The 107503-nt window shown below is 62.6% G+C and carries 89 protein-coding genes, 1 tRNA gene and 1 riboswitch; of the genes, 39 read left to right on the top strand and 51 right to left on the bottom strand.

Annotation, left to right across the window (positions count from 1 at the left end; all coding sequences use genetic code 11):
* Positions 1 to 840: amidohydrolase (locus tag CHU95_RS03130; RefSeq protein WP_133065397.1), on the top strand; the 840-nt coding region annotated here is incomplete at its 5' end.
* A gap of 22 nt (positions 841 to 862) precedes the next feature.
* On the opposite strand, the gene CHU95_RS03125 is transcribed toward CHU95_RS03130, so the two are convergent.
* The 10 genes from CHU95_RS03125 to CHU95_RS03080 form a co-directional block, all read right to left on the bottom strand.
* Positions 863 to 1300 carry a hypothetical protein gene (locus CHU95_RS03125; RefSeq protein WP_094453648.1) on the bottom strand — a complete coding sequence of 146 codons (438 nt, stop codon included), beginning with the start codon at positions 1298 to 1300 and terminating at the stop codon, positions 863 to 865.
* Between the two features lie 25 nt (positions 1301 to 1325).
* Entirely contained in the window at positions 1326 to 2810 is a 1485-nt protein-coding gene (gene terL / locus CHU95_RS03120) for a phage terminase large subunit (protein ID WP_094453646.1), read from the bottom strand.
* A complete protein-coding gene (locus tag CHU95_RS03115; protein ID WP_094453644.1) occupies positions 2810 to 5176 on the bottom strand; it encodes a glycosyl hydrolase family 28-related protein in 2367 nt (788 codons plus the stop codon). Before CHU95_RS03115 ends, terL begins: the two co-directional genes overlap by 1 nt.
* 51 nt (positions 5177 to 5227) lie before the next feature.
* Positions 5228 to 5785, bottom strand: a complete 558-nt coding sequence (locus CHU95_RS03110; protein WP_094453642.1) for a hypothetical protein — start codon at positions 5783 to 5785, stop codon at positions 5228 to 5230.
* Positions 5785 to 7680, bottom strand: a complete 1896-nt coding sequence (locus CHU95_RS03105) for a phage tail protein (RefSeq protein ID WP_094453640.1) — start codon at positions 7678 to 7680, stop codon at positions 5785 to 5787. Before CHU95_RS03105 ends, CHU95_RS03110 begins: the two co-directional genes overlap by 1 nt.
* Positions 7677 to 8249: a phage connector family protein gene (locus CHU95_RS03100; RefSeq protein WP_094453638.1), complete on the bottom strand. Its 573-nt coding sequence runs from the start codon at positions 8247 to 8249 to the stop codon at positions 7677 to 7679. The genes CHU95_RS03105 and CHU95_RS03100 overlap by 4 nt, the downstream gene beginning before the upstream one ends.
* Positions 8250 to 8434: 185 nt before the next feature.
* Entirely contained in the window at positions 8435 to 8704 is a 270-nt protein-coding gene (locus CHU95_RS03095; RefSeq protein WP_094453636.1) for a hypothetical protein, read from the bottom strand.
* 5 nt (positions 8705 to 8709) lie between these two features.
* Entirely contained in the window at positions 8710 to 9528 is an 819-nt protein-coding gene (locus tag CHU95_RS03090) for a phage capsid protein (protein WP_094453634.1), read from the bottom strand.
* Positions 9529 to 9796: 268 nt separating this feature from the next.
* On the bottom strand, positions 9797 to 11191 hold the full coding sequence (locus CHU95_RS03085; protein WP_094453632.1) for a sensor histidine kinase: 1395 nt from the start codon (positions 11189 to 11191) through the stop codon (positions 9797 to 9799).
* On the bottom strand, positions 11169 to 11852 hold the full coding sequence (locus CHU95_RS03080) for a winged helix-turn-helix domain-containing protein (protein WP_094453630.1): 684 nt from the start codon (positions 11850 to 11852) through the stop codon (positions 11169 to 11171). Before CHU95_RS03080 ends, CHU95_RS03085 begins: the two co-directional genes overlap by 23 nt.
* A 547-nt stretch (positions 11853 to 12399) precedes the next feature.
* Here CHU95_RS03080 and CHU95_RS03075 point away from each other — a divergent pair.
* The gene (locus tag CHU95_RS03075) at positions 12400 to 13872 is read left to right on the top strand and encodes a DegQ family serine endoprotease (RefSeq protein ID WP_165771975.1); all 1473 of its coding nucleotides are present in this window, start codon (positions 12400 to 12402) and stop codon (positions 13870 to 13872) included.
* Between the two features lie 142 nt (positions 13873 to 14014).
* Here CHU95_RS03075 and CHU95_RS03070 read toward each other — a convergent pair.
* Positions 14015 to 14088: transfer RNA gene (locus CHU95_RS03070), tRNA-Gly, on the bottom strand.
* Positions 14089 to 14176: 88 nt separating this feature from the next.
* The gene (locus tag CHU95_RS03065) at positions 14177 to 14848 is read right to left on the bottom strand and encodes a GNAT family N-acetyltransferase (RefSeq protein ID WP_094453626.1); all 672 of its coding nucleotides are present in this window, start codon (positions 14846 to 14848) and stop codon (positions 14177 to 14179) included.
* A gap of 390 nt (positions 14849 to 15238) precedes the next feature.
* Between CHU95_RS03065 and apaG the strand changes: the two genes are divergently transcribed.
* Positions 15239 to 15631, top strand: coding sequence for a Co2+/Mg2+ efflux protein ApaG (gene apaG / locus CHU95_RS03060; RefSeq protein ID WP_094453624.1), 393 nt, complete (start codon positions 15239 to 15241; stop codon positions 15629 to 15631).
* A gap of 295 nt (positions 15632 to 15926) precedes the next feature.
* A complete protein-coding gene (folE, locus tag CHU95_RS03055) occupies positions 15927 to 16517 on the top strand; it encodes a GTP cyclohydrolase I FolE (RefSeq protein WP_245837836.1) in 591 nt (196 codons plus the stop codon).
* A 54-nt stretch (positions 16518 to 16571) separates the two neighbouring features.
* On the opposite strand, the gene CHU95_RS03050 is transcribed toward folE, so the two are convergent.
* The 5 genes from CHU95_RS03050 to CHU95_RS03030 form a co-directional block, all read right to left on the bottom strand.
* Positions 16572 to 16796 (bottom strand): helix-turn-helix transcriptional regulator, encoded by a 225-nt coding sequence (locus tag CHU95_RS03050; protein ID WP_094453620.1) that lies wholly within the window; start codon positions 16794 to 16796, stop codon positions 16572 to 16574.
* A 2-nt stretch (positions 16797 to 16798) separates the two neighbouring features.
* Positions 16799 to 17230, bottom strand: coding sequence for a hypothetical protein (locus CHU95_RS03045; RefSeq protein WP_094453618.1), 432 nt, complete (start codon positions 17228 to 17230; stop codon positions 16799 to 16801).
* A gap of 103 nt (positions 17231 to 17333) precedes the next feature.
* On the bottom strand, positions 17334 to 18926 hold the full coding sequence (locus CHU95_RS03040; RefSeq protein WP_094453616.1) for a peptide ABC transporter substrate-binding protein: 1593 nt from the start codon (positions 18924 to 18926) through the stop codon (positions 17334 to 17336).
* A 108-nt stretch (positions 18927 to 19034) separates the two neighbouring features.
* On the bottom strand, positions 19035 to 20648 hold the full coding sequence (locus CHU95_RS03035) for a peptide ABC transporter substrate-binding protein (RefSeq protein WP_094453614.1): 1614 nt from the start codon (positions 20646 to 20648) through the stop codon (positions 19035 to 19037).
* A 125-nt stretch (positions 20649 to 20773) separates the two neighbouring features.
* Positions 20774 to 22384: a peptide ABC transporter substrate-binding protein gene (locus CHU95_RS03030; protein ID WP_094453612.1), complete on the bottom strand. Its 1611-nt coding sequence runs from the start codon at positions 22382 to 22384 to the stop codon at positions 20774 to 20776.
* A 396-nt stretch (positions 22385 to 22780) separates the two neighbouring features.
* On the opposite strand from CHU95_RS03030, the gene CHU95_RS03025 reads away from it, so the two are divergent.
* Positions 22781 to 23281, top strand: coding sequence for a helix-turn-helix domain-containing protein (locus CHU95_RS03025; RefSeq protein WP_165771974.1), 501 nt, complete (start codon positions 22781 to 22783; stop codon positions 23279 to 23281).
* A gap of 10 nt (positions 23282 to 23291) precedes the next feature.
* On the opposite strand, the gene CHU95_RS03020 is transcribed toward CHU95_RS03025, so the two are convergent.
* Complete coding sequence (locus tag CHU95_RS03020; protein ID WP_094453608.1) at positions 23292 to 23660, bottom strand: VOC family protein; 369 nt, start codon at positions 23658 to 23660, stop codon at positions 23292 to 23294.
* Positions 23661 to 23890: 230 nt separating this feature from the next.
* Here CHU95_RS03020 and leuD point away from each other — a divergent pair, with 230 nt between their 5' ends.
* From leuD to sucD, 9 genes are all read left to right on the top strand, one after another.
* The gene (gene leuD / locus CHU95_RS03015) at positions 23891 to 24502 is read left to right on the top strand and encodes a 3-isopropylmalate dehydratase small subunit (protein ID WP_094453606.1); all 612 of its coding nucleotides are present in this window, start codon (positions 23891 to 23893) and stop codon (positions 24500 to 24502) included.
* Between the two features lie 68 nt (positions 24503 to 24570).
* Entirely contained in the window at positions 24571 to 25683 is a 1113-nt protein-coding gene (leuB, locus tag CHU95_RS03010; RefSeq protein ID WP_094453604.1) for a 3-isopropylmalate dehydrogenase, read from the top strand.
* 10 nt (positions 25684 to 25693) lie between these two features.
* Complete coding sequence (locus tag CHU95_RS03005; RefSeq protein ID WP_133065396.1) at positions 25694 to 26191, top strand: GNAT family N-acetyltransferase; 498 nt, start codon at positions 25694 to 25696, stop codon at positions 26189 to 26191.
* Positions 26192 to 26618: 427 nt separating this feature from the next.
* A complete protein-coding gene (locus CHU95_RS02995; protein WP_207762348.1) occupies positions 26619 to 27062 on the top strand; it encodes a nuclear transport factor 2 family protein in 444 nt (147 codons plus the stop codon).
* Positions 27063 to 27325: 263 nt separating this feature from the next.
* Positions 27326 to 28291: a malate dehydrogenase gene (mdh, locus tag CHU95_RS02990; RefSeq protein WP_094453598.1), complete on the top strand. Its 966-nt coding sequence runs from the start codon at positions 27326 to 27328 to the stop codon at positions 28289 to 28291.
* Between the two features lie 555 nt (positions 28292 to 28846).
* Entirely contained in the window at positions 28847 to 29161 is a 315-nt protein-coding gene (locus CHU95_RS02985) for a hypothetical protein (RefSeq protein ID WP_094453596.1), read from the top strand.
* A gap of 328 nt (positions 29162 to 29489) precedes the next feature.
* On the top strand, positions 29490 to 29801 hold the full coding sequence (locus CHU95_RS02980; RefSeq protein ID WP_094453594.1) for a hypothetical protein: 312 nt from the start codon (positions 29490 to 29492) through the stop codon (positions 29799 to 29801).
* 408 nt (positions 29802 to 30209) lie between these two features.
* Positions 30210 to 31406 (top strand): ADP-forming succinate--CoA ligase subunit beta, encoded by a 1197-nt coding sequence (gene sucC / locus CHU95_RS02975; RefSeq protein ID WP_094453592.1) that lies wholly within the window; start codon positions 30210 to 30212, stop codon positions 31404 to 31406.
* Position 31407: 1 nt separating this feature from the next.
* Positions 31408 to 32280 (top strand): succinate--CoA ligase subunit alpha, encoded by an 873-nt coding sequence (sucD, locus tag CHU95_RS02970; RefSeq protein WP_094453590.1) that lies wholly within the window; start codon positions 31408 to 31410, stop codon positions 32278 to 32280.
* A gap of 74 nt (positions 32281 to 32354) precedes the next feature.
* Here the strand turns inward: sucD and CHU95_RS02965 are convergent, their stop codons facing one another.
* The 6 genes from CHU95_RS02965 to CHU95_RS02940 form a co-directional block, all read right to left on the bottom strand.
* On the bottom strand, positions 32355 to 33974 hold the full coding sequence (locus CHU95_RS02965) for a PAS domain-containing sensor histidine kinase (protein ID WP_094453588.1): 1620 nt from the start codon (positions 33972 to 33974) through the stop codon (positions 32355 to 32357).
* Between the two features lie 199 nt (positions 33975 to 34173).
* A protein-coding gene (gene prfB / locus CHU95_RS02960) for a peptide chain release factor 2 (RefSeq protein WP_101749358.1) occupies positions 34174 to 35293 on the bottom strand; the annotation gives its coding sequence in 2 pieces (ribosomal slippage) (positions 34174 to 35223 and positions 35225 to 35293; 1119 coding nt in all).
* A gap of 159 nt (positions 35294 to 35452) precedes the next feature.
* Positions 35453 to 36109: an OmpW/AlkL family protein gene (locus tag CHU95_RS02955; protein WP_094453584.1), complete on the bottom strand. Its 657-nt coding sequence runs from the start codon at positions 36107 to 36109 to the stop codon at positions 35453 to 35455.
* Between the two features lie 272 nt (positions 36110 to 36381).
* A complete protein-coding gene (locus CHU95_RS02950; protein WP_094453582.1) occupies positions 36382 to 36705 on the bottom strand; it encodes a hypothetical protein in 324 nt (107 codons plus the stop codon).
* Between the two features lie 166 nt (positions 36706 to 36871).
* Positions 36872 to 37381, bottom strand: coding sequence for a nitrogen regulation protein NR(II) (locus CHU95_RS02945; protein WP_094453580.1), 510 nt, complete (start codon positions 37379 to 37381; stop codon positions 36872 to 36874).
* Positions 37371 to 37991 (bottom strand): response regulator, encoded by a 621-nt coding sequence (locus CHU95_RS02940; RefSeq protein WP_094453578.1) that lies wholly within the window; start codon positions 37989 to 37991, stop codon positions 37371 to 37373. The genes CHU95_RS02945 and CHU95_RS02940 overlap by 11 nt, the downstream gene beginning before the upstream one ends.
* 518 nt (positions 37992 to 38509) lie before the next feature.
* On the opposite strand from CHU95_RS02940, the gene rho reads away from it, so the two are divergent.
* The 3 genes from rho (at position 38510) to CHU95_RS02925 (ending at position 42336) form a co-directional block, all read left to right on the top strand.
* A complete protein-coding gene (gene rho, locus CHU95_RS02935; protein ID WP_094453654.1) occupies positions 38510 to 39778 on the top strand; it encodes a transcription termination factor Rho in 1269 nt (422 codons plus the stop codon).
* A gap of 452 nt (positions 39779 to 40230) precedes the next feature.
* The gene (locus CHU95_RS02930) at positions 40231 to 40434 is read left to right on the top strand and encodes a hypothetical protein (protein WP_094453576.1); all 204 of its coding nucleotides are present in this window, start codon (positions 40231 to 40233) and stop codon (positions 40432 to 40434) included.
* 102 nt (positions 40435 to 40536) lie between these two features.
* Positions 40537 to 42336 carry a M3 family oligoendopeptidase gene (locus tag CHU95_RS02925; RefSeq protein WP_094453574.1) on the top strand — a complete coding sequence of 600 codons (1800 nt, stop codon included), beginning with the start codon at positions 40537 to 40539 and terminating at the stop codon, positions 42334 to 42336.
* A 47-nt stretch (positions 42337 to 42383) separates the two neighbouring features.
* Here CHU95_RS02925 and CHU95_RS02920 read toward each other — a convergent pair whose 3' ends face one another.
* The 6 genes from CHU95_RS02920 to CHU95_RS02895 all read right to left on the bottom strand — a co-directional run bounded on the left by CHU95_RS02920 (position 42384) and on the right by CHU95_RS02895 (position 52533).
* On the bottom strand, positions 42384 to 44078 hold the full coding sequence (locus tag CHU95_RS02920; RefSeq protein WP_245837834.1) for a thiamine pyrophosphate-binding protein: 1695 nt from the start codon (positions 44076 to 44078) through the stop codon (positions 42384 to 42386).
* 126 nt (positions 44079 to 44204) lie between these two features.
* Positions 44205 to 45299 (bottom strand): potassium channel family protein, encoded by a 1095-nt coding sequence (locus CHU95_RS02915; protein WP_094453572.1) that lies wholly within the window; start codon positions 45297 to 45299, stop codon positions 44205 to 44207.
* Between the two features lie 91 nt (positions 45300 to 45390).
* On the bottom strand, positions 45391 to 47940 hold the full coding sequence (gene gyrB / locus CHU95_RS02910) for a DNA topoisomerase (ATP-hydrolyzing) subunit B (RefSeq protein ID WP_207762351.1): 2550 nt from the start codon (positions 47938 to 47940) through the stop codon (positions 45391 to 45393).
* 143 nt (positions 47941 to 48083) lie between these two features.
* Positions 48084 to 49253, bottom strand: coding sequence for a DNA replication/repair protein RecF (gene recF, locus CHU95_RS02905; protein WP_094453568.1), 1170 nt, complete (start codon positions 49251 to 49253; stop codon positions 48084 to 48086).
* 153 nt (positions 49254 to 49406) lie between these two features.
* Positions 49407 to 50525 (bottom strand): DNA polymerase III subunit beta, encoded by a 1119-nt coding sequence (gene dnaN, locus CHU95_RS02900; protein WP_094453566.1) that lies wholly within the window; start codon positions 50523 to 50525, stop codon positions 49407 to 49409.
* 187 nt (positions 50526 to 50712) lie between these two features.
* A complete protein-coding gene (locus CHU95_RS02895; protein ID WP_165771973.1) occupies positions 50713 to 52533 on the bottom strand; it encodes a DUF885 domain-containing protein in 1821 nt (606 codons plus the stop codon).
* Between the two features lie 233 nt (positions 52534 to 52766).
* Here CHU95_RS02895 and CHU95_RS02890 point away from each other — a divergent pair, with 233 nt between their 5' ends.
* The 6 genes from CHU95_RS02890 to CHU95_RS02865 all read left to right on the top strand — a co-directional run bounded on the left by CHU95_RS02890 (position 52767) and on the right by CHU95_RS02865 (position 59669).
* On the top strand, positions 52767 to 54848 hold the full coding sequence (locus CHU95_RS02890; RefSeq protein WP_165771972.1) for a winged helix-turn-helix domain-containing protein: 2082 nt from the start codon (positions 52767 to 52769) through the stop codon (positions 54846 to 54848).
* A 139-nt stretch (positions 54849 to 54987) separates the two neighbouring features.
* Positions 54988 to 55446: a (2Fe-2S)-binding protein gene (locus tag CHU95_RS02885; RefSeq protein ID WP_094453560.1), complete on the top strand. Its 459-nt coding sequence runs from the start codon at positions 54988 to 54990 to the stop codon at positions 55444 to 55446.
* Between the two features lie 11 nt (positions 55447 to 55457).
* Complete coding sequence (locus CHU95_RS02880) at positions 55458 to 57644, top strand: xanthine dehydrogenase family protein molybdopterin-binding subunit (RefSeq protein ID WP_094453558.1); 2187 nt, start codon at positions 55458 to 55460, stop codon at positions 57642 to 57644.
* 120 nt (positions 57645 to 57764) lie between these two features.
* Positions 57765 to 58079, top strand: a complete 315-nt coding sequence (locus CHU95_RS02875; protein WP_094453556.1) for a ferredoxin family 2Fe-2S iron-sulfur cluster binding protein — start codon at positions 57765 to 57767, stop codon at positions 58077 to 58079.
* A 10-nt stretch (positions 58080 to 58089) separates the two neighbouring features.
* Positions 58090 to 58797 carry a thiaminase II gene (gene tenA, locus CHU95_RS02870; RefSeq protein ID WP_094453554.1) on the top strand — a complete coding sequence of 236 codons (708 nt, stop codon included), beginning with the start codon at positions 58090 to 58092 and terminating at the stop codon, positions 58795 to 58797.
* The gene (locus CHU95_RS02865) at positions 58794 to 59669 is read left to right on the top strand and encodes an EamA family transporter (RefSeq protein ID WP_094453552.1); all 876 of its coding nucleotides are present in this window, start codon (positions 58794 to 58796) and stop codon (positions 59667 to 59669) included. The genes tenA and CHU95_RS02865 overlap by 4 nt, the downstream gene beginning before the upstream one ends.
* Here CHU95_RS02865 and CHU95_RS02860 read toward each other — a convergent pair.
* The 3 genes from CHU95_RS02860 to CHU95_RS02850 all read right to left on the bottom strand — a co-directional run bounded on the left by CHU95_RS02860 (position 59640) and on the right by CHU95_RS02850 (position 61936).
* Positions 59640 to 60542: a CPBP family intramembrane glutamic endopeptidase gene (locus CHU95_RS02860; RefSeq protein WP_094453550.1), complete on the bottom strand. Its 903-nt coding sequence runs from the start codon at positions 60540 to 60542 to the stop codon at positions 59640 to 59642. The two genes, CHU95_RS02865 and CHU95_RS02860, sit on opposite strands and share 30 nt — an antisense overlap.
* Positions 60539 to 61453 (bottom strand): CPBP family intramembrane glutamic endopeptidase, encoded by a 915-nt coding sequence (locus CHU95_RS02855; RefSeq protein WP_094453548.1) that lies wholly within the window; start codon positions 61451 to 61453, stop codon positions 60539 to 60541. The genes CHU95_RS02860 and CHU95_RS02855 overlap by 4 nt, the downstream gene beginning before the upstream one ends.
* Positions 61454 to 61549: 96 nt before the next feature.
* Complete coding sequence (locus CHU95_RS02850) at positions 61550 to 61936, bottom strand: winged helix-turn-helix domain-containing protein (protein WP_094453546.1); 387 nt, start codon at positions 61934 to 61936, stop codon at positions 61550 to 61552.
* Between the two features lie 258 nt (positions 61937 to 62194).
* Between CHU95_RS02850 and CHU95_RS02845 the strand changes: the two genes are divergently transcribed.
* Positions 62195 to 64489 carry a hybrid sensor histidine kinase/response regulator gene (locus CHU95_RS02845; RefSeq protein ID WP_133065393.1) on the top strand — a complete coding sequence of 765 codons (2295 nt, stop codon included), beginning with the start codon at positions 62195 to 62197 and terminating at the stop codon, positions 64487 to 64489.
* A gap of 5 nt (positions 64490 to 64494) precedes the next feature.
* On the opposite strand, the gene CHU95_RS02840 is transcribed toward CHU95_RS02845, so the two are convergent.
* The gene (locus CHU95_RS02840; protein WP_094453542.1) at positions 64495 to 65292 is read right to left on the bottom strand and encodes a polyphosphate kinase 2 family protein; all 798 of its coding nucleotides are present in this window, start codon (positions 65290 to 65292) and stop codon (positions 64495 to 64497) included.
* A 206-nt stretch (positions 65293 to 65498) separates the two neighbouring features.
* Here CHU95_RS02840 and CHU95_RS02835 point away from each other — a divergent pair, with 206 nt between their 5' ends.
* Entirely contained in the window at positions 65499 to 67685 is a 2187-nt protein-coding gene (locus tag CHU95_RS02835; RefSeq protein ID WP_245837832.1) for a M3 family metallopeptidase, read from the top strand.
* A gap of 65 nt (positions 67686 to 67750) precedes the next feature.
* Here CHU95_RS02835 and CHU95_RS02830 read toward each other — a convergent pair whose 3' ends face one another.
* The 4 genes from CHU95_RS02830 to def form a co-directional block, all read right to left on the bottom strand.
* The gene (locus CHU95_RS02830) at positions 67751 to 68782 is read right to left on the bottom strand and encodes a COX15/CtaA family protein (RefSeq protein WP_094453540.1); all 1032 of its coding nucleotides are present in this window, start codon (positions 68780 to 68782) and stop codon (positions 67751 to 67753) included.
* Between the two features lie 58 nt (positions 68783 to 68840).
* The gene (locus tag CHU95_RS02825) at positions 68841 to 69461 is read right to left on the bottom strand and encodes a thiamine phosphate synthase (protein WP_094453538.1); all 621 of its coding nucleotides are present in this window, start codon (positions 69459 to 69461) and stop codon (positions 68841 to 68843) included.
* Positions 69458 to 70384: a methionyl-tRNA formyltransferase gene (gene fmt / locus CHU95_RS02820; protein WP_094453536.1), complete on the bottom strand. Its 927-nt coding sequence runs from the start codon at positions 70382 to 70384 to the stop codon at positions 69458 to 69460. The genes CHU95_RS02825 and fmt overlap by 4 nt, the downstream gene beginning before the upstream one ends.
* A gap of 146 nt (positions 70385 to 70530) precedes the next feature.
* Positions 70531 to 71028: a peptide deformylase gene (def, locus tag CHU95_RS02815; RefSeq protein ID WP_094453534.1), complete on the bottom strand. Its 498-nt coding sequence runs from the start codon at positions 71026 to 71028 to the stop codon at positions 70531 to 70533.
* A gap of 153 nt (positions 71029 to 71181) precedes the next feature.
* A riboswitch (TPP riboswitch) is annotated at positions 71182 to 71287 on the top strand.
* Between def and thiO the strand changes: the two genes are divergently transcribed.
* The 3 genes from thiO to thiG all read left to right on the top strand — a co-directional run bounded on the left by thiO (position 71280) and on the right by thiG (position 73413).
* Entirely contained in the window at positions 71280 to 72428 is a 1149-nt protein-coding gene (thiO, locus tag CHU95_RS02810; RefSeq protein WP_094453532.1) for a glycine oxidase ThiO, read from the top strand. It overlaps the preceding riboswitch by 8 nt.
* Positions 72429 to 72440: 12 nt before the next feature.
* Positions 72441 to 72641: a sulfur carrier protein ThiS gene (thiS, locus tag CHU95_RS02805; RefSeq protein WP_094453530.1), complete on the top strand. Its 201-nt coding sequence runs from the start codon at positions 72441 to 72443 to the stop codon at positions 72639 to 72641.
* Between the two features lies 1 nt (position 72642).
* The gene (gene thiG, locus CHU95_RS02800; RefSeq protein WP_094453528.1) at positions 72643 to 73413 is read left to right on the top strand and encodes a thiazole synthase; all 771 of its coding nucleotides are present in this window, start codon (positions 72643 to 72645) and stop codon (positions 73411 to 73413) included.
* On the opposite strand, the gene CHU95_RS02795 is transcribed toward thiG, so the two are convergent.
* The gene (locus CHU95_RS02795) at positions 73410 to 74420 is read right to left on the bottom strand and encodes a 2-dehydropantoate 2-reductase (protein ID WP_165771971.1); all 1011 of its coding nucleotides are present in this window, start codon (positions 74418 to 74420) and stop codon (positions 73410 to 73412) included. The genes thiG and CHU95_RS02795 overlap by 4 nt on opposite strands.
* Positions 74421 to 74422: 2 nt before the next feature.
* Positions 74423 to 74980 carry an Mpo1 family 2-hydroxy fatty acid dioxygenase gene (locus tag CHU95_RS02790; protein ID WP_094453524.1) on the bottom strand — a complete coding sequence of 186 codons (558 nt, stop codon included), beginning with the start codon at positions 74978 to 74980 and terminating at the stop codon, positions 74423 to 74425.
* Positions 74981 to 75086: 106 nt separating this feature from the next.
* Between CHU95_RS02790 and CHU95_RS02785 the strand changes: the two genes are divergently transcribed.
* Positions 75087 to 75725 carry a TetR/AcrR family transcriptional regulator gene (locus CHU95_RS02785; protein WP_165771970.1) on the top strand — a complete coding sequence of 213 codons (639 nt, stop codon included), beginning with the start codon at positions 75087 to 75089 and terminating at the stop codon, positions 75723 to 75725.
* A 13-nt stretch (positions 75726 to 75738) separates the two neighbouring features.
* On the opposite strand, the gene trhO is transcribed toward CHU95_RS02785, so the two are convergent.
* From trhO to CHU95_RS02745, 8 genes are all read right to left on the bottom strand, one after another.
* Complete coding sequence (trhO, locus tag CHU95_RS02780; protein ID WP_094453520.1) at positions 75739 to 76488, bottom strand: oxygen-dependent tRNA uridine(34) hydroxylase TrhO; 750 nt, start codon at positions 76486 to 76488, stop codon at positions 75739 to 75741.
* Positions 76489 to 76551: 63 nt separating this feature from the next.
* On the bottom strand, positions 76552 to 78549 hold the full coding sequence (locus tag CHU95_RS02775) for a heavy metal translocating P-type ATPase (protein ID WP_207762347.1): 1998 nt from the start codon (positions 78547 to 78549) through the stop codon (positions 76552 to 76554).
* Between the two features lie 66 nt (positions 78550 to 78615).
* Positions 78616 to 79026 carry a hypothetical protein gene (locus tag CHU95_RS02770; RefSeq protein ID WP_094453516.1) on the bottom strand — a complete coding sequence of 137 codons (411 nt, stop codon included), beginning with the start codon at positions 79024 to 79026 and terminating at the stop codon, positions 78616 to 78618.
* A gap of 5 nt (positions 79027 to 79031) precedes the next feature.
* Positions 79032 to 82259, bottom strand: a complete 3228-nt coding sequence (locus tag CHU95_RS02765) for an efflux RND transporter permease subunit (protein WP_094453514.1) — start codon at positions 82257 to 82259, stop codon at positions 79032 to 79034.
* A 12-nt stretch (positions 82260 to 82271) separates the two neighbouring features.
* Positions 82272 to 83501, bottom strand: a complete 1230-nt coding sequence (locus CHU95_RS02760; RefSeq protein WP_094453512.1) for an efflux RND transporter periplasmic adaptor subunit — start codon at positions 83499 to 83501, stop codon at positions 82272 to 82274.
* Positions 83498 to 84766: a TolC family protein gene (locus CHU95_RS02755; RefSeq protein WP_094453510.1), complete on the bottom strand. Its 1269-nt coding sequence runs from the start codon at positions 84764 to 84766 to the stop codon at positions 83498 to 83500. Before CHU95_RS02755 ends, CHU95_RS02760 begins: the two co-directional genes overlap by 4 nt.
* Before the next feature lie 68 nt (positions 84767 to 84834).
* The gene (locus CHU95_RS02750) at positions 84835 to 85158 is read right to left on the bottom strand and encodes a hypothetical protein (protein WP_133065392.1); all 324 of its coding nucleotides are present in this window, start codon (positions 85156 to 85158) and stop codon (positions 84835 to 84837) included.
* A gap of 94 nt (positions 85159 to 85252) precedes the next feature.
* On the bottom strand, positions 85253 to 87088 hold the full coding sequence (locus tag CHU95_RS02745) for a DUF885 domain-containing protein (RefSeq protein ID WP_094453506.1): 1836 nt from the start codon (positions 87086 to 87088) through the stop codon (positions 85253 to 85255).
* A gap of 121 nt (positions 87089 to 87209) precedes the next feature.
* Between CHU95_RS02745 and CHU95_RS02740 the strand changes: the two genes are divergently transcribed.
* Together CHU95_RS02740 and CHU95_RS02735 are read left to right on the top strand one after the other, a co-directional pair.
* A complete protein-coding gene (locus CHU95_RS02740; protein WP_094453504.1) occupies positions 87210 to 88106 on the top strand; it encodes a LytTR family DNA-binding domain-containing protein in 897 nt (298 codons plus the stop codon).
* 9 nt (positions 88107 to 88115) lie between these two features.
* Positions 88116 to 88913, top strand: a complete 798-nt coding sequence (locus CHU95_RS02735) for an outer membrane beta-barrel protein (RefSeq protein ID WP_094453502.1) — start codon at positions 88116 to 88118, stop codon at positions 88911 to 88913.
* A 656-nt stretch (positions 88914 to 89569) separates the two neighbouring features.
* On the opposite strand, the gene CHU95_RS02730 is transcribed toward CHU95_RS02735, so the two are convergent.
* A complete protein-coding gene (locus tag CHU95_RS02730; RefSeq protein ID WP_094453500.1) occupies positions 89570 to 90082 on the bottom strand; it encodes a winged helix DNA-binding protein in 513 nt (170 codons plus the stop codon).
* An 80-nt stretch (positions 90083 to 90162) separates the two neighbouring features.
* Here CHU95_RS02730 and CHU95_RS02725 point away from each other — a divergent pair, with 80 nt between their 5' ends.
* The 5 genes from CHU95_RS02725 to CHU95_RS02705 all read left to right on the top strand — a co-directional run bounded on the left by CHU95_RS02725 (position 90163) and on the right by CHU95_RS02705 (position 98260).
* Positions 90163 to 90891 (top strand): DUF969 domain-containing protein, encoded by a 729-nt coding sequence (locus CHU95_RS02725; protein WP_094453498.1) that lies wholly within the window; start codon positions 90163 to 90165, stop codon positions 90889 to 90891.
* Positions 90888 to 91835, top strand: a complete 948-nt coding sequence (locus tag CHU95_RS02720; protein ID WP_094453496.1) for a 5-oxoproline transporter, DUF979 family subunit — start codon at positions 90888 to 90890, stop codon at positions 91833 to 91835. Before CHU95_RS02725 ends, CHU95_RS02720 begins: the two co-directional genes overlap by 4 nt.
* Before the next feature lie 8 nt (positions 91836 to 91843).
* Entirely contained in the window at positions 91844 to 92863 is a 1020-nt protein-coding gene (locus CHU95_RS02715; protein ID WP_094453495.1) for a DUF2891 domain-containing protein, read from the top strand.
* Positions 92863 to 96429, top strand: a complete 3567-nt coding sequence (locus tag CHU95_RS02710; protein WP_094453493.1) for a hydantoinase B/oxoprolinase family protein — start codon at positions 92863 to 92865, stop codon at positions 96427 to 96429. The genes CHU95_RS02715 and CHU95_RS02710 overlap by 1 nt, the downstream gene beginning before the upstream one ends.
* 484 nt (positions 96430 to 96913) lie before the next feature.
* The gene (locus CHU95_RS02705) at positions 96914 to 98260 is read left to right on the top strand and encodes an ABC transporter ATP-binding protein (protein ID WP_207762346.1); all 1347 of its coding nucleotides are present in this window, start codon (positions 96914 to 96916) and stop codon (positions 98258 to 98260) included.
* Here CHU95_RS02705 and CHU95_RS02700 read toward each other — a convergent pair.
* On the bottom strand, positions 98236 to 99024 hold the full coding sequence (locus CHU95_RS02700) for a TylF/MycF/NovP-related O-methyltransferase (protein WP_094453489.1): 789 nt from the start codon (positions 99022 to 99024) through the stop codon (positions 98236 to 98238). The two genes, CHU95_RS02705 and CHU95_RS02700, sit on opposite strands and share 25 nt — an antisense overlap.
* Before the next feature lie 226 nt (positions 99025 to 99250).
* On the opposite strand from CHU95_RS02700, the gene CHU95_RS02695 reads away from it, so the two are divergent.
* Genes CHU95_RS02695 through CHU95_RS02685 form a run of 3 tightly spaced genes read left to right on the top strand, consistent with a single transcriptional unit; the run spans position 99251 to position 106049 of the window.
* Positions 99251 to 103372: a glycosyltransferase gene (locus CHU95_RS02695; protein ID WP_094453487.1), complete on the top strand. Its 4122-nt coding sequence runs from the start codon at positions 99251 to 99253 to the stop codon at positions 103370 to 103372.
* Between the two features lie 5 nt (positions 103373 to 103377).
* Positions 103378 to 105213, top strand: coding sequence for an asparagine synthase (glutamine-hydrolyzing) (gene asnB / locus CHU95_RS02690; RefSeq protein WP_094453485.1), 1836 nt, complete (start codon positions 103378 to 103380; stop codon positions 105211 to 105213).
* A complete protein-coding gene (locus CHU95_RS02685) occupies positions 105213 to 106049 on the top strand; it encodes an ABC transporter permease (protein ID WP_094453483.1) in 837 nt (278 codons plus the stop codon). The genes asnB and CHU95_RS02685 overlap by 1 nt, the downstream gene beginning before the upstream one ends.
* A 47-nt stretch (positions 106050 to 106096) precedes the next feature.
* Here the strand turns inward: CHU95_RS02685 and CHU95_RS02680 are convergent, their stop codons facing one another.
* The gene (locus tag CHU95_RS02680; protein ID WP_094453481.1) at positions 106097 to 107188 is read right to left on the bottom strand and encodes an acyltransferase family protein; all 1092 of its coding nucleotides are present in this window, start codon (positions 107186 to 107188) and stop codon (positions 106097 to 106099) included.
* Between the last annotated feature and the right edge of the window lie 315 nt (positions 107189 to 107503).

Genomic DNA, 107503 nt, shown 5'->3' with positions numbered 1-107503 from the left:
GCCGACCTGCCGGGCACGGTCAAGTTCATCTTCCAGCCGGCAGAAGAAGGGCCGCCGGAGGGCGAGGAGGGCGGCGCCGAACTGATGGTGAAACAGGGTGTGCTGGACCAGGAACCGATACCGCAAGCGATCTTTGGCCTGCATCTGGTGTCAGCCTATCATGTCGGCACCATCGCCTATCGCCCTGGCCCAGCCATGGCGGCGGCCGATACGTTCAAGATCGTGGTGCAGGGCCGGCAGGCACATGGTGGCCGACCCTGGACGGGTGTGGACCCGCTGGTCACTTCAGCCCAGATCCTGGTCGGCCTGCAAACCATCGTCAGCCGCAATATGGAGGTGATCAAGGAACCGGCGGTGGTGACAGTGGGGGCGCTGAACGGCGGCGTGCGGTCCAACATCATCCCGGACAAGGCAGAAATGGTCGGTACCATCCGCACCTTTGATCAGGGCATGCGCCAGGAGGTGCATGAACGCATCCGGCGGGTTGCAGAAAACATTGCCGAAAGCGCCGGCGCGACGGCCAGTGTCACCATCGAAACCGGCTATCCCGTCACCGACAATGATCGCGACCTGACAAAATGGGCGGCCCCGGTCCTGGCGCAGGTTGCAGGGCCGGGCAAGCTGGTCGAAGGCAGCAAGACAACCGGGGCGGAGGATTTCAGCTTTTTCCAGCAGAAAATCCCCGGCTTTTTCTTCTGGGTCGGCGCCACCCCGACCAATGTGCCGATCGAGAAGGCCCCCAGCAACCATTCGCCCCTGTTCAAGGTCGACGAAAGCAGTCTGGCCATCGGCGCCGAAGCCATGGCCAGCCTCACGATGGCGTGGTTGCAAGCCCAATGAGAATTGGGCCGGCATTGCGCACTCACACCCGGTAAAAACTGAACCCCGCCAGAACGGCCACCGGGGTCAAGCCCACGGCCCAGGCGGGCACTGGGTCGGCATCATCCAGAAACCGGTTGGCCCCGGCGACGATCAGGTCCAGCCCGGCAATGGCGCGGCGGGCGATGCGGTGGGCGGCGGCAAAGGACAGGTCACCACCATCCACCGCCAGCATCGGGCCATGACGCGGGTCGTCCGGCCCCCAGGCCGCAAACAGCATCGGGTCACGCACCACCTGCACCAGTGATCGGCCTGGCTGTCCATGGCGCGCGTTCAGGGCCATCGCGGCCAGCGCTTCCATCGCGCGCACGCCACGGCCATGGCCATGGGCCCAGATGGCACGCGCCAATGTGTCCTGGCCGCTATCAGCAGGCAGGCTGGGCGCGCGGTGGGGTTCAGGGACCAGCAGAGGACGGGTCATCCGTGTTTCCTTTCGCAGAGAGGGATCAAAGGTCGAAATCGCTCTGGGCCAGGATCGGCCCGGTCTGGCGTGTATGGTCGGGGCGCGGTCGCGGACACATCGACATGGCGCCGGCAAGGGCATCCAAGCCATCATCATGGCCCCGCCCGCGTGGGCGCCATTCCCGCATCTCCCGACCCAACGGACCGGCAATGACACTGTCATGGGCATAAATCAGGCTGGCATGCAGCGGCCCGTCAATGGTTCCCAGAATCCGGTCGACCTTGGCCTGAACTGAGCGCTGTTCCAGCACACTGACCTTGGTCAATCCCCGTTCAAACAGGGTGCGACGCAGGGTTTCCGGCAGGAAGGCCCCCACCCCATTGACCTCCAGATGGATCAACCGCACGCCCGTATCGGCCACCATGGCGACCAGTTCGCGGCACTGGGCAGCACCCGCTGTTTCTTCCGATCCGGCAGGCACCGTCAGGTAGAGGGCGCGGTGAATGAAGAACCGACCTTCCCCATCCTCTCCCAGCAGGATCGCCACCGACCCGTCCCCGGCCCGGCGGCGTTTCTTGTCGCGCAGACCAACGGCCGGGTCCCACCAGACACGCAACGACCGCAACCGGTGTGGACCCAGGCGGAAATCAGGGGCGGCCAGTTTTGGTTCAATCAGGTCCCAATCATAAGCAACCAGCCTGTCCACATCCAGCCGCCCATCCTCCAGCGACACGGGCCGCAGCATCATCTGGCTGGCAAATTTGTTGGCACTGCTGCGCCGACGGATACGGTCGATGCTTTCCGGGGTGAAGCGTTCCGGCCAGGCACTGGCCCCGGTTTCGGTCAGGATAGGGCGTTCCAACCGCTCGAACCCATCCAGGAACGGCCCCTCCTCTCCCTCCTCCACACAAGCGCGCTGGCTATAGATCGACTGAAAGGAATGCGGGGTACCGATGTAAAGCTGCGTACCGCCGGGTGAGAGCACATAGGCGATTTCCCCCAAACGCTGACGGAGTTCCTGGCGCTTTTCGGCGGTGCCGCAGGTGTTTGGCACCTCCACATCATCACAGACCACGATGTCGGCATGGCTGCCGGTGACATTCGCGGTGATGCCCTTGGCCACCATGGATGGATCACGTCCCACCTTGTCGCGGGCAATGGCGAATTCCTCTGCCCCCCACAGATCGGGCTTGGGCGGCTTCATGCCCTGGCACAGGGGGTGACGCTCCACGATGCGTTTGACGGTGCGCACCATCTTCTTGGCCAGATGGGTGTCGGCAGCCAGCACCATCACGCGGCGGTTGGCATCCAGATACAGAAGCCAGGCACAGAACAGGCCGATCAGGGTGGATTTGCCGCTGTCACGGAACGCCAGCAGCAGCAACTCCTTCGACCCCGCCCGCCAGCGGCGTTCCAGCCAGCCGGCCATATCAGTATGCAGACCTGGCGTCTTCAGGCCCTGTTCGGCGTTCCAGCGGTCCAGAAAAGTGACGAAGCCTTCCTTTCCCCCAGGGTCGGCGGTCTCCATCACGTTCGCCCGATTATGTGCCACGCCGCCCCGTTGGACAGCAGGGTCATACTGTCAAACTGCACCGACAGGGGTTTGGGTCCGCCATCCGGTCCCCCCGTGCCATCGCCGGCGGTGACATTGACAAGGTTGGTGGACGGGTCGGTCTTCTTCACGGTCAGGCGGGTGCCGCTATTGGCAGCAGCCGGGGCCGGCAGCCGCACCTCCACCACCCCGGCAAAGGCGGAGACAAGGTAATGTTCAGCACCCAGGTCGGGCTGGAACAGGCCCGCCGCCTCATGGAAATGGATCGTCGACGGCATACGGCTGGCCGAGGTGACCCACCAGGCCGCCCCGTTGGAAAATACTGTCACCTGCTCATGGTGCTGCGCCAGGTTCCAGACGCGGCCATCCGGCCCCGTGCCCGTGGCGGCGGTGACGCTGATCCGGCCGGTGGAACTGTCAGATTTCTTGATCGTGACGCGCCGTCCGACGGCCTGGGTCGCCGACGGGCTGGGCAGGCGCACCTCCACATCGCCGTCGCCACCGCTGACAAGGTAGAGGTCCTTCATCAGGTCAGGCTCGAACAGACCGGCCTCGTCACGGAATTCAGCATTGCCCGGATGCCCGGTACGCGCCGTTACCCACCACCCCGCCCCGTTGGACACGACGCTGACATGATCATAGCGCGAGGACAGGATGACCGGCCGGCCGTCCGGTCCTGGCCCGCCCAGCTCGGTGACGGTAACAGGATTGGCGGAACTGTCGGTCTTCTTGATGGTCAAGATGCGGCCATTGGCCGTGTCCGCCTTGGGCAGGCGAAATTCCACCGCCCCGCCAAAGGCCGAAATCAGATGCGTGGTAGAGGTCAGGTCGGCATTGACCAGTCCGCCGCTGGCCGGCTCCACATAATTGGTATCAACGCTGAACCCTTCGACCCGCAGGTCGGTGATATGGGTTTCCTTCAACAGGTTGCGCAGCGGATAGCCGGCATTGATAGCCGTATAGGCGCGGGATGATGACGTATCCCAGATCGGCTGCCCGCCGGTGGCGCTGAACAGGTTGACGATGCTGGTATTCTGGCTGCCATTGTCAATGCGGATGCCGGGCAGGGCGCCCAGGCTTTCGGCGTAGAAATTGACAATCAGGTTCTGGTCGGTGGCCGCCCCCAGCCGCAGACAGGCCTGTCCGCTCGGATGCAGGTTGGCCTCGCAATCGGTGAAGCTGTTATTGAAGCGCCCGGCAGAGATAAAAAAGCCGCAGCCGCTGATGGGGGCCGCCAGGGAATAGACGCGTACATCCTGAAACTTGTTGGCATTGGGCGTGTCGCCATCACCTTCCACGGTGAACAGCACGCCATGCGCCTGGGGACGGGCCACCAGGACACGGGCGATATGGTTCCAGTAACAGGGCCGGTTGGTGTCGTGATGGCCGTCCAGAACAATGCCGTTGATGCTGTCCCAGATCGACAGATTCTCCACAACATTCTTGACGCACGGCCCATCACGCCCGAACAGCTTCACCCCCGTGGCCCCGCCGACAATGCGCAGGTCGCGCAAGCTGGCATAGCCATCCACCATCTCCACAGCATTGAACAAGCTGGGATAGGTGGGCAGGTTGACGGGATCAAAGGCGGCTGCACGGGCCTGGATCACACTGCCCTCCCCCTCGCCATAAAGGGTGCGGCCATAACCCAGCACAATGGGCGCGGTGGTCCGATAGGTGCCGGCCGGCAAGAAGACGGAGCGATGCGCCGCCAGAGCCGCAAGGATGGCGCCGGTATCGTCGGTGACCCCGTCACCGACAGCGCCGAAATCCTTGGCCGTCACCACATCGCGCAGCTTGTCGGTCACATCCCGGCTGACAGCCCCCGGCCCATGGGCGGAGACAATGCCCGCAGCAGGCAGCCTGTCCAGCGGCAGTGCAACGGGATTGCCGGACGCATCAAAGCCCAGTGCCGCCCCCGCCCGCACGGCGCGGTCGGGCAGCAAGGGCGACGCGGGCAGGTCAGTGGGGGCCGCGCGCAGCATGCGCGCCTGATCGGCGGCCAGTTGCTGCACCATGGATGTAAGGCGATTCAACTGTTCGTTCAGGCTTCTGGCAGCCAGCGGCCCGCTTTCCAGAAAATCCGCCTGCCGGTCCAATGCGACACGGCGTTCGATGGTGATAATGGTGCCAGCCGCCGGTGTTGTGTCCAACTGCACCGCCCCGCCGGCCGGATCACCCAGCCCTTCCAGCGTAAAGCCGCTGGTCCAGGGGGCTGCATCCAGATAGAGCGACAGGTCGGCGGCGGCGTAGATCGGGAAAGCAAAGGCAAAACGGCTGGCCACCCCGTCGGCGATATAGCGCGCGACAGGGCTGGCCGCCGGAATGGGGGCGGTGGGCATGGGAGCCTCATGGCTTGAAGGTCGACCGATTGGTCCGGGGCAAGGGGCAGATCACAGCCCCCGCGCTAAGCGCTCCAGGCGCTGGCGTTCCTGCTGGCGGGTCAGATCCAGCAGGTTGCGGCGTTTCAGCGCCTCTTCATCATCACTGAGAGCGGCCAGCTTCAACGCATCCAAGCGGATGGCATTTTCCTGCTCCTCGGCGGCAGCCCTTTCCCGACCCAGGATCACGGCCTCGCCGGACCCGTCCGCAGTGCTGATACCCTGCGCGCCCAAGGCTGCCCGCAGGCTGCCCGTTTCCTGGCGCAAAGCGCGGCGGCTACGGACTTGGACCCTTTCGCTTTCAGCCTGGATACGCGCAGCACTGCTGGCATTGCGGCGTTGCAGGTCATCCAGGTCTGCCGCCTGCCGGGCCGTCAGGTCGGCGCTGTCAGCGGCCTGTTCAGCTTCCAGCAGGCGGCGCTCCTGTTTCTTGCGCCGGGATTTGGTGATGCCCAGCAGGTCCTTGGCCTGCCGGGTGGTATTCACCAGTCCGGTCGCCGCCTTGATATAGGAACTGCCGGGTGCGGAATGGCTCAGCACCATCAGCGCCGGTGTCGTGATCCCGCCCATCAGTCATTCACCTTCATTTCGTGGGTTACGGACAGCAGCGTGAACGGCAGCGGCCTCTCCTCGGCGATGCGCCAGGGCGGGCCAGCACGGCTGGTCTGCCAACCGGTCGCCGTCAGTCGCCGGTCGCCGGTAAAGCCGGGGGCAGGCGCCATGGCCAGCGCCGGGCCGGTGGCGCGCCGCAGCGGCACTTCCACCGGCCCCCGCCCCAGGTCGGCGCGCAGCGCGGGCGTATCCTTCAACCGGAAGGTTACCGCCAGCAGACGCGCACGCCGTCCCTGTCCCTCCGCCGCCAGCAGGTTGGGCGGCATGGGTTCAATCTCATGGGTAAAGGCCAGACCCGCCTGGACCTGTCTGGCCGGTATCGGCAATCGAAGACGGCCTGCGATGACGGGCTCAACGGTCGTGACGGCTCCATCGGCCAGGACCGCCACCGGCCGACCGTCCAGATGGTGCAGACCAGTCCAACGGGCGGTCGGGTGATCCACTGACCCGGCCAGCCCGGCATCGACATGCAGCGCGTCATCCCACACCTCCACGGACACGCGGCCATCGCGGTCCACCAGCCAGTAGAGATGGGCGCCGACCTGGGCTGTAGAAAGCACGCGGCCGGCCGTGACCAGCCGCACCCAGGCGCGAATCTGTTCATTGCGGTAAAGCGTCAGCACCGCCAACGTTCCATCCGCCTGCACTGCCAGCAACAGACGGCGGCGGCGATCATATTCCAGATCCACTGTACCGGGCAGAATGGGGCGTGTGGTCAGGGTGAGATCGGCCGCGGAGTAGGATTGCTCCAGATCGGTCCACAAAAAATCACGGATCGACCCGTCGCCGGCAGCAAAAAGGGTGCCGCCATCAATCTCCTGCGGCGGGATGTTGCGGGTGGCGACACTGCCGATGCGGGTCTGCCGATCCAGACGGATGGCGGTGGGGGTCAGGGGAACGCCAGTCACGGCCCATTCCCCACCAGTGGTGAAGACCTGCAAATGCCGTCCAGAATGGACGGCACGGATGGGGTTCACCTCATCCGACAGGATGGCGAATTCGATGGCACTGTCATCCTCTCCCTCGCCAAGGTCGAAATTGAACAGATCGCCCGATTTCGACAGCCAGAGCCGGTTGGGCAGGTCGCGCGAGCCGCCAATGACCAACCTGTCCTGATGGAAGGCCACCGACAGGGGCCAGCCTCGCTGCGGGCTGAACGCCGCCTCATCCCAATCGGCCGTGGGGTTGGTGTGGGGTAGGGTGTCGGCCAGATCGATCTCGGCCTCTGTGCCCGACCGCACCGCAGCGATGCGCCCTGGCTTGCGGTGGATACGAAAAGGGGCGCCCTCATGGCCGGGTGTGAACAGCGGCGCCGACGCCCGCAGCCTGATACGGCCCGTCATACCCGACGGGGTCAGGGTGATGGCGGGATCGGCAAAGCGGAAAAATGGAATCCGCGGCCGCCCCTCCTCCTCGGCGAAAACCCAAGGTTCAACATTCCACAGGCCGGGACCGACACGGCTGATACGGCGGGGCTCACGATCGGGATGACAGACCAGCAACACATCGCCACTTTGTGCCCAGGTCAGGTTGGAGAGCTGTTCCTGGGTCCAGGGCGACGGCAGTATGGCCTGCACCCGATCATCGCCGAACACGGAAACCTGCAGGTCGGTGAAGACCAGCAGATAGGTCTGTTCCGTGTTGAAGGTGAACGGGATCAGACGACCTGGCCCCGGTACATGGGCAATGAAGCCGGTACCAGGTCGGCGCGTGATGCCGCCCGTGGGTTCAATCAGAACATTGGTGAGGGTCAGCGCCCCATTCTCAAAGGCGGCCAGGTCGCCCCTTCCCAACAGGTCGGGACTGACACAGCCGCCGGTGAAGCTGGTCTTGACGGTTTTCAGACGGGTCATGACAGGCGGGCCTCGATCAGGGTGAAATCGCTGAACCCCTCCTGGCTGTCCTGCGACGCATCGGTCAGACGGGCGCGACGGAAATCCGTCTCGGCACTTTTCAGCAGGGTTTCAGCCCGCGAATTGTTCTCCGTCAGCGGCACACAGAATTCTGCCGCCAGCCGGGCGATCAGGGCCGCATCAAAAAAGGCGGGGAAACTGCCCTCTGCAACGCGGGCAACATAGGTCAGGGTCACCGCATCGGCATCGGCCAGCACGTCGCGGCCTTGAATACGGTATGCCAAGCCCCGCCCCCGCCCGCCGCTTCCCAGGGACAGGGCCCGCAGGAAATCATCGGGCAGGGCGAAACCATGGGCAAAATCGGCGGGCGGGGGATCGGCACGGCGGACCAGCGGGACCTGTCGTGTAGCAAAGCTCCAGCCATGGGCGGCCAGCAGGGCGTCACGGGTGGGGGCATAAAGGGCCGCGGCCAGTTCCGCTTCGGCGGTGCCGTCCTGGAACGACGTGATTGGATTGGCCCCGATTTTCAAAAGCGCACGGGCACACAGACCGACAGCAGAATAAGCCATGGGGGGAACTCCATTGGACTGCCCGCTTTCCCGCCCCTCTCCCGTCATCCCGGCGCAGGCCGGGACATCGGGGCCACAGGAACAACGGTCTACGCAGCGTTGCTGACCGCTGCTGTTGGGTCGGGCTCTGGGCCCCGGGGTCCCGGCCTGCGCCGGGATGACGAAGAACAAAGCGGGCGGGTGGATCAATCCGTGTCCGCCGTCCCCACCTGGGTCAGGTCGGCGGTGTCGATCACGCCACCGCTATTGGCATTGACCAGAAGAATGCCGGCCACCGGGGTGCTGCCGACACCGGTATTGGCCAGGATCATGTCGCCCAGGCGCAGCATGTGGCTGGCAGCGTTGAAATAGCCGGTGGTCCGCACCGCCGTATGGGCATCAGGCGTTGTGTAATGCCAAAGCGTGAAGCCATTGGCATAGGCCAGGACCGACAGGTCCCGCGACAGATAGGCCATGACGGTTACTCCTTGCAGCGCAGGGTGACGACGCCGGTGGCATCGATCAGGGCTGCGCCCTGCGACATCATGTTGTTGACGAAATGGGCGGCACGGTCGCCATGCCAGGTGATGTCGCTGGTCACATCAGCACCGCTGGCATGGCCGACGGCGGTCTTATGGTACCAGTGACACAGGCGAACATTGCCGGCGGCAATCGTCAGGCCCGAGTGCGGCATCCACAGCGTACCCAGCCAGCGCTTGGCCTGTGTCCCGCGCCAGGGCAGCTCGCCGTCACCGACATAGTCGGCATTGGCAAACTCCTCGATGCCCAGCAACTGGCTCCATTGTTTCCAGCCGACGACGGCATAACGCTGGCCATCATCGGGCACATCGGCAGCTCCCAGCATCTCAAATGCCGCCAGGACCTTATCCTTGGTCAGGCCGTCCGTGTCAGCACCGGCGAAACGCGCTCCGGCATCCAGGCGGCCGATGATCAACTCATCGGTCTTGCGGCCCAGCGCATAGGCACCAGCATTGGCAATGACACTGCGTTCATCGATGTTGGTCTTCAGCTCATCCAGCTTATCGACCCAGTCACCGGCATAATAGTCCGCCAGCGTGCAGTCGACGGTGCCATGGTCCAGGTTCATCACCGGGACATTGCCATGGCGCGACTTGGTGCTGGCGACACCCTTGCCGACCTTCTGAAAGACGGTGGTGGCACCCTTCACATTATTCTTGGAACGCACGGTAGCGCGCAGTTTGGAGCCCAGGCGCTGATAGGCCTCATGCACCTCGCGCTCATACTGCTTCACGAACGATTTCTCGATGTCGGTGGACATCCTGGGACCTCATTCCTGTCATGGTGGCAGCCGTCGCGGTTGCCAGAACGGGTCCGGCCGCATGTCGGGCAGCGATGGGGGGATGGCCAAAAATCAGAGGCCCCGCCAATCGGCCGCTGGGAACAGCGGTTACCGATGCGGGGCCTCTGTCAGGCCATGGGAGGGGGACGATGCACCAGGCCCGGTGCCACCCGGCGGGTCAGGACACTATTCGGGCCTTGGTGAGATCAGATATAGGATTATTATCTGGTGTATGTCAACAGAAATCCTATGATCCCGAGAACCGCAGACCAACTGTCAAGCCGGGCATGTCCACCCCAGGGCGAGCATCGGACAGGGACAGGGTGGCGTCATGCAGCCGGGCCACGGCGGCGACCAGCGACAGACCCAGCCCATGGCCAGGCGTACCGCGATGGGCCTCCAGTCGCACGAACCGTTCCAGCACCTTGTCACGACTGTCGGCGGGAATGCCCGGTCCCTGGTCGGACACCGACAGGAAGGGCCGGCCGGCCTCGGTCCCCGCCGCCACCGTCACATGCCCGTGTGCTGGGGAGTATTTGACTGCATTTTCGATCAGATTGCTGATCAACTGGGCCAGAAGCTGGCGACTGCCGCGCACGGTCACCGGGCTGCCGGCATGCACATCCATGGACAGGCCGCGCTCCTCGGCCAGCGGGGTGTACAGTTCCGCCACTTCTGCGGCCAGGGCCGCCAGATCCACCGGTTCAAAATCGGTGCGCGCCCGGCCGGTTTCTGCCGCCGCAATGGTCAGGATGGCGTTGAACACGCCCAGCAGCCGGTCAATCTCGGCGATGGCCTGTTCCAGGGTGGTGAACTGCACCTCCGACAGGGTTTCATCCAGTTGCGCCAGTTCCAGCCGGGCACGCAGACGCGACAGGGGGGTGCGCAGATCATGGGCGACATTGTCGGTGACCTGCCGCATGCCCAGCATCAGGCGGCCGATCTCGTCCAGCATACGGTTCAGTTTGGTCACCAACCGGTCGATCTCGTCCCCCGACCCGGTAACCTGCATCCGGTCGGCAAAGGAACCAGCCGTGATCCGGTCGATGGTTCGATTGATGCTCTCGATCCGCTCCGCCACCCGCCGGCTCATATAGACGGCCCCGACCATGCCAACCGCAAAGGCCAGGGACACAGCCCAGATAAGGCCCGTCAACAATTGGCCGCGCAGCAGATAACGGTCGGTCATGTCATGCCCAACCAGCAACCAGCCGATGCCATCAATGGGCAGGATGACCGCCACCGCCTGGCGTTTTCGCCCTGGCTCCTGGCGTGATTTGATCTCAAATTCCACCCAGCCCGACCCCAGATCGCCGGACGGCCAATTGGCCAGATTGCCGGCGATGACATCGCGTCCTGGTGTGGTCAGGGCATAGATCATGTCGGTGCGGCTGTCTGAGGCCCGCTCCGAAATCACCCGCAACAGGCTGATCCGCCCCCGCTCATTCAGTACGGCGGTCAGTTCCTCCACCTCCCGCAGCACGGTTTCTTCCGTATGGCGGTTGATGAAGCCGGCGGTGAACCAATAGACGACCGCCAGGACCACCATCACCGACAAGGTGAACAGGCCCAGATGAAAGGCCGCCAGCCGAAAGCTGGTGGTACGCAGGAAGTTAAAGTTAAGCCGGCTCACGGATGACATAGCCCGCCCCGCGTACCGTGTGGATCAGGGCCACCGGATGATCCTTGTCGATCTTCTGGCGCAGGCGGGCAATATGCACATCGATGACATTGGTCTGTGGATCGAAATGATAGTCCCAGACATTTTCCAGCAGCATGGTGCGGGTGACCACGTTGCCGGCATTGCGGATCAGATATTCCAGCAATTGGAACTCACGCGGCAGCAGGTCCACCGGCTTGCCGGCGCGTTTGACGCTACGGGCCAGCAGGTCCATCTCCAGATCGGCAATCTGCAGCCTGGTGACCGGCGCCGAACCACCGCCCCGGGCACGGCGCTGCATGACCTCCAGCCGGGCCAGCAGTTCGGCAAAGGCAAATGGCTTGGTCAGATAATCGTCGGCCCCGGCCCGCAACCCCTTGACCCGGTCATCCACACTGCCCAGCGCTGACAGGACCAGGGCCGGCGTGTCATTGCCTGTGGCACGCAGCACTTCCAGCAGCGACAACCCATCGCGGCCGGGCAACATACGGTCAACGATCAAGCCATCATAGGGTTCGGAGGCCGCCATGAACAGGCCGTCACGGCCATTATCGGCGTGGTCAACCACATGGCCGGCCTCTTTCAGACCCTTGACTAGGTAATCGGCGGTGGCGCGGTCGTCTTCAATGACAAGGATCTTCATGATGCACGCATCCTAAACCCGGACAGGTTCGCTTGGAAATACCACCTCAGGCAAAATGAAGCAGTGGTGAAGGCCGCTGCAGGCCGGCGACCGCCGGCCCGGCGCCTGAGGGAACAACAAAAACAACAATAAAAAGATATGGCCGGGCGGTGGGGGCCGCCCGGCCACAGGGGACGAGAGAGACTAAGATGTACTCATGTCGCGAGAGGGCGGTGGCGGGGACCGGAGAGTGGGGAAGCGGTCCCCGCCGACCTCTCATATGGACCGAAGGGGCTGGGGGGGGTGTGGGGCATGTGCCCCGTCGATCCATGTATGCACCTTATGACAGGCCCTCTGACAGGACCCTTACGGCAAGATGAACAAAGTTTCATCTGCGGGCGCTTGAAACCCGACCCGGGCGGCCCCACCGTAACGGCTCGGCATGGATGACAGAATTGTCATCCGCCTGTCAGTTGCCTGTCGGCAGGTCCCTGTCAGGCTGCAACCATCGAAGGCGCGGCCGGACCGCACCGGTCACGTCCGTCAGAGAAAAAGAATGGAGAATAGGATGTCGCTTGCCAATGCCCGGGCTCTCCGCCGCCATCTGGCCATGGCCCTGCTGGCTGGCACCGCCCTGCTGGCCCCGGCAGCCATCGAAACCGCCCATGCGGCCCCGGCCGAGGTGCTGGCCAATGGTGGTGTCGCCGATCTTGTGGAACGTGTGTCGCCGGCCGTGGTGACCATCACCGCCGCCCAGACGACCCCGACACGCAGTGCTGCCCGCGGCAATATCCCCCCCGAACTGGAAGAATTCCTGCGCCGCTTCGGCATGCCGGGGCTGCCCGGTCAGGGGGGCCGCAGCGATGGAAGGGGGGCACCGGTAGCCCGCGCCCTGGGGTCTGGCTTTGTGTTTGACACGGCCGGTTATGTGGTCACCAACCGCCATGTCATCGCCGACGCCGATCAGGTGACCGTTGCCTTCAGTGACGGGACAGAGCGGGAGGCCGAGATCGTGGGCGAGGATGAACGCACCGATCTTGCCGTATTGAAGGTCAAGACCGACAAGCCCCTGCCCGCGCTCAAATTCGCCGACAGCGACAAGGTGCGGGTGGGTGACGTGGCCGTTGCCGTGGGCAACCCGTTCGGCTTGGGCGGAACGGTGACCGCAGGCATCGTCTCAGCCCGGTCGCGTGATATCGGCTCGGGCCCCTATGATGACTATATTCAGCTTGATGCCTCCATCAATTCCGGCAATTCCGGCGGTCCGACCTTTAACATGGCCGGCGATGTCATTGGCATCAACACGGCCATTTTCTCACCCAATGGCGGCTCTGTCGGCATCGGCTTCGCCATCCCTTCCAACCTGGCCAAGCCGGTGGTCGACGCGCTGAAGCGCGACGGCAAGGTGGAACGCGGCTGGCTGGGCGTAAACCTGCAGGGCGTGACTAAAGAACTGGCCGATGGCCTGGGCCTGTCGAAGGAGGGTGGCGCCCTGATCGCAGCGGTCGAGCCAAAGAGCCCCGCGGAGAAGGCTGGCCTGAAGCCCGGCGACGTGGTCCTGTCGGCGGGCGGCAAACCCATCAAGGATACGCGCGACCTGGCCCGTCAGGTCGGCATGGTAAAGCCGGGTACCAAGCTGGATCTGGCCCTGTGGCGCGACGGCAAGGAACGGACCCTGGCGGTGACCGTCGAACAGGCCCCCGGCCAGCCGCAGCAGCGCCTGGCCAAGGCCGAAGCCCAAAAGCAGGATGGCGAGGAAGTAGCGGGCCTGAAACTCTCCAGCCTGAACAGCCAGTGGCGCCAGCGCCTGCGGCTGCCGGATGATGCCGCCGGTGTGGTTGTCCTGGAGGTGAGCGAGGGCGTGGAAGGCCTGCGTCCTGGCGATGTCATCACGTCGGTGAACAATAATCCCGTGGCCCAGCCATCGGAGGTCGCCACCCAGGTCAAGGCTGCCTCCAAATCCGGCCGCAAGAACGCCCTGATCCAGGTCCGCCGTGGGGAAACAACGGCCTTCCTGACCATCCCCGTGGAAATGGGCTGATCAACTTTTGTAAGCGCCAGCAATCAACAGGGGGAGGCGGACAACCGCCTTCCCCTTTTCCTTGACCCAACCGACAAACAGAAAAGACGCCGCACAGCCTTGGAGCGACGTCAAAAACAATCGGATTTTATTGGGAAGTCGTTGGAGCGGGTGAAGGGAATCGAACCCTCGTCGTAAGCTTGGGAAGCTTCTGCTCTACCATTGAGCTACACCCGCGCCGGGACCGTCCTTATAGGGGGTTCCGGCAGCCGGATCAAGGGGCTAATCGTCTCGCGATTGCCCCATGGCCGGTGGCCCGCCCGGTTCAGCGCGCCGCGCGCCGCAGACGACGTCGGGACACCGGCATGTCCAGGTCCGCACCCTGGGTCAGGGCGGCAAACAGCGGAAGGGTCGTTACCTTGGCGGCGATGTGGGGCGCAACCGGTGCGGCCGGCGCCGCCGTCGTGACCGCCGCAGCCGTGCGCAGCTTGACCGGCTTCGCCCGGCCCACCATGCCGGTAACACCGCTCAAGGCACCTTCCACCAATTCCAGGCCCTGAAAACGGGAAGGATCGACCGGGCCAGGAAGAGACAGGCCCGCCACGAGTTCCCGCTGGAAGCCGAAACGCACATAATAAGGTGCGTCACCCACCAGGATGACGATGCGATGGCCAAGCGCCTTGGCGGCTGCCAAGCTATGGCGGATCAGTTTACCGCCCAGGCCTGCACTGCGGTGCGCCGGGTCAATGGCAATGGGGCCCAGCATCAAGGCCTGGACGCTGCCGCCCAGCAGCACCGGCCAGTACCGGATGGTGCCCAGCAGCACTTCGTTCCCAGCCTCATCCGTTTCCATTGCCACAAAACACAGGTCGGCCACGGGGGCGACATTCTTGCGCAGGCGATAGACGGTCTTGGTGTGGCGCTTGGGGCCGAAGGAGCTGTCGAGGAGATGTTCGATGGCGGCGGCGTGAGCCGGCTGCTCAAGCGTGATGTTCATACGATTGGGGTTTCCCGGCAAAAATGGAATGGGGGGAGACACTGAGAGAAGCGTCTGGCCGGGACCCCCACGCTGATGACGCGTCAGGTCCCGTGCGCAAGAACCGGCCGCCCAAAGGGGACCGTGATCTTTCGTCGTCGCAGGGGGGTAAAGCGCAACATCGCGCCGCTCATGAGCAGTTGACCGTGATTTGCTATATGAGGCCAACTGCCCCCCGACGCAAGCGGCGTTTTCATGACGGCATCGTGCCTGTCCTGATGCACAGGTGACCACCCGGCATTGTATGGCGCCACAACCGGCCTATAATAGGGCTTTGGGGCCGGCAAGCACTTGGCCGCCATGATGAAATCCGGGATCAGATCATCGGATCTGAAATGGGAAGGAACGGCCATGTACAGTGATACGACGCGGCAGATCCGGGTAACCGTCGAGCCGCGCTTCCTTCCCGACCAGTCACAGCCGGCCGACAGTCATTATGTTTGGGCCTACCATGTACGGATCGAGAATCTGGGCATGGAAACGGTCCGGCTGCGGACGCGGCACTGGCGCATCACCGACGCAATGGGCCGGATGATGGAGGTGCGTGGACCCGGCGTGGTGGGCGAGCAGCCCCTGCTGCGACCAGGCGAAGCCTTCACCTACACCAGCGGCACCCCGCTTTCCACCCCCTCCGGCATCATGGTCGGTTCCTACGGCATGGAGAGCGAAACGGGGGAAAGTTTCGATATCAATATCCCCGCCTTCTCGCTGGACAGCCCGCACCAGCCGCGTCACCTCAACTGAGCGCCATTGGTGCCGGTCCGGAAAAATCAGCGCCGGGGCGATATCTGAAATCATCGCTTGAAACATTCGGCGAACAAGCCATCTGCTTCTTCTGCCGGGCCTGCCCTTGGCCCTTCAAGAGGGCCCGGCCGGCTGGATCGGGGGAACCGGCCGGCGTCCCCAACGGGGCGCACGCAAGCCGAACACACACATTGAGGAGTGCATCCCCGTGACCGCGCCGAAAAAGACCACCGACAAGGTTGTTCCAGGTCCCGTCCATGCCCGCCGGGCCGGCCCCGCCGCCACCAATCCCAACCTGATCCGGCCCAGCAAGGCTGAAGCTGAAGCCGCTGTCCGCACCCTGATCCGCTGGGCTGGTGATGACCCTGACCGTGAAGGGCTTGTCGGCACGCCTGACCGGGTTGTCCGTTCATATGAGGAATTCTTCGCCGGCTATGATGTGGACCCGGTCGATCTTCTGGCCCGGACGTTTGAAGAAACCGACGGCTATGATGAGATGGTGGTCCTGCGCAATATCCGGCTGGAAAGCTATTGCGAGCACCACATGGTCCCGATCATCGGCAAGGTGCATATCGCTTATCTGCCCCGCAACCGCGTGGTCGGTATTTCAAAGCTGGCGCGTGTGGCCGAGGTCTATTCCAAGCGCCTGCAGATCCAGGAAAAGATGACGGCCCAGATCGCCAATACGATCGATGAGGTGCTGGAACCGCTGGGCGTGGCCGTGGTGATCGAGGCGACTCACCAGTGCATGACGACCCGCGGTATCCACAAGCCGGGCGTCACCATGGTGACCAGCCGAATGCTCGGTGCCTTCCGCGAGGATGATAAGACGCGGCGCGAATTCCTGGCCATGATCGGTAACCCCGCCAGCAGCGGCGAGGGTTGATCACGGCATATGGAGAATGAAGGGGGCGGTCCGGTATGGGCCGCCCCCTTTTTTTCAGGGTGCCGGTTTGGTGTCCCCCTGCCATTGGAACACGGCCTCCAGCGGCACCTTGAAGACAAGCGCAATGCGGAAGGCCGCCTCCAGCGTCGGCGAATATTTACCCTGTTCAATGGCGGCAACGGTCTGACGGGTGACGCCGATCCGGTCGGCCAGATCCTGCTGTGTCATCTCGCCCGCATCAAACCGCAGGCGGCGGATTTGGTTGGTAAAGGGCAGCATGATTACCAGCCCCGGCGATAGAGAAGTACCTGCGTGCCCAGACGTGACAGATCGGCCAGCAGCAGGGCGAACAGCATGTAATTCACCATCTGCACGATATTCGCCCCCATATGCAGGGTCAGCATCGACAGGATGATGCCCGCCGCCAGCACATAAAATCCCGTGCGCGTGCCCAACAGGCCGATCTGGCGATCCCGCTCATCCTTCGGGCTCTGCACCTCACGCGGGTTGCGCAGGGCGAACAGTGACATGACGACCGCAGCTATTGGCAGGCCGATGAACAGTGTCACAACGCAATAGATCATCCACCAGAATGATCCCCTCGGCACCATTGCCAGCCCCAGATAGGACCCGAACACCGGGCCGAAATAAGCGCCGCCAAACCCGATCAGCGCGAGCAGTCGCAGCCAGGCAAGTTTCTCCCGAAACGACATGTTGAATCCCCTGTACCTGATGTTAGGTATTTTTAACATCATGTATCCAGAAGAAACTCAATGTCAAATATCTTTTACATGCGGATGAAATGATCCCTGTGCCCTAGCGCACCACCGACAGATAGCGTGACAGGTGCAGGTTGCGGATATTGTCCTGCCAGCCGCTGACCCGGGTGGAGACCATGTGGGTGCTCACATAGGTGTAAAGGGGGATCACCGGATGGTCGGCCAGCAGCATGATCTCGGCCCGCTGCATCAGTTGCCGCCGCGCCGAGGGGTCGGTCTCCGACGCGGCAGCGCGGATCAGGCGGTCATAATCCGGGTTGCTGTAGCCGCTGTGATTCTGCCCCTTCACATCCGACACGAACAGGGACAGGAAAGAATAGGCGTCATTGTAGTCCCCGATCCAGCCGCCGCGCACCAGATCCTGGAACTTGCCCTCGGCACGGGCCTGCAGCAGCACCTTCCATTCCTGGTTTACCAGCCGGGTGCGAACACCCAGCTTCTGCCGCCACATACTGTCAATGGCGATGGCGATCTTGCGGTGATTCTCAGAGGTATTATAGCGAATCTCCACCTCGAGAACCTTGCCGCCCGGCCCGTACCCAGCCTTGGCCAACAGTTCGCGCGCTTTGGCATCGCGTTGAGCCTGTGTCCAGCGGGCCCAGTCCGGCACGGGGGCCACATAATTGTCGGTACCGGGCGGGGTGATGGAAAAAGCAGGGACCTCGCCAGCCTGGGTGATCTTATCGACAATCAATTGCCGGTCGATGGCCAGGGACAGCGCGGCGCGCAGGTCAGGGTTCGATGACCAGGGCTCGTTGCGCAGGTTGAAATTGAACCAATAGGTGGAGAAAAACGGCGCCAGCCGCAGTTCGGCGGGCATATTCTGGCGCACCCAGGCGATCTGCCCATCGGGCAGATCATAGGTAACGTCCAACTCTCCGGCGCGGAAACGCTTCAGTTCCGCTTCCCGGTTCTCCGTCGGATAGAAATAGACGGCATCCAGTGCCACCTCCGCCGCCGCATGAAAATGCGGGTTGCGAACCAGCTTCACATGGCCCTGCGGCACGGCCTCGGCCAGCATGAAGGCGCCATTGGACACCAGATTACCCGGCTTCAGGAAATCCTCACCGAACCGCTTCACATTGGCCTGCGACAGGGCATAGGTCGAATGATGCTGAAGCGAGGCGATGAAATAGGCCGTCGGGGCCTCCAATGTCACCCGCAGGGTCAGGTCATCGACCGCCTCCACCCCCAGGGCGGTGGGCGGCATTTCGCCCTTGGAAATTGCCTCGGCATTCTTCACGGGCCACAGGAAAAACGCATAGCGGGAACGGGTGGCAGGCGAGACGAGCCGCCGCCAGGAAAAGACAAAATCCGACGCGGTCACACGTGTGCCGTCCGACCATTTTCCGTTCGGCCGCAGAGTGAACAGATAGGTCAACCGGTCATCACTGACGGTCCAGTTCAGGGCGGCGCCGGGAATGATGCGACCCAGCGGGTCCGCTGTCACCAGCCCTTCAAACAGGTCCATCTCGATCCAGCTTTCGCCCTCACCGGTCGATTTATGCGGGTCCAGCGTTTCCGGCTCTGATCCGTTCCCCCGGTGCAGAACCATCTCCGCCCGCGCCGGCAGCGCCAGCAGGGTGGTCAGCAGCACAAGCCAGGAAACCCATCTCGCCAGAAACCGCATGGCGAAACTCCATCATCCGTAGTCAGGGGGCAGAATAGACCGCCGCTAAGGGCGGGCAAGAAAAAACCCCGGCCGTTGGCGCGGCCGGGGCTGTGCGGGATGGTTTTCTTACGGCTTCACATCCAGAAAACGGGTGGGGTGAAGATCTTGCAGATTATCGGTCCAGCCGATCAGCTTGGGGCTGACCATGTGCCGGGAACTGTAAAAATGAATCGGGAAGATAGCGACTTCCTCGATCATCAGCCGCTCTGCCTGCTGCAACAGGTCGGCCCGCTTGGCAAGGTCGGCCGTCACGTTGGCTTCCGACATCAGCCGGTCAAATTCCGGGTTGGAGAAGGCAGACGGGTTCTGCTTGCCAATGTCGCCACGCACCAGTTCCAGGAAGTTATTGGCGTCATTATAGTCGCCAATCCAGCCGTGACGGGTAATGTCTTTGAACTTCTTTTCATCGCGGGTACTCAGGAATACTTTCCATTCCTGATTATTCAATGTGACCTTCACGCCCAGTTTCTGTTGCCACATGGATGCGATAGCAATCGCGACCTTGCGATGGTTTTCCTGGGTATTATACAAAATCTCGACGGCCAGCGGTTTGCCGCCCGGTCCATAACCGGCCTTGGCGATCAGTTCCTTGGCCTTGGCGTCGCGCTGGGCCTGGGTCCAGTTGGCATAATCCGGGATTTGCTGGGTGTAACTGGTGGTGTTGGGTGGCACAAAATTATAGGCTGGCACTTCACCGCGCTGGTTGACCTTTTCCACGATGATATCGCGGTCGATGGCCAGGTTGAGGGCCAGGCGCAGGTCCTTGTTGGACTTCCACGGCTCCTTGGTCATGTTCGGCGCATAGAAATAAGTGCCGAAATACGGGGCCAGCCGCAATTCGGCGGGCATGTTCTGGCGCAGCCACTGCATCTGCGCCACCGGCACTTCGTAGGTGACATGCAGTTCGCCGGCACGGAACCGCTTCAGCTCGGCTTCCTGATTCTCGGTGGGGTAATAAAATACCGTGTCGATCTTGGTGTTGGCCGCATCATGGTGGTGGGGGTTCTTCACCATCTTGATGTGGCTCTGCGGCACCGATTCGACCAGCATATAGGCGCCATTGGTAACCAGATTGCCGGGTTTCACAAACTCCGACCCGAACTTCTCCACATTCGCCTTGGAAACGGCATAGGTGGCGTGGTGGTGCAGCATGGACAGGAAATAGGGTGTGGCGGCGCGCAGTGTCACCTCGAACGTGTAATCATCGACCGCGCGCACGCCCATCGTTTCCAGGGGCTTGCGGCCCAGGGTGATGTCCTGCGCATTCTTCACCTGCCACAGGAAATAGGCGTAATCGGCCATGGTCTTGGGATCGACGACCCGCCGCCACGAATAGACCCAGTCCTGGGCGGTAACCGGCGTGCCATCTGACCATTTGGCGTTGCGGCGCAGATGGAAGGTGTAGACCAGACCATCGGCACTGACATCCCACTTTTCGGCCGCACCGGGGATGAAGTTGCCCTTGCCGTCGGGCACCAGCAGCCCGTCGAATAAATCATATTGCAACCAGCTTTCAGGCACGCCGCTGGATTTTGCAGGGTCGAGCGTTTCCGGCTCTGCCCCGTTCCCGCGATGCAGAACCTTCTCGGCCTGCGCCGGTACTGCCGCGACGCTCATCCCGGTCGCAAACAGGGCGGTGGCGGCAACGACACCGCGCAGTGACTTCCAGAGTGATGACATGCCCGATCTTCTCCTGTTCCTTGGCTGTATGGATGCGGTGCGCCAGATGTCCGGGCCTGTTTGTTGGGGATCGGCACCGGTTACAACGCCCGTCCTGAAGACGGGCGCCTTAAAAGGTCTGCTGTTCAGCGGGTAACCGCAATGTAGCGGGTGGGCTGCACGCCCATCGGGCTTTCAAACCAGCCTTTGACGCGCGGATGCACCAGATTGCGGTAAGATGTGTGGTAGATGGGGATCATCGGCGCGTCAGCCAGCATCATGGCTTCCGCTTCCGCCACCAGGGCCAGACGCTTGGCCGGGTCCGTGGTCAGGTTCGCCTCGCTCAGCTTGGCGTCATAGGCGGGGTTGGCGTAACCCGACCGGTTCATCTTGCCGACATCGCTCAAGAACAGTTTCAGGAAAGTGTAGGGGTCGGGGAAGTCGGCGATCCAGCCCAGCACGACCATGTTGGCGTAGGATTTTTCGCCGGCATTCTGCAACACCACCTTCCATTCCTGATTGTTCAGGCTGACCTTGGCGCCCAGCTTGGACTGCCACATGGAGGCGACACCAACAGCGATCTTGCGGGTGCTCTCATTGGTATTGTGCAGGATTTCGACGGTCAGCGGCTTGCCGCCGGGACCGTAGCCAGCTTCGGCCAGCAACTTCTTGGCCATGGCGTCGCGTTCGGCCTGGGTCGCCTTGGCCATGTTGGCTTCCGGCAGCGTATATCCGGGCACACCAGGGGCGGTCAGCGTATAGGCTGGCACTTCGCCGGACTTGGTGATCTTCTCGACGATGATCTGCCGGTCAACCGCCAGCGACAGGGCCTGACGCAGCTTCGGGTTCGACGCCAGGGGCTCCTTTGTCATATTGACGGCCAGATACTGCGTGCCCAGCACCGGGTAGAAAGTCATCATTTCCGGCATATTCTGCTTCAGCCAGTCGATCTGGGTGACCGGGGCCATCTGCACAATATCCAACTCACCGGCGCGGAACCGGCGCAGTTCGGTTTCTGGGCTGTCGGAATGGTGAAAAACGACCGTATCGACCTTGACGCTTTTCGCCTCCCGGAAGAACGGGTTGCGGACGGCCTTGACATAGGCCTGCGGCCGGTACTCGACCAGCTTATAGGCACCGTTGGAGACCAGATTGCCTGGTTTCACGAAATCGGCGCCAAACTTCTCCACATTGGCCTTGGATACCGGATAGGTCATACGGTGGACCAAGGAGGAAAGGAAATACCCGGTCGGCCGCTCCAATGTCACCTTAAAGGTGCGCGGATTGACGGCGACGGCGCCCAAGGCGTCGGGTGCCATTTTGCCATTGCTGATCGCCTCGCCGTTCTTCACCGGCCATAGGAAATAGGCATAGTCAGAGGCGGTCTTGGGATCGACCAGCCGGCGCCAGGAAAAAACAAAATCCTCAGCGGTCACGGGGGTGCCGTCCGACCATTTGGCATCGGCCCGCAGGGTGAAGGTGTAGGTCAGGCCATCGGCACTGATATCCCATTTCTCTGCCACGCCGGGCACAATCCCGCCATCCGGGCCGAAGGTCAGAAGCCCCTCATACAAGTCGTAACCGATACGGGCCGACTGCACATCCGTTCCCTTGTGCGGGTCCAGCGAGGTTGGCTCTGCCTGGTTGCCCCTGTTCAGCACCATTTCGGCAAAGGCCGGCGCCGTGCCGGCGGTCAACAGACTAAGGGTGGCCAAGGCCGCGAAGGCGGCCGGCACAAAGCGCCGTGCGAAACGCATATTCTCAACTCCAACTGCACCGGTACAAACTGCCCCGCGTCTATGTGCTGTCTGCCGTGCATGATGTCCAGGGTTGATCAGGAGAAAACTGACAGGTCCGGTCACCGCAGGGTCCGGATAACGATTTCACCCGCCCGTGGTCGAATTCCTGGACACAGTGACGACGCGCACAGTCCGGGAACGGATCAGCCGCATAATCATGAACCATGCGGACAGTCTCGGCAGCGCAAGGCGTGACCGCCGACCCGTCCGATTTCTTTGCCGCCGTCAACGCCCGTACCGTCCCTGCTGTTGCCGACAGCGGTGCGACGGGATTGGCGTATGGCCGGGGCGAACCATGTTGTTGATCGGCAGCACGCCGCCTGCGGCGCTTGTCGATCTGACGGGGGTAACGCCATGTCTTTTGTGTCATCCGCTGACCCGCACCCGCAACTGGCCGCCTGCGTCGCTGCGGAGACAGAAACCGTGGACGCAATCCTGGCCCGTCAACCGGATGGGGCCGCCGGGGCCGCTGGCCTGTCGCCGGTGCAGTTACGCCGCGTGTTGCTGTTTGTGGAACATAATCTGGACGATGATCTCTCGCTGGCGACCCTGGCAGCGGTCATTGGCCTTAGCCCCAGCCATTTCGCCCGCCGGTTCAAGGCGGCGCTGGGTGAGGCCCCGCATCGTTATGTGCTGGCCCGTCGGGTAAACGGGGCCAAAAGGTTGCTTCTGGAAACGGAAATGCCGCTGGCGGAAATTGCGGCGGCAACGGGTTTCTCATCCCAAGGGCATCTGACGGGCATTTTTGGCCGGGCCGTCGGCATGACCCCCGGCGCTTACCGGACGCGGCGAAACCGTTGCCGGGCTTTCCTGCTGGCCGGCGGCGTCAAGGAAGACTTCTACACGGCGGCCTGACGCTGCGCCGTTAGCCTGTGAACTCGGTCCCTGCCTCCACAAAACAAAGCGGGTTGCCGAACGGGTCGCGGCAATAAAAACCACGCTCGCCCCAGGGACGGGTGTCGATCCCGCCTTCCATGACCGCCCCCGCCGTGCCGGCACGCTGGTGGAAATCCTCCAGATCATGGACGGCAAAATAGACCGGCTGCGGCAGGGGGGGCAGCGGACCTTCATCGCCCTCGGCATAGGGGTCGTAACAGGCCAGCACCATCTGCCCCAGATCGAAATAATGCCGGCCCGGTGAGACACGCCGGCCAGCCTGTGCCAGCAACGCCCCATAGAAGACCGCCGCATCGTCGATGGCGGTGACGGGAAGGATGATCCGGAAAACACGCATGGCGCCGACCCTCCGCTGGACCGTATTTCGTTCTTCCTTCCAAGATAGGATGCCTCCCGCCCTTCTGCCATCCCGACGATCGGTCAGGACCGGGCAAAAAAGGGTGGTGGTGAAAGTACCACGCAAGCATCTGTCGCAGGGCTGCCTTCCAACGATCATGTATTGCGCATTGCAGCGCGCACATGGCAGAAATGGGGCCGTTTCGTCCCCAAAGTCGTCGGGTAAGCTCCATGGAAAAGTTTGTTCAGCTCACCGGTGTCGCCGCCCCGCTGCGTCTGATGAATGTCGATACCGACATGATCATTCCCGCCGACTACCTGAAGACGATCAAGCGCACGGGCCTGGGTGCTGGCCTGTTCGCCTCCCTGCGCCTGAAAGATGGACAGGAGGTGCCGGACTTTGTGCTGAACAAGCCGGCCTATCGTCAGTCTAAGATCCTGATCGCCGGTGACAATTTCGGCTGTGGCTCAAGCCGTGAGCATGCGCCCTGGGCGCTGGCCGATTTCGGTATCCGCTGCATCATCGCCCCCAGCTTCGCCGACATTTTCTTCAATAACTGCTTCAAGAACGGCATCCTGCCGATCCGCATGCCGACCGAGGTTGTGGATCGTCTGATGGCTGCGGCCGACAATGGCGCCAACGCCACCTTCACCGTCGACCTGGAAGCCCAGACCATCACCCTGCCAGACGGGGAGACGATCGGTTTCGATGTGGAACCGTTCCGCCGCCAGTGCCTGCTGAACGGGTGGGATGATATCGGCCTGACCCTGCGGGAGGCCGGGTCCATCGACGCGTTCGAAGCCAAGGCCAAGGATGGCCAGCCCTGGCTCTGGGCTTCCTGATCCCCTGACCATCCTCCCCGACACCGCCATCGCGCCGCCAATGCCAAGCAAACATACAGAGGTATTCCATGTCGAAGCGTTCGCTCCTTCTGTTGCCGGGCGACGGGATCGGTCCCGAGGTCATGCGTCAGGTCCGCCGCGTCATCGACTGGTATGCCCGCAAGCGCGGCATTGAGTTTGCAGTCGAAGAAGGTCTGGTTGGCGGCTGCTCCTATGATGCCCATGGCACGCCGCTGACGGACGAGACCATGGCCCGTGCCCTGGCCGTGGATGCCGTCCTGCTGGCTGCCGTGGGCGGTCCGAAATGGGACAATCTGGGCTTCGACAAGCGCCCCGAGGCCGGTTTGCTGCGCCTGCGCAAGGAGATGCAGCTTTTCGCCAATCTGCGCCCGGCCAAGGTGTTCGACGCGTTGGTCGATGCCAGCACGCTGAAGCCCGACGTGGTGCGCGGCCTGGATATCATGATCGTGCGCGAACTGACGGGGGGCGTGTATTTTGGTGAGCCGCGCGGCATCACCGACCTGCCCAATGGTGAACGCCGTGGCGTGAACACCCAGGTCTATGACACGCATGAGATCCATCGTGTTGCCCGCGTGGCTTTTGAGCTGGCGCGCAAGCGCGGCAACAAGGTCTGTTCGTCCGAAAAGGGCAACGTGATGGAGTCGGGCCTGCTGTGGCGTCAGGAAGTGATCGCCCTGCACAAGGCCGAATATCAGGATGTGGAACTGTCGCACATGCTGGCCGATGCCGCCGCCATGCAGCTTGTCCGCAATCCCAAGCAGTTCGACGTGATCGTCACCGATAACCTGTTTGGCGACATCCTGTCGGACGAAGCCTCGATGCTGACCGGCTCCATCGGCATGTTGCCCAGCGCGTCCTTGGGTGCCACCGACGCCAATGGCAAGCGCAAGGCGCTGTATGAGCCGGTGCACGGTTCGGCCCCGGACATTGCCGGTCGCGATCTGGCCAACCCCATTGCCATGTTCCTGTCCTTCGCCATGGCCCTGCGCTGGTCCTTCGACCTGCAGGCCGAAGCGGACATCCTGGAAAATGCCGTGGAAAACGTGCTGAATACGGGCCTGCGCACGGGCGACATCATGCAGCCGGGCATGGCGAGGGTGTCGACCTCGGTCATGGCCGACAGCATCCTGCGCGAGATGGACAAGGTTGCCGCTGTCTGATTGCGGTCCCGTGATCAGCCAAACCAAGAGTCACATCGGCGTCCGTCGGGCCATCCTGGCGGACGCCGATCTTGTTTGCGCCTTCGTCGCTGCCCTGTCGGCCGAGGAAGGCATGGAGCCGCCCGCCCTGACCCCGGCGAAATTCCGCCGCCAGGGCTTTGGCGAGGACGCGCTGTTCCGCTGTCTGGTGGCGGAAATCGGGGACCGCATGGCCGGCATGGTCCTGCTGACCCCCGGTTATGACAGCCAGACCGCCACCGGCGGCATGATGTTGGAAAATATCTATGTCGAGCCGGGGTCGCGCCGCCTGGGCGTGGGCCGCGCCCTGATGGCGGCAGCGGGAAGGATGGCGCAGGATCAGGGCCTGTCCTGGATCTGCTGGCACGCGCGGCCCGCCAATGTGCGGGCCGACCTGTTCTACCGCGCGCTGGGGGCGCGGACAGAGAGCGTCACCCTGCTGGGCATTGACGTGAAGTTACTGGCGGGACATGGCTCCAGTCGGTTGTGATTGATTGCCTTCTTTACACCGGATAGAATAGGGGCTCTCTGGTGCATGGGGGGAAATATGGCCAAACGCGCCTGGTTTGTTCCTAAAAGTCATGGAATCGGCTATTCCCCCGCCGGTTGGCAAGGGTGGCTGGCCACCTCTGTCTTCATCCTTATCCTGGTCGGCGGCACCAAGCTTATCCAGACCTATGTTGCGGTGCCGCCAGGTCCCTGGCTTCCGGTCATTGGATTGACGTGGGTGGCGTTCGCCGGTGGCGTCTTTTTCTTGATCGCGCGGTCCCGGACCGAAGGCGAGGTTTGTTGGCGCTGGGGCAGCCGGACCTGAGCAGGCGGCGCTAACTGGTCTGCAATGGGCCTGATTCCCCCTTGCCGGTGAACAGCCGCTCCCCACAGGTAGGTCGGACGACCAATCTGTGGAGGCTGTTTCCATGCGCCTGCCCATCCTGGCCGCCTTGCTGCTGATCCTGCCCGCCCTGCCCGCCCGCGCGGAGACCGACCCCGCCACCCTCAAGGCCATCGAAGCGACGGCCTATGATTATGTCGACGGACAGTTGGAAGGCGATGCCGCGCGTGTCGCGCGCGCCCTGCATCCCGATTTGGCCAAGCGTGCTGTCCGCGCCACGCCCGATAAGGACGAGGTGCTGGGTCTGCGCCGCATGTCGAAGGATGAGTTGGTGGAACTCACGCGCCAGGGTGTGCTGAAGACGCCAACGGAAAAGTGGGACCGCAGCGTGCGCGTGCTGGACGTGACCGGCAATGTCGCTGTGGCACGGGTGGAGACGCCCTGGTTTGTGGACTATTTCCATATGGGCCGGTTCGGTGACCGCTGGGTCATCGTCAATGCCATGTGGCAGCCAAAACCGCGTAACTGATCGGGCCTCACGGCTTTCCCTGCCGCCCCGCAGCGACCGGGCCGCAGGCAATGGCGACCGTCGCGCATGCCTGCATACACGCCTTGCGTCAGGCGCTGGCCTGCCACCCCACACCCACGACCCTTGTCGGCTTGCCCGAACGGCTGTTTCACGCTAATCACGCCGCCCAGGGTCATCCCGCATTGCAGCTAAGGAAAGTTGCGGCCGGATGTTCCAAACGTAATCTTGTTTCCTGACCCGAACCAAATCGAAGGGAAATTCCCATGGCACGCAAGAAGATCGCGCTGATCGGCGCCGGCCAGATTGGTGGCACGCTGGCCCTGCTGGCCGGCCAGAAGGAGTTGGGTGATATCATCCTGCTCGACATTCCCGATTTCGCGGGCGTTGCCAAGGGCAAGGCGCTGGACATTGCCGAACTGTCGCCGGTCGCTGGCTTCGACGCCGGTTACGCGGGCACCTCCGACTATGCCGACATTGCCGGCGCCGACGTGGTGATCATCACCGCCGGCGTGCCGCGCAAGCCGGGGATGAGCCGTGACGATCTGGTCGGCATCAACGCCAAGGTCATCAAGGCCGTGGCCGCCGGCGTTAAGGAACATGCTCCCAACGCCTTCGTCATCGTCATCACCAACCCGCTGGACGCCATGGTCGGCCTGTTCCAGGAAGTGTCGGGCCTGCCCGCTGAAAAGGTCGTCGGCATGGCCGGCGTTCTGGACAGCGCCCGCTTCCGCTGGTTCCTGGCCGAAGAGTTCGGCGTGTCGGTCGAAGACGTCACGGCCTTCGTGCTGGGCGGCCATGGCGACACGATGGTGCCGTCGGTCCGTTACTCCACCGTCGCCGGCATCCCGCTGCCCGACCTCGTCAAAATGGGCTGGACCACGCAGGAGAAGCTGGACAAGATCGTTCAGCGCACCCGTGATGGCGGCGCCGAAATCGTCGGCCTGCTGAAGACCGGTTCCGCCTTCTACGCCCCGGCCGCTTCCGCCATCGCCATGGCCGAGAGCTTCCTGCGCGACAAGAAGCGCGTCCTGCCGGTGGCTGCCAAACTGACGGGTCAGTATGGCGTCGATGGTCTCTATATCGGTGTGCCGACCATCATTGGCGCCAAGGGCGTTGAGAAGATCATCGAGATCGAGCTGTCCGCCGACGAGAAGGCCAATTTCGACAAGTCGGTCGATGCCGTGAAGACCCTGGTCGAGGTGACCAAGAAGGTTTCGGCGGAAGGCTGATGCCAAAGTGACCCGAAACCGGGGTGTTCCACCGCCCGGTTTCAACGAAAACCCCGCATGGGCCACCATGCGGGGTTTTTTATTGCCAGATTTCCCGGTCAGTCATTCCACTTCCGCCAACACGAGTAAGTTTCGGTGTAATTTCGTAAAATTCCCGGCAAATGCATTTCAAGCGATGACACCAACCGACACCGGCTCTTTGCTTTCAGCGCACAACTGCTCTGCATTGACGCACGCCAAAAGGATAGGTTCGCGTCGGTTTTTTAACCATTCAGTTACTGGTCGACCGTATAGTCCGCGTCATCGAACGAACGTTGCCAGTAACGAGAGGGAAATGGCCCTACGGCTGCAACGCTTCAATGAAGTGTCTAGTTAATTGTGTGGCGTTACCGAAGACCAGTTGGAACGGTTGCGTCACAATGCCAGTAAGATGTGGGCACCACTAATACGGCCGCCATATGCTGATGCTGTGGCTGTTATCGTGTCCGCGGTTTTACTGGCAGGTCCCGCCCCCCTGTTTCGTCGAATATGCCATCATAAGGAATTGGACACCCCATGAAGACCGCTCTGCTGTTCGCCTCCGCCCTGCTGTCCCTGACCGCCACCTCCGCCTTCGCCGCTGGCTGCGAGCAGGGCACCCCGCCATCGCTGGTGGATGGCGCCACGGCCTCCCAGGAACAGATGGCTGAAACCATGAAGGCGGTGAAGGCCTACATCGTCGCCACCGAAGAATACCAGGCGTGCCTGGAAGCCGCCGGCCGCGGTGGCAAGATGGATCTGGAAGCCTACAACAAGTCCGCCGCCCGCATGGAAGCGCTGGCCGCTGACTTCAACAAGCAGCTCAAGACCTTCAAGGCCCGCAACGGCTGATCAGGCGACAGGTCGTTGCCGAGGAAGTTTGGCTGGACGGTCCAGACCGTTGGCCCGCTGAAAAAACCCGCACCGGCTGTCCGGTGCGGGTTTTTTATGTCTGCATGGATTAATTATCCCGTTCTGCGCCGGGCGGAATTGACGTGCAACCAGGGTGAAATTATCTTTAGAACCAAGTTTAGGGAGATAAAGGCATAAACGCCTAATAATTAGTCAGTTGGGGATAACTTGGCACCCAATAAAACCGGGCCGGCAACACATTATCCGTCGATGTTGGTCGGATATGTTGTTGTTACCTAAAATTTTATTGTTTTCGGGGTGTCCAAAGATGAAAAAAGCGATCCTGTCTACCGCCATTGTCATGATTCTGTTTGCTGGGGCTGCCCAGGCCGGTTGCGAACAGGGCGACCCGCCGACACTGCCCGATGGCGCGACCGCGTCGGAAGCGCAGATGGCCGATGCCGTCAAAGCCGTCAAAGCCTATATCGCCGCCACGGAGGAGTATCAGGCTTGCCTGACCGCCGAAGGCAAACGCGGCAAGATGGATGTTGAAAGCTACAACCAATCCACGGATCGGATGGAAAAGCTGGCAGCCAACTTCAACAAGCAGCTTAAGGCGTACAAGAGCCGCGGCGGCTGATCCCCTTCAACCATCGACGCAGGGACAGCCGGACTGTGGGTCGGCGTGGCCCGGCCGCCCGCCGATGGGGACGGCCGGATGGGCGTTGGTGGTATCCGGAGCTGCGGTGCCATCGTAATGGTCCTGTCACCGTTACATGGCACCCTTGCGCCCGGCGCTCGATCATTACGCGGTTGCGGCATACGTATGTTGCAGCGCCAAGGGTTTGCGCCATTTCATATCGCCTGCCCCCGGCGCCCCTTGTGCAAAATTCCGCACATGAATGGGCATAGGCAGGGACCTTTGGATGGTTGATCCCGGTTCCCATAGTGCTAAAGTGCCGCCCGCGTGGGGAGGACCCCCGTGTGCGGACCGGCGGACCCCCTGCCGGACCGGCCCGTCTCCCATCCAGAGCAAGACGGCTGAGCGATGAATATCCATGAGTACCAGGCCAAGAGCCTGCTGAAGAAATACGGCGTCGCGGTGCCCCGCGGCGGCGTCGCCTACACGCCGGACGAAGCCGCCAAGGTCGCCACCGAACTGGGTGGCCCCGTCTGGGTGGTGAAGTCGCAGATCCATGCCGGTGGCCGTGGCGCTGGTCGTTTCAAGAACGACCCCAACGGCAAGGGCGGCGTTCGCGTCGTCAAGAGCGTGGATGATGTGAAGGCCAATGCTGCCGCCATGCTGAACCAGGTGCTGGTCACCAAGCAGACCGGTCCGGATGGCAAGGAAGTCGGCCGCCTCTATATCGAGGAAGGCGCCGACATCAAGCGCGAACTCTATCTGTCGATGCTGCTGGACCGCGGCACGTCGCGCGTCACCATCGTCGCCTCGACCGAGGGCGGGATGGAGATCGAGGAAGTGGCCCATAGCCACCCCGAGAAGATTACCAAGGTCGCCATCGACCCGGTCGAAGGCCTGCAGGGTTATCACGCCCGCAAGGTCGCCTTTGCGCTGGGCCTGGAAGGCAAGCAGGTCAATGCCGCCGCCAAGTTCATGACCGCCATGTACAAGGCGTTTGTCGACCTGGACATGAGCATGGTTGAGATCAACCCGCTGGTCGTGACCGGTGCGGGCGATGTGATCGCGCTGGATGCCAAGGTGAACTTCGACGACAACGCGCTCTACCGCCACCCGGAGGTGGAGGAACTGCGCGACCCGACCGAAGAAGAAGCGTCAGAGACGGAAGCCACCAAGCACGGCCTGAACTATGTGAAGCTGGATGGCAACATCGGCTGCATGGTGAACGGCGCTGGTCTGGCCATGGCCACGATGGACATCATCAAGCTCTATGGCGGTGAGCCGGCGAACTTCCTGGATGTCGGCGGCGGCGCCACCAAGGAGCGCGTCACCACGGCGTTCAAGCTGATCCTGTCCGACCCGAATGTCGAAGGCATCCTGGTCAACATCTTCGGCGGCATCATGCGCTGCGACGTGATTGCGGATGGCGTCGTTGCCGCCGCCCGCGAAGTGTCCCTGCATGTTCCGCTGGTTGTTCGTCTGGAAGGCACGAACGTCGATCTCGGCAAGAAGATCATGGCCGAATCCGGCCTGCCGATCCTGTCGGCCGACAATCTGGCCGACGCCGCCGAGAAGATCGTCAAGGCCGTGAAGGAGGCCGCGTAACATGGCCGTTCTCGTCAATAAAGACACCAAGGTCATCTGCCAGGGCTTTACCGGCGCGCAGGGGACTTTCCATTCCGAACAGGCCATCGCCTATGGCACCAAGATGGTCGGCGGCGTGACCCCCGGTAAGGGCGGCTCCAAGCATCTCGACCTGCCGGTGTTCGACACCGTCTCGGACGCGGTGCTGAAGACCGGCGCCAATGCCTCGGTCATCTATGTGCCGCCGCCGTTTGCGGCCGACGCCATCCTGGAAGCCATTGATGCCGAACTGCCGCTGGTGGTCTGCATCACCGAAGGCATTCCGGTGCTGGACATGGTGCGTGTCAAGCGTGCCTTGGCCAACAGCGCGACCCGTCTGGTCGGCCCGAACTGCCCCGGTGTGATCACGCCGGACGAGTGCAAGATCGGCATCATGCCCGGCCACATCCATCGCCGTGGCAAGATCGGCATCGTGTCGCGTTCCGGCACGCTGACCTATGAAGCCGTGGCACAGACCACCGCGGCTGGCCTGGGCCAGACGACCTGCATCGGTATCGGTGGTGACCCGGTCAACGGCACCAACTTTGTCGATGCGCTGGAAATGTTCGCCAAGGACCCGGAAACCGAAGGCATCATCATGATCGGTGAGATCGGTGGTGACGCTGAGGTGATGGGGGCGGAATATATCAAGGCGTCCGGTCTGAAAAAGCCGGTCGTCGGCTTCATCGCCGGCCGCACCGCCCCGCCGGGCCGTCGTATGGGCCATGCCGGCGCCGTGATCTCCGGCGGTAACGACACCGCCGAGTTCAAGGTGGAGGCCATGCGCGCCGCCGGTATCCATGTCTCCGAAAGCCCGGCCAGCCTAGGTTCGACCATGGTGAAGGCACTGGGCTGATCATTTCGGCCCGGCCACTGTGCGTGTAAAAAAACCCCCGCCGGTGTCACCCGGCGGGGGTTTTTGTTTGGCGGTCACCCCTGGGCGCGGACGGTGGCCGTCACCCCGGACTGATCGTTGGAGGCGGTGGGCCGGGGGGGTGTGCCGCGCGCGACCAGGTCGGCAGCGAAGCGGAAGCGAAAGACGGTCCCCTGCCCCAAGCGACTGTCCACCGATACAATGGCACCGTGCAGTTCGGCCAGCGCGCGGGCAATGGACAGGCCCAGGCCGGTGCCGTTCTGATGATCCTGCACCCGCCCCACCTGTTCAAACGGGCGCCAGATCCGTTCCAGATCGCCCTCCGGAATGCCGACACCGGTATCGGTGACAGACAGGACCAGCCCGCCGTCGCCACAATCCAGATCGGCCGCCAGGCGGATTTCGCCGCCGCTGGGTGTGAACTTCACCGCATTGCCGACAATGTTCAGCAGCAATTGTCGCAGGGCCCGCTCATCGGCCAGCAGCAGCAGCGGTTCGCCCACCGGTAAATCGACCTGGATCGTCAGCTTTTTGTCCTGGGCCAGGCCCTGGGCGATACGCTGGATCTGCCGCAACTCACCGTCCAACGGGATCCAGCACGGTTCCAGGGTCAGGCGGCCAGCCTCGATCTTCGACAGATGCAGCATGTCATTGATCACCGACAGCAGGTGCCGGGCGGCGACAGTAATGTCCGTGGCATATTCGACATGCTGCGGGTCGGGCGGCACGCCGTCGCGGTTGCCGCTGGCGATCATGCCAGCAAAGCCCAGGATTGCGTTCAACGGGGTGCGCAACTCATGGCTCATGGTCGCGATAAAAGCGGATTTTGTCCGCGACGCTTCCTCGGCCGCCAACCGGGCCGCCTCGGCAGCGGCCGCCTTGGCCTGGGCCGTAACATCCACCACGGTGGCCTGGATAGCATAGTGCCCATCCCAGACGATGCGCCGGGCCAGTACATCGACATGGATCAACGCCCCGTCACGGCGCTGGTTGGGGGCCGACCGGATGACGGGTAACTTGCCGCCGGCCAGCAGAATGGACCAGGCCCGATTGGCCTGCTCCCGCCCTGCCTCTGGAATGATGTGATACAGATCCATGGACAACACATCCAGGACCGACTCATAGCCCAGCATCTGAGCGTAGGCGGGATTGCAGAACAAGATCCGCCGGCCGGAATGAACAACAATGCCCTGAACCGATCCTTCCACCATGTCACGCAAGCGCTGCTCGTTGGTGCGCAGCGCCTGTTCAATGTCGCGGGCCTCCGTCACGTCGCGGGCTTCCACCATCAACCGCACAGCCCCGCCTGCGCCCGGATCAATTGGCGTAATCGACAGATCAAAGACCAGCGGTGCGCCGGTTTGTGGGCCGGTCGCGGCATCAAACCGAATGGTCGCGCCTTGGGCGGCGGCCTGCACGGCGGTGATCAGACGTTCGCGAACACCGGGCGCGCCCCGCCACCAGGGGGTCTCCCACAACGGCATATTCAGCACCTGGGTGGCCAGCAGGTCACCCACACGCAGAGCGGCACGGTTAGCCGCGCGCACGGTGCCATCACCGTCCAACAGGACCAGCACCTGCGTGGTGCTGTTGAAATAGGAGGAAAAGAGCCGGTCCGCTCCGGCGGCCGATCCACCGGCCGCTATGTCAAATCCCGCCGTATCCGACGCGACCATCAGGCAACTCCACAGGATGCCGGATCGCGTCCGCACGACGCCGGGGCATCAGCATAGCCAAAAACGGAGCAACGAGCGGCCGACGGGCAATTCACCCCCCGGCCAGAGCGGCTCTTTTTGCGGCAAAAACGCCGGCCCGGCAACAGAATGTTACCGGGCCGGCCATGGGCGGACCGTCCTGTCGATCAGGAGCAGCAGATCAGCCCTGCGGATCGCCATGCCCGGTCAGGCGCTGCGCCAAGGCTGCCTGCAGGAACCGGTCGAGATCACCGTTCAGCACACCGGCGCTGTCGGAGGTTTCGACATTGGTCCGCAGGTCCTTCACCATCTGATAGGGCTGCAAAACATAAGAGCGGATCTGGTGGCCCCAGCCGATATCGGTCTTGGTGGCTTCCAGGGCGTTGGCCGCTTCTTCGCGCTTGCGCAGTTCCATCTCATAGATGCGGGCGCGCAGCATGTCCCAGGCCTTGGCCCGGTTCTTATGCTGGCTGCGTTCCTGCTGGCACGACACCACGATCCCGGTAGGGATATGGGTGAAGCGCACCGCCGAATCGGTCTTGTTCACGTGCTGCCCACCGGCACCGGATGCGCGGAACGTGTCGACCTTCACATCCTTCTCATTGATCTCGACATTGATCTTGTCGTCGATCACCGGCGTCACGGACACCGACGAGAAGGAGGTATGGCGGCGAGCCTGGCTGTCGAACGGGCTGATCCGCACCAACCGGTGCACGCCCGATTCAGATTTCAGCCAGCCATAGGCGTTATGGCCCTTGATCTGAATGGTGGCGGATTTGATGCCGGCCTCTTCGCCGTTGGTTTCGTCCAGCAACTCGACCTTGTAGTCATGCTGTTCGGCCCAGCGGGTATACATGCGCAGCAGAATCAGGGCCCAATCCTGGGCCTCCGTACCGCCTGCACCGGCATTGACTTCTAAGAACGCGTCATTGGCATCCGCCTCACCGGAAAGCAGGCTTTCCAGTTCCATGGTGGCGGCGCGGTCCTTCAGGGCAAAGACGGCCTTTTCGGCCTCGGCGATCATGTCCTGATCACCTTCCATCTCTGCCAATTCCAGCAGTTCCAGATTGTCCTTCAGATCGCGTTCGAGCTGTTTCGTCCCGTTCAGGGCCGATTCAAGCTGGTTTTTCTCCCGCAGCAGCTTCTGCGCCCGCTCGCTGTCATTCCACAGGTTCGGGTCTTCGGTGAGGGCAGTCAGTTCGTCGAGGCGGAAAAGGGATTTCTCCCAGTCAAAGATGCCTCCTCAGCAGGCCCAAGGACTGTTCAACAGCCTCGGTCACCGCTTGAATTTCGGCGCGCATGTGTGTGCTCCCGATCAGCAAGGGCGGGCCGCTCCGGAAAGGGTCCGGGGGCGGCCACGTTGGAAAGGGGCTTATGTACCCCCGGACAGTGCCCGAGGCCAAGCCCCTTCCCGACATGGCCGCCCCCGGTTGAGGGAGACAGCAAATGCCAGCGCCCGATCAGAAGCGGTAGCCGACACCGACGCCAAAGATCCACGGATCGATATCGACCTTGGCATTGACCGGGCTGGCCAGACCGGCATTAACCTGCACATCCGTGTCCAGCCACAGCTTCTTGACGTCGAAATTCAGCGACCATTTATCGTTCAGTTCGACATCCACGCCCGCCTGCGCCGCCAGACCGAAGGCATTGTCATAATCGATACCCCGGGCCGCACCCGGATCGTCGCCGTAGAAAATCGTATAATTCACACCGGCGCCAACATAGGGGCTGACCTTGCCCTTGGGATTGAGGTGATATTGCAGCGTCACGGTCGGCGGCAGCAGCCAGACATCACCCAGATCGACCGACGCGCCCAGCGGCGACCCCTTGGCGGCAACATGGTGCTGCGCCGTCGCCAGGATCAGTTCAGCCGCCAGATTGTCGGTGAAGAAATAGCTGAAATCCAGCTCCGGCACGGTCGCGGTGTCGACGGCGGCCTTGCCCGCGATCGCGGCAGTGCCCAGCTTCAGATTGCTGCTTTCGTCCGGCTTTACATGGATGATGCGGCCACGAACCAGCAGATCACCAGCCGCCTTTTCGGCCTGGGCCGGTACAGCAACGGCGGCACCAATCGTCAACGCGGCGGCAAGCGCCGGAACAGCGAATTTCTTCATGGGAAAGGCTCCTATATCGTGTGCCGGGCGAATATTTCTCTCGGCTTCTGGACGCTGATTTCATGCGTCGTTTACAGGATTGACTTATAGGATACCGGATTGATTGCTTCCCTGACGTGGATCAATTCAACGCCGGGTCGCTGCCGCAATATTCGAATGGCTGATTTGCTGTTGCTGCGCAACACCCGCCTTTTCCGGTGGCAATCGCCCATGAAAAAGGGCCGCACCGATCCTGTCGGGCGGCCCTATGTCAGGGACAGGGGAAATCTGCGTCAGGAACCGCTCTTTTCCGTCGGTGCGGCATCGGCCGCACGGCGTGTGCGCTGCCATGCATCCAGGGTGCGGCGCAGATTAGCGGCCGCTTCGCGTTGCAGGGCCGTACGACCCGCCGCTGGACTGTTGAACGCGCTTTCCAGTTCCTCCTGCTCGGCCAGACAGGCCTCATAGGAAAGAAGGGCGGTCCGATCACGGTCGATCTTGTCGGCCTGCCCGGTTTGAATGCCGCCATCAATGCGGGGCAGGGTGCAGGTGCCTGCAACAGCGGGCCCGGTCAACCACAGGAGGGTGACCAGGGCAAACAGGAATTTCACGGACATGCGGACACCCGCCAGAGGCTAGGAACAGGAAACGTAGAGGTGGCCTTACCGGCCATTATGCAGGATCAGAATCGCATGAAATAACGGGGTGCGACAGCACCGAAATGATGCCAAAAGCATAGGGGGACTGGGGGTTACTCTCCACGGCGCAACGGCCGGCGTCAGGTCAACGGGCCGCGCGCAGGGCCAGCGCCAGGGTCGCCGCACGGTCGTCGACGCGACGCGCTATGATGGAAAGGCCGGCGGCCGCTTCGATCAGTCCGGCATGGTCGGCGGGTCCCGGTTGATCGGCCAGCAACACATCCCACGCGCCGGGCGCCTTGCGCAGCACTTGCACGGCGCGGCCCGGCGTGGGCACCAGCGTCACCTCACACCCATAAGTGTCCAGTTCCAGGATCAGAGAGTCGGCATCAGACGCCGCCGACACCATCAGCACACGCACCGCAGCGGCACGTGGCGAGGAGGGGATACGTTCGGCCAGGGCCATGGCCTGGCGCCCCGCATCCTGAATCCGGCGGGCAAAATCGCGTTGCGGCCCCTCGGGCAGGTCCGACTCCAGGAATGACGCAAAGCCCAGCAGGGCGTTCAGGGCATTGACCAGATCATGGCGCAAGCCGCGCGGCAGGCCATGGCCATCCTTGTCATCCCCGATCCCCGTGGTTTGATCAGCGGGCAAGACCCAACTCCACGGCGCGCATGGCGGCTTGAGTACGGTTCTTGGCCCCCAGCTTGCGGCACAGCCCCCGGATATGCAGCTTGACCGTAACCTCTTCCAGGTCCAGCGCCCGGGCGATTTCTTTGTTCGACTGGCCTTTCAGCAGGAAATCCAGCACTTCCCGCTCCCGCCGTGTGAAGGTGCTGTTCAGCGCATTGCCATCAGTCGCCATTGCGCTTTCCGGCAGATTGTCGGGCATGAAGGTTTCGCCCGCAGCCATGCGCTGGACTGCCTGCAAAAGCACAGTACCCGGCAGGGTCTTGGGCAGGAAACCCACAGCGCCATGCGCCATGGCCAGCCTGATATCCTCGTTCTTGGCTTCACCCGACATAAGGGCGATCTTCAGCGACGGATAGCGTTCGCGCAACCGCACCAGCCCGTTAAGGCCATTCATGCCCGGCATCCGCAGATCCAGCAGCAGGATATCGAACGGCTGCCCATCATCCAGCACTTTCAGGGCTTCACTGACGGTTCCGACACCTTGCACGAAAGTCCCTGGGGCCTCCCGCTCGAAATGCGAGCGCAGGGCGTCCCGCAGCAGGTCATGGTCGTCGGCGATAAGCAGGCGCATGTTTTTTGCCCAGGGTAATCGTTAACCAGTCGTATATTACAGCAACGCGCGATTGCGCATAGTCCCCTGTTAGAGAGATCGTGGCAAACGGCGCCGATATTTCTGCTCTCCCCGGATGCGACCGCTTGGCACGGGTAACCTGCTCTTTTGTTTTGACTTGGGGGGGGCGCTGGGCTAACCATGCAATCAGGTGAAAGGTGATGCCGTTCGCCGGGGTGTCCTGGTACATCCCGCCTTGATCCGGTAGCCGCGTGGCTTACCGTGTCATGCCTGACGATTGCTGGTTTGTCGGATCAGCTTCGCCTGCGGCCATCGCCGGGATCGGTCTCCCCGGCCAGTCTGCCACCGCCCCTTCCCCCCTGATCAGGTCAGTCCACCGCGAAGTTCTGCACCTTCGGCCGCTTCCCGATTCTCCATCCGGACAGTTGGTCGTGATCCCGCCCCATTCGGGGCGCATCCTCGGGGGCATCGTCGCCCTTCCCCGCAACCGGCCCATGGCCGACCGACAGCCAGATCCAATGAATCTCCAGGAACTCAAGGCCAAAACCCCCGCCGAGCTGCTCGCCTTTGCTGAAGAGCTGCAGATCGAGAATGCCGGCACCCTGCGCAAGCAGGACATGATGTTCGCCATCCTGAAGCAGTTGGCCGACAATGACGTGCCGATCTATGGCGAAGGCGTGCTGGAGGTGCTGCCCGACGGGTTCGGCTTCCTGCGCTCACCCGAAGCCAACTATCTGCCCGGCCCCGACGATATCTATATCTCCCCGTCCCAGGTGAAGCGCTTCGGCCTGCGCACCGGCGACACGGTGGAAGGCCAGATCCGGGCGCCCAAGGATGGGGAGCGTTACTTCGCCCTTCTGAAGGTCAACACGATCAATTTTGATCATCCGGACAAGGTGCGCCACCGCATCAATTTCGACAATCTGACCCCGCTTTACCCGGATGAACGGCTGAAGCTGGAGGTGGAGGTCGATAATTCCGGCAAGGGCCGCAAGGACATGACGACTCGCGTCATCGACCTTGTCGCCCCCCTGGGCAAGGGCCAGCGCGCCCTGATTGTGGCGCCGCCGCGCACCGGTAAGACGGTGATGCTGCAGAACATCGCCCATTCCATCGCCACCAACCACCCGGAAGTCTATCTGATCGTCCTGCTGATCGACGAGCGCCCGGAAGAAGTGACCGACATGGCCCGCTCCGTGCGGGGCGAGGTCGTGTCCTCCACCTTCGACGAACCGGCCACCCGCCATGTGCAGGTGACGGAGATGGTCCTGGAAAAGGCCAAGCGTCTGGTGGAACATAAGCGCGACGTCGTCATCCTGCTGGACAGCATCACCCGCCTGGGCCGCGCCTATAACACCGTTGTTCCCTCGTCGGGCAAGGTGCTGACCGGTGGTGTGGATGCCAACGCCCTGCAGCGGCCCAAGCGCTTCTTCGGTGCCGCCCGCAATATCGAGGAAGGTGGCTCGCTGACCATCATTGCGACCGCCCTGATCGACACGGGCAGCCGCATGGATGAAGTGATCTTCGAAGAGTTCAAGGGCACGGGTAACAGCGAAATCGTCCTGGATCGCAAGCTGTCCGACAAGCGCATCTTCCCGGCTCTCGACATTCAGAAGTCGGGTACCCGCAAGGAAGACCTGCTGGTCGACAAGGGGGCGATGGCCAAGATGTGGATTCTGCGCCGTATCCTGAACCCGATGGGGCCCCAGGACGCCGTCGAATTCCTGGTCGACAAGCTGAAACAGTCGAAGACCAACAACGATTTCTTCGACAGCATGAACCAGTAAGGGGCGCTGCCCCCGTTTGGGAAAGGCCGCCACCGGGCAACCGGGGCGGCCTTTTTTATGGGCGGGGGGAAACGGTGACGCCCGCATCTGCTGACTTCCGCCGGTTCCTCTGCTATCATTGATCAATCAACAGCCAACCTGTGTTCGCACCAATTCGGAGCCACCGGCTTTCGGAGGGCGAGACCTCGTGTCTCCTGAAACAGACCGCTGTTTTGTGTTGCACCATGTTGCATGGACCGCGACAGACAGAGGCGAGGCCTGCCCTCTACCCGACGCCATAGACCATTTTATAGGCCCGGTGACCGCCATCACGGCGGGTGGCCGCGCAAATGGATAGGGTGGCTGAAATTGATCATCTCGCCATTGAAATGTCACGGAACCGGCGCATGATCTCATTGTTGCCTCGTGGAACCGCTTACGCAGGCCCCCTAGGCCCGGTCAGGAGGACGCCCATGGAAAACAAAGACTTGATGCTTGATGATACCCTGCACGGCGAGGCCAGCCTGGGTGATCTTTTGTCTGATCCGATTGCGGTGCTGCTGATGAACCGCGATGGTGTCGCCGCGGAGGATGTGTTGCACATCGTTCGCGTCACGGCCGGGCGCATTGCCAGCAATGATTGCGGGCGGGCCGCCAAAACCATCTCCGCTGCCTGATTTTTGCGGACCCGAACCGGCGGCAGCGGGGTCGGTCCGATTGAACTGCCGCCGCCTCCATGCCATATGCAATCGACGTGATTGCAATGCCGGAGGGGTATCGTGCCCGACAGCCTGAACCATGCCGATCTGGGCGAACTGCCTGCCTGGGACCTTTCCGACCTGTATGCCGGTCCCGATTGCCCCTTGCTGGCGGCTGATCTGGCCACGGCTGAGGGTGAAGCCGCCGCCTTCGCCAACCGCTATCAGGGCAAGCTGGCAGGGTTGAGCGGGGCCGAACTGGCCCAGGCCATCGCCGAATATGAAAAGCTGGATGAGGTTCTGTCGAAGGTCATGTCCTTCGCGGGGCTGCTCTATGCGTCCAACATGGCCGATCCCAATATCGGGCGGTTCTATCAGGGGATGAGTGAGCGGGTGACGGGCATTTCCGTCCATCTGCTGTTCTTCACGCTGGAGATCAACCGGGTCGAGGATCGTGACCTGGAGATCAAGCTGGACAACCCGGAACTCGCCGCCTACCGCCCCTTCCTGCGCGATACCCGCATTTTCCGCCCGCATCAGTTGGCCGACGATCTGGAAAAGCTGCTGCATGAGAAATATGTCGCGGGCCGCGCCTCCTGGACGCGGCTGTTCGACGAACATCTGGCCGACCTGCGCTTCTCCATCCGGGGCGAGGAACTGACCTCGGCCCAGGCGCTCAACCTGCTCTCCTCTACCGATCCGGCCGTGCGCAGGGAGGCCGCCCAGGTGCTGGGGGAGGTGCTGGGCAAGAACCAGCGCACCTTCGCCCACATCATGAACACCCTGATCAAGGATAAGGAGATCGAGGATCGTTGGCGCCATTATGCCAACCCCTGGTCGGCCCGCAATCTGGCCAATCAGGTGGAGGATGAGGTGGTGGACGCGCTGCTCAGCGCGGTGCGGACCGCCTATCCCCGCCTGTCGCACCGTTATTACGCGCTGAAGGCCAAATGGTTCGGGCAGGACAAGCTGGATTATTGGGACCGCAACGCCCCGCTGCCCGGTGACGATGACCGCAAAATTCCGTGGGCGGAGGCCAAGCGTATCGTCCATGACGCCTATGCTCGGTTCAGCCCGCGCATGGCCGAAATCGGTCAGCAATTCTTCGACAATCCCTGGATCGACGTGCCGCCGCGTCCCGGCAAGAATCCCGGTGCCTTCGCCCATCCCGTGGTGCCGTCAGCCCACCCCTACCTGCTGCTGAACTATATGGGCCGCACCCGCGATGTGATGACCCTGGCCCACGAGCTGGGCCATGGGGTGCATCAATATCTGTGCCGCGAACAGGGGCATTTGCAGGCGTCGACCCCGCTGACACTGGCCGAAACCGCATCGGTATTCGGGGAGATGCTGACCTTCCGCGGCCTGCTGGACGCCACCACCGACCCGAAGACGCGCAAGGCGCTGCTGGCCGGCAAGGTGGAGGATATGATCAACACCGTTGTCCGCCAGATCGCCTTTTACCAGTTCGAGCGGCGGCTGCACACCGAACGGCGCGACGGCGAACTGTCGGCCGAACGGATCGCCGATATCTGGATGGAAGTGCAGACCGAAAGCCTGGGACCGGCCTTCCGCTGGGAAGACAGCTACCGGCCCTATTGGACCTATATCGGCCACTTTGTCCACTCACCCTTCTATGTCTATGCCTATGCCTTCGGCGACTGTCTGGTGAACAGTCTCTATGCCGCCTATCAGGAGGCGGCGTCCAAGGGCCAGGGGGCCGCGTTCGCCGACAAATACATGCAAATGCTGTCGGCGGCCGGCACGCTGCACCATACCGATCTGCTGGCTCCGTTCGGCCTGAACCTGAAGGACCCGTCCTTCTGGGACAAAGGTCTGGGCCTGCTGGACAGCTTTATCACCGAATTGGAAGGGCTCTAACCACCCAAGCCTGAGGCCAGCGACCGCTGGCCTCAGGGGACGGGCGGTCAGGTCCCGGCAAGGGCCTTGGACCGGATACCGGACAGGGTGCTGGTCGGCGTGATGGCTTCCGGGTCCAAGCGAACATGGACCAGGGCGGGACGGCCACTGGCAAGGGCAGCATCGAACGCCGCCTGGAATTCCCCTGCCTTTTCAACGGTGAAGCCGGCACCGCCATAGGCGCGGGCCAGGGCCGCAAAGTCGGGGCTGTACAGTTCCGTGCCCAGTACACGGCCCGGAAACTCCCGCTCCTGATGCATGCGGATGGTGCCATACATGCCATTGTCGATGACGACGGCAACAATGGCAGCCCCATGCTGAACGGCTGTGGCAAATTCCTGACCATGCATCAGGAAGCAACCATCACCGGCCAATGCCACGACGGTGCGATCTGGTTGGTGCAGCTTGGCCCCTATGGCGGCGGGTAACCCGTACCCCATGGACCCGCTGGTCGGTGCCAATTGGGTGCCAAAGGCCTGGTAGCGGTGGAACCGGTGCAGCCAGATGGCATAGTTACCGGCCCCGTTGCACATTACCGCCTCTGGCGGTAAGGCGCGCAGGGCCTCTACCACTTCCGCCATCTGCACTGGGCCTGGGTTGGGCGGAACCGTGTCGGTCCAGGCGCGATAGGCGGCACGCGCTGCCTCCCGCCATCCTGCGCGGGTCGCCGGGACAGAATGGGATAGAACGGACAGAGACGCGCTGACAAAGGCGCGCGGGCTGGCCTGGATGGACAGTTCCGCCTGATAGACGCGGCCCAGTTCTTCGGCACCGGGATGCACATGGACAAGAGGCACGCCGGGATTGGGAATGCCCAGCAACTCGTAACCTTGTGAGGGAACCTCGCCCAGGGTGCCGCCCAGCAGCAGGACCAGATCAGCCTGCTTCACACGGGCCAGCAAGGCCGGATTGGCGCCAAAGCCCAGATCCCCGGCATAGCTTTCACTAAAGGCGTTCACCAGCATCTGGCGGCGGAACTCCACAGCCAGCGGGATCTGGTGCGCCTCGGCAAAGGCGGTAAAGGCAGCGGTCGTCTCCGCATTCCAGCCACTGCCGCCCAGGATGGCGAGGGGCCGTTCAGCAACCCGCAGACGCCGCGCCAGATCGGCGAGGGCCGCCGGGTCGGGGAAGGCATCAGTGACGGGGGCGACGGCGGCATCGGCCATATCGGCCAGTTCGGTCAGCATATCCTCCGGCAGGGCGATGACCACGGGGCCGGGCCGCCCCTGACAGGCAACGCGGAAGGCGCGGGAGACCAGTTCCGGGATGCGGGCGGGATTGTCGATCTCAAAGGCCCATTTGCACATGCTGCCAAAGACGGCGCTGTAATCCACCTCCTGGAATGCCCCGCGCTGGCGCATGTCGCGCGCCACCTGCCCCACGAACAGGATCATCGGCGTGGCATCCTGCTGGGCTATATGGATGCCGGCAGAGGCGTTGGTGGCGCCTGGACCGCGCGTGACAAAACAGATGCCGGGCCGGCCTGTCAGCTTGCCCTGCGCCTCTGCCATGATCGCGGCGCCCCCCTCCTGCCGGCAGGTGATGAAACGGATGCCGCTGTCATGCAGGGCATCCAGAACCGGCAGATAGCTCTCCCCCGGCACCCCGAACACCATCTTCACGCCCTGCGCCTCCAGGGCCGCGACCAGCAGGCGCGCACCGGTGCGGGCGGTGGGGGAGGTAGTGGCGGCAGGCATGGTCATGGCGTCAGTCCCTTGATCAATGGTTGCCGCGATTTTGCCGGGAAGCAGTGCCGGATTGAAGTGGTGGATCGGACGAAATGCAGCTTGGGCGTCTGCTGTTCGCCGGAAATAGCCGGCAGTTCGCCGTCAGAGGGCCAGCGCCTGCACCGTATCGCGGGTGGCATTGACCTGCCGGTCATCGCCCACGATCAGGAACAGGGCTTTGGCACGGATGGATCGGCCCACGGGGTTGGCCAGGACAGCGCCCGTGTCGGCGCAGAGATAGCCGATGGGGGTGCCGATGCCGGCCCCGGCGATACGGGTCAGCAGGTCCAGCCAGGTTCCCTCCCAGACGCGGGGCAGGTCGACGCGGCGGCACTCATCGCCCTCCGCCGTGAAAAGCTGTTCGATCAGCGCTTCCGATCCGGGGCTGACAATGGCACGGGCCGCCACCTCGGGATAGCCGTGCATGACGCGGATGGGTTGGGCGGCACCAAGCCGGGCCAGACGGTCATGGTCGCCGACATCCACGCATTCGGCGATGATCGAGGTCTTCTGCCCCGCTTCCCGCAGGCGCAGGACGGTGTCCAGCACGCGGGCCGTCGCCTCCCGGTCGGTTTCGGAGCTGGAAAAGACCAGCGATGTGCGCGCCCGGTCAGGGGCGGCATGGGTCAGGGCCGTGGCATCGGCGGCACTACCTGTGACATGCACCACCCCCCGATCGGCCAGCGCCGCCGGTAGACGGGTCGCTTCGAACGCACGGGTCAGCAACAGGATAGGCGCATCGCGCCAATCCTCATGCGCGCGGACCTGATCGACCAGACGGCAAAGATGCTGAACTGCGTCACCGCTGGGTTCACCGATCAACAGCAGATGGTTTGTCAATTTCCACCCCCAGGTCCCGTTGGCCTTGCGTTCTTGGCTGTCCGTGCGCCAGTCGACCAGGGCCGACACCAGACTGGCCACCACAAAAATGCCGCCGACATACATAAAACCGACCGTCGCCAGTCGCCCGGCATCGGTCTTGGCGAAAAGATCGCCATAGCCGACCGTGACGATGGTCGTGGCCGTCAGCCACAGCGCATCACGCAGCGCCATCCCCTCGAGCACCATCATGGCGATGACATGGGCCGTGCACACACCCATCACCCATAGCGCCAGCGTGCCCAGACGCCGACCCAGCGTCACGTCACGCAAGCGCGACCGGGGGGAGCGGAACCAGCGGTACAGCAGGGACAGCATCGTCGCTCAGGTGCAATGGGGGCTGGAGACGGGTGGCGGACGGGAAAACATCAGAGGCGCGGGGGTGGGTTAAGTCACCCCCGTTCCCCCCTCACACGTCCAGGTTCGCGACCTTGAGCGCGTTTTCCTGGATAAAGGCGCGACGGGGTTCGACCACGTCGCCCATCAGGGTGCTGAACACATCTTCTGCATCGTCGGCATGGTTGACCTTGACCTGCAAAAGGGTGCGCACATTGGGGTCCAGCGTGGTTTCCCAAAGCTGATCCGGGTTCATTTCACCCAGCCCCTTATAGCGCTGGATGGTCAGGCCATGACGACCCTGGTCGATGACCCCTTCGAACAGGGAAGACGGTCCGGTGACATGGCGCAGATCCTTCACCCGATGACGCAGGGTTCCGGCCACAGTATAGGTCGCCGACAGATGGTCAAACATGGCATCGAGCCGCCGCGCTTCCACACTTTTCAGCAGGTCGGCATCCAGGACATGGCGGTGGGTCACACCCCGACGGGTCCGAGACAGAACCAGTCCATCCTGGTCCGCCGTGCCCTGCCAACCGCCAATGGCGGCGGGGGTCGCATCCACGGCCATGGCATCACCGGCAGCCATCGCACGGTCACGCGCCAGAACATTCAGCCTGTCCGCAATGACAGCGGCCAGTTCAGCGGCACGCGACGTATCGTCCAGCAGTTTGGAGGACAGGGCACCGATGATAGCGGCCTGTTCAACCACATCGCGGTTGCCGGCCTTACGGGCCAGCGCCTGGATGGCAGCCTTGGCGGCGCGCGCCTGTTCGACCAGGCCGCGTAGATCATCACCCCCCTTGGCGGAACCGTCGGCCGTCACCAGGAACACATCGTCTGTCCCCTGGTTGATCAGGTAATCCTCAAGTGCGCGGTCATCCTTCAGGTACCGCTCCTTCGCCGTACCGCGCTTCACACGGTACAACGGCGGCTGCGCGATGTAGAGATAGCCCTTCTCGATGATTTCCGGCATCTGCCGATAGAAGAAGGTCAGCAACAGGGTACGGATATGGGCGCCATCAACGTCGGCGTCCGTCATGATGATGATTTTATGATACCGCGCCTTTTCGATGTTGAACTCGTCGCGGCCAATGCCAGTGCCCAGAGCAGCAATCAGAGTGCCAATCTCGGCAGAAGACAGCATCTTGTCAAAGCGCGCGCGCTCCACATTCAGGATCTTGCCACGCAGGGGCAGGATGGCCTGGTTCTGCCGCGAACGGCCCTGCTTGGCGGAACCACCGGCCGAATCGCCCTCAACGATGAACAGTTCAGACAGTGCCGGGTCGCGTTCCTGACAATCGGCGAGCTTGCCGGGCAGGCTGGCCATGTCCAGCGCACCCTTGCGACGGGTCAGTTCGCGGGCCTTGCGGGCAGCCTCCCGTGCGGCAGCAGCTTCGACAACCTTGCCGACGATTTTCCGGGCATCGGCGGGATGTTCCTCGAACCAGGTCGAGAGCGCATCCGCACAAATCGCCTCGACCACGGGGCGCACTTCGGACGAGACCAGCTTGTCTTTGGTCTGACTGGAGAATTTCGGGTCCGGCACCTTAACGGAGATGATGCAGGTCAAGCCTTCGCGCATGTCATCACCCGACAGCGCGACCTTTTCCTTCTTCAGGATGCCGCTTTCTTCTGCGTATTTATTGACCGTGCGGGTCAGGGCGGCGCGGAACCCTGCGAGATGGGTGCCGCCATCGCGCTGTGGGATGTTGTTGGTAAAGCACAGCGTCGTTTCATGATAGCTGTCGTTCCACTGCAACGACACTTCCACACCGATGGCCACCCCCATTTCGGAGTTGCGCTCGCCCTTGGCGTAGATGCCAGGCTTGTGCAGTGGTGTCTTGGATCGGTCAAGATAGGCCACGAAGGCTTCCAGCCCGCCTTCATAGTACAGTTCAACACTCTTCGGCTCGACCCCACGAGCGTCAGTGAAGATGATCAGCACCCCGGAGTTCAGGAAGGCCAGTTCGCGCAGCCGGTGTTCCAAGGTCTGGAAATCAAACTCGGTCTTGGTGAACGTGGCCTTGGACGGCAGAAAGGAAACCTCCGTCCCGGTCAGAGGCTGACCCGCCCGCTTGCCTTCGGCGACAATCGGTGCAGGGCCGACATCGACCAGCGGCGCAACAGCATCGCCATGGGAGAAGCGCATTTCCCATACCCTGCCCTGGCGCCAGATGCGCAGGTCAAGAATCTCCGACAGGGCGTTCACCACCGAGACGCCCACGCCATGAAGGCCGCCCGATACCTTATAGCTGTTCTGGTCGAATTTGCCGCCGGCATGGAGTTGGGTCATGATGACCTCTGCCGCCGAGACCCCTTCTTCCTGGTGGATATCCACCGGGATACCGCGGCCATTATCCCGAACGGTCACCGAACCGTCAGCATTCAGGCGCACATCCACCCGATCGGCATGCCCCGCAAGCGCCTCGTCAATGGCGTTATCCACCACCTCATACACCATATGGTGCAGGCCGGAACCGTCATCGGTATCGCCGATATACATGCCCGGGCGTTTGCGGACAGCGTCCAGGCCCTTCAGCACCTTGATGGAACTGGCCCCATATTCCTCTGCTGCGGCGGAAACGGACGGGGCGGCGGATTGGATGTGATCGGTATTCATCATGGTATCGTGAGTGTATCAGAAAGCGGCGGAAAACAGGGGCAAAAGCGCGCTGGGACGACTAAATTTCCGCATGGGACTTACCCGTTTTCAACGGTCTTTACAGGCGGTTGAACGCAGCCTCCGGCGTGGCCATCGGGCGATCATGGTTGGACCGGATGATGGGTCAGCCGCGACTGTGCCACCGCGACATGGGTGGCCGCGCGCCCGAGTGGGCGAAAGATGTCGGCGTCGGTGCCCGTCATCCACGCCTGACTGCCAGTCGCCAGAATTTCATCAAACAGGGCCAGCCGCCGCCCCTCATCCAGATGGGCGGCAACCTCATCCAACAACAGCAACGGCGCAACCCCTGTTTCCGCCCGCATCAGGCGGGCGTTGGCCAGGACAATGGCGATCAGCAGCGCTTTCTGCTCACCCGTACTGCCCAGTTCAGCCGGCATATCTTTGGCGCGGTAGGTAACGGCAAGGTCGGACCGGTGAGGGCCGATGGTAGCGCCCCCGGCCACCGCATCCGCGCGCCGCCCCTCCGCCAGCGCCTTGCGGAATGCGTCTTCCGCCTCCAGTGCCGGGCGGCCGGCCAGCAACGCGTCAACGGCACCCACCATGGTGATCCCAGGCGCTGGGAACGGCCCGACCCCCTGGGCTGCCGCTGCCTCCAGGCGTCGGGCCATATCAGCGCGGGCGGCGGCCACGGCAATGCCGGTTTCTGCCATCTGCCCTTCCAGGGTGGACAGCCAGGCCGGGTCCACAGGCCCATCGCGCAGGATACGGGCACGTTCACGCAGAGCATTCTCATATTTGGTCAACCGCCCGGCATGACCGCTGTCAAAACCAAAGACCAACCGATCCAGAAAGCGCCGGCGTCCGGCCGCGCCTTCCAGGAACAGACGATCCATCTGTGGTGTCAGCCAGACAACGCACACATGTTCGGCCAGAGCGATCTGGCCCTTGGCAGGGCGCCCGTCAATATGAACCAGCCGACGCTCGCTTTCTCCACCTGCGGGGTCGCGGCCCGTCCCGATCTCCACGGCGCCGTTGGCGGTCGCCACAGTGGCAGCGATGGCCCAGCCGGGACCTCCTGTCCATTCCGCCGCCGAACTGTCACCGATCCGTTCGATCTCTGACAGTTTGGCCCGGCGCATGCCGCGCCCCGGCGCCAGGAAGCTGACGGCCTCCAGAATGTTGGTCTTGCCAGCCCCGTTCTCTCCCGTCAGCACAACTGGCCGCGCATCGCATTCAAGCCGCGCGCTGGCATAGGAGCGGAACCGTGTCACTGTCAGGCGGGTGACAGCCAGGGCGGGAGGGGCGGGCATCAGACAGGCAATATCCAGCTTTGTTGACGGCAACTGACGGGTGAGAGCCGGCCCGCGACGGCCGACCGGTTACGTCTGTAAAGAAAACGCCCCGGCGTTGTCCGACCGGGGCGTCACTGAGGACGGGAACAAGATGACCCGGCGCGTTGACGATCAGACGCGCATCGGCATGAGGACATAAAGTGCCGCTAGATCGGCTGCATCGCGCACGATGGTCGGGGAATTGCCGTCTGCCATCACAAATTGCGCCTTGCCACTTTCGATTTGGCCGGTGATGTCCAACAGATAACGGCTGTTGAAGCCGATCTCCAGCGGTGTGCTGTCGTAGTCCACCTCGATTTCCTCCGACGCCGACCCGGCATCAGCGGCTGTGGCCGAGAGGGTCAGCACACCCGCTTCCAGTGCCAATTTGACGGCCCGCGACTTTTCAGTGGAAATGGTAGCAACGCGGTCGACGGCGCCGGCAAACAGCTTGCTATCCACTGACAGCAGCTTGTTATTGCCAGCGGGAATGACCCGCTCATAATCCGGGAAAGTCCCATCAATCAGCTTGCTGATCAGGGTCACATCACCCAGCGTGAAGCGAATTTTGGTCTCCGAGAGGGAGATGTCGACATTGCCCGCGACCTCATCCAGCAGTTTGCGCACCTCCAGCACAGTCTTGCGCGGGATGATCACACCGGGCAGACCATCGGCACCTTCCGGCAACGGTGTTTCAACACGGGCAAGGCGGTGACCATCGGTCGCCACAGCCCGCAAGGCTGGCACCTCGCCCGCCTTGCCCTTTGTGGCATGAATATGAATGCCGTTCAGATAGTAACGGGTTTCCTCAGTGCTGATCGCAAACTTGGTCCGGTCAATTAGCCCCTTCAGCACATCTGCTCTCAGCGAGAACTGATGCGACCAGGTCCCGCGGGTCATTTCCGGAAAATCGGCAACCGGGAGAGTGCCCAGATTGAACTTGGAACGACCTGACCGCAGGGTCAGCACATCGCCCGTGGCATCCAATTCCACTTGGCTGCCATCCGGCAGCTTGCGGGCGATGTCATACAAGGTGTGGGCCGGCGCTGTAGCGGAACCGGGACGGACGACTTCCGCCACCACCGTTTCGGAGATCTCCAGGTCCATGTCGGTGGCCAGCAGTGAAAGGCTGCCATTGGCCGCATTCAACAGCACATTGGACAGGACCGGGATGGTGTTGCGCCGTTCGACAACGCTCTGCACATGCCCGAGAGAGCCAAGCAGGGCGGTACGTTCGATGATGATCTTCATCCTGGATCCGGTCGGCTATGGTCCCCGGCTGGGGACGTCAACGTTGCTCTATCCTCCGCCTGCCCGGCGGAAGGGGCGCTACCATAGCATAAGAGCGGGGACATAACAGGGGTTTGCTGCATGGATTGCCCCCATGTCTGATGGACAGGTCCCCCCGCCGCCAGGTCAGCGGCAGGGGGACCTTTTATCAGCCTTTCACCTGCTTTACCCAGGCATCGACCTGGGCTTCAAGCACGGTCAGTGGCAGCCCGCCGGAACCCAGCACAACATCATGGAAGGCCTTGATATCGAACTTCTCGCCCAGGGCCGTCTTGGCCTTGTCACGCAGGTCCAGAATTTTCAACTGGCCCAGTTTGTAGGCGCAGGCTTGGCCGGGCAGCACAATATAACGATCAATCTCGATGGTAACCGCGTCCTCGCTCATGCCCGTAGTATCGCGCATGTAAGCAATGGCCTGTTCGCGGGTCCAGCGCTTGGCGTGGATACCGGTATCTACCACCAGGCGGACTGACCGGAACAGTTCAGCCTGCAGCCGACCCAGATCGCCATAGGGATCATTTTCATACATCCCCATCTCAACGGCCAGCCGCTCCGCATAAAGCGCCCAGCCCTCGGCATAGGCAGTGAAAGGGTAGACCTTGCGGAACGTGGGTACGTCCTCAATGGTCTGGGCCAGCGCCAGCTGAAAATGGTGACCGGGGACGGCCTCGTGATAAACGAGGGTCGGCAGGCTGAATTTCGGTGCCCGCGATTTCTCACCCAGGTTGATGTAGAAAATGCCGGGGCGTGAACCGTCAAGTGCCGGCGGGTTGTAGTAGCCGCCGGGCGCCGTTGCCTCGGCATATTCCGGCACCGCCTGAATGTCCACAGGCTGCTGGGGCAGTTTGTTGAACCATTGTGGGGCCTTGGCCATGACCGTCTCAGTCATGCGCTTCAGATCGGCCAGTTGCTCGGCATGGCTTTCGCGGCCCGGCGGGTATTTCTGGGAAGGGTCCTGTTCCAGGGCGCGCACCCGCGCGCCCACGGTCCCCTCGACCCGGCCAAGCTTCTGCAGCAGTGCATCCATTTCGGCCGTGATCCGGGCCACTTCCGACAGACCGATGTCATGGATGGCATCGGGTTCGGTGTCCACGGTCGTGTTGGCCCGCAGCGCCAGCTTATAGTAGCGCGCGCCATCCGGCAGGCGCCAGACGCCGGCATCCGACGTCGCTTTGGGACGGATTTCCTCGCGCAGGAGCTTACCCAGCGACTGATACGCCGGATAAACCTCCTGTTCCACGGCGGCCGTGGCGGCGGCGATCAGCCGGACGCGCTCTGCCTCTGCCACGCCGGCCTTTTCCAGGCGCGCCTTGAAGGTAGTGATCAGCGGGCTGTTGGCCGCCGGGTCCTTGGTGAAACTGTCGATGACCACTAGGCTCTTATCGACCACGAAGTCCGGCGGCACCACGCCCGCCTTGGCTTGGTTGCGCACGGAGTCGGCCAACTGCCCGAACTTGGTGGAAACAGCGCGCAGTCGGCTGATGTAGCGCTCGGCCGATGCCACATCACTGACCACATGCGCGTTGGTCAGGAATTGCGGCAGGCTGACGGGCGGAGAGAACAGTTGATCGACGGGGTAAAGCCCGCCGCCCGGCACCACCCAGGGGAAATCCAGTTGCGCCAGATTGGTGGAATAGAATTCCAGCATCACCTGCTGTGAGATGGCCTGCTGTCCGGTGAGACCAGTATAACCCTTGATCTCCGCGATGTAGCGGGTCATGTCCTGACGGGCTTCTTCCAGGTCTTCCGGCTTGATCTGGTCCAGCTTGCCAGAATGGAAATCGAGGAAGGTGCCGTCGATCATGCCCAACTGGGTCAGCGTCTCCGGACTGTCCAGAACCTGCGCAATGGTCTGACGTTCAATGGTGGGGTGGATGGGCAGCGGCCCCCACAGCCCATACCCGACCGCCACAGCGGCCAAACCAACGACACCCCCCACGGTGCCCAGCAGAATCCTCTTCAGCTTCACAGTTTTACCCCCTGTTTGGCGCGCCGACTGGTCGTCCATCTGCCCGAAGGTCGCAGTTGCAAGGCTACATGGACACCTCCGCTTGCACCAGCCTCGGGCAATGGGTTCTGGAACCATTGTCAACACCAGCCAAGGAACCAGAATGACAGCGCCATTTGCCAAAGGGTTCGGTTCGCGGCACTCTGCGCGGCAATTGCATTGATGTGGGAGACGGTTACGCAATGGGCGTGGCGATGGGCAACATCGATCTGGCCGTCGAACCGGATTTCCGCCTTGGCCCCTGGCTTGTGCGCCCCTCCCTGGGCATGGCTTGCCGGGACGGAGCAGAGGTGAAACTGGAACCCCGCGTTCTCCAGACCTTGATCGTCCTGGTCCGGGCAGAGGGGCGAACAGTGTCGCGGGCCGAACTGATGCGGACCGCTTGGGGCCTGGAGGTAGGGGATGATGCCATCGGTCGCTGCATCGGCCGGCTGCGCGCCGTGCTGGCGATTGATGGTGTGATCGGGTTCGAAACCATTCCGAAAATCGGCTACCGCCTTTCTGTCGATGCCGGGATAGACGACACATCACCGCCGGCACTGCCACCGACATTGCCGGCGCCACCCCGCCGCCCACTCTGGCCCTGGGTGGCAGTGGCAGGGTCGATACTGCTTATAGCTGGAAGCCTCCAGCTTCTGAAACGGGATGGCGCAGCGCTGCCCGTCGCCCAGGTAACGCCGGTGACCAGCGATCCGGGGCAGGAAATCCAGCCGGCGCTGAACCGCGGCGGCGGACAGATCGCCTATGCAGCCGACCGGGCCGGCCAGGGCTTCGACATCTGGGTTCAATCCCTGACAGGGGGTACACCGGCACGGATCACCGACGATCCAGCCCATGACCTGTCACCGTCTTGGTCACCCGATGGCGGTCGTATTGCCTTTGTCCGGATCGATAGGGACGGTCCGTGCCGTATTCTGGTTAAGCCGGTGCCATCGGGGCCAGAGCGTCAGGTCGGTGCCTGTTCGACCTTCAGGGAAGTGAAACTGGCGTGGCTTGACAATGGCCACTTGGTCCATGCCGACCGACCGGGTACGGCAGGCCCGGCGCGGCTGTGGTCAGTAGCGCTGTCCGGGCCGCAGGCGGGACAGCAAGTGGCCCTGACCGATCCACCGCCTGGCATCCATGGGGACAGTGACCCGACCTTGTCTCCCGACGGCAAGCGACTGGCCTTCATGCGGCACCGGGCCGTCGGGGTATCGGATGTCATTGTCCGCGAGCTGGCCACGGGTGCCGAACAACAGGTGACCGATGATGGGCGCAAGTTGCATGGGCTGGAATGGTCGGGCGACGGTCGCTGGCTTTATGCGGCGTCCAGCCGTGCAGGTGATTTCGGTCTCTGGCGCATCGACCCGGAGGGCACGGCACCACCGCTCCGGGTTGCGCCCGGTCTGAACCAGTTGGGCCGCATCGGGGCGGGCGGCGACCGGGTGGCGGCAGAAGTGCGGACCAACCGGTCAACCCTGCTGCGCCTGCACCCTGACGGTCGCCAGGAACCCGTAGTGCCGCCCAGTAATCGCCTGGACTGGGATCCTGATATCAGCCGCCAGGGGGCTGTGGCCTTTGCATCCGACCGCTCGGGCATGTTTGAAATCTGGGTGGCAGAGCGGGGACAGGCCCCGACGCCGGTGACACAGTTCCAGGGACCTTTCACCCAGTCGCCGCGTTGGGCACCGGACGGGCAGCGGCTGGCCCTGATCTCGGTCATTGATGGGGCGCCGGGCCTGTTCATCCTGGATCGGGGCGCGGAGCGGCTGCGGCGGGTCGCGGCCGACCCGGGGGCAGAGGATCGGGCCCCGGCCTGGTCGCGGGACGGTCAACGCCTTTACTTTGCGTCCAACCGCCTGGGGGGCTGGCGCATCTGGATCACCCGCCCTCCCTATGACCAAGCCATGCCCATCACTGAGGCCGGTTGGCGCGTAGCCAAAGAAAGTGCTGACGGCCGCTGGCTTTATATGGCGCGCGACGGCGAAAATGGTCTTTGGCGACAACCTGCGGATGGCGGTATGCCGGAACGGATCGCCGACCTGCCCGACGCCTACGACAATGAGAGCTGGGTGGTCGGGGGCGGCGGTGTCTATCTTGTTGACCGGCCCGGCAACGGACAAGCCCGCATCATGTTGCTGCCTAACGATGGCGCGCCGATGCGGATGGTCACGGAACTGCCTGACGCGCTGTATAAATCTTCCCTGGCGCTCGGCCCGGACGGCGGGCTGGTTATCGGCCAGTATCTGGGATCGCTGGTCGATATTGTCGATGTGCGTATCGACGAACCCTGAGGGCGACCGACCGCATCGGCACAATATCGGCATTCCATCGGTGCCCCGTCGGACCATTGTGCTTCCCGGATTCCCTGACTTTCACCACGTTCCACAGCACCCGCCATACAGGCGGTGACGACGTGATTGGGTGGTTGGAATGCGATACGAATTGGATGTGAACGGGCACCGTCAGGCAGTCGATGCGCCGACGGACATGCCGCTACTGTGGGTGTTGCGCGATCTGCTCGGCCTGACCGGTACCAAGTACGGGTGTGGTGTGGCGCAATGCGGGGCCTGCACCATCCTGCTGGACGGGCAGCCGGTCCGGTCCTGCCAGTTCCCCATGGAACAATATGCCGGCCAAAAGGTCGCAACCGTGGAGGGCCTGTCTCCTGACCGTAGCCATGTGCTGCAACAGGCCTGGATCGCTGAACAGGTTCCACAATGCGGGTATTGCCAATCCGGCATGCTGATGGCGGCCGCAGCCCTGCTGCGGGAGATACCAAAGCCGACCGATGCCCAGATCGGGGCCGCCATGACCAACCTGTGCCGTTGCGGCACCCTGCCCCGCGTGCGTCGTGCCATCCGCCGCGCCGCCGGCATGGTTGCGGGTTGAGCGGGGGGATCATGTCATTTCCTCTGTCGCGCCGCTCGCTGTTCACCGCTGCCGGGGCCGGGCTGACCCTGGGCCTGCTGCCCGGCGGCCTGATGGCTGTTGCGGCCCCAGGTCAGGGCGCTACCGTCCATAACTGGCTGCATGTCGGACCCGATGGGACCATCACCCTGTTCAGCAATGCGCAGGAGATGGGACAGGGCGGGTTCAGCGGCGTGGCCCAGCTTCTGGCCAATGAACTCTGTGTGCCCTGGGACCGGGTCGCCGTAAAGACCGCGCCCCTGATTGATGCGATGGGCATGGCGGGGGGGCGATCACATTGGACGGGGGGCAGTTCGTCCATCCGCAGTCAGTGGGACAAGCTGCGTTATGCCGGTGCCGCCGCGCGGGAGATGCTGGTTACTGCTGGCGCCCGCATGCTGGGTGTGTCCGTGGCGGAATGTCGGGCTGTGAACGGCCATATCGAACACCGGTCCGATGGCCGTCGCGTCGCCTATGGCGCTGTCGCAGATATGGCGTCACGTCTACCGGTACCCGCAAACCCGGTTCCTCTGGCGCGCACCGACTGGTCGCTGGTGGGGCAGCCATTGCTGCGTAAGGATATTGCGGAAAAGGTCGATGGCAGCGCCATCTATGCGACCGATGTCCGGCTGCCGGGCCTGCTCTCCGCCACCGTGATGCAATGCCCCGTTTTTGGCGGCAGGCTGGTTTCGGTCGATCCCAGTCCGGCGATGTCGGTGCCTGGTGTTCGCCGTGTCGTGCCAGTGATGTCCGTGTCAATTCCCATTCCAGGATCAGAACAACCCTTGATCGTCAACGATGCGGTGGCCGTCATCGCCGACCATTGGTGGGCAGCCCGGCAGGGTTTGATGGCACTGTCGCCGGTATGGGATTTTCAGGGCAAGGACGGCCTGGATACCGACGGCATGATCGCGGCGATCCAGGCCCGGCTGAACGATGTCGGTTCCATCCGCAAGGCGGCGCAGGAGGATGAGGGCGTCATCCGCACCCGTCATGCGACCGCCATGGCAGGAGCAGCGCGAACAGTGCGCTGCGATTACCATGTGCCTGCCTTGGCCCACGCCCAGATGGAACCAATGTCGGCTGTCGCCGATCTGAGCGCCGGAAAGGCCGTGGCTTGGACCGGTAGCCAGTTTGCGACCTCGGTCCGACACATCCTCTGCGGCCTCACTGGTCTCGCGGAGGACAAGGTGACGGTCCACACCCTGCCCTCGGGCGGCGGATTCGGGCGACGTTATCTCAACGACTATGTCGCCTATGCTTGCTTTCTCTCAAAACAGGCAGGGGCCCCGGTCAAGCTGATCTATTCGCGGGAGGAGGACCTGGCCCAAGGACGCTATCGGCCTGCCACGGCGTGCCGCCTGACAGCAGGCCTTGACCAAAACGGTTTGCCAGTGGCGATCCACACGCACACTGCACCCGCATCGGGCCAGGTCTGGATTGCAATTGCGCCGCCCGGCACAGAAGCGCAGCCCGACCACCAGCCCAGCTATTACCTGCCCGCCCCCTTGGCCACGATGGCGGAAGCGGGACTGCCCATACCCAATGGTCCCTGGCGGGCACCCGGCAGCACGCAAGGGGCGTTCTTCTTTGAGTGTTTCGTCGACGAAATGGCACAGGCGGCGGGGCAAGACCCGGTGACCTATCGCCGACGTCTCCTGGCCAGCAATCCGCGTGCCCTGCGTGTGTTGGAGGCCGCTGTGACAGCCAGCGACTGGGGGCGGGACCTGCCGCCGGGGACAGGGCGGGGTATCGCCATCTGGAACAGTTTCCAGTCCATCGCCGCGCAGGTCGTGCAGGTGCAGGTCGCACAAAACCGCGTCCGGGTGGAGAAGGTCTGGTGTGCCTTTGACTGCGGCACCATCGTCAACCCCGACAGTGTGCGTGCCCAGGGTGAAGGTTCCATCCTGATGGCCTTGTCAGCCAGTTTGGCGGAGAAAGTCCTTCTAGAGAGTGGGGCGGTGAGCAGCCGTAACTTCGATCAATATACGCTGTTGCGCATGGAACAGATGCCAGTGATCGAAGTGATCCTGGTGGAAAGCCCCGATGCGCCTGTCGGCGGGGCCGGAGAACCAATGACACCCCCACTTCCGCCAGCTCTGGCCAATGCCATCTTTGCGGCAACCGGCCGACGGCTGCGGTCACTTCCCCTGAGCGATCATGGCTTGACCGTGGCGTGATGGGGGCGGCGTGCCGGACCCCATCGCGGCACGCCGCTCTTTCCTGATGAAACGGCGCTTTACTTGGGCGCCGCCGCTTCGTAACAAAGCGCCACTGTCTCGTTTGGGAGTTCTGGCGCAATGCCGAAGATGGTGTTCATTGAAACCGACGGCACCCGCCGCGAGGTGGATGCCCCCCTGGGCCTGTCGATCCTGGAAGTGGCCCGTCGCCACGACATCGACCTGGAAGGCGCATGCGAAGGGTCCTTGGCCTGTTCCACCTGCCACGTTGTCGTGGCGCCGGAATGGTACGACCTGCTGCCGGACGCACAGGAGGATGAGGAGGATATGCTGGATCTGGCCTTCGGCCTGACCAAGACTTCCCGCCTCGGCTGCCAGATCCGCATGACCGCGGAACTGGATGGCCTGACGGTCAAGCTGCCGGGCGCCAAATAAGGCGCCCCGTATGCACGCGGCCTCTCAGCCCCTGCCTGACCTGGCCATCCCCGGCGGCCTGTTCGAACGGCTGCGAGCCGATGCACGCCCGTCCTGGGATCGCTATGTCCGCCACCCGTTCGTGGCGGGCATGGGCGACGGCACCCTGCCCCAGGAATGTTTCCGGCATTACCTGATCCAGGACTACCTGTTCCTGATCCATTTCGCACGCGCCTATGCGCTGGCGGCGTTTAAGGCCGACACCTTGGCCGACATGCGCGCCGCAGCCCGTTCCATGACGGCGATACTGGATCTGGAAATGGGCCTGCATGTGAAATATTGCGCCGGTTGGGGCCTGGATGAGGCTGCCATGCAGGCGGCAGCCGAAGCCCAGGGCACGCTGGCCTATACCCGTTTTGTGCTGGAACGCGGGCTGGCGGGTGACCTGTTGGATCTGCATGTGGCCCTGGCGCCCTGCATTGTCGGCTATGCGGAAATTGCAGCCAATCTTCTCGCGGATCCGGCGACAAAGCTGGACGGCAATCCGTATGCCGACTGGATCGCCATGTATGCTGATCGCGAATATCGGGCCGTAGCAGCAGCGCAGGTGGCGCTGCTCGACCGGTTGTCGGCCACACGCGGGGGGGAAGCGCGGTTCAAGGACCTTTCCCGCACATTCGATGCGGCCAGCCGGCTGGAAGCCGGGTTCTGGGACATGGGGTTGGGTCTGCTGCCATGACTGCGCCAGCACCGCAGGCCCGCCAGGATACCCTGACCTTGCTGGCCCCGCTGCTGCTGGTCCTCTCCGTGTCCATGCCACCCCTGGGCGGCGGCTTGGCCAAGGAAGTGTCGCAGGGGCATGACATCCTGGCCCTGGCCTTTCTGCGCAATGCCCTAGCCGCCGCCATCATGATGGTCATCGTACGGCCGTCCCTGACCCGACTGACACGGGCGCAATGGGGGGCCGCAGCAGCGCTGGGCGCCGCGCTGGCCATCATGAATGCCAATTTTTATCTGGCACTCGCCCGATTGCCCCTGGGTGTGGCGGTCGCCATCGAATTTCTGGGGCCACTGGCGGTCGCGATGGTAGGAGCCAAGCGACTGGTGGATTACCTCTGGCCGCTGCTGGCCTTTGGCGGCGTGCTGCTGCTGACACCATTGTCAGGGGCCGACCGGCTTGACCCGCTGGGTCTGTTGTTCGCCATCATCACGGCCGGGGCCTGGGCGGCCTATATCCTGCTGTCACGCCATGCCGGGCGACAAATACCGGGGATGACGGGGCTTGCCTTGGCGTTGCTGTTCGCCACCCTCTTCACCGCCCCGGTGGGGCTGCCCGTCTCTGGCCCCTACCTGTCCAGCCCGGAAATGCTGGCAAAGGTGGCGGCGGTGTCGATGCTATCGACCTTGCTGCCCTATGCGTTGGAGTTTGTGGCCCTGCGGCGTGTCTCCACGGCTCTCTTCGGGATCATGATGGCCATGGAACCGGCCCTTTCGGCAGTTGTCGGCCTCTATCTCCTGGGTGAGGTCCTGTCAATGTCAGCCGTTGGCGCCATTGCACTGATCTGTCTAGCGGCTGTGGGGTCAAGCCTGACGCGGCGCCCTGCCCCCTGATGCCCAACCCCGTTCAATGAAGCCCGTCTTGACGCCCACCAGCCAGAAAAAGCCGATGGTCAGAACCTGATGCAGGGCAAATGCCATCAGATCGGCAAACCCTGCAAAATCCGGTGGGTCGGGATCTACGCGGGTCAGAAGGTCGGGAAAGGCGAGGTCCACACCACCCACAAAGAATGAGAACAATACATTATTGATGATGTGCACACCCATGGCCGCCTCCAGTCGGCCGAATCGCACGGTCATCCACGACAAGAACAGCGCCATCACCATTATTTCAGCCCGCTGAGCCCAGACGGCACGAACCCCGGACCCTTCGTGGGCCAGGGTGAACAGCACGCCGGTCAGTAAGGCCGCCGGCAGGGCATGGCGGAACAAAAGTTGAGCCCCCTGTGCGAGGTAACCGCGGAACAGCAGTTCCTCCGCCGAGGCCTGAAGGGTGAACATGGCTACGCTGATCGGGGCCAGCAGCAGGAACACCGCCAGCGGTGTTGCAGACGGCTGCAACTCCCCCGACCAGAAACCGATGATTACCTGTACAATCAGTGGTACGGCATAGACCAACGCGGCCCGCCCTGCCATACCCCATGCCAGCGGCCGGGCGGGCGCAATCAGGTCACGCAAGCTCATCCCATGCATCCAGCGGGTAACGAGCGCCAGGGCAGGTATGGCCAGGGCATTGATTGCCAACAGCCCGTAGGACTGGAGATAGGGCAGATCGCGCCCGCCCGACACCAGAGTTGCCAAGAGCAGGTACACCAGGAGACCTGACAGAAGCATCAGAACGATCACCATCATGGTGCCGAACAGATAGGCACTGCGTGACTGCCCAGTCACCACCCCGACCTGATGCATCGGTGTCCCGGCTGTCATTCGGCTTTATCCCGCCACCGGCTGGCAACAAATCCAGTGCGCAAGCCAATGAACCAGTAATTGGCACAAACCGCGCCATAGACCAGAATCTGAGCCAGAAAAGCATCGGGATCAAAGGGTTGGTCAGGCACGTCCCCGGCCACCCCGCTGACGGACGGCAGCCCGTGGTCCGGTCGTGCCGCGAGGGTAAAAACGATCATGTTATGGGCAAAATGCACACCCATCGCAGGCTCCAGACGGCCCGCCCACGTGGTCAGCCAGGATAAGGCCAGGCTGATCATCAGAATGTTGGCCTTGCGGTCCCACCCCTGATCCCAAGCGCCGGTATCATGCAGCAGCAGGAAAATCACGGCGACCGGCATGGCGGCCAGGACAGCATGCCCGAATAGAACCTGAAAACCCTGGGCCATATAGCCCCGGCAGACCATTTCCTCCGCTGTTGCCTGCAGGGCGACCAGCACCAGCATCATGGGTAAGAGTAGCAGCGCCGCTTGCCAGTTGCCGAGGGTCAACTGACCGCTCATCACGGCTATGATGATGACGGGTGTGAAGGCAAGCGTATATATGGCGGCGGACCGGGCCATCATGCCCAGATCCAAATGCTGCTGCGGGGCAACGACACTCATCAGCGAACGGCCCTGCATGTTTACGACAACACACAGGACCCCGATGATCGCCGCCAGGGCCAGCAGATTGGTAATGCGGCGGATGGCAGGGTCTCCCTCAGCCCATCCCAACGACAGGCTGATCGTTTCCGACAACCCGCCCGCAACCCAGGCGACAGGGAACACCAGAAGGCCCAGCGCCACCATGCCCACCAGATAGTGGCGGAAAGGCAGGCCAAGATGCACGCCGACCAGATGGACCGGCACAGGTCGCCAGCCCAGACCTTCGCCCCCCTGTGCCATCATGCCTTCCGTCCGCTATCCCGTCCTTCGGTGTACCCGCAGGCGGTGGCAGCACGCAAGCGGCGGCACTTTTCTGCTCACAGCAGGCTCAACCGGCCGTCACACGCGCCAGAGATACCCTGTGCCGGGGTCGTTGCCGATGGCGTCAAACCCCTGATCCACATCACGGAATTTCCGCCGAATACGCTTGATAAAGGCGCGGACATTGGTGCGATAGCCGGCTTTGCCCTTGCCCGCCATGAAGCCAGGCCCGTGGACCAGGTCATAAAGTTCACGATACCCAACCGCCGCGCCCGGTGTCCGGGCCAGCACATGCAGCATTTTCAATTCTGTAGCGGTCACCGGCACCGCCCTGCCGCGCCAAAGGACGCAACCCGCATCGAAGCGCAAATGCAGATCACCCCGCACCAAAGCAGAAGGAGAGGAACTACCAGTCGACCCCTGGGGCGAGGTCGATGCAGCAGAGGTCGTGCCGCTGAGCGACATGGGCTTGCTCCATTATTGCGGTTCGTCGGCCTCCGCCGCCGCCGACATCTCTCATGAGCAATAGATGCCCCTCAGCGATGGCACACGCGGGGCCAAAAAATGGCGGTGCTGGGGCCATTCAGGTCCCCTACTTTTGTGTTTGCTTGGCCTGAAAGGGGTACCGCCGATTGGCCCACACCACCAATCCCCGTGACAATGGCCCAGCATCATGGTTGAAAGAAGCAAGTGACGGTGGCCCACCCGGCCGGGGAATGCGCCATGGAAATCCTGGGTCAACTGGATATCATGACCTTGCTGGTCACCTTCGCTGCCGTAGCAACGGGGCTGGCCTTCTCACTTGGCGTTTATTGGTGGCGACAGCGGACGATCCCAGGCTTAGGCCTGCTGACCGGTGGCGTCGTCATGGGAGCAACAGGGGTCGCGGCACTGGCAGCACGGGAGTATTTTCCCTTGTGGCTATCCGTCATGCTGGGCAATAGCGGCATCGGATTCGCCCATGTACTGATGCTTTTGGGTATTCGACGGTTCTGCGGTCGGCCACTACGCGCGACTGTCCCGATCGTCACCCTCGCTATCTTGATGTCGGTGATGGTTTACGATGTCCTGAACCGCGACGACATCATTCTGCGCTCTCTTGTAGGCACTATCTGGCTGGTCGGTATCAAGCTGACGATCGCCTATGAAAGCTGGCGACAGGGTCGTTTAGTGGCGCCAAGACTATGGGTGGTGGTCACTCTGGTCTTCACCATGATGGCCATCGTGCTGACAGCCCGTATGGTCGATATCCTGATCCGCCAGGATGGTGGCGGCTTCTTCTCCCCCAATCCAGGGGCCAGTCTCAACTTCATCATGGCGATTGTCGGACTGGTAGCTGGCTGCATGGCCGTCATGGCCTTGACCAACGATTATCTTCAGCGCCGGCTGGAAACGGAAGCGGCGGAGAATGGGCGCGTGGCCCGCGAGCGCGATCAAGCCGCACAGACAGCCGACGCTGCCAACCGGGCCAAATCGGTTTTCCTGGCTGCCGTCAGCCACGAGATCCGGACCCCGATCAACGCAATGATGGGGGGGCTGGAAATCCTGAATGGCCAGGGATGTCCCGACCCCGCTTCCCCACAAGGAAAAGTGCTGGAGGTGATGGAGAAGGCCGGTCAGTCCATGTTGGCGCTGCTGGATGATCTTCTGGACATCACCCGGATTGAGGCTGGACACCTGTCCCTTTTGCCGCAACCCATGGACCTGCATCAGCGTCTGCATGATGCCATTGATCTGATGGCAGGCCGGGCTGCTGCCAGCGGATTGACCCTTGAACTGTCCATCGCTCCGGACGTTCCCCGCCATGTCAGTGTTGATGCGGCACGCCTGCGCCAGATATTGCTGAACCTGATCGGCAACGCCATCAAGTTCACTGAACGGGGCGGCATCAAGGTGGTGGCCGTGCGGCAAGCGCCCAGCTTCGGTCATGCCAGCGCCACACCCGGTGCCGCCCTTGTGCGCATCACAGTGGCCGATACCGGGATCGGTATCCCACCCACCAAATTGCCTCACGTCTTCGATGCCTTTTACCAGGCCGAGGGCGGGGATAATCGTCGCTATGGCGGCGTCGGGCTGGGGCTTGCCATCTGCAAACGGCTGGTGGGCATGATGGGCGGTCAAATACAGGTGGAGAGTGCGCTGGGCCATGGCACGGTTTTCACCGTTGACTTGCCCATGCCGCTGGCCACGGCCCCCGCTCAGGCACCGAGTGGTTCCGCCCGGCTGCTGCCCTACTGGACAAGCCGGCCGCTGGTGCTGCTGGTGGAGGATGACAGCGTCAATCAGTTTGTTGCCAGCCAGTTGCTGACCCGCCAAGGCGTCCAGGTCATTACCGCCGAGGATGGGGAGACCGCCCTGACCATCCTGGCGGAACAGCGGGTGCGGTTGGTGCTCATGGATATCGGCATGCCCGGCATGGATGGGTTCGAGACTACGGCGCGCCTCAGAGAAAGCCGCGGGCCAATGTCCACCGTGCCCGTCGTGGCCCTGACAGCCAATGTCCTGCCTGAAACCGTCTCCCGCAGCCGGGCCGTGGGCATGCAGGGGTTCATCGCCAAACCAATCCGGCTGGAAGAGTTGCTGGACACCTTGTCCCGGATCATGCCGCCCGACGGCGTGGGGGCTGTGGCATTGCCCGGCGCGCCGGCAGAACCCTCCCCTGGGATGCCGCTACGCCCGACTGACACCGGGCCGATGGGAGCCTTGCGGGGGCGACTGGGCGGGCCGGCGGTCGACGGTCTGCTGTCCCTGGCCGCTCAAAACGTAGCGGATGCCAGGCGGGCATTGCACCCGGCCAACAGTGACAGTGACCCGGATATGCAGAGTATCCGGCGGTTGGCGCTACGAATGGCCGACGGGCTGGACAGTGTCGGATTCCCGGCCGATGCGCAGGCCCTGCGCGATTGCCTAAGCCTGCTACGCCCCGGTCAACCGATCAACACTGCCCTGGCTGCGATGGACGCCATTCTGGCAGACGCCCAGACCCGTCTGCCCCGCAGTCGGGCGGCTGCTGAGTAACACAATTACTTCAATAATTTCTCCAACTGGTCCTTGACCAAAGGGTCAAGCGGCGGTGGCGTAATATCCACGCCCTCAGCCAGAGCGGAGACCACATGGCGCAAAACCGCGACGCGCGCATGCCATTTAGCATCCGCCGGGATCAGCGCCCATGGCGCCCGATCCGTACTGGTCCTGGCAAACATCTCATCGATGGCCTGCTCGTATGCACCGCGCCTGTCGCGATTGCGCAGATCCTCCGCTGTCAGTTTCCAGCGCTTGTATGGATTGTTCAGCCTTTCCTTGAATCGCTCCAACTGCTCTTGGGGGGAGAGATGCAGGAACAGCTTCACGATGCGCACACCATCATCGGTTAGAAGCCGTTCGAACTCGTTGATTTCATCATAAGCGCGACGCCATTCGTGCGGCTTGGCAAAAGCCTCCACCCGCTCCACCAGGACACGGCCGTACCAAGAACGGTCGAAGATCGCAAAAGTACCAGGCTCCGGCAGGCGTTGCCAAAAGCGCCACAGATAATGCCGGCCCTGCTCTGCGGCGGTCGGTGCCGCAATCGGCCAGACATGGACACCTCTGGGGTCAAGATTTTCCGTTAAACGGCGGATCGCCCCGCCCTTGCCGGCGGCATCCCAGCCCTCGAAGACGATGATGGCCCGGCGCTTGGCATGCCAATAGGCCTGCTGAACATGCAGGATGGTCTCCTGCAGTTTTTCCAGTTCCTTCTGGTAGGCCCCCTTGTCAGCATAGCGATGGGCCTTCATGTCAAGGTCGGCCAGACGAGGGTAGGTGGTGGAGGCAGCGGTCATTGGGCATCCGACATTGAGGAGACGGGGGGCTAGTGTAAACAACGATTAGGTGAGCCGACCAGCCCTCGTTCGCCATGATCCACGACAATGCGGGACGTGATAAACGCGCATTGTAACGGAAATGTTTCGCCCCTTGTCAGCCGGCGCCCGATGGCGGACCCATGACAGTTCGGACAATCCCTTGGAACAAATTAAGGGGACAGGCAGTGAAGACGGTGTTGAAGTGCGGGGCTTCGGCCCTGATCCTGGCCATGGCCGGGGCAATGGGCCCTGTAACGGCCCTGGCAGCGGACGCGACCATCCAGGTGGCGCAGGCGGAGACCGACAAGGTGACCAGCGACAATCCTTTTTTCCATAAATGGAACACCCGCTTTGGTGTCCCGCCCTATGACGCGATCAAGCCGGAACACTTCAAGCCAGCCTACGAAAAGGCCATGGCTGACCATCTGGCAGAGATCAAGTCGATCACCGACAACAAGGATGCACCGACCTTCGCCAACACCATCGACGCCCTGGAAAAGAGCGGCCAGATGCTGGGCACGGTCGCCCGCGTGTTCGGCAGCCTGACGGCCTCCAACACCAATGACCAGTTGCAGAAAATCCAGCGCGAAATGGCACCGGTGATGGCCGCCCACAGCAACGCCATCAACCTGAATGCCGCCTTATTCGCGCGTATCGATGCGCTCTATGCCCAGCGTGACAGCCTGAAACTGACCAAAGAACAGGCGCGCGTTCTGGAACGCTATCACACCGAATTCGTGCGTGCTGGTGCCAAGTTGGAGGGCAAGGACCGCGAGCGGATGGCCACCGTCCTTCAGCGTCTGGCTGTCCTGTCCACCCAGTTCAGCCAGAACGTCCTGGCCGATGAGAAGGAATACAAGCTGGTCCTGACCAGTGAATCTGATCTGGCCGGTCTGCCTGAATTTGTACGCGCCGCCGCGGCCCAGGCCGCCAAGGAGCGCGGGGAAGACGGCAAATATGTCATCACCCTGTCGCGGTCCTCGATCGAACCGTTCCTCACTTTCTCCGCCAACCGCGCGTTGCGCGAACAGGCCTGGAAGGCCTGGGTCGCCCGCGGTGACAATGGCGATGCCCAGGACAACAACGCCATCATCAAGGAGATCGTGCAGCTGCGTATCGAGCGCGCGAACCTTCTGGGCTATAAAACCTTTGCCGACTACAAGCTGGCCGACACGATGGCCAAGACCCCGCAGGCCGCCACAGACCTGCTTTTGCAAGTGTGGGAGCCTGCGAAGGTGCGCGCGGCGGAGGAAAAGGACGATCTGGCCAAGATGGCGGCCAGCGAAGGCCAGAACATCGAGATCGCGCCCTGGGACTGGTATTACTACGCCGAGAAGGTGCGCAAGGCGAAGTACGACCTGAACGAGGAGGAGATCAAGCCGTATTTCCAGCTCGACAAGATGATGGAAGCGGTGTTCTTCACCGCCAATCAGCTATTCGGTGTGACCTTCCATGAGCTGAAGGATGTGCCCCGCTATCACCCCGACGTGAAAGTCTATGAGGTCAAGGACAAGAGCGGCCAGCATGTCGCTGTCTTCTACAGCGATAATTTCGCCCGTCCGTCCAAGCGATCCGGGGCCTGGATGTCGTCGTTGCGCGAACAGGAAAAACTGTCGGGCAAAGTGACGCCCATTATCATGAACAACAATAACTTCGCGAAGGGTGCGGAAGGCCAACCGACCCTATTGTCGTTCGATGATGCGAATACGCTGTTTCATGAGTTCGGCCATGGTTTGCATGGCATGTTGTCGAACGTGACCTATCCGCAACTGTCGGGTACGTCCGTGTTGCGTGATTTTGTGGAGTTCCCTGCCCAGTTGCTGGAACATTGGGTGGAACAGCCCGAAATCCTGCAGCGCTTCGCCGTGCATTACAAGACAGGGGAGCCGATTCCCAAGGCGCTGCTGGACAAAATCCTGGCCGCTCAGACCTTCAACCAGGGTTTTGCTACAGTGTCCTTCACCTCATCGGCACTGGTCGATATGGCTTACCATAGCCTGACCGACGCCAAGGACCTGGACCCGGACACGTTTGAGCGCAAGGAACTGGCCAAGCTGGGCATGCCAAAAGAAATCGTCATGCGTCACCGTAGTCCGCATTTCAGTCACATCTTCTCCGGCGACGGCTATTCTGCCGGCTATTACAGCTATATGTGGGCGGAAGTGCTGGATGCCGACGGTTTCGACGCCTTCACGGAGGCCGGCAACATTTTTGATCCGAAGCTGGCGAAGAAACTCTACGAGGAAATATACAGCGCTGGCGGCTCCAAAGACCCGATGGAGGCCTACATCGCCTTCCGGGGTCGCGCGCCGAAGGTCGAGGCCTTGCTGCGCAACCGGGGTTTGCTGGGCACTGGCAGCCGTGTAAACTGAGGCTGGACGTCATTCAAAGCCCCCGCCGGATCATGCCGGCGGGGGCTTTTTCTTTGACCCGAGGCTTACCGACGCAATGTATGGATTGACCGGATCAGCAGCGCGATGACCACCAGCGCCCCACCCTGGTGGGCTGATCCGAGGGCGACCGGCACAGCGTGCAGCAAAGTGGTGATGCCCAATACCACCTGCCCGCCGATACCCAATGACAGCCACAGTGCCGACCGTTTAGCCACATCCGGAAGGTCAGCCCGCTGTCCGATGCGCCACGCATAGGCCAAGATGACAGCCGCAGTAGCGATGGCCAGCCAACGATGCACAAACTGCACCGCCGCAGTGTTTTCCAGGAGATTCAGCCAGGTTGGTGACAGGGTCCACATCTCGGGCGGTGCGAACTCCCCATTCATCAGCGGCCATGTATTGTAGGCAAAACCGGCATCCAACCCAGCCACAAAGGCACCCCATACCACTGTCAACGACACCATCGCCATAGAGACCCAGCCATGGCGACGCAGGGCCAACCGGTCAGGCCGGTGGACCGCTCCCGGATGGCGCAAACCCAAGCCCGCCTGAATCAGCAGCGCATAGAGGATCAGAGCCATGGAAAGATGCAGGGCCAACCGGTAATGGCTGACATCGGTGCGCACGGACAGTCCCGACTGTACCATGAACCAGCCGATAAAGCCCTGAAGCCCGCCCAGAACAAACAGGCCGATCAGGCCCGGCAGCATGGCGCGCGTGACCAGCCCCTTCACAGCAAACCAGATCAGCGGCACGACAAAGACCAGGCCAATCAACCGGCCCCATAGCCGATGGAACCATTCCCAGAAGAAGATGTACTTAAAATCCTCCAGGCTCATCCCGCGATTTAAGATCTGGTATTCGGGGATCTGTTTGTACTTTTCAAACTCTGCCAGCCACTGCGCCTCGTTTAGAGGGGGCAGCGCGCCTGTGATCGGCTTCCATTCGGTAATGGATAGGCCGCTTTCCGTCAGCCGGGTAATGGCACCGATGATGGCCATGGCAAAGACCATACCGGCGCAAAACAGCAACCAGTTGGCGACGGCGCGGGAACCATGGGCGGGGGCGGCGATCATGACAGGCTGTTCAGTGGCTGAAAGGATGGGCTGATATGGGGTCGAACCCGGTCCCGGGTCAAATGCCAGCCTTGCGGCCCCGCGTCGCAGCCAAGGCAGACAGCAGACCCGGAATGCTGCTGGGATCACGCATCGGACCGCCCATCACCGCCACACCCGCCGCGCCCGCGTGGATGCAGGTCGATAGATTGGCCGCCCCAACCCCGCCTAACGCCAACGTGGGCAATGGCAGGCCCGTCAGGGACGCAGGGCCCAGTATCGGCCCATAGCCGGGCTTGGATGGCGTCGGGAAAATCGGACTCAAGGTTGCGTAATCCGCGCCTTCCCGGGCGGCCGCCGCCACACCGGCACGGTCATGACAGGAGGCACCGATAAAAGCATCAGGCCCCAGAATGGCCCGCGCCGTGCCAATATCCGCTCCATCAGACAGATGCACCCCATCACAGAGGCTACCCAGCGCGAGATCGCCATGGATGGTCAAGACGCCACCGACACCCGCCAGCACGGGGCGCAGCCGCATCAGCAGGGCGGATTGCTGGTCCCGCGGCAGATCCTTCTCCCGCAGACTGACCCAGCGGCAGCCGGCCTCCACACAGGCCGCCACCACCGATACCAGATCACCGTCGGCTTGGTGTCGGTCCGTGATCAAAAGCACAGGAGGGAACGGTAGTGACGTCACGCCGTAAGTTTCCCGCCGATCTGATGCGGATAACCGCGTAGGAAGGAAGCCCCATCCACGGGACCTTTTCCCGGCCGCTGTACGCGAAACAGACGAAGCGCATCGTGTCCGCAGGCCAGGGTCGGCCCGGTATCCAGCAGGGTGCCCGGTTCCCCGTTGCCTGCCACCGGCTGGGCCTCCAGCACCTTCAGCTTCTCCCCATTGGCAAGGTCGATCCAGGTGCCGGGCCAGGGGGTCAGCCCCCGCACCTGCCGGTCAAGATCGGTCGCCGGCCGGGTCAGGTCCAGGCGCCCCTCTTCTTTGACAAGTTTGGCGGCGTAGGTCACGCCTGCTTCTGGCTGAGGTACCGGCATCAGGCTGCCATCGGCAATTCCGGGCAGGGCTGTCACTATCAAACGCGCCCCCATGGCAGCCAACGCGTCGTGCAGGTCGGCGGCGGTCATCCGCGGCGTGATGGGCAGCGCGTCCTTCAGCAGCATGGCACCGGTATCCAGACCAGCGTCCATCTGCATAATGGTCACACCGGTTTCGGCATCACCGGCCAGGATCGCACGCTGAATGGGCGCCGCCCCGCGCCAACGCGGCAGCAGGCTTGCATGGACATTGACACAGCCGAGACGTGGGGCGTCGAGAATAGCCTGAGGCAGGATCAGGCCATAGGCGGCAACGATGGCGCAGTCCAGGTCGAGCGCCGCAAACTCTGCCTGTTCTTCCGCCTTACGCAGGCTCTTAGGCGTGCGGACGGGGATACCCAAGGCGTCGGCACGGCGATGCACGGGACTGGCCTGCAATTGCTGCCCGCGCCCGGCGGGGCGCGGTGGCTGGCTGTAGACGCAAACAACCTGATGCCCGGCCATCACCAGCGCATCCAGAATGGAGACAGAAAAATCCGGCGTGCCCATGAAGGCGAGACGCAACGGCATGGGGCACCTCCCCGGCGGAGAGTGGAAGGGAGCGTTTTACGGGCCTCCGTAAAACGCTTCGGCAGCGACCGCCGCCGCGCCGCACGTGCGGCATCAAGCCAAGCCGCGGATGCGGCGCCGGCGATTGAGGAACGCGAATACTCCCTTTACTTCTTCGCCTTGTTATATTTGCGCAGCAGCATGTTGCGCTTCAGCGAGGACAGGTGGTCGATGAACAGAACACCGTTCAGATGGTCGATCTCATGCTGTATGCAGGTGGCCAAAAGGCCATCGGCATCCATTTCCCGCACCTCTCCCGCCCGATCTACATAGCGTACGCGGACCATTTTGGGCCGTATCACATCGGCATAGATCTCCGGAATGGACAGGCAACCTTCTTGGGTGACAGCCGTCTCGTCCGATGTCCAGATCAGTTCCGGATTGACCATGGACAGTGCGTCGCTGCGGTTTTCCGAGACGTCCACCACGATAACCCGTTCCAACAGACCGATCTGCGGGGCGGCCAGACCAATGCCCGGCGCCTTGTACATGGTCTCCAGCATGTCATCCATCAGCGTCGCCACGCGGCCATCAACATTGGTCAAGGGCTTGCACTTGGCCTTCAGGCGGGTGTCGGGGATGGTGAGGATCGGCAGCAGCGACATGGGTGCGGGGTCCGGGCAGAAGGGGCGGGACGGAACTGTCCCTATGGGGGCAAATATGCCCAGTGCCGCCAATGGTCAAGCGCGATCCCGGCGGGGCGGAATTGTCAGGGTCCATCCCCTTGCATTCCGATCGTGACAGGCCCATGACATAGCGCATGGACCCTGGGGTGCCGCCTGTTCCAGAAACAGGTGGCTGAGATCACACCCATCGAACCTGATCCGGGTCATGCCGGCGAAGGGAGAAGGCAGAGATGACATTGCTGCACAGACCAGACAAACCGCGCGTCGCCATCATCGGCGGCGGCATTATTGGCATGGCCATTGGCTGGCGGCTGGCGCAATCCGGCGCGTCCGTCGATATTTTCGACCGCGCCACTGCCGGCCAAGGGGCTACGCGTGCCGCTGCCGGCATGCTGGCCGCTGGGGTTGAAGCGGAGCCAGGGGAGCAGCGCCTGCTGCCCCTTTGCCTGGAAAGTCAGGCCCGCTGGCCGGGTTTTGCCGCTGAGTTAGAGGTACTGACCGGCCTGCCTGTGGGCCTGCGCACCGAGGGGACGCTGGTCGTGGCCAGCACCCGGGACGAGGTAGAATTGCTGCGCGCGAACTATGAGTTCCAGCGCGGACTGGGCCTGGACCTGACTTGGCTGTCGGGGGCGGCGGCCAAGGAGAAGGAACCCTTCCTCAACCCGCGTACTGCCGCCGGCGTATTCAGCGCCAAGGACGGACAGGTCGATAACCGTCTGGCCGGTGCCGCATTGCGCGTGGCGCTAGAAAAGACCGGTGCGCGCTTGCATGAGGGTGTGGACGTCACGGGTCTGGATGTGCAGACCGGGCGGGTGACCGGGCTGATCCTGGGCGAGCGGACCATTCCTGCCGACACCGTCGTGCTGGCCGCTGGTGCTTGGTCGCGCCTTATCCCTGGACAGGCCAGTCCGCCGCCAGTGCGCCCTGTAAAGGGGCAAATGATGTCGCTGTCCATGGACCTTGGCAACCCGCTGCTGACCCATGTCGTCTGGGCGCCCAAATGTTATCTGGTTCCCCGTGCCGATGGCACCCTGATCATTGGGGCCACGACAGAGGAAAAGGGCTTTGACGCGCAGATGACGGCAGGCGGGGTGCTGGCATTGCTGGACGCCGCCTGGCGAGCCCTGCCGGGGGTGGAGGAACTGCCAGTGAAGGAAATGTGGGTGGGCCACCGTCCTGGCTGCCGCGACGATGCCCCCATCCTGGGGCCGTCGGCAGGGCTGGACGGGCTCGTGCTGGCTACGGGCCATCACCGCAACGGTATCCTGCTGGCCCCCATCACAGCGGACGCCATATCCTGTCTGGTCTTGACCGGGCGTGTCGATCCGCATATCGCCCCGTTTGGGGCTGGCCGCTTCGATGCGGCCCGCGCCGCGTGAGAGGGACCTGCGATGATCAGTGTTAATGGCAAGAACCTGGAACCGGACAATTACGCCCTGACCGCCGTGATGGCGGCAGAGGGTGTTGATCCCGGTACGCGCGGCATTGCCGTAGCGCTAAACGATACCGTGGTCCCGCGCGGGCGCTGGGCCGATACCTTCCTCTCACCCGGTGATCGGGTGGAAATAGTCAAGGTCCTGCAAGGTGGTTGAGATGAACGATCCGCTGAAGATCGCGGGCAAAAGTTTCCAGTCACGCCTGTTTCTGGGGTCCGCCGGCTATCCCAACCAGCAGGTGTTCCTGGACAGTCTAGCGGCATCGGGGTCTGAAATTCTCACCGTCTCCGTCCGCCGCGCCGACCTGACGGGCTATGGCGAGGGATTGCTGGATCTGGTGGCGGGCAAGGTCTGGTTGCTCCCCAACACAGCCGGTTGTTCCACAGTCAAAGACGCCGTCCTGACCGCCCAGTTGGCGCGGGAGGCGATGGACACCAACTGGATCAAGCTGGAACTGATCGGCGACCGGGAGACGCTGTATCCTGATGTCGAACAGTTGTTGCGCGCTGCCGACGAACTGGTCCGTGAGGGTTTTGTGGTGCTTCCCTACTGCACCGACGATCCGATCATATGCCGCCGACTGGCCGATGTCGGCTGTGCCGCAGTCATGCCGCTCGGTGCACCGATCGGCACCGGCCTTGGCATTCTAAATCATTACAACATCGAAACGATATGCCGAAACAGTACGATTCCGGTGGTATTGGATGCCGGCATTGGCACTGCCAGCGATGCCGCTCTGGCTATGGAACTGGGCTGCGATGCGGTGTTGCTGAACACCGCCGTGTCAAAAAGTAACGATCCCGTAATGATGGCGGCTGCCATGCGGGCCGGTGTGGAAGGCGGGCGGATGGCGCGGTTGGCGGGACGTATCCCTAAGCGGCTGCGCGCAGAGGCATCCAGCCCTGAACTGGGACTGATCGGGACTTAACCGCCGGCAACGTCGCGCGCACTTATTTGTGGCGAGCCCTGTCCCGCCGTTTCCGCCGCTAAAATCAGGTCACGAACACGGCGGTTGACGGGGGCATCCAGCCCGTGGCGGTTGGCAAGGTCGATCACGGCCCCCTGCAACCATCTGATCTCCGTCGGTCGATGACGCTCCAGATCCTCCCACATGGAGGACCGGGCCAACGGGTCGATGGACAGCATGCGCCCCGCCAGCACACGGAACAACGCATCAGGCAGGCATAATATCCACGGCAACAGGCGTGGGGGTACGGTGGTGAATTTGGCCGGTTCAATGCCGGCCCGTTTCAGGGCACGCAGTCCTTCCCATTGCTGGCGCGCCAGCAACAGGCGCCAGGGCCGGGCAGCCAGTTCCTGCGCCAGTGGCAACCCGCAGAGGGCGTTGAGCGCATTATTTAAGTTAATCAATAACTTGCCCCACAGCACCGCATCCATGTCCGCGTTTTCCACCACAGGCAGGCCAGGCACATCCAATTCCCGACACACACCTGACTGTCCTGCCTGGATCATAACCTGACCACCGGTGCCCCGGTGAAAACGGCCATCGGGCAATTGCACGATGTTGAACGGAACCATGCCGGCCAGCACCCGTTGCCGGCCCAGGCGTGCTGCCAGTATCTCAGCATTGCCGATACCATTCTGGCAGGAAATGACGAGCGCATCCGCCGGGGCATGGGCAGCAATCAGGTCCGCCATCGTCGCTGTGTCGGCGCATTTCACCGTGACCAGAATCAGCCCGGCATCGACCATGGCAGAGACAGGATCTGTGGCCAGACGCAGTCCCGGTCCAACGGCCACCACCCGATCCAGGCCATCCATATCGCTGACCCGGCATCCGGCATGGGCCAGTTTTTCCATCAGGGCGGGCCGGCCTAGCAGGGTGACAGGCCGCCCGGACAGGGCCAAACAACCACCAGCATAACACCCGACACTACCGGCCCCAGCGATCAGAATACGGCGCCCAGCGTTCACAATCAGGCCTGCTGGACCGGCAGGCCCATCGCGCCCGGACCCCCGATGCCGTCGGCTACAAGCCGTTCAACCTGCGCCTCCACATCCTTGCGCAAACCCAGGGCAAAATAGGCTTCGGCCACCAGGAACAGCGGGGCCACAAAGATCTGCAGGAGGTTGGCGGTCAGAGCCGGCTTATTACCCTCAAACTTGTGCCCAAGCAGTTGAACCGCCCACCCCCCGATGAAGGTGACGAGACCAATGGTTGCAGCCGTTACCGGAGGCAGGGTTGCGACATGGTCGGCGAGCATCAGGAACGGAACAGACAATGCCGTCAGCGTGCCGCCGATCATCGGGTCCAGATAGACATAATAAGCGGCCAACACCGCCATGAGGATCAAGGCAACGCTGATCGTCGTGCCCGCTACCGGAACCGTCAAATAGGACAGGCCCAGCATGACCGCGAACACAATGGTCGGCACCCCGAAATAGTGGGTCAACCGGTTATGCGGATGACGGTGATAGGCGGAGTAAAAAGCCATGCTGCGCGCCAACCGACCAGGCGTAAAATTCTCTGCCATGTCATTTCCCCTTCATCCAGCCACATAAACAGACTGATTGGTTTGTTTTTACATCGGACCGGAATTCGTGGCAATGATGAATGCATCAAAAAGTTCGGATAGCGTGATGAGTTCGACTGACCCGGAAAAACCCGCCCGCCGCAGCCAAGCCACAAGGCGGGAAGAAATGCGTCACCGTCTGGCCGCCGCCACGCTGGACGCGTTGGCCGAGCATGGACACGCCGCAGCATCGCTGTCCGTGATTCTGGACCGGGCCGGCGTGTCGCGTGGGGCCTGGGCCCATCATTTTGACACGAAAGCGGAAATGCTGGCACTGGCCGCCGAGGGGTTGTTGCAGGCAGCGGTGGAGGCGGCACGTTCCCTGACCCCTGCCCTGCCCGACCCATCCCAACCGGTAGAGGTTCGGCTCTCCGCCATGATTGAGGCGGCTTGGTCACGATTTTATACCGGGCGCCACCGCGACCTGCTGTTTGAGGTCGCACTGGCCGCGCGTACGGATGTGGAGTTGCGGGCGCGGCTGGCACCCATTTTTTCAGGTTTCCTGGCCGCAACGGGGGGCAATTGGGGCTTGTCGCTGCGCCCCGGCAGCCAGGGACTAGCGGACATGGCAGACCTGATGGTCCTGACCATTTATATGCTGCGCGGCATGTCCATGCAGGAACTAGCCGCCGGCCCAGCACCCGGCCATGAAGCGCTGCGGCGGCTCTGGGTGCGTATCCTGTCAGGCTGGCTGGAAAAATCCTGAACCTCGGGCCGGATCATTCTTCATTATCGCGCGTGGCACCCGGTACCGGGGTCAGCCCATGGCCCAGCGCCACCCGTTCGTCAAAAACGAAACAACCGCCTTCCCACAGGCTGTCTTCCGGCCCGATCCGTTCCAGATAGTTTAAGATACCGCCCTTCAGGTGATAGACCTCCCCGAACCCCTGCTCCAGCATATAGGCCGTGGCTTTTTCGCAGCGGATACCGCCCGTGCAGAACATGGCCACCTTGCGGTGCCTGGCGGGGTGCAGTTCACGGCGTACATAGTCGGGGAACTGGCCAAAAGTGGTGGTACCGGGATCGACGGCGCCCTTGAAAGTACCGTACCCGACCTCAAAGCTGTTGCGGGTATCGATCAGCAGGGTGTCGGGGTCGCTGATCAGGGCGTTCCACTCCTCCGGCTCCACATAGGTGCCGACGGCGCGCAACGGGTCGATGCCCGGCACACCCATGGTCACGATCTCCTTCTTCAGCCGTACCTTCAGGCGGCCGAAGGGAGGCGTGTCGGTGGTGGACCAGCGCGGCTGCAAAGGGTCAGGCAGGCCGGCGATACGGGCGATATCCGCCACCACTTGCTCCATCGCGTCCGCCGGCCCGGCGATGGTGCCGTTCAACCCTTCCGCCGCCAGCAGCAGGGTGCCGCAGACCCTGTGGGCGGACAGCAGATCGAATAAGGGCTGCCGCAATTCCTGGAAATGCGGCAAGGGATGGAACCGGTAAAGGGCGGCAACGGCGATAGGGGACATGGGGAAAAGTGGCTATGAAAGGGGAAGATGGCCGGGCTTATAGCAGCCCCGGACCGCCCTGTCTCATCGCTCCTTCCAGGCCAGCAGGCGCAGGGCGTTGAAGACAACCACCAGGGTCGATCCTTCATGCAGCACCACGGCGGGGCCGATGCCCAGGCCCAGGATGGTGGCCGGCACCAGCAGCGCCACCATGCCCAGGCTGATGACCACATTCTGGCGGATGATGGCACGGGTCTGGCGCGACAGGCCGACGGCGAAGGGAAGGTGCGACAGCTTGTCGGCCATCAGGGCCACATCTGCTGTTTCCAGCGCCACCTCCGACCCGGCGGCCCCCATGGCGATGCCGATATGGGCGCGGGCCAGGGCCGGGGCGTCATTGACCCCGTCACCCACCATGGCCACGATCCCCTGCGTCGCCATCTTCCCGATGGCTTCCACCTTATCGGCGGGCATCAGGTCGCCCACAGCCTCATCCACCCCCACGTCGCGGCCGATGGAGGCGGCGACAGGGCCGGCATCGCCGGACAGCATCACCAGACGTTTGACACCCAAAGCCCGCAGACGGGCCAGACTGGACGCCGCTTCCGCCCGCGGCCGGTCCATCAGGCCCAGCACCCCCAGATCACGGTCGCCGTGACGCACCAGCATGGTGGTGCGACCCGCGGCGCGCAGACCGGCGGCGGCCACCAGCACCGGTTCCGACAGCGGCGCCACGCCATCCCGGCCGAACAGGTCCGCCTTGCCGATCAGCACATTCTCCCCCGCCACCATGGCCGACAGACCCCGGCCGGTCAGGCTGGACAGGTCGCTGGCGGCGGGGATGGCGGCACCGGACAGGCGTTCCCGCCCGTCGCGCGTCACGGCACGGGCCAGGGGATGGTCGCTCAACCCCTCCACAGCAACCGCAATGGACAGCAATTCCGCCTCTGTCACGCCGGGGGCGGGAATGATGTCGGTCAGGCGCGGGCGGCCTTCGGTCAGGGTGCCCGTCTTGTCAAAGGCAATGGCAGTGACGGCCCCCAACAGTTCCAGCGGTGCCCCACCCTTGACCAGCACCCCGCCGCGTGCTGCCCGCGCCACGCCCGACAGCACCGCACTGGGTGTGGCGATGGCCAGCGCACAGGGGCTGGCCGCCACCAGCACCGCCATGGCGCGATAGAAACTGTCCCGGAACGGTTCATCCACCACGGTCCAGGCAAAGAGCAGCAGGAACACCAGAACCAGGACCAGCGGCACGAAGATGCGCTGGAACCGGTCGGTGAAAAGCTGGGTGGGGGATTTGGCGCTTTCAGCCTCGGCCACCAGACGCACGACGCGGGCCAGCGTGCTGTCGCTGGACAGGTGCGTCACCTCCACCTCCAGCAAGCCGTCGCCATTGATGGTGCCGGCAAAGACGCGGTGGTCTGCCTCCACCCGATCCGGCGCCGCGCGGGCCTGTACCGGGTCGGGCACGGGGGATTTGTCGACAGGGATACTTTCGCCCGTCACCGGGGCCTGATCCACGCCGCTTTGTCCCGTCACCACAAAGCCATCGGCGGGCAGACGCGCACCGGGCTTCACAATGACCACATCGCCGACGGCCAGATCCTCCACCGCCACTTCCGCCGTCCCATCCGGGGTGCGGCGCAGGGCGGTGCGGGGCGCCAGCACGGCCAGTGCCTCAATGGCGCGGCGTGCCTTGCCCATCGCGTGATGTTCCAGGGCATGGCCCAGCGCGAACAGGAACAGCAGCAGCGCCCCTTCCGCCCAGGCCCCCAGGCTGGCGGCACCGATAGCGGCCACCAGCATCAGCGTATCGATCTCCAGCCGCCCGCTGCGAAGGTTGGCCACCGCCTCCCGCACCGTGAACAACCCGCCCAGCAAGAAGGCGGCGATATAGACCGTGATGGGGAGCCAGCCGGGAAGTGCCGTCAGCTTCTCCAGCCCCAGGCCGACAATAAAGGCCACGCCACAGGCCAAAGCGGCAAACAGTTCCGCACGCGGTCCCAGCAACCCGCCATGAGCATGGTCATGCTCATGGCCGTGATCCTGGCCGCCCGCGTGATGATGCCCGTCGCCCATGGAACCTCCGTGCATGATGGATGGGGCCCTCTCCCACCATGGCGGGAGAGGGCAGGCTGACCATCCTCAATGCGAATGGCCACCCAGTTCATACTTGGCCTGACCGGTCTTGCCGTCCTTGGTCCGCAGGCTCAACACGATATCGGCCCCTGCCGGCACCTCGCCCTTGCCTTCCAGACGGTCACCAACTGGTTTCAGGGCGATGGTGCCCACGCGGCTGGTGCCTTGCGTCAGCAGCACGCTGGCCATGGCGCCCTCTGGCGATACCGGTACGGCGCTATGGTCGGACAGATAGACAGCTATGGTGCCGGTGGTGATGACCAGTTCGGCCTCTACCCCGGCCACATCCTGCACGATACCCCCATGTTTACCCTTTTCGGCGGTGCCATGGCTATGGTCATGGCCCTTTTCGGCGGCCACCACCCCGGACAGGGGCAGCAGCATGATCAGGGCGGCGGTCAGGAACGGCTTCAACATGATGCTTACCTTTCATCCAGGTAGGAAGTGGGAAGGGCGTTGGTCGGGTCATCGGTGGTGGACAGGACGGGGCCGGCGAACCGGCGATACAAAGCCGGCAGCACGATCAGGGTCAGCAAGGTGGCGGTGATCAGGCCGCCGATAACGACGGTGGCGATGGGGCGCTGCACCTCCGCCCCGACACCGGTGGAAAGCGCCATCGGCACAAAGCCCAGGCTGGCCACCAACGCCGTCATCAGCACAGGCCGCAGGCGCGTCATGGCCCCTTCACGGACAGCCTGATCCAGGGCCATGCCCTTCATGCGCAATTGCCGGATAAAGGACAGCATCACCAGACCGTTCAGCACCGCGATACCCGACAGGGCGATCATGCCCACGGCCGCGGAGATGGAAAACGGCATGCCCCGCAGATACAGCGCCAGGATGCCGCCGGTGAGCGCCAGCGGCACGCCACTGAACACCAACGCCGCATCGCGGGCCGACCCTAAGGCGCTGTAGAGCAGCAGGAAGATCAGGGCAAAACAGGCTGGCACCACGATCATCAGTCGGTCGCGCGCCGCGATCAGATTTTCGAACTGCCCGCCCCAGGTGACCCAGTAACCGGCGGGCACGAGCACCTGCGCCGCCAGCTTTTCTTGCGCTTCAGCGACGAAGGAGCCGATATCGCGGCCCCGGACATTGGCCTGCACCACGATGCGGCGCTTGCCATTTTCCCGGCTGATCTGGTTCGGGCCTTCGGTAAAGCGGATATTGGCCACCTCGCCCAGTGGGACCGTCCTTCCTTCCGCCAAAGGTATCGGCAGGGTCGCCAGCGCGTCGGGATCATTGCGCAGGGCATCGGGCAGGCGGACCAGGATGTCGAAGCGGCGGTCGCCCTGATAGAGCAGCCCCGCCTCCCGCCCGCCGACTGCGATGGCCAGAACCTCCTGCACATCGGCTACCGACAGGCCGTAACGGGCGGCACGGTCGCGATCGACCTCCACATTCAGGAAAGACGCCCCCGACACTTGCTCGGCCCGCACATCCGCCGCCCCCGGCACCGTCTGGATGATGGCGGCGATCTGGTTGGCGGTCGTCAGCAAGGTATCGAAATCATCACCGAACACTTTGATGGCGATATCGCCGCGCACGCCGGCCAACAATTCGTTAAAGCGAAGCTGGATCGGCTGGCTGACCTCATAAACTTGGCCCGGCAGGCTGCCCACGGCCTTTTCCAGCCGCTCTACCAGTTCGGCCTTGGACAAGTCCGGGTCGGGCCAGTCGCCGCGCGGCTTCAGCATCACGAACATATGAGAGACGCCGGGCGGCATCACATCCGTCCCGATCTCTGCGGTGCCCGTCTTGGAAAAGGCAAACGCCACTTCCGGGAAGGCGGCGATGGCCTTTTCGATCTCCAGCTGCTGTTCGGTGGCCTGGGGCAGGCTGGTGCTGGGGATACGGAACGCGTTCAGCGCCACATCGCCCTCATCCAGTTGCGGGATGAATTCCTGTCCCAACTGCGTGAACAACAGCAGCGACAGACCAAACAGGGCCGCAGCAAAGCCCGCCGCCCGCGTCGGCGCAGCCAGGGCCCGCTCCAGCCAGGGGCGGTACCAGTCGCCGGCCGTGCGGATGATCACATTCTCCTTCTCCTCCACCTTGCCCGACACGAACAGGGCGATCAGGGCGGGGACGAGGGTCAAAGACAGGATGAAGGCTGCAACCAGGGCGATGATCACGGTCATCGCCATCGGCTCGAACATCTTGCCCTCGACCCCGGTGAAGGTCAGCAGCGGCAGATAGACGATGATGATGATGGCCTGACCATAGACGGATGGCTGGATCATCTCCTTCGATGCCGCCATCACCTCTGCCAGCCGTTCGTTCAGGGTCAGGACGCGGCCCAGTTGATGCTGCCGCTCTCCCAGCCTTCGCAGGCAGTTTTCGGCGATGATCACGGCCCCATCAACGATCAGGCCGAAATCGAGCGCGCCCAAGCTCATCAGATTGGCGCTGACGCCGGCTTCCAGCATGCCCGTCGCCGTGAACAGCATGGTGACGGGAATGACCAAGGCCGTGATCAGGGCCGCGCGGATATTGCCCAGCAGCAGGAACAACACCGCGATGACCAGCAGGGCCCCTTCGGTCAGGTTCTTGGCCACGGTCTTGATGGTGGCATTCACCAGATCGGTGCGGTCCAGCACCGTCTTGGCCAGGATGTCGGCGGGCAGGGAACGGCGAATTTCCTGCATCTTCGAATCGACAGCATCGGCCACGGTACGGCTGTTCTGCCCGATCAGCATCAGGGCGGTCCCCACCACCACTTCCCGACCGTTTTCGCTGGCGCTGCCTGTCCGCAGTTCCTGGCCCGTCTGCACCGTGGCCACATCCGACAGGCGGACCGGTACGCCGCCGCGCGTGGCGATGACGGTGCCGGCAATCTGCTCGGGCGTGGCGATACGACCGTCGGAGCGGACGATGAACAGTTCCCCGTTCCGCTCCATCTGGCCGGCACCTAAGCTCTGGTTGGCGCGTTCCAGGGCGGTCCCGAGATCGGCAAAGGTCAGGCCGAAACTGACCAGCCGGGCCGGATCGGGCAGGACATGATATTGCCGGACATGGCCGCCGATCGCGTCGATCCCGGCCACACCGCGTACGCCCTTCATCTGCGGGGCCACAATCCAGTCCTGGACAGTGCGAAGATAGGTAGCCCGCTCCACCTCCGTGGTCAGTCGTTCCCCCTCGGGCGTCAGATAGGACCCGTCCGGCTGCCAGCCGGGCGATCCCCCCCTGGCCTTGGCAGGATCGAAGGGACCATATTCCACGGTCCACATATAGACCTCGCCCAGGCCCGTGGAGATCGGGCCCATGGTGGGTGTCAGGCCGGGGGGCAGGCGGTCGCGCGCTTCGCCCAGCCGTTCGGCCACCTGCTGTCGGGCGAAATAGATATCGACCTTTTCTTCAAAAATGGCCGTGACCTGCGACAGGCCGTTGACGGAGATGGAGCGTGTATCCTCCAGGCCGGCGATGCCGGCCAGGGCCGTTTCGACCGGGTAGGTCACCTGTTGTTCGATCTCAAACGGCGACAGAGCGGGGGCCAGCGTCGTGATCTGGATCTGGTTGTTGGTGATATCGGGGACGGCATCGACGGGCAGTTGCAGCAGCGACCGCAGGCCGAAGGCCGACAGGACCGCCACCAACAGGACCACCAACACGCGCCGCCGGATGGCAAAGGACAGGATGGGTTCGATCATAGATCCCTCCCGTCAATGCGCATGGCTGTGGGCGGCTTCCCCACGCGAGGCCTCGGCCTTCAGCAGGAAGGTATTGCCCGTCGCCACCTGTTCACCGGGGAACAGGCCGAAGGTGATTTCGGCAAAGCGGCTGTTGCGCCGCCCGACCTCCACCACGCGCGGCTCGAACCCTTCGGCGTTGCGCACGAAGACGACCGTGTCACCGTTCAGCACCTGAAGCGCGCTGGACGGCACGGCGATGTCTGCCGACTCGCCACCGGCCTGGATGGTGCCGGACCCGAAATCACCGGGCCGCCACACGCCATCCTTGTTATCCAGTGCGGCCACCACACGGGCGGCCCCTGTCTGCGGGTCCAGGGTGGCGCCGGCGGCGATCACCCTGCCCTCCGCCATGCGGCCCCCCTGGCCGGTCAGGCTGACGGACTGGCCCTCCTTCACGGCGGGCAGGTCAGCGGCATAGACGGGCAGTTCGATCCAGACGCTGGACAGGTCGGCGACGGAGAAGACCTCCTTTTCGGCGGCTAGCAACTCACCCCGTACAGCCTCCCGGCCAATGACGCGGCCGGCGATGGGGGAGCGCACTTCCAGCCGGCCCAGGCTGAACGGCTGCTTATCCAGCCCCGCAATCTCCGTCGCCGACAGGCCCAGCACCGTCAGGCGTTGGCGCGTGGCGGCCAGCGTGATGGCAGCAGTTTCGGCGGCGGCGCGGGCGGCCAGGTAATCCTGCTCCGCTGACACCTGCTTGCGCCATAGCCCCTCCTCCCGCGACAGGGTGGTGGCGGCCAGGGCGTTCTGGCGCAGGGCCGACAGGTATTCCGCCTTGGCGTCGGCCAGATCGCGGCTGTCCAGCACCAGCAGCACATCGCCCGGCGAGACCGGTTCGCCCAGGCGCTTATGCACCTCCGTCACGATGCCGGAGACACGCAGAGTGACATGCACCATACGGTCGGCATCGGCGACGACCGTACCCATGACACGGATATCGCGGGAGACGGGGGCGGGGCCGGCTTCGACCAGCGTGATCTTGGAACGGGCGATGGTGGCCGCATCCATATGGATGGCGCCCCCCCCTTCGCCATGCTCGTGGCCATGCTCCTCCCCGGCGCCGTGATCATGTCCATCGCCGGCCTTGCTGGCAGCGGGTTTAGGCGCGGTGGTGAAGTTGGTGACGGCAACACCACCGGCCAGCAGCAGGGCAATGGCGGACACGCCGATCAGGACATGCTTCTTCGTGATCTTCATGGGGACACCTCAATGTCCGGGGCGGTCAGCCGGTCCAGCTCCGCCCGTGCGTCGTGGAAGCCCTGCAGGGCGTTGATCAGGTCGGTGCGCGCATCCACCAGGGTGCGTTGTGCCTCCAGCACCTCCAGATAGGCGAACTTGCCCTGGGCATAGCCTTCATTGGCGAGCGCAAAGGCCTGTTCGGCGGTGGGGATGATGCTGTCCTGAAGTGTGCGCGCGGTCTCGGCTGCGGCGGCCAGATTGGCGCGGGCCGTATGGACGCGGCGGTCCAGGTCGATACGCTCGGCAGCCAAATCCGCCTCTGCCGCAACCAGATCGGCCCGCGCCTTGGCGATGGCCCCCCGGTTGCTGTCAAAGACTGGAATGGGAACAGAGATGCCCATCAGAAAGGCATGCTCCCCATCCTCCCGGAACTGCCGGAAACCGGCGGAGAGCGTGACGTCGGGGATGGATTTGGCCCGTTCCACCGACAGCTCCGCCCGGCCTCGCGCCACATCCGCCTGCCGGCGGCGCAGGTCGGCGGCATCACCTGAGGGGAGAGGATCATCGGCGTCGATGCGCGTAAACCAGTCTTCCGACAGGGTCAGAGCGGCAGGGGGCAGGCCGGTGAGGCCGGCCAGCGTCTGCCGCGCGATGGTCAAGCGGCGGTCGGCCTGATTCAGGGCCAGTTGCGCCTGACGGCGCGTGATGTCGGCGCGTGATGCCTGGATAGGGGCCTCGCGTCCCGCTTCCACCCGCGCCTTGATCGCTTCCTGCACGGCCACGGCCAGACGCAGTCCGTCCTGGGTCAAGGCCACCTGCCGCGATGCCGCCACCGCCTCGCTGAAGGCCAGACGCACGTCGCGCGCCAACTCCAGCCTGGCCAGCGCCAGATCGGCCGCGGCCCCGTCGCGGGTGGCCCGCTCGGCATCGGTGCGCCGGTTGCGCTTGCCCCCCAGTTCGATGGTCTGCGACAGGCTGTAGGTGCGTTCCGAGGATCGGAAATCGCGATAGGGACCGGAGCCGGAGAAGTTTTCCAATTCGAACCCGATCGCCGGATTGGGGCTGGTATCGGCCTGATCAATGGCCGCGCCCGCAGCATCCAGCCGGGCGCGCGCCGCCTGGCCACGCGGCGCATGCTCCAGGGCCAGCGCGATGGCGGCGTCAGGGGTGAGAACAGTTGAGGTTTGGGAAAGAGTGGGGGCGGCGGCGGGCGTGGTTTGCGCCCATGCCGCCGGGGCCCCGGCGATCGAAATCGCCAGGGCGACCGCATGATGCAGCCGCATGGATACTCCGCGATGACAAACAGATACCGGGCCGCCCGGTCAGGACGGCGGCGACAAGGATCGGTTCGTCAGGCGCGCGGCGGTTCGTCGGGAAGTGCAGGCTCGGCACTTTCGGGCAACAAGGGCGCTTCCACCGGATAGCTGGTCACACCCCAGACCACGGGTTCCACCACACGGGTACCGCGGACCCGGTCGGCCACATGGATGTGACTGCATCCATGGTGGCAATCGATAGACAGTGTACCCGTGGTACTCGTGGGCGGGTGCTCTACCCCGACCAGCCTATGCGTATGGCCTGTCTGGTCATGGCTGTGCAACAGGTCCCGGGCGTGAAGCCCAGGGACATTCATCAGGAAGCCCGCCAGCAGCAGAAGGGTCGTAAGCAAACGCATGGGCAGGAAAATAGGGGCATCGCGGAGCCGGCGCAAGGTGCGCGGCCGCGCGATGATGGAACAATGTTCCGTCTTTACCGCCAGGCGGGCATGGTTATGCCGTCAACCGCCCCTCGACCAGCGCCTCCAGCCGGGACAGCGGCACATTGCCCGTCATGACCAGCGCGTCGTTGAAGCGGCGGAAATCATACTTGACCCCCAGCTTGGCCTTCAAATTGTCGCGCACGCGGTTGATGGCCGTGTGCCCGATCTTGTACGCGCAGGCCTGACCCGGCCAGGAACAATAGCGGTCCACCTCCCCCGTCACCTGGGTGCGGGTGGAGCCGTTGTTGGTGGCAAACCAGTCGATGGCCTGTTCACGGGTCCAGCGCTTGGCATGGATGCCGGTATCCACCACCAGACGACAGGCGCGAAACGCCATGGATTGCAGGTAACCCAGCTGTCCAACCGGGTCCTCCTTGTACACGCCCAACTCGTCCGCCAGCTGCTCGGCATAAAGCGCCCAGCCCTCAGTATAGGCGCTATAGGCCAGCAGGGTGCGGATCAGGGGCAGCTTGTAGCTGTATTCCCCCTGCCAGATATGGCCGGGAATGCCCTCATGATAGGACAGGGTCGGCAGGGCATGGCGGGGCCAGATGGTGGTATCGCGCAGGTTGATATAGTAGGAACCCGGCTGGCTGCCATCCATCGACCCGGCACTGGCATAGCCGCCGGGGGCCCCGGCCTCGATGGAAACGGGCACACGCTTGACCACCAGCCTGCCCGGCACCAGCACGGTGAAGGCCTGCGGCATACGGGTGCGGATATCATCGACCAGCCCGTTGATATAGGCCAGCAGATCGGCACGGCCCTTCTCATCGTTAGGCCAAAGATAGCGGGGGTCCTTGCCCAGTGCGGCCATACGCTCACCCACCGTTCCCTGGGTCAGACCCTGGGCGCGCAGCAACGGTTCCATGCACGATTGCAGCATTTTCAGTTGCTCCAGCCCCATGGCATGCACCTCGTCCGGCGACAGGGTCGTGGTGGTGGCCGCACTCAGCGCCCAAGCGTAATAATCCGCCCCCTGCGGCAAGGCCCAGACGCCGGCTTCACCGCGCGCCGTCCGGCGCTGTTCCTCCATCACCGCCTGCTGACGCTTCAGGGCCGGCAGGACTTTGTCGGTGACGATGGACAGCGCCTCGCCCGGCCTGGCATGGCCCACCTGTTTGGCGCCTGCCTCGAAATGTTTCACAATCTCCCATTCGGCTACCGGCGCAGCGGTGGTACGGGTAAACTGCCCGATGGCCTTGTCCAGCAGGAAGCCCGGCAGTGTGACCCCTTGCCCGCCCTCTACCCGCAGCCGCTCTGTTTCCGCATCCAGCACAACGGCATATTGGGTCAGTCGCGACAGGTAGCTGTCGGCATCCTCCTGGGCCTCGATCTTATGCTGGCTGGTCAGGAAGTCCGGTACCTCGACAAAGGCGCCGATATTCTGGGCCACGGCATAGGGGCTGTTTCGGTAAGAATAGCTTTGGTTCAGCAGCGCCATATCGCCAAAGCGGAACCCATGCCCTGTGGCCGACAGTTCCAGCGTGGCCTGGGCCACCTCCAGATTGGCCTGCATCTCCGCCGACAGACCGTTGCGCTCCAGCGCCTTCACAGCAGCCAATTGTTCCTTGACCACCCCGCGCTGCACCTCAATCCCGGCCAGCGACCGGTCAGCCAGTTTGGCCCGCAGACCTGCATGCCGGCCGGTGTCGATGCCCAGTTGCGTAGCATTCTCCGGGTACCAGGCCAGAATACGGTCAGTCAGGTGATCCAGGAAGGTCTGAGCCCTGATGGTAACCTCCCCGGCGGTAGCCAAGGCACTGGGCGCCAGCGCTGACATGGCCAGTGAGGCGGTTCCGGTCAGAAGCTGGCGTCGGGTGGGAGAAGCGGCATCACGGGTCATGCGGTTTTTGCCTTTGCCAGAGTTCGGCTGGAACAATCAGCATTATGCCGCTCATCCCTCCCCCTCCGTCCAGTACGACACAATGCGAAGCGCCGACAATTGACTTTGAGCTGCTCGTTCTATGAATAACTTCAAACAGCAGATTGCTAATGATCACGGGGTTGGCATGCGTGACCAGATAAAGCAGTGGGGGCGATCCTGGGTCGGTTACCATGGAACTGGCATGGTCTTCTTGATTTCAATCTTCACTGCTCTGGATCCGTCACCGTCCCAAGGGCGAGACATTCCAGATCGCATCATCTTCTGGAGCGCCCATATTGGGTCAGGCCTTTTGATCCTGATTCTGTGTCAATCAGTCCTGGCACACACACGCCTCTTCAGGAGAAAACCGGCGTGGGTAAGCATTGCGGCAGCAGGGATCATGGGGGCTCTTGCCTTTACGCCAATCGCATTGGGGCTCGACCAGCTATTCCCCGACCTGGACGCAGACCCGGTCGACGGTAGTGTTGGTGTTCTTGGGATGCTGGGGGAGGAGTTCGCTGGTTTTTTGGTCCCCTTCATTGGTAGCTGGTTTCTGCTCAATGCCCCAAAGCTGATGGAGTCCGGAAAGCTTGCGGCAACGACCACACAAGAGGACCACGCAGCCTTGGTCCCTATATCCGAACCTGCGTCAACGCTCTCCGCTGCAATCCTAGATGGTTTTCTTGACCGGGTTCCACCTCGTTTGGGTCGTACCATCGTGGCTCTGTCCGCAGAGCTTCATTACCTGCGGGTGCACACCACGCTTGGTGAGGCACTGATCCTCTACAGCTTCGGGCAGGCTGTGATCGAAATGGACGGCACTGACATCGCCGGGATGCAAATCCACCGGTCCCACTGGGTGGCACTGAAACAGGTTGTTGCCTTGGAAAAAGAGGGCGAGCGACTGATCTGCGTAATGCCGGGTTCGCTGCGATTCCCTGTCAGTCGCCCTTATCGTCCAGCACTCCGGGCAGCCTTACGCGGACTTCTGGAGTGATCCCGACCAATGATTGCTGGTCTTGGCGGCCATCTGATGTCGATCCATGCAGATGCTATGGCTGTTCGTGCAAATCTTGGCGCGATGGCCAGCGCACCCCCAACGTCCAGACTAAACTACTGTCCATCTGCACGTTTTCAGAAGGACCTCATGATGTTGCGTATCCCCTTGTTCCTGCGGTTCATGATTATTCCCGCCATGTTTCTTTCTGCGCCCAGCAAAGCCACGGCAGAGGGCGCATACATAAAGGCTCTCGGCGGGCTATCGGTAATGCAACCTGATACGGCACGACGCGGTGCTATGGCACCCGTCGGCGCCGACTTTGACAGCGGATTCGCGACGGGCGCAGCGGTTGGCTACGCGTTTACATCGAACCTCGCAATGGAGTTGGAGTTCATGTATCGCACGGCTGATCTTGCCAAGTTTGACAATCCTATACTAGGTACAGTTGGCGATTACGCCTCCGCAACTGTAACGGCCCACGCCCTCTACACCTTCGATGGTTGGTATACCGGTGCGATGGGTACCTGCCGCCCCTTTATAGGAGTCGGACTCGGCACCGTGGAGGAAGTTGACTTCGACCTCGCCGCTGGCATCAGCAATCAGGAGTATGAGGCATCGGGCGATATTCTTTGGCAGGTCAGGGCCGGTGCGGACTGGGCCTTTGCCAAGGACTGGTCTCTCACCGCAGAGTTACGGTACCTTGACATGGGCACACCGTCGCTGAAGTCTAAGTCCGGTGGACAAAACTTGGTTGCAGGATACAGCACAATCGACCTTTTGGTTGGGTTGACATATCGATTCTAACAGCCCAGTCGAAGGGGCGAGAACCAGTGGCCGTCCCGGTTCAGCCCCGCCCCCACAGTTTTGGTAGCAGTGACGAAGACCCGTTCACGGCATCCGGCTGCTGTTCTGGATCACTGTTCCGCCGGTTGGCCGACATCCGCCAAGCCGATGGCACAACCGACACGACCGGTCAAAGCTCGCGCCGAAATCAACATGTCTTACTCAGATACAATCTGATTTCGGAGGAGGCTATAGTATGTTCAAAAAAGCAGCCCGCCCGCGCCGACGAGCGGTTACGGGCTCTGACCGGTTGCCAGTTTACCATCGAGAATAGTTTTGAAGACCCAACCGGCGACATCTCGACGAATGGGGCCAAACTCGATCAGCCTGGAACTCAGAGTGACAAGGAACCTTCCTCACGCCTTCAACGACCCGTCTCTCGTTGTCGGCAACGGTAGTGCTGACGGTATAACGTGCGATGACGGGCGTCCCGTCCAAGCGGCGCGTGGCGGTAAATGCAGCGGGGGCATGACGGCACCGTTCGCCGTGACCGCTCAATGTTCCACTCTGCCAAGTCGGTTCTGTCGCCACCTCACCCTAGGCTGACAATCTGGGAGGATCGCGAAGGTAGCACTGGACCAATCCCCGCCCCGAAGCCATCAACGCCAGTGATCCGATCACAAGGTAGCGGCGGCGCGTGCCGCTTCACCATAGATGCCTGATAGCGCCCGAAGCCGGGCAGCAGATTGAGACAATGCTTCTTCACTGATGCCGCAGGCCTGCAAACTGTCAACCAAGAGCTGCTCGCGCACCTGTTTATAGGTCTCGCAGAAAGTCACACCAGCTTCTGTGACCTCGACAAGCTTTTCCTTGCCGACGCGTTTGGTGCGCACAAGGCCAGCCCCCTGCAGCTTGCGCAACGCGTAGTTGGCCAGATGCGCGTCCTCAATATGCAGGACCAGCATGATATCGACAAAACGCTTGGGCCGACCGCGGTGACGGACCGTATGAAGGATCAGCACCTCCAGCGGCGTCAATTGCGCGCCGGCGACAGCCGCACAGCGCACAATCCAACGCTGAAAGGCTGACGCGGCCAGGGTAAGACTGAATTCTAGTTCCGATAAAGCGGGCGACCCACCCTGCGCCAAATGGGCAGAGGACACGATCGGCGTTTTAGGTTGCTCACTCATGATGGCCCTCATTGATATGATATCGATAAATTGTTAGCATCTTATCGAGAAATCATATCCCAAGCCGTTGGGGAACGCCAATGCTGGTGCTGGTGGGCATCTTGATCGTGGTGGCTGGTTTTGCGCTGCGCGCCAATCCACTGCCGACCATCCTGGTGGGGGCGGTAGCAACGGGCGTCGCGGCGGCACTTTCCTCTGGTTTGCCGGTGGCAGACTTGCCGAAGGCAGCCCTGGACACATTGGCCCGCTTCGGGACAGCCTTCAACGACAACCGCTACTTCCACATCACCTGGCTGATCCTGCCCTTGATCGGGCTGCTGGAACGCGCCGGCTTGCAGGAAAAGGCCAAGACGTTGATCACCCGGTCAGGGGCTGCCACGCCCGGCCGCCTGCTGCTCAGCTACCTGGCGGTGCGGCAAGGAACGTCGGCTCTGGGCCTTACCTCACTGGGCGGACACCCACAGATGGTGCGTCCCCTGATCGCCCCCATGGCGGAAGGGGCGGCAGAGGCACAATTAGGTCCGATCCCGGACAATGCCCGGTTTCGTATTCGGAGCATGACAGCCGCAACCGACAATATCGGCCTGTTCTTTGGCGAGGATATCTTCATCGCCATCGGGTCCATTGTATTGATTGTAGGTTTCATGGAACAGGCAGGCATTCATGTCGACGCGCTGCATGTTTCGCTTTGGGCCATCCCCACGGCCATCGTAGCCTTTTTAGTGCACGGTGCACGATTGATGCTGTTTGACCGGGCACTGCGCCAGCAGGCCAGCAACCCGGGGCGCCGGGAGGGGACCGAGCCATGATCACGGTCGACCATGCCTATCTGCTGCTGGGTGTCATGTTCCTCGGGTTCAGCCTGCTGACCCTGCGTGACCCTGCACATCCCAAACGCCTGTTGGGAGGCCTGTTCTGGGGACTTCTGGCGGTGTCGATGCTGTTTGGTGGCCTGCTGGGCGGGCTGGGCAACGGGCTGCTGGTCCTGGCCCTGGTTACCATCGTCGCCGTCGGTGGTCCGGGTGCCAGCCGACTTCCCGCTTTGTCCAGTGCGGAAGCAGCGGCACCAGGCTACAAGCTGGCTGTACTGGCTGTCGCGGTGCCGTTGCTGACCGTTGTGGGAACGCTGGCTGCCCAGCATACGGAGATGGGAAAACTGCTGATCAGTACCCGGCAGACAACCTTGATCGTATTGGGTCTGGGCTGCCTACTGACCCTGGTGGGGTGTATGCTGTGGCTACGCCCGCCGGCTCTAGCCCCGGTGCGCGAGGGGCGCCGCCTGATGGAAGGGATCGGCTGGGCCGCCCTGATGCCACAGATGCTTGCGGCATTGGGGGCTGTGTTTCTGGCGTCCAATGTCGGCAATGTGGTTGGTGACCTGGTCAGCAGTGCCTTCGCACTGGACACCAGATTCATCGCTGTCACCGTCTATTGTCTGGGCATGGCCCTGTTCACCATCATCATGGGCAATGCCTTCGCGGCCTTCCCGGTAATGACCGCAGCCATTGCGCTGCCCATCCTTATCCATCAGTTCGGCGGAGACCCTGCTATTGTCTGTGCGATCGGCATGCTGGCCGGTTTCTGCGGTACACTGATGACGCCAATGGCCGCTAACTTCAACGTTGTCCCGGCCAATCTTCTGGGCCTGCCCGACCGGGACCGTGCCTTCAACGGTGTGATCCGGGCCCAGGCTCCAAGTGCTTTGGTGATCCTGATCGCCAATATCCTGCTGATGTATTTCCTGGCGTTCTGAGGTCATCGATGAGCAGCACGATCCTGTCCCCCGCCCTGGCCAGCCATCTGGCCGCCGCCCCATTGGACCATGTGACACAGGAATATCCCAACAAGCTGGACCATGTGATGGGTGGTGCAGGTGACGTGCAGTCACCACGAGATCTGCATCCAATCTTTTTCGGGAGTTTTGACTGGCATTCCTGTGTCCATGGTTGGTGGACCCTGTTGACGCTATACCGGCTGTTTCCGAATATGCCGGAAGCGCTTGCCATCCGCGATCTCGCGGACCGGATGCTGACACAGGCAGGGGTCGCCGGAGAACTCGCCTACCTGAACCGCCCGGAAAGTGCTGGATTTGAACGGCCCTATGGCTGGGGCTGGCTGCTGATGCTGGCGGCTGAACTGCACCGTCATGACAGTGACGAGGGACGACGTTGGTCGGCCACCCTGCACCCATTGGCTGACGCCTTCGCCGAAAGGTTCAAACGCTTCCTGCCCAAATCACCCTATCCGGTGCGGGTCGGCACCCATATGAACACAGGCTTGGCCCTGCGCTTTGCCCTCGAATATGCGGATCTGGTCGGGGATACCGACCTGGCCACCCTTTGTCGGAGCAAGGCCCTGTCCTGGCACAGCCAGGATATCGGCGCACAGGTCTGGGAACCGTCGCAGGATGAATTCCTGTCGCCGACCTTGCAGGTGGGCGAACTGATGCGCCGGGTACTGCCGGCCGACCAGTTTGCTCGATGGTTTGACGCCTATCTGCCAGACGGGTTACCGACGGTGTTGCTGCAACCCCCGCTGGTCACCGACCGCAGTGATGGCAAGATCGCCCATCTGGATGGGTTAAGCCTGTCGCGTGCATGGTGCCTGCGCAGTCTGGCAACAAGCCTTTCCCAGGACGACCCGCGCCGCATACAGGCGCTGGCGGCGGCTGAACGGCACGTGTCCGCAGCCCTTCCCCACATTGCTGAGGATTACATGGGGCAGCACTGGCTGGCCAGCTTCGTGCTGCTGGCGGTTGCCGCCCACCGGGAGGATGTGTGATGAGCGGCTGGCAATTCTGGATCGACCGGGGCGGCACGTTCACCGATGTTGTCGCGCGCCGTCCAGACGGCACGCTGACCACAGCCAAACTGTTGAGCGAGAACCCGGAACGCTACAGCGATGCGGCCACTGCGGGCATCCGTACGGCCCTTGGCCTGCCACTGGACGCGCCGCTGCCCGCCGAGATCATTGATCAGGTGAAGATGGGCACGACTGTCGCCACCAATGCCTTGCTGGAACGCAAGGGCGCCCGAACCTTGCTGCTGATCAACCGGGGGTTCGCCGACCTGCTGGTGATTGGTCACCAGACACGTCCGCGCCTGTTCGACCTGGATATCCGCCTGCCCACCCCGCTCTATGAGGCCGTGGAGGAGGTGGGTGGCCGTGTTGATGTCGATGGCAACGCCTTGGAGACCTTGGACGAGGCCGCCATCCGCACCCTGCTCGTTCGCCGGCGGGCGGAAGGGTTCGAGGCCGTGGCCATCGCGCTGGTCCATGCTTGGAAATATCCTGCCACGGAGCGACGCTTGGCCGAACTCGCGCGGGAAGCCGGCTTTGCCCAGGTCTCTCCCAGTCATGCAGTCAGTCCGCTGGTCGGTCTGGTATCCCGGGGGCGTACCACGGTGGTGGATGCCTATCTGTCGCCGATCCTGCGCCGGTATGTCGACCGGGTAGCCAGCGAGTTGGGCGAAACGAAGCTCTATTTCATGCAGTCGAATGGCGGATTGGCGCTGGCCCAGGATTTCCAGGGCAAGGATGCCATTCTGTCGGGTCCTGCCGGCGGTGTGGTCGGGGCAGCCCGTACAGCGGAAGCAGCGGGAGAGGTCCGTATCATCGCCTTCGACATGGGCGGCACCTCTACCGACGTGGCGCTTTATGCCGGATCTTTTGAGCGGACATTCGATACGGAGGTGGCCGGCGTGGAAATGCGCGTGCCGATGATGGCCATCGAAACGGTGGCCGCAGGCGGCGGGTCCATCCTGCATTTCGACGGGTCACGCTTCCGCGTCGGCCCCGACAGCGCTGGTGCCAATCCCGGTCCCGCCTGTTACCGCCGGGGCGGTCCGCTGACGGTCACCGATGCCAATGTCATGTGCGGCAAGATTGTGCCTCGGCATTTCCCGGCCATTTTCGGCCCCAAAGGCGACCTGCCGCTGGATGAAGCGATTGTCGCCGAAAAGTTCGCGGAACTTGCGGTCCGGATTGGTGATGGGCGCAGTCCGCACCAGGTGGCTGAGAGTTTCCTAAGCATTGCGGTCGCCAACATGGCCGCTGCCATCAAACGCACGGCGTTGGAACGGGGTGAGGATGCCGCCGAATTCACCCTGCAATGTTTCGGGGGCGCCGGTGGTCAGCATGCTTGTTTGGTCGCGGATGAGATGGGCATGGGACGTGTCCTGATCCACCCGTTCGCCGGCGTGCTATCGGCCTATGGTATGGGGTTGGCAGACCAGACAGCCACGCGGCAGCAGGCGGTGGAGCGTCCCCTGACCAGTGCCGCTGACCTAACTTGTTTGGCCGAGGCGCTGACTGCCGACGCAATTGCCGCCCTGACGGGGGGGGCGGATGCCATCACCGTCAACGCCTCGGTCAGCGCCAATCTACGTTATCAGGGAACCGATACGGCCCTGCAGGTACCGTTTGGTGATGCGACGGCCATGCGGAGCGCCTTTACCCAGGCACATATCCGTCGCTTTGGCTTTGCCACACCAGATCGGGCCCTCATCGTGGAAAGTCTGGTAGCTGAGGCCGTGAGGCCGGGGGAGAAGGTCCGCCCCCTGGCACCCCTAAACAGCGGTGCTTTGACACCAATCGACGGGGTGGAGATGTGGAGTGGGGGTGCCCTGCATGCGACCCCGGTTTTTGATCGCGAGGCTCTACCTGTCGGCAGCCGCGTGACGGGTCCCGCTCTAATCCGGGAAGCTATCGCGACGACCGTTGTGGAACCGGGCTGGCAGGCGGAGGTCCTGGCCGGTGGGGAATTGCTGCTCACCCGTATCGTGCCGCTGACCCGCGCCACCGTCACCGGGGAGAAGCCCGACCCTGCGTTGCTGGAACTGTTCAACAACCGCTTCATGGCCGTGGCTGAGCAGATGGGCGCTGTCCTGCGCAACACCTCCACCAGTGTCAATATCAAGGAGCGGCTGGATTTCTCCTGCGCCCTGTTCGACGCGGCCGGCAACCTGATTGCTAACGCCCCGCATGTCCCGGTGCATCTCGGCGCAATGGGTGAAAGTGTCCGCACAATCATCCGCAGCCGTGGGGATCATCTGCGCCCTGGCGACGCCGTTGTCCTGAACAACCCGTTCAATGGCGGCACCCACCTGCCGGACATCACCGTGGTGACCCCGGTCTTTGGGCCAGATGGCAAGGACCTGCGCTTCTTTGTGGCCAATCGGGGGCATCATGCCGATATCGGCGGGGTCACTCCCGGCTCCATGCCCCCCAATTCCCGCAACCTGGAGGAAGAAGGGGTCGTGATCGATGATTTCCTGCTGGTTGCCAATGGAGAGTTCCGCGAACAGGCCTTTCGGGCGTTGCTGGCTTCGTCTCCCTGGCCGGCGCGCAGCCCGGATGTGAATGTTGCCGACATCAAGGCACAACTGGCCGCCAATGAGGCTGGGGTCCGCGAGTTATCGGCCCTGGTCGACCGCTATGGCTGGTCCGGGGTTCGCGCCTATATGGGCCATGTCATGGCCAATGCCGAAGAAAGCATCCGGCGGGTTCTGGACCGGATTGGCGACGGGCATTTTGATTACGAGATGGATAATGGTGCGGCCCTGAAGGTGGCGATCCGCGTGGACCGCACAAAGCGGCAAGCGGTGATCGATTTCACCGGCACGGCACCGGAGCATGATGGCAACTTCAACGCCCCGCCGGCCGTTACCCGCGCTACGGTTCTCTATGCCTTCCGCTGCCTGATTGGAGACGACCTACCCCTCAACGAAGGGTGTCTGAATCCGTTGGAGATCATCCTGCCCATGGGTTGTTTCCTCTCCCCATCGCCAGGCAAGGCCGTTGTGGCCGGCAACACCGAGATCAGCCAAGCCGTCTGCACTGCCCTGCTGGGCGCCCTCGGCGTGACAGCCAGTGCGCAGGGCACCATGAACAACTTCCTGTTTGGCGCTGACCGATTCCAGTATTACGAGACGATCTGTGGCGGCGCTGGTGGCGGTCCGGGTTTTCATGGGGCCAGTGCCGTGCATACCCACATGACCAACACACGCATCACGGATCCGGAAGTGCTGGAACTGCGCTACCCGGTCCGGCTGGAGCAATTTGCCATCCGCCGCGGGTCGGGTGGGGCTGGGCAGTGGCACGGCGGCGATGGCGCGGTGCGAGCGGTGCGAGCCTTAGAACCGATGACGGTGACCTTTGTCGGGTCCCGCCGCACGGTTCCACCATTTGGCCTCAGGGGTGGTGAGCCTGGCGCCTGCGGACAGCAACGGGTTGAGCATGCCGACGGCCGTGTCACCCCGCTGCCGGGCGTGACACGCGCCGAGCTTTTGCCATTGGATTTATTTGTAATTGAGACGCCTGGGGGTGGTGGTTACGGATTTGTGTGAGTTCTGATTGGTGGTTTATTCTGGAGATGATGTTGGTTTTGGCGCAATGAGAAGCCCTATAGCCTTTTGAAGCTACGGGGCTTCATTAAAGGCGAATATTGGGCCCAGCCGACGATAAAGTGCAATTATCACACTGATTTATGGAACTTTTTAGACGCAGATCCCTCTGGTGCCCGCAGGCCTCCTACCGGGTCTGAGACCGGGTGATAGGTCAGAAGAGCAGACCAAGTACCTCTCCAATACGCAATCAATCGCTTCTGTCCCCTCAGGGAGGGCTGAGATCGCGCAAGATCCGATCATCATGCGGCTGCCTTCACCGCGTGAGACCATCAGCCAGACCGGCCAGACAACGCGATGATGCAACCGCTTCCACACCATGCCAGCGGCAGGATCGCGGCCCCTTGACGCCGGTCCAGCAGAACGCGACAACCAGGGCCATCCGCCCCACACAGATGAGGTGACTGCATGGCATGGAGAATGGACCTTGTCCGATCAGAGTGACGAGAAGGACATTGCAGAAGAGGTGACTGTTCGGGTGGAGGGACTGGGGAAATGCTATGCCATCTATCGTTCCCCGGCCGACCGACTGAAACAGATGCTTCTGCCTTGGCGGCGGTTCCACACCGATTACTGGGCCTTGCGTGATGTCAGTTTCGATGTACCGCGCGGCCAGACTGTGGGCATCCTGGGCCGAAATGGCGCTGGCAAATCGACCCTGCTAAAGGTCATCACGGGCACGGTAGAGCCCACATTGGGGAAAGTAGCGGTTCGGGGTCGAGTAGCCGCCTTGCTTGAATTGGGGGCGGGGTTCAATCCAGAATTCACCGGCCGGGAGAATGTACATCTGGCGGCTGCCGTGCTTGGCCTTACCGACCGTCAGATCGCAGAACGTTTTGACACCATCGCCGATTTCGCCGGGATCGGTGACTTCCTGGAACAGCCGGTGAAGCTTTATTCCAGCGGCATGTATGCGCGTCTAGCCTTTGCCGTGGCGGCCCATGTCGATGCCGATATTCTCATCATCGACGAAATCCTGTCTGTTGGTGATGCGGCCTTCAACCAGAAATGCATGCGCTTCATCGAAGGCTTCAAGAAGCGAGGCACCATCCTTTTCGTCAGCCACGATGCGGGTTCAATGGCACGCCTGTGCGACCGCATTGTCTGGCTGGATTGCGGAACGGTTCGTCAGGTTGGCCAACCCAAGGAAGTGCTGGAAGCCTACATGGCGTCGGTCTATGGCGAGAGCGACGGGGATCGGCTGCGTATTGGCGGTCGTCGTGCAACTCCCCCGGCAACTGTTTCCGCGCCGCCCCCGCCGCCTTTAGCCAGCCAAGTCCAGGTTTTCGATTTCGATCCCGATGCCCCTTGGTTCGGGCTGGAGGGTGCCCGCATCCTGAACGCCACGTTGACCGACGTCGATAGCGGCAATGTCACCATGCGGGGGGGCGAGAATGTGGTCCTGACGATCACCGCCCAGGTCCATCAGCCCATGGCGCAACCGATTATTGGCTTTCTGGTCAAGGACCGGCTGGGACAGATCATTTTCGTCGATAACAGCTTCAGCACTCATTCCCTGCTGCCGCGCATGGCCGAGCCGGGAGAGATTCTTACGGCCCGTTTCCACTTCACCTTGCCGCATCTGGCCGAAGGCGACTACGCCATGTCCGTCGCCATCGCCGAGGGCACAGAGACAGCGCATGTGCAGCACCATTGGCTGCATGACGCGCTGTTTTTCCGTGTCACGACAGGCCGTTCCTTCCGCGGACTGGTGGCTGTACCCATGGACCAAGTCAGCCTGGAAATCGGTCAGGCTGAACCCTTGCGCCAATAAACGCCGGTCCAGTCGATCTCCACGATCGGGTCTGTAATCCCCCGGCGCTGCCGGAAATCACGGACGGCATCGGCACAGGCAGGCACCGCCCCAAAATCATCGATAACGATGAACCCGCCAGGCGGTACCCGATCATAAAGGGAGTCCAGGGCCACAATGGTACTTTCATAAAGGTCACCATCCAGCCGGAGCACAGCGATGGACCGGACAGGGGCCGTCGGCAGCGTGTCGCGGAACCAACCCTCGATGAAGCGCACCCTTCCGTCCAGCAGACCGAACCGGCGGAAATTCTCTTCCACCACGCGGCGACCTGCCTTCAGGTAATCAATCGTGCTGAGGTCGGCGGCGAACTCCCCCGGATAGCGTTCGAAATCGGGCGGGGGCAATCCCTGGAAACTGTCGGCAAGCCAGACCCAGCGGTCTTGCGCGCCCAACACATCCAGCACGGCCTTGGAAAAAATGCAGGCACCGCCGCGCCAGACACCGGTTTCGACCACATCACCCGGCACCCCATCGGCCACCACCGCCTCGATGCAATAACGCATATTCGCAAGCCGCTTCAGGCCGGACATGGAATAGGCACGCTGCGGCCAGTCCCCACCCTCCGCCCGTATTGCTCGACGCACCGCCAGATCGTTCAGATCAAGTCCGGCATATTCAGGACGGACAAACTCACTGCCGTCATGGACACTGATATTCACGTAGTCGGTCAGCACCTGCATCAGCAATGTCAGGTACCGATCCCCGGATGCATCCACGGGCATCGCCGCACTCTCCCAGTTTTCAGCCGGGCCTCGATAGCGCAGTTCTACAGTTTCGGCCAGTGGCTCGTCGAGGCTCGGGGGACAGCGCGCTATCCTTTCCCCGCGCAAAAACCGCATGATATAAAAGTGTTTCTGTACCAACCCCACCCCGTTGCAGAGTGGAACCGCTGACCTTGATGCGCCCGCCATACCAGGAATGCCCCGCCGATAACGGCAGGACGTATCCATGACCCGGTCCGACGATTCTGGGCGCAATGATCTGGGGGAGATTGACTTCCTGGCCCGCCGGATTGTTTTTGCAGAACCGCAACGCTTGGTTTTCCCGCCTCCGTGGACGGGGCATATTCCATTCGCATTTTGGTTGGTGTCGGCCTGCCGCCCCGATCTGCTCGTTGAACTGGGAACCCACACGGGTAACTCCTTCTGCGCCTTTGCACAGGCAATAGATACGATAGGCCTGCCGACGCGGACCTATGCCGTAGACACCTGGGAAGGCGACCCCCACGCCGGCCTTTACGGGGAAGAGGTGTTCCGCGAGTTGGAGGCTTACCATGATCCGCGCTATGGGCATTTTTCCCGCCTGCTGCGCATGCGTTTTGATGATGCGCTAAATCATTTCGATAGCGGATCAATTGATATTCTGCATATTGACGGCCTGCATACATATGATGCGGTTCGGCATGATTTCGAAACCTGGCTCCCGAAGGTGAGCCGGCGTGGCGTCATCCTGTTCCATGACGTCAATGTCAGGCAGGATGATTTCGGTGTTTGGCGGTTCTGGGAAGAGGTGGCGGCCCGCTACCCCAGCTTCGCTTTCCTCCATTCCAATGGTCTGGGTGTCGCCTATGTCGGCGATTTGCCGCCTCCGGGCGACCTCGCAAAGCTACTGAGCCTCGCGTCGGCTGGCGACGCTGGATTGAACACCGTCCGTCAGTTCTTCGCCCGGTTGGGTACCGACCTGAGGGGGCGGGTGATGGCGCCGCATTGGCAGGCGAAGGCGGATCATCTGGCTAAAGAAGTCGATACGCTCACTGTTGAAAATACGGCCCTGAAAGTTCGCATCGGTATCGACGCTAAAGAAACTGCGGGCTTATCTGCTGAATTCACATCATTGACTTTGGCGAACCGGGCACTTTGTGATCAAATCGAGCAACTGAAAGGTCAAATCCGACAGCAGGAAGAGCTTCTGTCGGAACGAATGGATTTAATTCATGCTCTTCGGGGGTCCACGTCCTGGCGTTTGACAGAGCCGTTGCGCCGTATCTCACAGAAGCTACGGCATTTGCCCGCCCTCGTTCGACATCGGCTGAACCTGCTGGAAGCTGGCATAAGCCTTCTGCGCAATCAGCCGGCACGACTACCGGAGATGGTGTCGGTAGTTCGACGGTCAGGCCTGCGGGCACTTGCCGCCGATATCCGGGACAAAGGCTTCGCAGCCGAGATGTCCCTGGCCGGGGACAGGACACCAACGGAGCCCCGTTATCAATCCTGGCTGTTGGTCAACCAACTGACCGAAACCGCAGCCGATATTGTGCGGGCGCAGTTGACCGAACGGGCTGATCGCTTGCCGCTAATTTCTGTGGTCATGCCGGTATTTAACCCGCCACCGGCCCTGCTGGAACGCGCCATCGCCAGCGTCATTGATCAGATCAATCCCCATTGGGAATTGTGTATCGTTGATGATGGTAGCCCCGACCCGGCGGTTCGCCGCCTGTTGAAAGGTTGGGCGCGACGCGACAAGCGCATCAAGCTGGTCCGGCAGCGCAATGCCGGGATCAGCCACGCCACAAACCGCGCGGCCGCCCTGGCCACCGGGGCGTATTTGGCGTTCCTGGACCATGACGATCGGCTCGCACCCGATGCCCTGGCGGAGATGGCCATTCGGCTGGCAGACCGTCCCGAGACCGACATGGCCTACAGCGACGACGACAAGATCGACACAGCCGATCGGCGCTTTGCGCCACAGTTCAAGCCGGGCTGGGCGCCGGTGCTGCTGTTATCCTACATGTATATGGGGCATCTGCTGGTGGTGCGGCGCCGGTTGTTCGCTGATCTGGGTGGGATGCGGGCGGGGTTCGAGGGATCGCAGGATTACGATTTCGCGCTTCGGGCGGCCGAATACACCGACAAAGTCCTGCATGTTCCCAAGGTTCTGTACCATTGGCGCGTGCTGCCGGGATCAACGGCGGCATCCGGCGACGCCAAACCGGCCGCGTTCGAGGCCGGCCGTCGCGCTGCGGAAGAGGCCTTCCAACGGCGCGGTCATTTGGTCCCGGTAGAACAGCCTGCCTGGGCACAAGCGGCCAAGGTCGGCATCTTTGCACCCGTCTTCCCGGATGATGGGCCACGCGTCGCCATCATCATCGCAACGCGCAATCACCTGGAATTGCTGCGCCCCTGCGTTGAATCGCTGGCCCTGACATCCTATCGCAATGCGGAGATCGTCATTGCAGACAATTGCAGCGACGATCCAGCAACACTGGCATACCTCTCCGCCCTGCCCTATCGTGTCTTACGCATCGCCAACCCGCCCCCAGGCCGGTTCAGCTACGCCCATTTGAACAATGAGGCGGCCCGACAGGTCGATGCGGATTATCTGCTGTTCCTGAACAATGACACCAAGCTGCGCGATCCGCGCTGGCTCAGCCAGATGATGGGCTATGCACGTCTGAAGGGGGTGGGCGCTGTCGGTGCGCGGCTGCTGTTCGGTGACGAGACGGTTCAACATGCAGGCGTGATCCATGGTCTTCTGGATGGCATGGCCGGGCACGCCCTGCGCCACGCCCCGGCCTGGGACCATGGCTATCTGGCCTATGGCATGGTGGCGCGGGAGTATTCGGCCGTAACGGCAGCCTGCTTGCTGACACCGCGTGACTTGTTTGTGCAGGTTGGTGGCTTCGACGGTGATCATTTTGCCGTGGCCTATAATGATGTCGATTATTGCTACCGGCTGGTTGATCAGGGATGGCGGTGTGTGTATTGCCCACAGGCCGAGTTGTTCCATTTCGAAGGCAAAAGCCGGGGCTATAGCGACAATCCGTCTGAAGTGCGGGACTTCCGTGCCCGCTATCTGAACCGCGCCGACCCCTGGTACAATCTCAACCTGACCCGCGATGACGGCAGTTTTAGCGTCCGTCCCTATCATCTACCGTTACGGCCGGAACGTCCGGTCCGCACCTGCGCGGTCAGTCATAACCTGAACCATGAGGGAGCCCCCCTCAGCCTGCTGGAACTGACCATCGGCCTGAAGCAACGCGGGATCACGGAGCCGATGGTCCTGTCCCCGCAGGACGGGCCGCTGCGTGCAAAATATGAAGCGGCCGGTATCCCTGTCATTATCACCGGCCCACAGTTGGAAAGCACGCCGACAGGATGGCGTTATCACCAGCCACAGGAAAATCTGGTCATACTGATGCGCGGGTGGGGCACCGAAATGGTCCACGCCAATACCGCGCAGACATTCTGGGCGATCCGCGCGGCGGAGGCCGCAAATATCCCCTGCCTGTGGAATATACGGGAGAGCGAACCATGGCAGAATTATTTCGACTTTCTTGTCCCTGGCCTGCGCTCTGAGGCGGTGGCCGCCTTTGCCGTCCCATACCGCGTGGTATTCGTATCCCACGCCACCCGCGTTGGCTGGGCACCCATGGAAAGGGTGCACAATTTCACGGTCATTCATAACGGTCTGGATACGCAGCGGCTGCGGCACCATGTTGAGGCAATCGGCCGAACACAGGCGCGAAGCAGTCTGGACCTGGCCCCGGACGAGGTAGCCCTTGTGTTGGTCGGTACGGTCTGTGAGCGCAAGGGGCAACTGGACGCCGTCCGCTGCCTTGCCTTGTTGGATCAGGCTCTCATCCCGCACTTGCGTCTGTTCATTGTCGGCGATCGGCTAGGTCCCTATTCGGATGCTCTGCATGCGAGCGTAGCGGCGCTGGACCCTGTACGGGCGGCACGGGTGACGATTGTACCAGAGGGCGATGTCGTCCCGACCTATCTGGCCGCGGCCGATGTGGCGCTGTGCTGTTCGCGGGTGGAGAGCTATCCACGGGTGGTGCTGGAAGCCATGAGCCTTGGTTTGCCGATCGTGACCACACCGGTTTTTGGCATCCGCGAACAGGTCCGCGAGGGTGTGAACGGGCTTTTTTACAACCCTGCCGACGAAGCCGGTCTGGCGGCGATCCTTTCGCAAATTCTCTGCGACGGTGCCTTGCGGACCCGGTTGGCGGCCAACAGCCTGCCCGTCTTCGAAAGCCTCATTACGTTCGACCAAATGCTGGCCTGCTATGCCGACCTTTATCGGGAGGCACGGTATAGTCGCGGTGAGCTGTTTCAGGCCGGGGGCTGACCGGCATGTGCGGCATCGCCGGTTTCATCAATGCGGAATTGGGGCCCCAGGCTCTTGTGCATCTGCTGGACAGCATGGTGACGCGGGGGCCGGATGGTGCGGGTATCTATCATGACGGCCCCATTCATATGGGCATGCGGCGTCTTTCAGTCATTGACCTGCCCCAGGGGGGCCAACCACTCTTTGGGGCCCACGGACAGGTCGTCGCCTTCCAGAATGGCGAAATCTACAATCACCGATCATTGCGGCGGGAGCTGGAAGCCGCCGGTTATCAGTTCGTGACGGCGAGTGACACTGAGGTTCTGGCCCACGGCTTTTGCCATTGGTCCATAGAAGGATTGCTGGCACGGCTGGATGGCATGTTCGCCATTGCCATTCTCGACCGGACACGTGGCGAATTGCATCTGGCGCGTGATCGGTTCGGAGAAAAGCCATTATTCTTCGCAGCCGCAGATTCGGGGTTCGGTTACGGGTCGACCATGCTTGCCGTCGCCGCACTGCCCTGGGTGACGGGGGAGCCCGACCCGCTGGCCGTGGATCGCTATCTGGCCTTGCACCATGTGCCGGGTGACCAATGCTTCCTGCGGGGAGTGCAGCAGTTGTTGCCCGGCGAAAGACTGGTCGTCCGTCTGGCGGATCTGTCGGTCAGGCGCGCGCGGTATTACCGGCCCCCATTGCGGCGCACCGCCCCGGTGGATGATCGTACCCTGGCGGGGGCGCTGGAAAGGGCTGTGAGTTCCCGGTTGATTGCCGATGTGCCGGTGGGCGTGTTCCTGTCCGGTGGACTGGATAGTTCGCTTGTTGCAGCGATCGCCGCCCGGCAGAGACCGCGCATTGACACTTTCTCCATGGGCTTTGGCGATCCTTTGGTGGATGAAAGCGCGCATGCGGCGGCCTTGGCACGGGCAGCGGGAACGACTCACCATGCCTTCACCTTCGATAACGACCATTTCCTGACTTTGGTGCCGGAAGTCGCGGCTGCGCTGGATGTACCTTTGGGCGATCAGGCGTTGCTGCCCGTCTATTGGCTGTCACGCGAGGCGCGCCGTCACGTCACCGTGGTTCTGTCCGGCGAGGGCGCAGACGAGGTGTTTGCCGGTTATGGCTATTACGCGTCTGTTTCCCCGCAAACTGTCCCTGGCTGGTCGCAGCGCCTGCGAAATCGGATCACGCCAGCTACCTTGCCTGCGGTCGCGCCGTTGCTGGATGAAGTGACGTTGGCTACGCCTTCTGGATTCCCGTTGTTGAGCAGCGCGGCCACGCGCCATTATCTGACCGGCCGGACCGGCGTCCAACCCGATGGATGGGAAATAGACCTGCGGGATTGGTTGGCCCTTGCCAAGGACCCGTTGCAACGGGCCACAGCGGCAGAGATCGCCACCTGGTTGCCCGATGATCTTCTGGTGAAACTGGACCGAATGACCATGGCGCATGGGCTGGAAGGACGCGCCCCCTTCCTGGCCCCTGAACTGGTCGAAATGGGGCTTAACTTGCCAGCGCATGAGCGGCGCTTGGGGGGCGTATCCAAACGTGCCTTGCGCCGCGTCGCCCGCCTTTATCTGCCGCCCGCCCTGTTGGACCGCCCCAAACAGGGGTTCGTCCTGCCGATGGAACCTTGGTTACGCCAATGGTTTGCACAGAGGGGGGGGCCGCAGGCTTATTTCACGGCCGGTTTATGTGCGGGTTTGCACCCCACAGCCGCTGCCCATCTTGTTTCGGACGAATTGGGACGCGGCAACCCCAATGTCCGCCTGCTGTTTGCACTGGTCATGCTGGTCGAATGGGCCAGAGCGTTTCAGAAGAAATGCGGGCATCTGTCCCGTCTGGTGAGAGGTTCCTGATGGTCGATACCAATGCCGCCGCCGCACCGGGCCTGGGTCCTTTCGGTCCCCTCATAACCCTTTGGCGCCATCGTCGACTGATCGGCCGGCTGGCACGGCGTGAACTGGCATCCCGCTACCGTGGATCAGTCCTGGGGCTGGTCTGGTCTGGGCTGACACCTTTCATGATGCTGGCTGTTTACACATTCGTGTTCTCCAGTGTGTTTCAAACACGGTGGACAGCCAACAGTCAAAATACCGGCGAATTTGCGCTGTTTCTGTTCGCCGGTCTGACCTTTTTCGGTATCCTGGCCGACAACGTTAACCGTGCGCCCGGCCTGATTCTGGAAAACACCGCCTATATCAAAACGGTGATTTTTCCACTGGAGGTGATGCCTGCTGTCACAGTGGCGAGCGCTCTGGTGTCCGCTGGGATCAACATGGTCATACTGATGCTGTTTTACGGGCCGGTCTTTGGCGTTCCACCGGTAACGGCACTGTTGGCACCCCTGGTTCTGATCCCTCACTGCCTGTTGGTTCTGGGACTCTGTTGGTTCCTGTCTGCTGCGGGGGTTTTTCTAAGGGATATCAGGCAGTTCATCGCCGTTCTCACGACATTGCTGATGTTCCTAAGCCCGATTTTCTATCCAGCCGCCGCCGTCCCGGAAAGCGTGCGTACTGTTATCGAACTGAATCCCCTCGCGCCAATGCTTGAACTGTGGCGGGCCTGCCTGTTCGCGGGCACACCCTTCGATATCGTGGCTTTTGCCAAGGCGTTGGCACTGGGGTGGGCTGTCGCCTGGGCCGGGCATGCCTGCTTCATCAAGGCCAGGAAGGCGTTCGCCGATGTCGTCTGACCATCGGCCGCGCTGTCCGTCTTCGTCCTTGGCTTTCTTGACCCGGTTCAACGGGTGTGCCGCGTAGCCGTATAGTGTTTGATCAACTTCTTCGACAGATGAATGGACGGTTGCTCGACCAGGTTGAAACTCAGCAGCGACAGGGGCAACACCAAACACAGCGCAGTGGCCAGCATCGCCGTGAAGCGCACTGTCGGCGGCGCCTCCCATCCATTCATCCATTGAAACAACGGGTTGGCCATGATGATGATCGGTCCATGCAGCAGATAGACGGAATAGCTGATGCGCCCAACAAAGGATAACGGCCGGTCAATTAGGGCAGGGAATCCCCGCAAGGCGGCACCCAGCACGAAGAATCCAAAACAGAAGGTTTCCCAATGGGCGGGCGGCAGGATGCCAATCAGCCGTCCAGAAGCCAGAAACGCATAGAGGGCGAACGCGACAGACAGCAGGATCAGGCCAATTTCACGCGCACCATCCTGCTGGGCATAGCGTTGGTAAATGGGGAAAACCAACATGCCGGCAGCGAAGGCCGGCAGGTAAAGAAAAATGGTGAGGATGCTGTAGCGTTCTGCCACCGCCGAGTCCACCGGCAGATAGCTCAGCAATCCCATGAAGATCGGAAAGGCAGCGAAGCTGCCGATAAACAAAGCTGCACGTTTGCCGAGCGTGTCAGCGCTTCGATACAGCGCAGGGAACATCAAGTAAAACAGGACCTCGACCCCAATCGTCCATCCCGCGAAAATCAGGCAGTCCGCTGCTTTCGGGTACAGATTGAATAGCAGGGTAAAATTAGCCAACAGAATATCGAACGGTGGCAATTGTCCTTGTGCGATCTGCATCGACAGCAATTGATACACGGTGACCAGATAGAAAAGCGGAGCGATCCGCAGGAAACGCTTCGTGAAAAAGCTGAAAAGCGGGGCACCAGAACATAAATGGGCCGGCATGGTGAGGCAGAGTGAGAAAGCGCTGAGCACGAAGAACAGCTTCACCCCCGATCCGCCATAGGCGGTGAACAGCGCCCAGTCAGGGATGGTGGCCTGCGGCGTGACGATCAGCGGCAGATGATAAACCAGCACCATCAGGGCTGCGATCCCACGGATACCATCCAGAACGCGCAGCCGATCTTCTGACATCGTCACTCAACCCCACCCTGGTTTACTTCACTCAGCGCTAAAAGCCTGACACGAAACGTAGTCAGGTGAGAGCGGGCCCCTGGAGACCGGGCCATTTTGCGCGGCATTGAGCCCAGCATTTCTCAGTCTACGCCGCCACACACAGTTTGTCCGCCCCGTGCCTGGATGTCTCGTGGGGTGTTTATCACCGAACGGCGCCCTGAGGGCGCTGGAGTTTGTGGGAATGGAGGCAGCGTCAGGAAACCCAGAACGCAACCACAGCCTGCAACCAACATTCTTACCATTGGTTGGGCGTTGGCTGGGCTGAGGGGATAG

It is taken from the genome of Niveispirillum lacus, from assembly GCF_002251795.1.
In the GTDB taxonomy this organism is placed as follows: Bacteria; Pseudomonadota; Alphaproteobacteria; order Azospirillales; family Azospirillaceae; genus Niveispirillum; species Niveispirillum lacus.
The sequence above is the reverse complement of the archived record's forward strand: the minus strand, read 5'-3'. Positions and strand labels throughout refer to the sequence as shown.

What these genes read in the sequence shown, in the direction of transcription:
- CHU95_RS03080 (WP_094453630.1), bottom strand. Translation starts at nt 11,852, where the DNA reads ATGAAGATCCTTGTCATTGAAGACGACCGCGCCACCGCCGATTACCTA.
- CHU95_RS02790 (WP_094453524.1), bottom strand. Translation starts at nt 74,980, where the DNA reads ATGGCAGAGAATTTTACGCCTGGTCGGTTGGCGCGCAGCATGGCTTTT.
- CHU95_RS02965 (WP_094453588.1), bottom strand. Translation starts at nt 33,974, where the DNA reads ATGGTCGCGTCGGATACGGCGGGATTTGACATAGCGGCCGGTGGATCG.
- CHU95_RS02730 (WP_094453500.1), bottom strand. Translation starts at nt 90,082, where the DNA reads ATGAGTGAGCAACCTAAAACGCCGATCGTGTCCTCTGCCCATTTGGCG.
- apaG (WP_094453624.1), top strand. Translation starts at nt 15,239, where the DNA reads ATGTACAGTGATACGACGCGGCAGATCCGGGTAACCGTCGAGCCGCGC.
- CHU95_RS03085 (WP_094453632.1), bottom strand. Translation starts at nt 11,191, where the DNA reads ATGTCATCCGTGAGCCGGCTTAACTTTAACTTCCTGCGTACCACCAGC.
- CHU95_RS03025 (WP_165771974.1), top strand. Translation starts at nt 22,781, where the DNA reads ATGTCTTTTGTGTCATCCGCTGACCCGCACCCGCAACTGGCCGCCTGC.
- CHU95_RS02710 (WP_094453493.1), top strand. Translation starts at nt 92,863, where the DNA reads ATGAGCGGCTGGCAATTCTGGATCGACCGGGGCGGCACGTTCACCGAT.
- rho (WP_094453654.1), top strand. Translation starts at nt 38,510, where the DNA reads ATGAATCTCCAGGAACTCAAGGCCAAAACCCCCGCCGAGCTGCTCGCC.
- CHU95_RS02885 (WP_094453560.1), top strand. Translation starts at nt 54,988, where the DNA reads ATGCGATACGAATTGGATGTGAACGGGCACCGTCAGGCAGTCGATGCG.
- CHU95_RS03115 (WP_094453644.1), bottom strand. Translation starts at nt 5,176, where the DNA reads ATGCCCACCGCCCCCATTCCGGCGGCCAGCCCTGTCGCGCGCTATATC.
- CHU95_RS02890 (WP_165771972.1), top strand. Translation starts at nt 52,767, where the DNA reads ATGGGCAACATCGATCTGGCCGTCGAACCGGATTTCCGCCTTGGCCCC.
- CHU95_RS02980 (WP_094453594.1), top strand. Translation starts at nt 29,490, where the DNA reads ATGAAAAAAGCGATCCTGTCTACCGCCATTGTCATGATTCTGTTTGCT.
- mdh (WP_094453598.1), top strand. Translation starts at nt 27,326, where the DNA reads ATGGCACGCAAGAAGATCGCGCTGATCGGCGCCGGCCAGATTGGTGGC.
- asnB (WP_094453485.1), top strand. Translation starts at nt 103,378, where the DNA reads ATGTGCGGCATCGCCGGTTTCATCAATGCGGAATTGGGGCCCCAGGCT.
- CHU95_RS02725 (WP_094453498.1), top strand. Translation starts at nt 90,163, where the DNA reads ATGCTGGTGCTGGTGGGCATCTTGATCGTGGTGGCTGGTTTTGCGCTG.
- CHU95_RS02830 (WP_094453540.1), bottom strand. Translation starts at nt 68,782, where the DNA reads ATGATCGCCGCCCCCGCCCATGGTTCCCGCGCCGTCGCCAACTGGTTG.
- CHU95_RS02775 (WP_207762347.1), bottom strand. Translation starts at nt 78,549, where the DNA reads ATGGGCGACGGGCATCATCACGCGGGCGGCCAGGATCACGGCCATGAG.
- CHU95_RS02755 (WP_094453510.1), bottom strand. Translation starts at nt 84,766, where the DNA reads ATGCGGCTGCATCATGCGGTCGCCCTGGCGATTTCGATCGCCGGGGCC.
- CHU95_RS02720 (WP_094453496.1), top strand. Translation starts at nt 90,888, where the DNA reads ATGATCACGGTCGACCATGCCTATCTGCTGCTGGGTGTCATGTTCCTC.
- CHU95_RS03045 (WP_094453618.1), bottom strand. Translation starts at nt 17,230, where the DNA reads ATGTCGTTTCGGGAGAAACTTGCCTGGCTGCGACTGCTCGCGCTGATC.
- recF (WP_094453568.1), bottom strand. Translation starts at nt 49,253, where the DNA reads ATGCCCGCCCCTCCCGCCCTGGCTGTCACCCGCCTGACAGTGACACGG.
- CHU95_RS03075 (WP_165771975.1), top strand. Translation starts at nt 12,400, where the DNA reads ATGTCGCTTGCCAATGCCCGGGCTCTCCGCCGCCATCTGGCCATGGCC.
- CHU95_RS02770 (WP_094453516.1), bottom strand. Translation starts at nt 79,026, where the DNA reads ATGTTGAAGCCGTTCCTGACCGCCGCCCTGATCATGCTGCTGCCCCTG.
- CHU95_RS03100 (WP_094453638.1), bottom strand. Translation starts at nt 8,249, where the DNA reads ATGGCTTATTCTGCTGTCGGTCTGTGTGCCCGTGCGCTTTTGAAAATC.
- CHU95_RS02685 (WP_094453483.1), top strand. Translation starts at nt 105,213, where the DNA reads ATGGTCGATACCAATGCCGCCGCCGCACCGGGCCTGGGTCCTTTCGGT.
- fmt (WP_094453536.1), bottom strand. Translation starts at nt 70,384, where the DNA reads ATGCCGTTGCGTCTCGCCTTCATGGGCACGCCGGATTTTTCTGTCTCC.
- CHU95_RS03065 (WP_094453626.1), bottom strand. Translation starts at nt 14,848, where the DNA reads ATGAACATCACGCTTGAGCAGCCGGCTCACGCCGCCGCCATCGAACAT.
- sucD (WP_094453590.1), top strand. Translation starts at nt 31,408, where the DNA reads ATGGCCGTTCTCGTCAATAAAGACACCAAGGTCATCTGCCAGGGCTTT.
- leuD (WP_094453606.1), top strand. Translation starts at nt 23,891, where the DNA reads ATGGAAAAGTTTGTTCAGCTCACCGGTGTCGCCGCCCCGCTGCGTCTG.
- terL (WP_094453646.1), bottom strand. Translation starts at nt 2,810, where the DNA reads ATGGAGACCGCCGACCCTGGGGGAAAGGAAGGCTTCGTCACTTTTCTG.
- CHU95_RS03040 (WP_094453616.1), bottom strand. Translation starts at nt 18,926, where the DNA reads ATGCGGTTTCTGGCGAGATGGGTTTCCTGGCTTGTGCTGCTGACCACC.
- CHU95_RS02680 (WP_094453481.1), bottom strand. Translation starts at nt 107,188, where the DNA reads ATGTCAGAAGATCGGCTGCGCGTTCTGGATGGTATCCGTGGGATCGCA.
- CHU95_RS02740 (WP_094453504.1), top strand. Translation starts at nt 87,210, where the DNA reads ATGAATAACTTCAAACAGCAGATTGCTAATGATCACGGGGTTGGCATG.
- CHU95_RS02785 (WP_165771970.1), top strand. Translation starts at nt 75,087, where the DNA reads ATGAGTTCGACTGACCCGGAAAAACCCGCCCGCCGCAGCCAAGCCACA.
- CHU95_RS02845 (WP_133065393.1), top strand. Translation starts at nt 62,195, where the DNA reads ATGGAAATCCTGGGTCAACTGGATATCATGACCTTGCTGGTCACCTTC.
- CHU95_RS02745 (WP_094453506.1), bottom strand. Translation starts at nt 87,088, where the DNA reads ATGACCCGTGATGCCGCTTCTCCCACCCGACGCCAGCTTCTGACCGGA.
- leuB (WP_094453604.1), top strand. Translation starts at nt 24,571, where the DNA reads ATGTCGAAGCGTTCGCTCCTTCTGTTGCCGGGCGACGGGATCGGTCCC.
- CHU95_RS02865 (WP_094453552.1), top strand. Translation starts at nt 58,794, where the DNA reads ATGACTGCGCCAGCACCGCAGGCCCGCCAGGATACCCTGACCTTGCTG.
- CHU95_RS03125 (WP_094453648.1), bottom strand. Translation starts at nt 1,300, where the DNA reads ATGACCCGTCCTCTGCTGGTCCCTGAACCCCACCGCGCGCCCAGCCTG.
- CHU95_RS02765 (WP_094453514.1), bottom strand. Translation starts at nt 82,259, where the DNA reads ATGATCGAACCCATCCTGTCCTTTGCCATCCGGCGGCGCGTGTTGGTG.
- CHU95_RS02920 (WP_245837834.1), bottom strand. Translation starts at nt 44,078, where the DNA reads ATGACCATGCCTGCCGCCACTACCTCCCCCACCGCCCGCACCGGTGCG.
- sucC (WP_094453592.1), top strand. Translation starts at nt 30,210, where the DNA reads ATGAATATCCATGAGTACCAGGCCAAGAGCCTGCTGAAGAAATACGGC.
- CHU95_RS02850 (WP_094453546.1), bottom strand. Translation starts at nt 61,936, where the DNA reads ATGTCGCTCAGCGGCACGACCTCTGCTGCATCGACCTCGCCCCAGGGG.
- CHU95_RS02880 (WP_094453558.1), top strand. Translation starts at nt 55,458, where the DNA reads ATGTCATTTCCTCTGTCGCGCCGCTCGCTGTTCACCGCTGCCGGGGCC.
- CHU95_RS03050 (WP_094453620.1), bottom strand. Translation starts at nt 16,796, where the DNA reads ATGCTGCCCTTTACCAACCAAATCCGCCGCCTGCGGTTTGATGCGGGC.
- CHU95_RS02875 (WP_094453556.1), top strand. Translation starts at nt 57,765, where the DNA reads ATGCCGAAGATGGTGTTCATTGAAACCGACGGCACCCGCCGCGAGGTG.
- CHU95_RS02955 (WP_094453584.1), bottom strand. Translation starts at nt 36,109, where the DNA reads ATGAAGAAATTCGCTGTTCCGGCGCTTGCCGCCGCGTTGACGATTGGT.
- CHU95_RS02950 (WP_094453582.1), bottom strand. Translation starts at nt 36,705, where the DNA reads ATGTCCGTGAAATTCCTGTTTGCCCTGGTCACCCTCCTGTGGTTGACC.
- CHU95_RS02860 (WP_094453550.1), bottom strand. Translation starts at nt 60,542, where the DNA reads ATGACAGCCGGGACACCGATGCATCAGGTCGGGGTGGTGACTGGGCAG.
- tenA (WP_094453554.1), top strand. Translation starts at nt 58,090, where the DNA reads ATGCACGCGGCCTCTCAGCCCCTGCCTGACCTGGCCATCCCCGGCGGC.
- thiG (WP_094453528.1), top strand. Translation starts at nt 72,643, where the DNA reads ATGAACGATCCGCTGAAGATCGCGGGCAAAAGTTTCCAGTCACGCCTG.
- CHU95_RS02695 (WP_094453487.1), top strand. Translation starts at nt 99,251, where the DNA reads ATGACCCGGTCCGACGATTCTGGGCGCAATGATCTGGGGGAGATTGAC.
- CHU95_RS03110 (WP_094453642.1), bottom strand. Translation starts at nt 5,785, where the DNA reads ATGGGCGGGATCACGACACCGGCGCTGATGGTGCTGAGCCATTCCGCA.
- gyrB (WP_207762351.1), bottom strand. Translation starts at nt 47,940, where the DNA reads ATGAATACCGATCACATCCAATCCGCCGCCCCGTCCGTTTCCGCCGCA.
- CHU95_RS02760 (WP_094453512.1), bottom strand. Translation starts at nt 83,501, where the DNA reads ATGAAGATCACGAAGAAGCATGTCCTGATCGGCGTGTCCGCCATTGCC.
- CHU95_RS02840 (WP_094453542.1), bottom strand. Translation starts at nt 65,292, where the DNA reads ATGACCGCTGCCTCCACCACCTACCCTCGTCTGGCCGACCTTGACATG.
- thiS (WP_094453530.1), top strand. Translation starts at nt 72,441, where the DNA reads ATGATCAGTGTTAATGGCAAGAACCTGGAACCGGACAATTACGCCCTG.
- CHU95_RS02930 (WP_094453576.1), top strand. Translation starts at nt 40,231, where the DNA reads ATGGAAAACAAAGACTTGATGCTTGATGATACCCTGCACGGCGAGGCC.
- CHU95_RS02735 (WP_094453502.1), top strand. Translation starts at nt 88,116, where the DNA reads ATGATTGCTGGTCTTGGCGGCCATCTGATGTCGATCCATGCAGATGCT.
- CHU95_RS02995 (WP_207762348.1), top strand. Translation starts at nt 26,619, where the DNA reads ATGCGCCTGCCCATCCTGGCCGCCTTGCTGCTGATCCTGCCCGCCCTG.
- def (WP_094453534.1), bottom strand. Translation starts at nt 71,028, where the DNA reads ATGTCGCTGCTGCCGATCCTCACCATCCCCGACACCCGCCTGAAGGCC.
- CHU95_RS03095 (WP_094453636.1), bottom strand. Translation starts at nt 8,704, where the DNA reads ATGGCCTATCTGTCGCGGGACCTGTCGGTCCTGGCCTATGCCAATGGC.
- dnaN (WP_094453566.1), bottom strand. Translation starts at nt 50,525, where the DNA reads ATGAAGATCATCATCGAACGTACCGCCCTGCTTGGCTCTCTCGGGCAT.
- CHU95_RS02700 (WP_094453489.1), bottom strand. Translation starts at nt 99,024, where the DNA reads ATGCCCGTGGATGCATCCGGGGATCGGTACCTGACATTGCTGATGCAG.
- CHU95_RS03035 (WP_094453614.1), bottom strand. Translation starts at nt 20,648, where the DNA reads ATGTCATCACTCTGGAAGTCACTGCGCGGTGTCGTTGCCGCCACCGCC.
- CHU95_RS02985 (WP_094453596.1), top strand. Translation starts at nt 28,847, where the DNA reads ATGAAGACCGCTCTGCTGTTCGCCTCCGCCCTGCTGTCCCTGACCGCC.
- CHU95_RS03030 (WP_094453612.1), bottom strand. Translation starts at nt 22,384, where the DNA reads ATGCGTTTCGCACGGCGCTTTGTGCCGGCCGCCTTCGCGGCCTTGGCC.
- CHU95_RS03090 (WP_094453634.1), bottom strand. Translation starts at nt 9,528, where the DNA reads ATGTCCACCGACATCGAGAAATCGTTCGTGAAGCAGTATGAGCGCGAG.
- CHU95_RS02750 (WP_133065392.1), bottom strand. Translation starts at nt 85,158, where the DNA reads ATGCGTTTGCTTACGACCCTTCTGCTGCTGGCGGGCTTCCTGATGAAT.
- CHU95_RS02855 (WP_094453548.1), bottom strand. Translation starts at nt 61,453, where the DNA reads ATGATGGCACAGGGGGGCGAAGGTCTGGGCTGGCGACCTGTGCCGGTC.
- trhO (WP_094453520.1), bottom strand. Translation starts at nt 76,488, where the DNA reads ATGTCCCCTATCGCCGTTGCCGCCCTTTACCGGTTCCATCCCTTGCCG.
- CHU95_RS02915 (WP_094453572.1), bottom strand. Translation starts at nt 45,299, where the DNA reads ATGCTGTCCCTGCTGTACCGCTGGTTCCGCTCCCCCCGGTCGCGCTTG.
- thiO (WP_094453532.1), top strand. Translation starts at nt 71,280, where the DNA reads ATGACATTGCTGCACAGACCAGACAAACCGCGCGTCGCCATCATCGGC.
- CHU95_RS03105 (WP_094453640.1), bottom strand. Translation starts at nt 7,680, where the DNA reads ATGACCCGTCTGAAAACCGTCAAGACCAGCTTCACCGGCGGCTGTGTC.
- CHU95_RS02940 (WP_094453578.1), bottom strand. Translation starts at nt 37,991, where the DNA reads ATGCGCCTGCTTATCGCCGACGACCATGACCTGCTGCGGGACGCCCTG.
- CHU95_RS02715 (WP_094453495.1), top strand. Translation starts at nt 91,844, where the DNA reads ATGAGCAGCACGATCCTGTCCCCCGCCCTGGCCAGCCATCTGGCCGCC.
- CHU95_RS03020 (WP_094453608.1), bottom strand. Translation starts at nt 23,660, where the DNA reads ATGCGTGTTTTCCGGATCATCCTTCCCGTCACCGCCATCGACGATGCG.